We start from the raw sequence: 115,343 nt of genomic DNA, 5'->3' as shown, positions 1-115,343 counted from the left end.
GTCCTGTTGGTACTGCTGGCAATTATTATTTTCCAGGACCCGACGTTTTTAAGTTTGATGAACCTGAGTAACATTCTGACCCAATCTTCAGTGCGTATTATTATTGCACTGGGCGTGGCCGGATTGATCGTGACGCAGGGTACTGACCTGTCAGCCGGGCGCCAGGTCGGTCTGGCCGCGGTGGTTGCGGCGACCTTGCTGCAATCCATGGATAACGCCAATAAGGTGTTCCCACACCTGGATACCGTACCGATTCCACTGGTTATCCTGACCGTGTGCATTATCGGTGGTGTGATTGGCCTGGTGAACGGCGTGATCATCGCTTATCTGAAAGTGACGCCATTTATCACCACGTTGGGCACCATGATTATCGTTTACGGCATTAACTCGCTGTATTACGACTTTGTTGGCGCATCACCGGTGGCCGGTTTTGACGCGGGCTTCTCGACCTTTGCTCAGGGCTTCTTCCGTTTCGGTGATTTCAAGCTGTCATTCATCACCTTCTACGCGTTTATTGCCATTATCTTCGTGTGGATTCTGTGGAATAAAACGCGCTTCGGTAAGAACATCTTTGCCATCGGCGGTAACCCGGAAGCCGCGCGTGTTTCAGGCGTTAACGTGCCGCTGAACCTGATTCTGGTGTATGCGCTGTCAGGCGTGTTCTACGCCTTCGGCGGGATGCTGGAAGCAGGCCGTATCGGCAGTGCCACCAACAACCTCGGCTTTATGTATGAGCTGGATGCGATTGCGGCCTGTGTGGTTGGCGGCGTGTCATTTGCGGGTGGTGTGGGTACAGTTGCGGGCGTGGTGACCGGTGTGATCATCTTCACCGTTATCAACTACGGTTTGACCTACATCGGCGTGAACCCTTACTGGCAGTACATTATCAAGGGCGGCATTATCATCTTCGCTGTAGCCCTGGATTCTCTGAAGTACGCACGTAAAAAATAAGACTGACACACAGCAACACATCACTGCAAAAGGCTGCCATTTTATGAATGGTGGCCTTTTTTATTTGTGCAAACTGCTAAGGGCTAAGGGCTAAGGGCTAAGGGCTAAGGGCTAAGGGCGGGTGCGGTGCGGGCCCCAGCCCCTCTGCTGCTGCCGGGCAGTCCTCGCGCCGCTGACGCGGTGCCTTCGGCTTCCACGTCGTGCCGACGGACCGTTCGGGGATCGACCATCCCTGGTCGGCCCCGAACTGATCCACGCATCCCTGCGTGGATCTCCTGGCCCAACGTAAAAGCCTCAGCGCTGTGGATAGCCCTTGCAGCAGCAGAGGGGCTATGGCCTCAAACGTTGTGCCCGATTTTTTACAAATATGCGGCTTTAGCGAATGGCCTTTGAGGCAGCATAGGTTTTTTGGACCCAAGGGTTGCGCCCGTCATCTGAACAAATATTGTACTTTTTGCAGATGGCTTTTGCGGTGGAAAAGAGCGGAAGCAACATCGTTGTGCCTGTCTTGATACCAAATGCACGGCATCCGAGAACAGCCTTACAGCTATTCGGCTATGGCCTGACGCTGTGTGCTCTTTTTTAACAGCACGCAATTAAGCTCAATAGCAGGCTGGTGTCGCTTTGGGGGCAGGCATTTCGCAGCGCTGAACAGAGTGAGGATGCCAGGATAGCCCGCAGGGATGCGGGCGGAAGGCGGGGCGGCACATGGATGTGCCATCCCCGCCGTTCCGTCAGGCAGACGAACGGCGTGAAGGCACCGCGTCAGCGGCGCGAGGACCGCCAGCCCCCAAAGCGACACCCGACAGCGTTATAACAGTAACCTTAAGCGACACCAGACAGCGTTATCACAGCACCCTGAAGCAGCACCGGATAGCGTCACGACTACAACCCAGGCGACACCAGATGGCATCAACGCAATATCTTCAGGCGGCGTTACTTCTGCAGCTTCTCTTCCAAATCCAGCAACTGCTCTGGCGTCACCGCCGGATAACTCTGTGCATCTTCTGGCACTTCATGCACCGCCGGAATCGGCACCAGAGGGCCGAGGAAACGAGGTTCACGTTTCATCAGATACAAATCGGCTAATGCGCCTAAACGAGCACCGACCTCGCGGAAACGCACCGACAGCATATTTTTCGGAGACGGCACCGCATAACACTGCGCCTGAATCCCCAAATGTTGGGCGATGTAGAGTGCGCGTTCACAGTGGAAGCGTTGAGTGATGATGATGAAATCATTGGTATCGAACACTTTGCGGGTGCGTACAATCGAGTCCAGCGTACGGAATCCGGCATAGTCGAGCACGATATCGGCAGGATCGACACCGGCTTTGATCAAATCGCGGCGCATGGTCATCGGTTCGTTATAACTTTGCAGCGCGTTGTCACCGCTCAACAGCAGATAATTCACCCTGCCGCTGTTATACGCGTTAAGCGCACCTTGAATGCGATAGAGGTAATACTGATTGATCACGCCGGTGCGGTAATACTTGGCGGTGCCTAAGACCACCCCGACCTGACGATGCGGCAGCGAGGTGACATCTTCATAAATAAACGGGGCAGTTTTCCAGCTGATCCAGCGATCCAGGCCGAGCGCGGTGGCCACCATCAATAAGATGATGAAAAACAGACCAAAGAAAACGCGTTTAATCATGCGCGTAAGCACTCGGTTGGCGGAAAAAAGGATGGCTAAAGGCTACTTGAGGTGGGGTCGCTAAGCAAGTTTACGCCGGTTGGCTGGCGATATTTTAAGCGCAGCCGGTACTGAATTCACCGGCTGCGCTGCCTGATTAGATAGACGTGCGGCGATAATGACGATACTGCGGCAGCCAGAAGTTATTATTCACGGCTTTCGACAGCACATCTTCTGAGGTCACCACGGCCACGCCAGCCAACTGTGCTGCTTTACCCACTTCCATAGCGATCAGCTTCGAAACGCCCTGAATGTGTTTCAATTCTGGCAGCACCGGGCCTTCGCCATCATTCACCAGCGGTGAGCAGTCAGCCAGGGCGCGGCTGGCGGTCATCAGCATCGAATCGGTGATGCGGGTAGCACCGGCGGCAATCACACCCAAACCAATACCTGGGAAGATATAGGAGTTGTTGCACTGGGCAATCGGGTAGGTTTTACCCTTCCAGGTTACCGGTGCAAATGGGCTGCCAGTCGCGACCAGCGCTTCACCGTCGGTCCAGGAGATGATATCCGCTGGAGTGGCTTCAACGCGTGAGGTTGGGTTTGACAGCGGCATCACGATCGGACGCTTGGTGTGCTTATGCATCTCGCGGATGATCTCTTCGGTGAACAGACCCGGCTGACCTGACACACCAATCAGAATGTCTGGCTTCGCGTTGCGCACCACATCCAGCAGTGAAATTGAATCGCTGGTCACATCCCAGTCCTTCAGGTTTTCACTCTTCTGCACCAGTTTGCCCTGGAAATCGAGCAAATTAGGCAGTTTGTCGGTCAACAGACCAAAGCGATCGACCATCATCACGCGGGAACGTGCTTCGTCGTCGCTCAGACCTTCAGATTTCATCTGCGCGATGATCTGCTCAGCGATACCGCAACCGGCGGAACCGGCGCCGAGGAACACCACTTTCTGCTCGCACAGACGGCTGCCTGCGGCACGGCTGGCGGCGATCAGGGTGCCAACGGTAACGGCGGCAGTGCCCTGAATGTCATCGTTAAAGCAGCACACCTCATCGCGATAACGCTCCAGCAGCGGCATAGCGTTCTTCTGCGCGAAGTCCTCAAACTGCAGCAGCACGTTCGGCCAGCGGCGTTTCACTGCCTGGATAAACTCATCAACGAAGGCTTCGTACTCTTCACCGGTGATACGCGGATGGCGCCAGCCCATATACAGCGGGTCATTCAGCAACTGCTGATTGTTAGTACCGACATCCAACACCACGGGCAGGGTATACGCCGGGCTGATCCCGCCACACGCGGTGTACAGCGACAGCTTACCGATTGGGATACCCATACCGCCGATGCCGAGGTCGCCGAGGCCGAGAATACGCTCGCCATCGGTCACCACGATCACTTTCACGTTCTGCTTAGTGGCGTTTTGCAGCATGTCTTCAATGCGATCGCGATTGTTATACGAGATGAAAACACCACGCGCACGACGATAAATTTCAGAGAAGTGTTCACAGGCCGCGCCGACGGTTGGGGTATAAATAATCGGCATCATCTCTTCCAGATGATTATCCAACAGGCGGTAGAACAGCGTTTCGTTGGTGTCCTGGATGTTGCGCAGATAGACGTGCTTGTCGTTATTGTTTTTGAAATCCAGGAACTGACGCCAGGCACGCTCTGCCTGCTCTTCGATGGTTTCAACGGCTTCGGGTAACAGGCCATTGAGGTTAAATTCGTTGCGTTCTTCCAGGGTGAAGGCGCTGCCTTTGTTCAGCAGCGGAAATTCCAGCAGAATCGGACCCGCGTAAGGAATATACAGCGGACGTTTACTTTCGTAGTCGAGTTCCATGCAGTCTTTGCTCCGGTTGCAGTGTTTTCTGACGTGTCACCGGGAAAAGGTAACGCCAGACCTGTTTCTTGTGAAGTAGTTCTGGCGCCCGATCCTATGAGGATTCTTGCAGATGTACAGCTTTTGTTAATAGAAAGTCACAAAAGCGATGAAAGGATCACTAAACTGATGTTTTCGAAACTAAAGTAAGTGAGAAATCTTCACAGCCCAGTGCCGCCAGCGTAGCGCGCGTGGCATCGCGCTGGCTTAACGTGCTGCCCTCACATTCGACTAAAACTGCCTGTTTAATCGTGTCCAGCGCTTCGTTACGCATGTTCATCATAATCAGCGCTGCCTGCAATGGCGGCAAACTTGGATTGAAAGCGGCGTTTTCCGCATAGCGCCCGGTGAAGAGGTTACCGCTCTGGCTGCGCAGGGCCACACCACTGTAGCTGTGACTGTAGGGCGCATGACTGTTGTTCGCCGCCTCAATCGCCGCCTGCTGTAAAGCATCACCTTGTTGAGCGAAGCCGTGATGAATCGGTGTCAGCAGACGTTCCGTGATATTCAGATCGGCGGGGCCAAACGCATCTGGCAGATAATCGCCCAATGTACTCACTGCACGACCTGGCAGACTGATGCGGATCGCCGTGCCGCTGTTAAGCTCGTTCATAAACTGACGGCAGTGGCCGCAAGGCGTGTAATTGACGGTGATGGCATCCAGTTTCTCTTCGCCGTGCAGCCAGGCATGAGTAATGGCGCTTTGCTCCGCATGCACGGTTTGCTGCAGCGGCGCATGTTCGAATTCCATGTTGGCACCGAAATACCAGTGACCACTCACTCCGCGTGAAATCGCACCCACATTGAAGTGAGACACCGGTGCGACCGCACAGCAGGCGGCAATCGGCAGCAGTGCCAGCGCCAGGGCATCATCATCCAGCCCCGTTTCCTGCTTCAGGCGCGCCACGTCTTGCGGGCGCAGTACGCCGTCAAAATCAGCTGCATCCAGCAAAGGATGAATCGCAGTTTGCAAGTCAGCGTGCAGGGCGGAGAAAGCAGCAGTAAATCGTGGATGCATGATGTGATGACCTCATTAACGCGTTAGCGGCGATGCGCCGCCTATGGGGTTATATGTGATCTGTGTCGCTATGACAATGTAAGCTGATTGAGTTGTTTCAACTTTGCGAGATCTCTCGCAAGTTTTAGCCCAACCAGTGCATCAGCAGCGGGAAAAGGAAGGGGGCCAGCAGCGATGTGATAATGCCGCAAATCACTAATGCCAAAGAGCTAAATGCCCCTTCCTGATAATCGATCTCTGCCGCGCGCGCCGTGCCTAAGGCATGCGATGCGTTGCCAATCGCCAGGCCACGTGAAGACTTGCTGTGCACCTTAAACAGATTTAGCAGCATATGGCCGAACACTGCGCCGAGCACGCCGGCAATCAACACGCAGATGGCGCTAATAGCGGGAATGCCGTGCAGCGAACCGGATACCGCCATGGCAATCGGCGTGGTGACGGATTTCGGCATAATCGTCGCGGCAATTTCTGGCGTAGCTCCCATCCACAGCGCAATAGCGGTGCCGGAGACCATCGCGGTGATGCTGCCAATAAAACAGACGCTGATAATGGTTTTCCAGCGCGCGCGAATCTGATGCATTTGCTCATACAGCGGCAAGGCCAGTGCGACCACCGCAGGTTGCAGCAGCTGATTAAGGAAGGTGCTGCCGGCAAAATAGCGGCTATAAGGGATATGGGTGAGCAGCAGGATCGGAATCACAATCGCCATCGCTACCAACAGCGGATTGATGATCGAGATATTGATTTTGGCCGCCAGCTTACGCGCCAGCAGATACGCCACCACGGTGAGCGGCAGTGACCACCAGGCGTCAGTCATGAGGCTGCTCCTTCGGGCGCTGCAAACGTTCGGCGCTCAGGCCAACGATTAACAGCACCATAAAGGTACTTACCACGCAGGAGACGACAATCGGTCCAAATTGTGCGCTCAGGATATCGGTATAACCCATCACGCCGACACTGATCGGGACAAACAGCAGCGCCATATAACGTATCAGCAAATGACAGCCCGGTTTCACCCAACCGACCGGCAGGATTTGCAGCGCCAGCAAGGTAAACAGCAGCAGCATGCCGATAATACTGCCCGGAATGGTAAACGGCAGCAGGGCTGCAATACCGTTTCCGGCATAGAGCGCGGCATAGATAATCACAAAGGCACGCAAATAGTGCCAGCAAGCAGTTAGCACGACAGGCTCCACAACAGAGGGTCGATAAAAAAGCCGCCCTGAAGGCGGCTTGTTCAATTACTTCACCTGCATTCCAGGCTGTGCACCGCTATCAACGGACAACACAAACAGATCTGAACCGCCGGAACCGGCTGACAGCACCATGCCTTCTGAGATGCCGAAACGCATCTTACGCGGTGCCAGGTTAGCGACAATGATGGTCATCTTGCCGACCAGCACTGACGGATCCGGATAGGCCGCGCGAATGCCCGAGAAGATCTGGCGCTTCTCGCCGCCGAGATCCAGCTCCAGACGCAGCAGCTTGTCAGAACCTTCAACCAGCTCGGCTTTCTCGATCAGTGCTACACGCATATCAACTTTAGCGAAATCGTCGATAGTGATGGCCTCGCCAATCGGCGCATCCGCCAGAGGGCCGGTTACTGCTGGCTTGTTCGCCGCAGCTGCATCTTCTTTAGATGCTTCAATCAGGCCTTCAACTTTGGCCATTTCAATACGACCATACAAGGCTTTGAACGGCGCCACATCGTGATCCAGCAGCGGCTGTGCAATCGCATCCCAGCTCAATTCCGTGTTAAGGAAAGCTTCGGTACGCGCACTCAGTGAAGGCAGCACCGGCTTCAGCCAGGTCATCAGAATACGGAACAGGTTGATACCCATTGAGCAGATCGCTTGCAGGTCAGCATCACGGCCTTCCTGTTTCGCCACCACCCACGGTGCCTGCTCATCCACATAGCGGTTAGCGATATCCGCCAGCGCCATGATTTCACGAATCGCGCGGTTGTACTCGCGGCTCGCCCAGGCTTCGCCAATCTTCTCTGAGGCATCGACAAAGGTCTGATACAGCGCGGGATCGGCCAGTTCGCTCGCCAGTTTGCCGCCAAAACGCTTAGTGATGAATCCAGCATTACGGGACGCGAGGTTCACCACCTTGTTGACGATATCGGCATTAACACGCTGCACGAAATCTTCCAGATTCAGGTCGATGTCGTCGATGCGTGAAGAGAGTTTCGCTGCGTAGTAATAACGCAGGCTGTCCGCATCCAGATGCTGCAGCCAGGTGCTGGCCTTAATGAAGGTGCCGCGTGATTTGGACATCTTCGCGCCGTTCACCGTCACATAACCGTGCACGAACAGGTTGGTCGGCTTGCGGAAGTTGCTGCCTTCCAGCATTGCAGGCCAGAACAGGCTGTGGAAGTAAACGATGTCTTTACCGATGAAGTGATACAGCTCGGTAGAAGAATCTTTTTTCCAGAACTCGTCGAAATCGATGTTGCCGCGCTTGTCGCACAGGTTCTTAAAGGAACCCATGTAACCGATTGGCGCATCCAGCCACACGTAGAAGTATTTGCCCGGCGCACCTGGAATTTCGAAGCCGAAATAAGGCGCATCGCGGGAGATATCCCACTGCTGCAAGCCCGATTCGAACCACTCCTGCATTTTGTTCGCCACCTGCTCCTGCAACGCACCTGAACGGGTCCAGGTCTGCAACATCGCGCTGAACGATGGCAAATCGAAGAAGAAGTGCTCTGAATCACGCAGTACTGGCGTCGCGCCAGAGACCACGGATTTAGGATCGATCAACTCGGTTGGGCTGTAGGTCGCGCTGCACACTTCGCAGTTATCGCCGTATTGATCCGGTGACTTACATTTCGGGCAGGTACCTTTCACAAAACGATCGGGCAGGAACATGCCTTTTTCCGGATCGTACAGCTGTGAAATGGTGCGGTTCTTGATAAAACCGTTCTCTTTCAGACGACCGTAGATCAACTCTGACAGCTGACGGTTTTCATCGCCGTGCGTGGAGTGATAGTTGTCGTAGCTGATGTCGAAGCCAGCGAAGTCAGTTTCGTGCTCCTGCTTCATCTCGGCAATCATCTGCTCAGGTGGGATACCGAGCTGTTGTGCTTTCAGCATGATCGGCGTGCCGTGGGCATCGTCTGCGCAGATGAAGTAAACCTGGTTGCCACGCATTCGCTGGTAACGGACCCAAATGTCAGCCTGAATGTGCTCAAGCATGTGACCGAGATGGATAGAACCGTTTGCGTACGGCAGTGCGCACGTTACCAGAATTTTTTTAGCGACTTGAGTCATAGTTTGCGTAGCGTTCCGTGAATAAAAATCGGGCTTAGATGTTACCCGAAGCACCCTCTGGCGTAAACACAACTGGACGGCATCTGATATTATTGAAAGCACATCGCCGATATCTGGCGTGATGAAAACACAAGGAGTTGGGATGACTTCACAATCCCGGGAACATCATTCACCCGAAGCATTGCGCGCGGTGGTTATCGGCGTGCTGAGTGACTTTGAACATCCGACGCTGCATCACAATCTGACGACCTTGAAAGCCCTGCGCCATGTGGCACTTCTGGACGGCAAGCTGCACATCGAGCTGGTGATGCCCTTTGCCTGGGCCTCAGCCTTTGAAGAGCTGAAGGCACAAGTCAGCGCCGAACTGCTGCGTCTCACCCATGCGAGCGCCATCGACTGGCGTTTGCGCCACGACATCGCCACGCTGAAGCGCGTGAAAAATCATCCTGGCGCAACAGGCGTGAAGAACATCATTGCGGTGAGTTCCGGTAAAGGCGGCGTGGGCAAATCCAGCACCGCGGTGAACATGGCGCTGGCGCTGATTGCCGAAGGTGCGAAGGTCGGTATTCTCGATGCCGATATTTACGGCCCGTCGATTCCCAATATGCTCGGCACCGAGAGCCAGCGTCCGACCTCGCCGGATGGCACGCATATGGCGCCGATCATGGCGCACGGACTGGCGACCAACTCGATTGGCTACCTGGTCACCGATGAAAATGCCATGGTGTGGCGCGGCCCGATGGCCAGCAAAGCGCTGATGCAGCTGCTGAACGAGACGATGTGGCCGGATCTGGATTACCTGATTCTCGATATGCCACCGGGCACCGGCGACATCCAGTTGACGCTGGCGCAAAACGTCCCGGTGACGGGCGCGCTGGTTGTCACCACGCCACAGGACATCGCCCTGATTGATGCGCGTAAAGGCATTGTGATGTTCGAGAAGGTCAGCGTGCCGGTGTTGGGGGTGGTGGAGAACATGAGCATTCATATTTGCAGCGAATGCGGCCATCATGAGCCGATTTTTGGCACCGGCGGCGCGCAGAAACTGGTGGCGGATTACCACACGCAGCTGCTGGCGCAACTGCCGCTGCATATCAATCTGCGTGAGGATCTGGATGATGGTGAACCAACGGTGATCCGTCGTCCGGACAGCGAATTCACTGCACTGTACCGTCAGTTAGCCGGACGTGTGGCGGCACAGCTCTATTGGCAAGGTGACGTGATTCCGGCCGATATTGCCTTCCGCGCGGTTTAACGCTTCACTTTTCCGCTGGCGCGCGCCGTCAGCGGAAAATGCATCAGCACATATTTTCCTTGCTCGCTCTCACCGGTGGCTTCACGCTGCCAGCCATGTTTCAGGTAAAACGCCTGCGCTAACTCATTCAGCATCAGACATTTCAGCACGCCGGTTGAAGTAAAACGCTGTTGTACGGCTTCCAGCAAGGCGCTGCCAACGCCACGGCCCTGAAAGTCGGGATCGACATACAGGCTGTGCAGGAAGTTGTCATTAGGAAGGATGCCCGCGAACCCGGCGCGGTGGCCATCGACCAACGCGACTAACACCGTCTCCCCCAAAATCACGCCATCAAGATCTTCCAGTGCCCAATCATCGCCATCCAGCCAGGTCCAGTTGTGACGACGTGCTGCCAGAAACAGTGTGCGCAGAAAAGGGCGGTCGGCTTCCTCAAATAATCGAATGTCCAAGCACGGGCTCCATCATAAACAAGGGTATGTAGCGTGGCGGTCGCTTAAAATGGCAACCTTGGGTAACACTAGCCGACGAAAAAAGATAAAGCCTGTCAAATCATCAGGCTTTCTGTGTAGAATGCCGCGGCAAGCCGCATGGAATCTGGCATCAGCACTTTGATAGCTTTTGATTATCTGATTGATAACGACTGCATATTAGAAGTTGGCCCGGAAAAACTGTAACTTGCATCACATCTTTTAACGGAGGTCACCATGTCCATCATTAATACCAAAATCAAACCATTCAAAAACGCAGCGTTCAAAAACGGCGAATTCATCGACGTAACCGAGAAAGACGTTGAAGGTAAATGGAGTGTATTCTTCTTCTACCCGGCTGACTTCACCTTCGTTTGCCCAACTGAGCTGGGTGACGTGGCAGACCATCACGAAGAACTGCAGAAACTGGGCGTAGACATCTACTCTGTTTCTACTGACACGCACTTTACCCACAAAGCCTGGCACGGTTCTTCCGAAACCATCGCAAAAATCAAATACGCGATGATCGGCGACCCAACTGGCGCACTGACCCGTAACTTCGAAATCATGCGCGAAGACGAAGGTCTGGCAGATCGCGGTACCTTCATTGTTGACCCACAGGGCATCATCCAGGCTATCGAAATCACCGCTGAAGGCATTGGCCGTGACGCATCTGACCTGATCCGCAAAATCAAAGCGGCTCAGTATGTGGCTTCTCACCCAGGTGAAGTTTGCCCAGCTAAATGGAAAGAAGGCGAAGCAACACTGGCTCCATCTCTGGACCTGGTTGGCAAAATCTAAGCAACACCCAGCCATTCGATCTTTCTCAATCGGGTGCTACGGCACCCGATTTTCTTGACAGGAACTCACTATGCTCGATACCAATTTAAAAACACAGCTCAAGGCTTACCTTGAGAAATTAACGAAACCGGTTGAGTTGATTGCCACACTGGATGATGGCGCTAAATCTGCGGAGATCCGTTCTCTGTTAGCCGATATCGCGAGCTTGTCAGAAAAAGTCAGCTTTCGTGAAGAGAATGATCGTCCGGTTCGTAAACCCTCTTTCCTGATCACTAACCCAGGCAGCCAGAGCGGCCCACGCTTCGCCGGTTCGCCAATGGGTCACGAATTTACGTCACTGGTGCTGGCCCTGCTGCAGACCGGTGGACACCCTTCGAAAGAGTCGCAGAGCCTGCTGGAGCAAGTGGTTGCTCTGGACACCGACCTGCATTTCGAAACCTATTACTCGCTGTCATGCCACAACTGTCCTGACGTGGTACAGGCGCTGAACCTGATGGCAGTGCTGAACCCACGCATCAGCCACACCGCCATTGACGGTGGCATGTTCCAGAACGAAATCGCCGAACGTAACGTGATGGGCGTTCCAGCGGTATTTCTGAACGGCAAAGAGTTCGGTCAGGGCCGTCTGAGCCTGGCGGAAATCGTTGGCAAAGTGGACACCAACGCTGAGAAACGTGCAGCAGAAGAGCTGAACAAGCGTGACGCCTATGAAGTGCTGATCGTCGGCAGCGGCCCAGCGGGCGCAGCGGCAGCGATTTACTCCGCACGTAAAGGTATCCGCACTGGCCTGATGGGCGAGCGTTTTGGTGGCCAGGTGCTAGACACCGTGGACATCGAAAACTACATCTCCGTACAGAAAACCGAAGGCGCGAAGTTGGCCGGTTCACTGCGTGCCCACGTCGATGATTACGATGTTGACGTCATCGACACCCAGAGCGCCATTAAGCTGATTCCTGCGGCGAAAGAGGGCGGTCTGCACGCGATTGAAACCGCGTCTGGCGCAGTCCTGAAATCACGCAGCATCATCATTGCCACCGGCGCACGCTGGCGCAACATGGGCGTGCCGGGTGAAGAGCAGTATCGCACCAAAGGCGTGACTTACTGCCCACACTGCGATGGCCCGCTGTTCAAAGGCAAGCGCACGGCGGTGATCGGCGGCGGTAACTCCGGCGTTGAAGCGGCTATCGACCTCGCAGGTCTGGTTGAGCACGTGACGCTGCTGGAATTCGCCAGCGAAATGCGCGCCGACAAAGTGCTGCAGGACAAACTGCGCAGCCTGAAAAACGTCGATGTGATTCTGAATGCGCAGACCACCGAAGTGAAAGGCGACGGCAGCAAAGTGACCGGGTTGAGCTACATCGACCGTAACAACCAGACCAGCCACGAGATCGCGCTGAGCGGCATCTTCGTGCAGATTGGTCTGTTGCCGAACACCACCTTCCTGGAAGGCGCGGTAGAACGTAATAAGATGGGCGAGATCATCATCGACGCCAAATGCGAAACCAGCCTGAAAGGCGTGTTCGCAGCGGGTGACTGCACCACGGTGCCGTACAAGCAGATCATCATCGCCAGCGGTGAAGGCGCGAAAGCCTCACTCAGCGCGTTCGATTACCTGATCCGCACCCAACCGGCTGAATAAGTTTTATTGCGATAGCCACGCAGCCGCCCCGTAACGGATGTTACGGGGCTTTTTTTTGCCTGTTTTTCATCCCAACCAACGGCGTGCTTCCGCATCGCTCACGTCGCGGTAATAAACTTTATGCAAACGTTCGCCGCAACTTTTACATCGAGCTTCAACATGGGTGGAAAAATAGTGGCGACCGGAAGGGCAAATAGCCCCTTTGCGCGAAATTCGAATGTCGTGCCATTTATGGGCGTGCGGAATAAAGCTGAATAATTTTGAGATCATTATCGATTCCGGAATTGGATAGGCAGTGACTCTCTTCAAGTCCGGAGGGGGATTAGGCCTTGCTACGCCTGGCAGGGCGTTGATGTGCATCAATGAATACGAAGGCGCGTGTTGATTAGTCGATTTTTCAGTGATTAGAATAAATCTGGAAAATTCAGAAGAGAGTTAATTAATGATGATAATTGATCGAAACGGCTCTTTTTAATATTTAGCCTGTCGAATTATTTTAACTATTTTGATTTAGTGCCGTTTTCAGCATCCTTCAAACGACCACGATTTACAATCCTTCACGCTCGCCTTATCCTGTATGCGGCATGTTCACCATGCCATGACTCGGGGTGCCCCTGTTAAACAGGGCTGAGATACACCCGCTGACCTGATCTGGATAATGCCAAGCAGCATGATTCACTGTCTGTCTTCCTGCGAAAATCTTTTACCTGTTTCTTTCCCTACCACCAGCCACAGGCAATAAAAACCCGCACAAGGCGGGTCAAAAGTCATAATTTAGCTGTGGGTGTTTGTTATGCATCTAATCCCTCGGCAATAATCTTCTCGACATAAGCAAGCACAGCAGGGGTAGAGTGAAACCATTCAGTAGCACCATTAAAAGCTTTTGCACTCATTGCAGCATTATCAGCTTCAAGCAGTTTATGCGCTCGTGACTCTGCTTCATAAACCGCTTCACCTGAACCTTGTACAGTGATAAGTACTGTAAAAGCCCAAGGAGTAGATCTGGCTAGTTGCGCATGTCGTTGAGATGCATTCTGAGCAATACCAATCTTGATATAGTTACCATCATTAGATTTTAAAATGTAAAGCTCACCGGGTCGTTTTCTGTCAAAACCAAACGTTCTAATTAGATTTAAGCCAGCCTTTGTTGTGATGTTTTTTATTCGTTTTTTTGCCTCCGAAACTAATGCTTTGGCTGATGCTAATTCAATTCTTGCATCATCTAACTCATTATAATTATCTAGCTGATCTTGAATTCGTGATACTAATTCTTCTTTAGGATAAAAGGACTCATAATAAGAAACTTGCCTCTTTATATCTTTAAAGCTTGGCATTTCAACACAGTTACCATCTAGTTGAGCAATGGTGGTAATTAAGCCAATAAAAAATCTGCCCCTTTGGTGAAAAGTACTTTCAACTATAACTAATCCATTGATATCATTGAAGTCTAAAGTGGCGGGTAGACATGTTACTATTTTAGCCCCCTTATACCTTTGTAACTGTTTTGGCGTATCAAATTCAGCAATAATAACTTTTCCGTCAGTCCAAAAAGGTGATTTTTCTCTGCGATGTGTTATTACATAATCACCAAAGACCTTAGAAACGTCCTCTTCTTTCACATTGTAATAATGCTGCCATGTTTCATGGGGGGTTTCCCCTTTCCGCACCCAACTCCAAGTGGATGGAATATTCATTTTTCGTTTCTCACACTAATCAATGTAGTAAATTGGGAAGTATAAAATTAATCACGAGTTTTCAGCAGTGCTTATACGCGCTTCTTCTTCGGTGACGATCTTACACTCGTTGGCGTTCAATCGTGGGATATCAAGCATCTGCTTTTGACAGAAATATGCTGTTTCTCTCACAGCCAGACGCCCATAGTATTCGCCTTTTTCGTGTATTGCCTTACGAACGAAGTCAGCCAGGCCAATACCACTTTCACGATCGCTTATCGCTTGTGCACGGGCTTCTTTTTTAATAGCGGCAACGATGGCGGGGCGGCTGCTTAGTGCTGGGCTGGCTGCTATATATTGTTCAATGGTCACAGCTGATACCGTGCCGGAAAAAATAAACATTCCGGTCATAGCTATAAATTTGTAATTCATAGATGTAACTCCTTTTTTCACCTGTACAAAAAAGCCGCTAGGTGGCGGCTAATTATGCTTATTGGTATGAAGTTTAATTGAGAATGCCAGCCTTTTGGCCCAAGTTTACAATAACGGATTTGCCAGCGCCTGCTTTTAGTTTGTCATAAATACTTGATGAATCACCTTTACCGTTAGCATTCTGCCCGGCATTCACTCCGGCCCCGGCCTTCTGGTTTGCGCTGCCAATCTGATTGCCCTGGATACCCATCCCCGCAGGCACTTTAGCGGTTGCGCTGCTGACGATGTTTATTTTTCGCACGTTGAGTGTGAACGTGATCGCGTCACCAATATCCGGGGTTTGTACCACCTGAATCCCGGTAATCGCCATATTCGAATAGACCTTGCGCTGAGTAGTCAGCGTAAAGAGTTGCTTGGCCTGCCATGCATCCCACAGGGCATTGAACACTAATGACGTTCGCTTTTTACCACTTAGGGCGTGATCCGCAATATTTGTCACGCCGTCAATCAATCCCCGGATAGGTTGATTTGACACGAAGCAATCAAAGGTAAGTTCGACAGGTTTCGGCTGGATGTTGTCGCCCATATTTTCCAGGCCTTCACGCGGAAAGCTGGTTACATCACTTTGCATAGACACGGTTTCATTGTCGATAACGTCAACTGTGATCGCTGACATACCAGCACTCTGAAGGCGAAAATGCTTATCACCCGCATCATGGAACAGAAAGCTAACCTGTTCAGTTATTTTATCAAGAATGCTCATAGTGTTTATCTCTTATGGATAATGATAGGTGGCGGTTGGTAGGGATTAGGCGTTGCTAGTGGGCGTTTTCCTGTGGTTCTGCGGGTAGAGCCAGCGCGGTGCGCTGGCCTGGGCGCTGCTCCGCAGCGCTTAATCACGCCGTGCGTGGCTGACCAGTAACGGATCACCACAGACATACCACGAAGCAACACAGGAAGAAGCCCACAGCGCCCACTATCTCACTTGCCAACAATGTGATTTTTCTTCTTACCACGGCGGAATGCTGCGAAAAGCAACGCATTCAATTCTGCTGGGTTAATTCGCATATCGGGCGCTGGTTTGCGCAGTGATTGTGATTCGTTTTTATCTTGTGGGTTGTTCATCAGCCTTCTCTCTCTAATTTTTTAGCGCCGTCCGCAAAACGCTTAGCCAATTCAGGGTTGCTACCTAATAGCTTCAGCATATCGGCGGATACCGGGCCGCCTGACATAACGGCTTTGCTGGCATCATAGTTGGCTGCATCGCGCTCTGATAAAACCTGCATCGAGACGCGGCCTTTGTTGTCTGTCACCGCTCTTAACTTGCCCATTTTAGATCTCCTGAAGTTTTGTGAATTTCTGGTTTGCGTTGGCGCGCATGGCGACGAAAACCCCTATACGTAATGCTTCGCTGCCGTATTGAGGGTGGTCGCAAGCGATATCATCAATCAGGCAATCAAGCGCCAGTCTTAACGCAGATTCGCTAAGTTCAAACCCGTTTAACCCTTTCTCTGCCAGAATCAGCAAAATTTCCTCGCGGGTGGCTTGTTCAATTAACGTTTTCATTACGGATTGCTCAAGTTAATAAGCCACAGCCCAGCGTGGGGGCGAAAAGAAAGCCGCGCTTTACCTTTGCCTAATTTTTTATGCGCCGTCTGCAATTGGCGTTGAAAGCTATTGTGCGGAACACAAGGCACAGTCATATATTCGCCATCATCGCTTTGAAGCCATTTAATTAAAGCCTCGGCGACAGCCTTTTGACTTGAATATATCCAATTGCCGGGTTCTAGTGGGTACTCACGGTCGCCAGCCTCAATGCGTTCCTGAATTATTTCCAATTCGAGTTCGGCATCAGAAAGCTTGCCAGCGCGCTGGCGTAGGGCACGGCTTTCCTGTGGGTCATGGGCGGCGGCATGATTAAAAGCGCTGTAGTTTTGCGGCATGGCTTAACCTTTCATGGATAAATTTGATTGGGTTGGCTGCGACACTTGCGACACCCGGCAGTCGCGTTCCGGGGATTTGAGATATTTTCGAGTTACCAACTTTGCGCAAGTTGATAATTACCTTCTACGCTTCCTGAAATAAAAGTCACGAAATAAAATTCGTTTTTTGCGAAAATTATTTAGCCTTTAAATAAGTGACAACCAAATATTATTTAAATGGTTGTCACTTAATAGAGTGGAAAGGTATTAGCAGTTACCGAAGCGGGGATCGTTACTGACGTAAGCGCGGGATGCGCGTTCCGGTGGCGGGCGGCATCCAATAACTTTACTGGCGGCGATCTTCTTCTCTCCATACCAGGCGATAAAATCCAGTGCCAGCCGAACACGGGAAGGTGTGGCGCGCTCTCTCGCTGTGGGTATGTGCTCGTTCAAAAGGCGCTGAAGTTCTTTAACGTCTGATCGCGTCAGCCAGTGCCATTCTTTATCGGCCCGGAACTTCCAGGCAATTTCTACGCCTTTGCCTTCGATATACAGCGCCTCAACGAAATCGCGCAGATTGTTATAAATCCAGGATGGCGGCACAGTGCCATTCGTGTATGTGATATCGATTAGTGTTGTCACGCCTTATCCCCTTCGGATAACGCCAGGTAGGGCAGGGAAAGGAAATAGGCGCATAAGTTCGCCACATCCCGCATTTTCATACCTGATTGAATTGCGGTCATGCTGCGGTTTTCCCACCATTCCGCCCTCTGAGTTAAGTCCAGGAAGTACACCCAACCAAGATTTTGTTTGTGCCAGGCGCGCAGGTCTTCGCCAATCTCTGTGTCTTCAGCGAGCAATGCCCGGAAAGCTGGATTGCGCTCGATTTGGGATGCCTGTTTCTGGCCTCCGGGTGGCAAGTCGCCCCATTGAATGCGTAATTCATCAGTGGTTGCAAACGTCCAGCGCTGCATATGACGATCGTAAGCGGCGTCAGGGGGCAGGTGAGCGGGCCTTTTGCGGCGGCGCATTGCTGCGATCTGGTTAGGCACGCCACGGGGCTGGAAAAGATTACTCATCGCTTTCACCATCCATTTGTTTTTTTAGTTCGTGCAACTGATCCCGCAGTTCCTGAGAAATGATTGAGCGGTTAGTGCTGTTGAGGCTGTTGATTAGGGTGGCGGCGGTGTCAGGTGCAAGTCTGCCGGATGCTGTGGCAATCATTACTTGGTTGATGATATCCAGCAGATCCGAGCCGGTTTTGATGGTGAACTTAACCGGGGGCACTACTGGTTTCGGCTTACCTTTAACAAGCTCCACAAAGCGTAATGCGCGCGTGAAAGCTGTATCAGTAATTGCTTTCTGACCTTCATCCAGCGGCACATGCCCCAGACCTTGCAAGATAGTCTTTTCAGCAGCAGGCAGACCAGCCATCAGCGGATTTGCCCCGGTGCGGCGGCGTTTTACTGGTTCCATCATGGTGCTCCATGCGCGCGCAGGCGCTAGGTTTTGAGTGAATGGAAAGGTTTATCCGGCTGCTTAATTTAGTAACTTATTGATTTACATGCTTCGCCACTTCTTCGCCACGTATGGCGTAAGGTTTGCTGCTGTTTAAATAAGAGCGAATAAGCCACTTTAAGCCCCGTTTAAGGTGCTTTTTACGCCCGTTTAGCCCGCTGACCTAATCTGCAATTTCTTACGCCACACGTGTGTTTGGCGTGGCGTAAGACTGTCGTGATAAGTGACTGCCAGAAAATTGAATGTTTCTGCACCTTCAGGAAGGCGGATAAAACGCATTGAGAGAGGCGCTAAAAATGGCTATGCATTGGGATGACTTAGTCTTTGATTTAGAGTATTTGGCGGTGTGCGTGCGCGCTGGTGGGGTGAAATGAAAAACCCGCACAAGGCGGGTTTTATGGGAAGTGCTATTCAGGTAATGATGTTTGCCAGCCCATCCCATAGTTACCAGTTTCACGAAGCCATTCCTGACCACAATGGCGGCATTCGTAATAACGTTCATCAGCACTTTTGCCATGATAAGAGCCAGATAGACCATGCTCTTTGAATCTCATGGCGGCAATTGGTTGATCGTGGCGTCCGGTTGGTTGCTTGTTGCACTCTTCACATGCCATTGGCGCTGTCTCCGGTTGTTGTGGTTGTCACTTTCGAATCTATCAGGGGAAGAGCCTCAATCCAACGGAACTTTAGGTGTTCTAGTGATGGTGGGATTTAGGCGGCGGGTAGAGCCAGCGAGGTGCGCTGGCCTGGGAAACGCCTCCGGCGTTTCTTCTCACGCCGTCATATCAGGCTATGACATTACCCATTAGTGATAATCCTACGCCAAACACTGATTTAGCGTGTGGCGTAAGAAAAGAAAATTTACTTTAAAATCAATCGGATTTTTTACGCCACACGTATGGCGTAAGCGTATGGCGTAGACGTTGACCGACAATCCAGGACGACAACAAAAATAAAGGGGCAATTAAGCCCATATTTTTGTCTGTTGTACCACTGCTAAATGAGAAAGATTCTTACGCCAAATTCTTACGCCACACGTTCTTTTCCTATAGCGTGTGGCGTGGCGTAAGATGGTTAAAATTTAATCACCTTCAGAAATGCTCTGCCACATTGCGCGCCCCGGTGAAGGATGTTTTACCCGGATTAAGTAAGCCGTTTTCTGGCCTGGCTCATATCCGGGTAATGCCACCTCGCCAGAATCGCGCAAACTTGCGATGACTCGGACAGCAGTTCTTTCCGGCAAGCCTTCATCTTCAAGGCGCTTTTTCAGCGCGCTCGACATAATTTCGCCTTCTTCACGAACAATATTCAAAGCGTGATCAAGTTTCGCATCACGCTGTTCTTTGCGCTGCTGGTTGACGCCATCCAAAGCCGCTTTCTTTTCGTCCACCTGCTCGAAAGGTGCCAGTGCGATTGATTCAATGACAGCGGCGTGCGTTTGCGGGTTGCTCGGCAGTTCATAACGCTGATCGCCTTCACGCAGTTCCGTGGCGCACGGAAGGCATTCATCAAACCATTCGTTCATTTCCTTGTGATGCGCTGCGATCTCGCTGTTTGGTACAACCTGTACCGATTTCATGCGATAGCCCCACCGGGTGCCAGTGCAAATGCCTGCACCGCGCTTTTTCGTGATGGTAGCGTTCAATTCGCTGCGGTTGGCTTTATCCGGTACAGATACGTTCAGGCCAAAACGGATAGAACCGCCCAGCGCACCGCCACCAGCCAGGCTGAATGGATCGGCTTTATTCGGGTGGTGGATCATGATGCAAGCAGTGTCGCAACGGCGGGCGATGTAACGCATCACCAAGGCCAGATATCCCATGTCTGTATTGTCATTTTCCGTCATCTTATCACCGCCTCGCGTGCTCGCAGCCATGACCATGCGAAGGGTATCAAACACGATTGCGCCGATCTGCTCTCCACCAGCAAGGGATTTAACGCTATCACAGAAGGCATCAACCTTAGACAGATCGCCAAAGTCAGGGCACTGCTCAATAACGTGGAAGCGTTCGGCTACGCTTTTCCCGGCGTTGTAGGTGAGTTCATTACCCTTCAGAATCTGCAAAGGCTCCGAACCTTCCAGATCCACATAAACGAAGTGGCTACGCTTAACGCGCTGCCCAAAGAACTGGCGTCCTGATGCGATGCAGAAACCCAGGTGGATGGCTAATGTTGATTTACCTGCGTTTGGTTCCCCGGCGATTACTCCATGTGCGCCAGTTTCGAAAAAGTTTTCTACCAGTGGGCGGAATGGCACTGGCGGCAGGTCATCCAGTACGGATTCAAGATCGGTCTTTTTGGATTTAGCTCTGATGTGAGTGACATTAGACGGCGCGTTGTCTGCACCCGCCTGGAAGAACGTCAGGCGAGCGTTGCGCATGGAATCGCCCAGCAATTCAAATTTATCGTAATCTTGATTAAGTTCGGCGAGCGCGATAACAGATTCAATCTGTGACCATTGTTCTAGCGAGCGCCCAAAGTGAATGTCAGTTTTTGAAGAATTGGCCTGGCTATTTTCTGTGCTCATGATAGGATCATCCTGTATTCGTAATTCCCGCTTAGGCGCGCCAACGCCGATGATAGCGGGATTTTTTTTGCCTGTTTTTCAGGCTCCCAATAAGCGAAAAGCCGGAAATCATCAGGGGGTGGTTGCGGCACTCACCCTGACAAAATCCGGCCTTCGCTGCGCCCGCAACGGGCAGCGCTGGAAGTTTTAACACCTGTATGACGTTTAAATGAAATCTGAAACGTCATGTATTACGCATAATGGCGATGATCTTTTTGCAATGAGATTCGATATTGATGCAAAAAGTGAAACGCCATTGCGCAGTGATGAAATGCTTCGTTAATTCCACCAGCCACAAAAAAGCCCGCAATTTGCGGGCCTTGTCTTAATCCGGGGTGGGTAGTATTAGCAGGTGTGCTAATCCGTCATTCCGGTGTTAACGTATGACGGTCTTGATATATCGCTGTAGTGTCGTGAACCCTGGCCGGGTGTCTCTGGTCAGGGTTTTTCATTACCGGAACCGTTTCGCTGCTTCCTCCATACCAATTTCAAATTCAGCGTTTTCCAGGCACGCCCGATTAATTGCCCAATGCGAGATCTCGCGGTTCGACATCTGGCGCAGCAATTCGCAGGCATAGGCGGCGCGCGTTGCTTTATCCACTCCTTTGAAGGTTTCCTCCACTTGCTCATGCAACCACTTCAGCGCGTCCAGGCGGTCAGTGATGGTCACGTGCGGCTGTTCTGGTTGTTGCTTATCCATGCTGTTTATCCTCTTTTGCTGCCCAACCGATTTTAGGCAGGGGTAATAGCCGCCAATATTGCGACTGTTCGACGATGGCGCGTGGCACTTTGTTAGCCCTCAACTGATCAATGTCAGGTGGCTGATTGCCGTAGCCGCAGCGGTGGCAAAAAAATTTCCATTCACCATCAGCGCCGCGTGTATAGCGAATGCCTTCGTCACCATTATGCGGACGCGAACACTTCACCAGAAACCCGTCAGCCTCAGTTGGGGTGCCTTGGTCAGCAAGCCATGACGCGATCACGTCATCCTGAACGCTATGCTGCATAGCGCGCTGGTGGCGTTTATCACCACTGCCATGCTGCCGCTCAACCTTCCCCGGTTCGATGTGAAGCAGGCCGGGATTAGTTTCTTTAGTGCGGTAGCTGGTCGGTGAATGGTTCAGCCAGCCTTTAAAGGGTGGCAAAAAGAACATCTGTCCGGTGACGTGTGATTCAGATCCTGCTAGCGCGCCAGTCTCCGCCCGGATGGTGTCCAGCATTTCTCGGGTAACGCTCTGATGCTGTTCCGGTGGCAGCGGTTCCGCCATGGGGATTATTACTCTGAAACAATCCTTCCCATCTTTGACCGGGCTTCTGTGTCCGGTAGTGGAGTGCATCAACCATGCAAAACGCTGAGTTGTGAGCCATGACTTAACTTCGCCATAACTGCCCGGCATTTGCTTATCGAAATCCAGAAAGATCAGGCTAGTGGGTTGTGTGGTGTGCGCCGCCCGGTAGTCTCCAACGCAGGCCGGGCCAATGAATGGCAGTCTTAGTTTTTCGCTCTGGTACTCTTCATCATCAGCCATATGACGGAAGTCAGGGCCGGGCCGTTTGGTGGCAGCGGCGAAATATTTAAGCACCTGATTCCACCATAAGCGGCGAGTGAATAAAGTGGCGAGGCTGGCGCGATCTTCCTGTGCTTTGCCGGGGTTATACCCGAATGTCAGGATAGCGCTATCAGGTCTGGTATTGGTCAGGTCGATCATGGTTAACCTCTGCGGGTAGAGCCAGCGCGGTGCGCTGGCCTGGGCGCTGCTCCGCAGCGCTTCATCACGCCGGGATTGTTCTGGTAATAATTTTGCATCCACCAGCAGCCGCCAATTCTGGCGGTGTGGCGTTATCTGGTCAGGATGAGCGCATATGCGCACCGCGTTTGTTGGTGTTGCCTCTCGGCTGTGTTGCAATCCATGCCTGAATTTCTGATTCAATCCATAAAGCCTGACCACCAGTTGGATGCACCGCTTGCGGGAAGTCTGGTTTGCGCGCAATGGTGGTTGGCAATGATTGCGGCTGGATATGAAGAAGCGCTGCTAATTCCGTTTTGTCTAAGAGTTTCATAATCACCCCATGTGTTGAGATAGTCTTAATCAGTTAGTGAGCAAACTCTATCAGACTCAACACAACTCTATATTGCCCCCATTGTCACACCTCGCTAAGTCAGTGCTGGCGCGGGTTAGTGGCTTTTTGGTATGGAAGTTTTCGCGTGAGGAATAATTTGGAATAGTTGATGTGGCCACACAAAAAAGCCCACCGGAGTGGGCTGTGATCAGGCTTTCTTACGTCTGATAGCGGTAACGTCAGAAGTGGGTGGCGGATTAATTACGTTTGCTTCAAGCCATTCTCCCCAAGCCATAAAGCCTGAAATCGCTTCGGTGCTTATGTGATATTCAGCATTCACCATATAAGTGCGTTGTAGCTTAGTTTTAGTGGCATGAGCCAGCATTTCATCAGTGACATGTAATGAAAGCCCGATGCCGCCAGCGTCACGATCCCGGTTGATGTATGTTGCTGCCGTGCGTCTTAAATCGTGGATCGTCCACTTCTCCGCAGTTGTGCCCATCTGATTATTTAGCGTGTCCTGTGCGTTGTTCAGGCTCTTGCCTGCAACAGGTGATTTTCGGCGGTGGGGTGCTAATGATGGCGAAGGGAAAACCCAGCCCGCATCACCATGAATTTCCCGCTGCTGGTTCAATACGGCGAGTGCCACGCTGTTCAGCTTAACCATGTGAACTTTGCCCTGTTTCATCCTGGATGCCGGAACAGTCCATAATCCACGCTCTAAGTCGATTTCATCAAAGCTGGCGTTACACGCTTCACTTTTCCGCACGCCAGTTGCGATGATAAACCTTATAGCCTGATGTGCGGCCCCGCCTGTATCCGTCAACTTCCATAAATCGCGCAATTCACTAATGCGCAAATATCTATTTCTCTCGCGGTTCAGTTCACCTTTGCTAAACACGTCAACGTCTGCGCCATTTAACATCTTTGGCAGGCTCCAACCGTCAACGGTTTTCATTGCGTAGTCACACAAGCCATTCAGAAGGAATATTGCGCGGCGGCGCGGTTCCGGGCCTGCTCCGGCCTCTCTCATACTGATCAGGTGGTCGAAGAGACGTTTATAAGTTACCTCCACCAGCGGAGTGCTAGCGAGTTCGCTGGATGCAATCCACTTACGCCATACTGACAGATAGCCGGGGAATAGTTTCGGTGCGCGGTCTTCAAAAGTTGCCTGCCGTACTGCCCACAGACGGTTAAGCGTTGGGGCTTCCTCTGCTGCTTTGCTGGCTTCCTGCTCTGCACGTTTACGGCTAGCTGCTGTCTCGCGTTTCAGCACGCCACCATTACGGCGTATATCATAGGCTTGCTGGTGGGCTGTGCGCGCTTCTGCCAGGCTCATGGGTTCCGCGCCGATGTAATGCCCAAGAACAAAGGTTGACGTGCGATCAAAGTTATAGCGCCATGATGCCGCAACAATTGCTGTGTTGCCTTCCATGCGTTTCAGGCGCACTTCAATAACAAGGCCTGTCAGATCCCCATTTGAGATCTGCATCGTTAACTTTGCCAACGGCTTGCCAGTGCTGGTAGTCTCTCCGCCAACAAATCGTTTGCGGCAATGCTCTATGAATTGCTTTAGTTTGATATCACCGTCAATGATCGTGAATGACAGCGGTTTTAGTTGGGAATTTTTGCCCATGCTGGATAATCGCCTGTTGGTAAATGAGTGTTCATACCTGCATATTTGCCAACACATCGACTGTGTTATGTCTGCTACAGGTCTGCTCTATTCATTAGCATCATATATGACGAAAGCCGCACCAAGTAAGGGTTTAACTGTTAAAGACTGCTATATTCTGTGTTGAGTCTATATAGCAGAATTCTATCTGATCTGGATAATGCCAGCGTAGGGAAGTCAGATGCCTGACCGCATTCGCCTTCTTGATCGCCGGTTGGGAGTTTTATGACACAGCCTGACCTTCTTACCCCCGCGCAATTCGCGCAATCTCTGCAGCTGCTGCGTCAGCAGGCACCGCTGGTGCACTGCATGACCAATGACGTGGTGCAAACCTTTACCGCCAATGTGCTGCTGGCTTTGCAAGCCTCTCCCGCGATGGTGATCGATGCCGAGGAAGCCGCGCAGTTCGTGAGTTTTGCCGATGCGCTGCTGATCAACGTCGGCACCTTAACCCGCGACCGTCGCGATGCGATGCTGGCAGCGGTACAGTCCGCTTCTAAAGTCGGTACGCCCTGGACGCTCGATCCGGTCGCGGTTGGCGCACTCTCATTCCGTACCGAATTCTGCCAGCAGTTGCTGAGCCTGCATCCCGCCGCGATTCGTGGCAACGCCTCGGAAATCCTCGCGCTGGCTAACCAGGCTGCGGGCGGACGCGGCGTGGACAGCGTGCATCAGGCCGATGCCGCACTCAGCGGGGCGCAACAGTTGGCACAGGATTACCACACGCTGGTGGCGGTCACCGGCGAAGTCGACTACGTCACTGATGGCAAACGCACACTGGCTATTCCAGGCGGGAGCCCGCTGATGACGCGCGTGGTCGGCACCGGCTGCGCGCTTTCCGCCGTGGTCGCGGCCTTCAGCAGCTTACCAGGCGACCGCTTGCAGCATGTGGCGGCGGCATGTCGCGTGATGTCGCTGGCAGGCGAGCAGGCGGCGCGTGCTGTTCAGGGGCCAGGCAGCTTTGTCGCGGCTTTCCTCGATAACCTCTGGACGCTGGAGGTTGCCATATGAAACGCATCAACGCGTTGACCATTGCAGGCACTGACCCGAGCGGCGGCGCGGGCATTCAGGCCGATCTCAAAGCCTTCTCCGCGCTGGGTGCGTATGGCACCAGTGTGATTACCGCGCTGGTGGCGCAGAACACCTGCGGCGTACAGTCGGTGTATCGCATTGAACCCGAATTCGTTGGGGCGCAATTGGATTCGGTGCTGGATGATGTGCGTATCGATGCCGCCAAAATCGGCATGCTGTCGGAAACAGCGATTGTCGAAGTGGTGGCCGAGCGGCTGAAACGCGCCAGACTGCCGTTTGTGGTGCTGGATACGGTGATGATTGCCAAGAGTGGCGATCCGCTGCTGTCGCCGGATGCGGTCGCCAGCGTGCGTGAACTGCTGCTGCCGCAGGTGTCGTTGATCACCCCCAATTTGCCGGAAGCGGCTGCGCTACTGGGCCGTGATATGGCGCAGGATGAGAAAACCATGCTGATGCAGGGCGATGCGCTGCTGGATCTCGGTTGTGAAGCGGTATTGATGAAAGGCGGACATCTCAGTGATGCCGAAAGCCCGGATTGGCTAATCACCCGCGCGGGCCGTCAGCGCTTTACCGCACCACGCGTCAATACGCGCCATACCCACGGCACCGGTTGTTCGCTGTCAGCGGCTTTAGCGGCACTGCGTCCACGCCACGATAACTGGGCGGATACAGTCACCGAAGCCAAAGCCTGGCTGCAGCAGGCCTTGCAGCACGCGGACTCGCTGGAAGTCGGCAAGGGCATTGGTCCGGTGCACCATTTCCATCAGTGGTGGTAGGGCAGCAGAACGGCGATTAAGGCGTGCCTCTGTGTTGCAGGATTCAACCTGAAGGCTGCCCATCGCAAGGTGGCAGAATTTTTTTACTGCGTATCCGTCTGAAAAATGGAGTCAGCAATTTGCCAGCCTGGCGCTTTTCGGTCCAGGCTGTTGGGGGCGAATCGGCCATTGCCGGTTCCATTCCAGCCATTTATTTCAGGAGCCAACATGACGGACATCGTACAGTTATTGGGCAAAGAAGCGGATTCACTTCTTCAACATCGCTGCATGACCATTCCAGCGGACAGCCTTTATTTACCGGGCGCGGATTTCGTTGATCGTGTGATGATCGACAACAATCGTTCTCCTGCCGTATTACGCAACATGCAAACCCTGTATAACACTGGTCGCCTGGCGGGCACCGGCTATCTGTCGATTCTGCCGGTCGATCAGGGCGTTGAGCACTCAGCGGGTGCCTCTTTTGCCGCCAACCCGGCTTACTTCGATCCGAAAAACATTGTTGAGCTGGCGATTGAAGCTGGCTGTAACTGTGTCGCCTCTACCTATGGTGTGCTGGCCTCGGTATCACGCCGCTATGCACACCGCATTCCGTTTATGGTGAAACTGAACCACAACGAAACCCTGAGCTATCCCACCCAGTACGATCAAACGCTGTATGCCAGCGTCGAGCAGGCATTCAACCTGGGGGCGATTGCGGTGGGCGCGACCATCTATTTTGGTTCTGAGCAGTCACGCCGCCAGATTGAAGAGATCTCAGCTGCCTTTGAGCGTGCGCATGAGCTGGGAATGGTGACCGTGCTGTGGGCCTATCTGCGCAATGATGGCTTCAAGAAAGACGGCGTGGATTACCATGCCAGCGCCGATTTGACCGGCCAGGCCAACCATCTGGCGGCGACCATTGGCGCAGATATCGTCAAGCAGAAAATGGCCGAGAACAACGGCGGCTACAAGGCGGTGAAATTCGGCCATACCGATGAGCGCGTCTACAGCAAGCTGACCACGGAGAACCCGATCGATCTGGTGCGTTACCAGCTGGCGAACTGCTATATGGGCCGTGCGGGATTGATCAACTCCGGTGGCGCATCAGCCGGAGACACTGACATTGCCGAATCGGTGCGTACTGCGGTGATCAACAAACGTGCGGGCGGGATGGGGCTGATACTGGGCCGTAAGGCGTTTAAGAAGTCGCTGAAAGAGGGCGTACAGCTGATTAATGCGGTGCAGGATGTTTATCTGGCGAAAGATGTCACGATTGCGTAATTGATTGCCCAAATCCCTTCCCGCAAGCGGGAGGGGAATCGGTCAGCGGAGTAATGATTGGGGATTGATCGAGAGCATGGGGACGAAATCTTATCTGCAAAGCTCTCTTTATTGAGCGGCAACACGCGCTTCACCCGCCCGCCAATCGCACTTTGCTTGGGTCTCCCCCTTTATATGGGAGAGGATCAGGTTGAGGGCATCTAATCGCAGACAATCTAAGGCGCTTCAAACCACTCGCTATTACGCTCAGCAATCGGCGTGATGGTTAAAATCATCTCCTGCAGATGACGTCGCATCGCCGCTTCTGCCGCTTCAACATCTTGCGCTTTTAACGCCTGGTAGATGTTTTCATGCTGCTGAATCAGGCTTTCCGGTGGCGACACTTCACTCAGGGTCAGGAAGCGCACGCGGTCCATGGTGGCTTTGATGTTCTCCACCGTTTCCCACGCCAGCAGGCAGTTAATCCCTTCGGCAATCAGGCGGTGAAACTCATCGTCCAGCGCTAAGAATGCCTGGCTGTCGTGACGTTCTGCCGCCAGACGCTGCAACTGAAGATTGTGCTCCAGCGCCATCAAGCCTTCGGGAGTGATCTCCTGTGCCGCGCGTCGCACCACGGCAATCTCCACCGCTTCACGGATAAAACGGCCGTCGGCCACACGCTGGGCGGAAATTTTACGCACGAAAGTGCCGCGCTGCGGCAGCACCTGCACCAGGCCCGCTTCCGCCAGTTTGATAAACGCTTCGCGGACTGGCTGGCGCGACACATTAAAGCGCGCGGACACTTCTTTTTCCGACAGCAACGAGCCGGGATGAATGGCGCAGGTCACGATATCTTTGCGCAGATAACGATAGATCTGCTGATTTACGGGTTCGCTGGTGGTAATGGTATAGGCAATCGACATGCAGCAATATCCGTATTACGGCTGGCCTACGCCAGCCCGATGAGAAAGGTTCAGTCTAATCAGCACGCTGCATCTGCGCTACACATTTGTGAAGGCACTTATGCCTGTGTCACAAGGGCTTGTACCGTCGCGCGTGCACCTTGGGTATTAAGCTGGTTATACAACTCGGTGACGCGCGAGACAAAGGCGGTCTGATAACGTAAATCATCGCCAAATACCGCTTGTATCCGCAGTAAGGCTTCGACGCGCTGTGCACCCTCATCACTGTGCGCAACGATGCTCGCCAATTGTTCTTTCATTGGATCGCGAATCTCAATCGCCTGACCTTGCTCATCGACACCGCTCACGTAACGCATCCAGCCCGCCACACCCAGCAGCAGATAGTCACACGAGGTGCCGTTACGCAGATGCCAGCGCACGCTGTCCAGCAAACGCTGTGGCAACTTCTGTGTGCCATCGGTGGCAATTTGATAAGTGCGATGCTTGATGGCGCGGTTTTCGTAGCGAGCGATCAGCGAGTCGGCATAGGCGGTGAGATCCACGCCCTGAGTACGCAGCGTCGGGGCCTGATCCTGTAACATCAGCGCGCGTGCCGCCGTGCGGAAGTGGTTATCAGCCATGCAATCGCTGATGTGTTCGTATCCGGCGAGGAAGCCGAGATAGGCGAGGAAAGAGTGGCTGCCGTTCAGCATGCGCAACTTCATCTCTTCAAACGGCAATACATCACTGACCAGCTCAGCACCGGCATTTTCCCACGCCGGGCGACCGTTAACGAAGTTGTCTTCGATGACCCATTGGAAGAAGGGTTCTGCTTCTACCGCCACCGGATCGCTGCTGCCTAAGCGCGCTTCCAGCGCATCAAATGCCGCATCGGTCATGGCGGGAACGATGCGATCCACCATGGTGGAGGGGAAGGTGATGTGCGTTTGAATGTACTCTGCCAGTTCGTGGCTATGGCGTTCTGCCAGCTGGGTGACGACGTTGCGCGTGACGTGACCGTTCTCTGGCATGTTGTCGCAGGACATTACGCTGAATGGCGTTAATCCACGTTCGCGGCGACGGATAATCGCCGCCAGAATCAGGCCCGGCAGTGAACGCGGCTGCGTGGGGTTTTCCAGGTCATGCACGATATCAGGATGATCCGGATTGAGCTTGCCGCTGGAAGGCATGTAGCAATAGCCTTTCTCAGTCACCGTCATCGAGACAATTGCCACATCCGGCTGGCTCATCGCCTCAATCACCGCATCAATGCCGTCGCCTTTGCCATGCAGGGCTTGCGTCACCACGCCAATCACGCGGGTGTGCAGGCTGCTATCGGCCATCTCAGTGAGGGTATATAGCAGGTCTTGCTGACGCAGCGCCTGAATCAATGCGCCACTGTTGAGGTTCACTTCGCAGTAGCCCCAGTCACTGCCTTCCGTTGCCAGTTTATCGGTCGCAAGCGCCTGATGGGCACGGTGAAAAGCACCAAAGCCGATGTGCACCATGCGGGTTTTTAACTGGCTGCGGTCATAAACGGGACGTTGGACGTCGGCGGGGAGGCGATCAAGCTCTAACATGCGTTTTCCTTTTAGCAAACGGGGCGCTGAGCGCCCCATTATGGTCAATCTGTTATGCGGACACCGGTTTATCTACGGTCTTTGGGCTGCGAATCACAAACAGCACCAGCATCGCACCAATCCCGGCGACACAGCCCGCCAGAATAAAGGCGCTGTCGAATTTACCGGTGTGCTGCACGATATAGCCTGTGACAATCGGTCCAACAATCCCGGACAGGCTACCAATCAGATGGATAAAGCCACTGATGCTGCCCACACGGCTTTTGTGCACCACATCCTGAATAATCGCCCAGTAAATAGCACCGGTGATGTAGAGGAAGAAGATGGAGATCGACATCATGATCACCGCGGAATTCACCTCTTTAATCGTTCCCGCCAGTGCTACACAGATGGCGGCAGCCAGCAGCGAGACCACCAGGACAATTTTGCGCGACAACAGCAGCTTGCCGGTGATGTTGAAAATCTTATCCGAAATCCAGCCACCCAATGCGAGGCCGACGAAGCCGACAATCCACGGGATCATGGTGGTGATACTCATGGATTTGATATCCAGGCCGTGCGCCTGCACCAGATAAGCCGGGAACCAGCTCAGGAAGAAGAACAGAATATAGTTGTAGCAGAAGAAGGCAAAAGCGGTGACCAGAATAATCGGCTGACGCAGGTAGTAACCCATGCCGTGCGCTTTGCCTGATGAATCGATGACATCAGCCGGTTCTTCCGCTTTCAGTTTCTCGACCAGCGCGCGCTCTTCTGCAGAGACTTTTTTGCTGCGTGCCGGGTTATCAGCAGCGAAGAAGAACCACAGACCCATCCACACCAGGCCAATCACGCAGATCACCACGAACGCCGGACGCCAGCCAAATGACAACGCCAGATAGCCCACAATCGGACCAGCGACGGCACCACCCAGCGGCGAACCCGCACTCAGCAAGCCCATTGCGGTAGCGGCTTGTTTTTTCGGGAACCAGCCGTTGATGGCCTTGTTTGCCGAGGCGCAGATTGGGCCTTCCGCCATGCCGAACAGCACGCGCAGAATCATCATCGACCAGAAGCCGGTTGCCAGTGCGGTCATGCCGCAGAACAGCGACCACATACCGACGGCGGTGCCGAGCACGATAGTCGGGCCGAATTTATCGGTCGCCAGGCCACCGATAAAGTTAAACAGCGCGTAGCCAAAGAAGAAGCTACCGAAAATCATGCCGAACTGTTCGGCGTTGATCATCAGGTCTTTTTCTACCAGCGGTACAGTCAGAGAAAGGGCAATACGATCGAGGTAGTTGATCATATAAACCAGGAACAACAGCAGTACGAGGGTCCAGCGTAGATTCTTTAACATAGAAACTCCGTTTCCCCATCATGCTTCAATCTGTTTCTGTGTGGCCTGTTTAATCTCATCCCCTTCGGGGATTTAATCAGTTGCCGCTTTGATACAGCCTGAAGCATTGAGAGGATTATTATATTGGCCGGCGGGTACGCACCGGATTAAGGACACCTGGTGTGAAGATTAACTTAACCCATGTGCAGAATCACTTTGCAGCAGGTGCGCGGATCTTTTTCGAACAGCGTCATCGCTTTTTCAATCTCGGCCAGCGGGAAATAGTGGGTGACTAATTTCTCTGGCTGAATCTGACCTTTCTCCATCCACTCAATCACCTGCGGGAAGCGATTGCTGTTCAGGCGCGAGGTAAATAGTGATAACTCTTTGCTGGTTAACGCCTGCTGCGTGATGCTGCAAGGCTCACCGGAGAAGCCGAGCAGGCCAATACGCGCCGCCGGAGAGGCGAGGGCAGCGGCTTCTGCCAGAATGGTCGGATGGCAGGCGGCATCGATGATCAATGTTGGCTGCATGCCTTCCAGCTGTGCGGCCAGCGGAATCTCACTGTTGTTGAACACCTGATCAGCGCCATTTTCCTGCGCCAGCGCCAGACGTTCCGGCAGACGATCCACCACCAGCACTTTTTCCACGCCGTAGACGCCTTTCAGCACCTGAATGGCGGTTAAGCCCATCGGGCCTGCGCCGTAAATCAGCGCCACGTCATTGGCCTGCGGTTTGAGGAAGGCGGTGATGTTCGCCGCGATGGTGAACGGTTCCACCAGGCTGGCGAGTTTGTCCGGAATAGAAGCGGGCAGAGTAAAAGCGTTTTTCGCCGGTGCTACCGCATATTCGCTGAAACCACCGTCACGGTGCACACCGATTACCTGCAGTTCTTTGCAGACGTTTGGGCGACCGATGGAGCAGGGGTAGCAGTGTCCGCAGCTGACGACCGGATCAACCGCCACACGCTCGCCGATACGCGCGGCTTCCACGCCTTCACCCACCGCATCGATCAAGCCAAAGAATTCGTGGCCAATCACGCGCGGGTATTTGGCGAATGGGTTGTGGCCGTGCCAGATGTGCACATCTGAACCGCAGATACTGGCAAACTGCACTTTGACGCGCACTTCGCCTGCGGCTGGTTCAGGCAATGCGCGTTCTGCCACTACCAGTTCACCCGGTTGTTCAATTACGACACTTTTCATCATCTACTCCTTGCCAGATACACGCTCAATTGGTGGATTTGGCATCAACGGGAATGCAATGAATGAAAAATACGCTTGCTAATACTACCATACAAGTCGGCGTTAAAGAGTTGTGAAGAGAGTCACAGAGTGCAGGAAGAGGGAGCGAAGAACTGTGGCAGTTTGGAAGATGGGGCAGTGGAGTTGGAGTGGGGCTGAAATAGCAGAGATTTGAGATTTGAGATGTGGGATTTTCAGATTGAGCCGACAATGACTTTAGATAGGACATCGCCCGACTATTCCATTCATCGCCTCCCAAATTGCAGGCATAAAAAAAGCAGCCTGATAGGCTGCTCTTTTCAAGAATTTGGCTCCTCTGACTGGACTCGAACCAGTGACATACGGATTAACAGTCCGCCGTTCTACCGACTGAACTACAGAGGAATCGTTTGGAACGGGGCGCATAGTAACGAGCAGGCTCTGGGTTGTCAAAGGCCTTTTCTACATTTTTTACTGACTGCTGAATAAAGCGTCAATTTTACGATTTTCTCCGCCTTAGCGCGCTGAATCACACTCCATAACAGGATGATTTGTGATGCAAGTCACTAATGTTATGCAAAATTACATTCTGATTTGTCGATTTTGTCAGATACCTCGCATGTATGATCACAGATATTTCATTTCGCCGTTGTGGCGGCCAAAAGCGAAACATATATTCCAGATCAATTCCCACCCACAACTCCAGGTGCAGCATGAACAAAGTCAGAATCGGAATGATCGGCAGTGGTTACATTGGTCGTTGTCACGCCATTGCTTACGCGCAGGCTCCCACTGTTTTTGCGCTGAAAGGCGAAATCGTGCGTGAAATGCTGGCAGAGGTGAATCCTGAACTGGCTGCCAAACAGGCGGCAACCTTTGGCTTTGCCCGTTCAACTGGCGACTGGCACGAGCTGGTGCGCGATCCCAACATTGATGTGGTCGATATCTGTGCCCCGAACTTCCTGCACAAAGAGATGGCGCTGGAAGCGATCCGTAACGGCAAACACGTTTATTCCGAGAAACCGCTTTCGTTGTCTGTGGCCGATGCAGAAGAGATGGTGCAGGCCGCGCAGCAGGCCGGCGTGAAAACGCTGGTGGGCTTCAACTACATGAAAAACCCGACCAGCCAACTGGCGCGTGAAATCATTGCGCGTGGTGAAATTGGTGAAGTGATTCATTTTTACGGCACCCACAACGAAGATTATCTGGCACGTCCGGAAACCCCGCTCGACTGGCACTGTCAGAAAGCGCTGGCCGGTTTAGGTGCGCTGGGCGATTTGGCGGCGCATATCGTCAACATGGCGCACTATCTGGTGGGCGACATCGAAGAAGTCAGCGGCGATATGATGACGGTAATTAAACAGCGGCCCGATCCGAAAGACCCTTCACGTCTGCTGCCGGTAGAGAACGAAGATCAGGCCAGCGCGCTGCTGCGCTTTAAAAACGGTGCGCACGGCGTTTTTGAAACCTCGCGCATCGCCTGTGGCAGCAAAATGGGCCTCACCTACGTGGTCACCGGCACCAAAGGTACGCTACGCTACACCCAGGAGCGCATGGCCGAGCTGGAGCTGTATATCCATGATGAACCTGCTGGACGTCAGGGCTTCAAAACCATTCTGACTGGCCCGGCCCATCCGGATTACGCCAACTTCTGCGTATCAGCGGGTCACGGTATTGGTTTTAACGATCAGAAAACCGTGGAGATCCGTGACTTGATCAACGGTATCGCAGCCGGCGATCGTATGTGGCCAGATTTTGCCGAAGGTTTGCAGGTGCAAAAAGTACTGGAAGCGGTGGCGGTGTCCGCTGTCGAGCGTCGCTGGATGAAAGTGTAACGGCCTTCTTACAGTACGCATTCAAGCTATTGGGCAGGTTAGGGCAGCTTCTAAGCCGGTAGTGAATATTGCTAAAGAGTGATTCTGGCAGCAGCCAAAGTTAGCCAATGAGCGCAATGTCTAACAGGCAGCACCTCTGACAGCACGCATTAAAGCTAATGAGCAGGCTGGGGTCGCGATGGGGCTGGCATTTCGCAGCGCTGAACGGAATGAGGAAGCCGGGAGAGCCAGCATGGATGCTGGCGAAAGGCGCAGCCGGAACAGGGATGTTCCGTCTGCGCCGGTCCGTCCGGCTGACGAGTGAAGTGAAGGCACCGCGTCAGCGGCGCGAGGACCGCCAGCCCCAAAGCGACCCCAGACTGCGTTATCACCAGCAACCCAGACTGCGTTATCACCAGCAACCCAGACTGCATTTCACCCGCCTCTAACCAACAAACATCACGCCAGCAGCGGGCACTGCGGCGGCAGGCGGCAGCTCAGCGCGCCTGGCATCACTTCAATTTCAAATTCGCTGCCGGTCAGCGGTTCGCCATCCAGATTGAACGTCATCTCATGCGGTGAACGAATGCTCAGCGACTGCAGCTGCGCCGAGACAATATTCGGATTCTCATCATTACGCGTCAGTGAATGCAGCAAGGTCGGCAACAACTCCTGCGCGGTAACAATGCTCAGATTCAGCTGCCCATCATTGATCAACGCATCCGGACACAACTTCTGTCCGCCACCCGCCTGACGACCATTACCAATGCCGATCACCAGTGCATCACCTTGCCACTCAAAGCCCGGACCACTGATCTCACAGCTATCCGGCTTCAGCGCATCTACTCGCATCAAACCATGAATAAAGTACGACACGCCGCCTAAAGCCGATTTCAATTTCTCCGGCGTCTCCGTGGTAATACGCGTGCCAAAGCCGCCGGTCGCCATATTGATAAAGTAGCGATCGCCATTCACGCGCGCCAAATCAATCGCGCTGGCTTTACCCAACACCGCCAGACGCAGCGCCGGTTCCATCTCCTCTGGAATCCCCACGCTGGTGGCGAAATCATTGGCCGTGCCAAGCGGCAGAATACCCAGTGCTGGACGCTGCTCAGCAGGCACTGCCGCCAGCGCTGTGGCGATTTCATTGATGGTGCCATCGCCGCCGCCCGCTACCACGGTTTCAGCCTGCAACTCCACCGCTTCCTGCACGTAACGGTCACCGTCGCCCTTTTCCCAGGTCACGCGTACCGCCAGATTAAAACCTTCATCGCGCAGCGTATTCACCGCCGCACGCAAATCTTCATTGCCCGCGCCTTTCCCATTGAGGACCAGCAGCGTCAGTGGTTTATTTTGCATAATCAGTTCCTTGAGGCGAAATACGATGCAGAGGTTATAGCATAGCTGGGCGAGGAACTTTATCGGCGGGCGATGAAAAAAAGAAAACCCGCACGGGGGAGCCGGGCGGGTGAATGAGGTGGTTCCTGGTACTACCTGCTGTTTATTGTTACTCGTTAGCAGCAGGCGGGATTCTAAAGCGAGGCGCAGCGGCGGTCTGTGATCCTGTTCTAACTTCGCGCCTTTCTTTTCATTATGTGCGCTTTTTTCCGTGCGGATCGTAGGTGCTGTTGCCGTCTGTGAAATTACGCATTAACAAAGCAAAGGCCAGATCCACCGATTCCGGCACCGGGATCCACACCTTATGTCCATCTCCCGGCGCAACATCTACCGCTGCACCTTTATCATTTTGCATCGATTCCAGCGTACAGTTCAGATTGCCCTGCGGCGTCATGATCTCCACAGAATCGCCGAGCAAAAACTTATTCTTCACGGCAATTTGCGCCCAGTCGCCGCGACGTTCACCGGTAAACTCTCCCACAAACTGCTGGCGCTCGGATACCGAGAAACCCTGTTCATAGTTCTGATAACTGTCATGCGTATGACGACGCAGGAAACCTTCGGTATAGCCACGATGCGCCAAACCTTCCAGCGTCTCCAGCAGCGCCGGATCGAACGGCTTGCCCGCTGCCGCATCATCAATAGCACGACGATACACCTGCGCGGTGCGGGCGCAGTAGTAGAAGGATTTAGTGCGGCCTTCAATTTTCAGCGAATGTACGCCCATCTGGCTCAGGCGCTCGACGTGGGCCACCGCGCGTAAATCCTTTGAGTTCATGATGTAAGTGCCGTGCTCATCTTCAAAGGCACTCATCACTTCACCGGGCTTCATCTTCTCTTCTAACAAGAATACACGGTCGGTCGTCGCGCCAACGCCCAGCGTGGGCTCCTGCACCTCAACCGGCTGATGGAAGCCGACAATATTGCCCACCTCATCCTGTTTGCCTTCTTCCACTTTGTATTCCCAGCGGCAGGCGTTAGTGCAGGTTCCCTGATTCGGATCGCGCTTATTGAGATAACCGGAAAGCAAACAGCGCCCGGAGTAGGCCATGCACAGTGCGCCGTGTACGAAGATCTCAATCTCCATTTCTGGCACCTGCTGGCGAATCTCAGCAATCTCATCCAGCGACAGCTCGCGCGACAGAATCACGCGGGTCAGCCCCATCTGCTGCCAGAACTTCACCGTCGCCCAGTTCACCGCATTGGCCTGCACCGACAGATGAATCGGCATCTCCGGAAAGGCTTCGCGCACCAGCATAATCAGGCCGGGATCGGACATAATCAGCGCATCGGGCTGCATCTCCACCACCGGCGTCAGGTCTCGGATAAAGGTTTTAAGCTTGGCGTTATGCGGCGCGATGTTCACCACCACGTAAAATTTCTTGCCCAGTTGGTGGGCTTCTTCAATGCCCTTAGCCAGCACTTCATGGGTGAATTCATTGTTACGCACGCGCAGGCTGTAGCGCGGTTGACCGGCATACACCGCGTCAGCGCCATAGGCAAAGGCATAGCGCATATTCTTCAGCGATCCCGCTGGAGAGAGGAGTTCGGGTTTAAACATGGAGGGAATTCTCACTGATGTCAGGTCAGCATGCTATCGGCGATGGCAGGTGCATGAGCCGCATCAAACGGCCCTGCAAAAGGTGGGGAATTGTAGGCAGCGCCGCCTCTGAAGTAAATTGATCTACATCAAGCTAGCGCTACATCAGGCGACAGACGTCCGCTTCCCAGCGATAGCCCATGCCGTACACCGCGCGAATAAACGGCTGCTCCGCATCAAGGTTTTCCAGCTTACGACGCAGGTTCTTGATATGGCTGTCGATAGTACGGTCAGTGACCACGCGATAATCGTCATAAAGATGATTCAGTAACTGTTCACGCGAGAACACTTTACCCGGCTCCAGCGCCAGGGTTTTCAGCAAGCGGAATTCAGCAGGCGTCAGTTCCAGCTGCTGTTCGCGCCAGCTGGCCTGAAAACGTCCTTCATCAATCAGCAGATGCGAGGCGAGCTGCGCTTCTTCCGGCGAACGTTTTACACGGCGCAAAATGGTTTTCACCCGTGCCACCACCTCACGAGGGCTGAACGGTTTGCAGATGTAATCATCCGCGCCGATTTCCAGCCCCAGCAGGCGGTCAATCTCTTCGGTGCGTGCTGTCACCATAATGATCGGCAGCTCGGAGAAACGGCGGATTTCACGACACAGCGTTAAGCCATCGCGACCCGGCAGCATCAAATCCAGCAGCATCAAATCCGGCGGTGAGTGCTGCACGTAGTTCAGCACATCATTGCCATCAGCAATATGGTGGGTGCGATAGTTGGACGCCTGCAGATAATCGATCATCAGCTGCGCCAGTTTCGGTTCGTCTTCAACAATAAGAATCAGGGGATCGTGATTATCCGGGCTCATAAGCTATTTCTGGTGAGGAACATACGGCAAGTTTAGCGCGATTTGCAGTCCACCTAAATCAGAGTGCTCCGCAGAAATGCTGCCGCTATGTGCTTCAACAATGTTTTTACAGATCGCCAGGCCTAATCCAGAGCCGCCGCTGGCGCGATTGCGTGAACTTTCTGCCCGGAAAAAACGCTCAAAAAGATGTGCCTGATGTTCAGCATCCACGCCGGGCGCGCTATCCGCAAAGCGTAATTGCCAGTAGTCGCCGTGTTGTTGCAGGCTGACCCGCACTTCGCCACCGGCATCAGTGTAACGCAGGCTGTTCTCCAGCAGATTGGTGAACAACTGCATTAAACGATCCGGATCGCCAAAACTTTCCGCTTTGGTCGGCAGCGCAAGGGTGAGGGTTAAATCCCGGCTGCGATAGCGTTCGCCAAAGCTGCCTGCCACCACTTCCAGCAGATTCACCACATCCACCGGTTGTTTGCGATAGGCGAGGGCGCCCGCGTCAGACAGCGACAGCTGATGCAGATCGTCCACCAGTTTAGTCAGCACCACCACTTCACTCTGCAGTGAGGTGATGGCTTCCGGCGTCAGCTTGCGCACACCATCCTGCATCGCCTCCAGCTCACCGCGCATGATCGCCAGCGGTGTGCGCAGCTCGTGGGAGATATCGGCCATAAAGGCGCGGCGGTTACTTTCGTTCTTCTCCAGCGAACTGGCGAGCTGGTTAAAGTCACGCGCCAGCTGACCGATTTCATCACTGCTGCCCACTTCCACGCGTGTGGAAAATTTGCCTGCCGCCAGTTCATGGGTGCCATCCACCAGCCGCTTCACCGGGGCCAATAAGCCGCGCGCAAGCAGCCAGGTGACCAGCGCCGCCAGCAGCGTGGTGAGGGTGACGATCATCCAGCTGGTGCGGCGCTGCTGCAGATCAAAGTTGATATCGGTGCTGCGCGTCAGTCGTTCAGCGGGCGAGGCGATCACCCAACCCACCACTTTGCCGGTGCTGGTGGTGATGTTGCGCCGCGTGCCTTCCGGCGGCACCGGCGAGTGTGGCCCGGACAAGACCTTATACTGCTGATCGATAATCCAGAATTGGGTACGCCAGCCGTGTGGCGGCAACTGCGTACTGCTGCCGGGATTTTGCTCCATCGATCGCAGTATGGTGAAAATCAGGCGGTCGTTGTTCCGCAGGAAATCCCAGTTGCCGTGCTGCTCATACTGATCCGCCAGCGCATCGCTCAGCAGGGTTAAACGCTGTTCATTGCCTTTCTTGATGTAATCAACAAAGCCGTGCTCAAAGCTGAGGCGCACGCCCCAGTGCATGGTGATGATCACCAGCATGCAGGTGGAAAAAATCGCCACAAACAGCTTGGCGCCAATGCCGAGTTTCACCGGCTGCTTCATGCTTTTCTCCTGCCTCTGAGATCCACGTTCTTACTCACATCTTTAGGTACGCGCCAGAACACCAGTGCTGGCAACACAATCACCAGCGCCATGCACAGGTAGGTATAAATAAAGGTTTGATGTGCGGCGGCGCTGTTGGTCACGGCGCCGTGGGCGAACGCACCCAGCAGCAAGCCTGCCACCGTGACGCCAATACTCATCGACAACTGCATGATCATCGAGAGCAAGCTGTTGCCGCTCGAAGCCAGATCATCCGGTAACTCTTTCAGCGTTAAGGTGTTCATTGAGGAGAAGCGGATGGCATTCACCATGCCTTGCAGCAGCAGGACCACTGGCAGCATCCACACCCATCCGAGCAGCGCCACTGCCGGAAACAGCAACACCACCAGCGCCAGTGCGATAGTTGCCCCGACCAGCGCATTGCGATAGCCAAACAGGTTAACGATGCGCACCACCACGCGTTTGGTACCCATATTGCCCAGCACCATCGGAATCATCATTAAACCCGCGTGGAACGGGCTGTAGCCGAGGCCCACCTGCAAAAAGATCGGTGTCATAAAGGGCAGCATGCCGCTACCGATGCGTCCGGTGAAGCTGCCGAGCAGGCCAATCGAGTAGATGCGGTTGTCGAACAGCTTCAGGCTAAACAGCGCGTTGTCGTTGTTACGACCGTGCATCAGGTAAAACAGCAGGGAGAACACGCCGACCAGAATCAGTGCGCCGAGCAGCAGCGGGGAGCCGCCGGTGCTGCGCTGGCCGTCGAGCGCCAGCGTCAGAGTCGCCATGCCCACTGCCAGCAGCACGAAGCCGAGAAAATCAAAACGTTTGGTTTGCATGGTGTAATTCGGCATCAGCATCAGCGTAGCAATCGCGCCGATGATGCCGACCGGAATATTAATCAGGAAGATCCAGTGCCAGCTGGCGTATTGCACCAAAATCCCGCCCAGCGCCGGACCGAGCAGCGGACCGATTTGCCCCGGCGTGGTCACAAAGGTCATCGCCGACATGTACTGCTCGCGCGGCACAATTTTCATCACCGTCAAACGCCCGACCGGCACCATCATCGCCCCGCCGACGCCTTGCACCACGCGCGCCATCACCAGCTGATCGAGCGAAGTAGAGAAGGCGCACAGCAGCGAACCGATGCTGAACAGCACAATGGCGCAGAAGAAGATGTTACGCACGCCAAAGCGATCCGCCAGCCAGCCGCTGATCGGCAAAGTCACGGCCACCGTCAGCACATACGACACGATCACCGAGTGCATGTTGAGTGGGCTGACGTTGAGATCGCGCGCCATCGAAGGGATGGCGGTGTTGACGATAGTGGTATCCAGCGCCTGCATAAAAAAGCCGAAGGCGACGATCCACAGCTGCCAGCGCACGGTGGCGTTTTGCGAGTTCATGAAGAGTACCGTTGTATTAAAGCCAGTTTTCGCTGATTAACCCCTTCACCCGTGAAAATTCGCGCAGGTTATTGGTAATGAGTGTTAGCGCTTCGCTTCGCGCGTGTGCAGCTATGTGTAAATCATTCAGACCGATGGGTGTGCCTTTCTTTTCCAGGTCAGCGCGAATCGAGCCGTAATGAAATGCTGCCCTTTGGTCGTAACTGAGTACGTCCAGACGGGAAATAAAGTCTTCAACAGTGCGTAGATTCCTTTCAGGAAAAGCACTCTTCTCCGCGCCATGAACGAGTTCAGCAAGCGTAATTGATGAGATGACCATGCGCCCGACGTTGGCATTAAAGCGTTCCAAAACCTCAATAGGGCGGCGTTTGATGACATAGATAACGATGTTGGTATCCAGCATGTAGCGATGCATTAAAAGTCTTCCCTATCAGATTGCTCCTGTGACGCACGCTCATTCATAAAATCGTCGCTTACGCTGGGACCATCGAGGAAAAAGCTATCCCAGGCGTTTTCTATTGGTGTGAGAATGCGCTCTTTGCCAATCGCACGCACCGTGACATTTTTCACGTTGTCGGGAAAGCGCACGTCAGCAGGAATACGCACGTTTTGCGTACGATTATTAGTAAACACTGTACCTTGAGACATATAAACCTCCTTCATAGTGACTGGATAAAGTTTACTCGCTTTATGCTATGTAGCAAAGGTGTATAGCATGGTCATTCGGTAATCAATGCCGCTTTTTTACGCCGACTCAGCTTATCCATCATCAGAAACACCACTGGTGTGGTGTAGAGCGTGAGTAGCTGGCTCATCACCAGCCCGCCGGCAATGGTGATCCCCAGCGGTTGACGCAATTCCGCACCGTCGCCGCTGGTCAGCACCAGCGGCAGTGCGCCAAACAGCGCTGCCAGCGTGGTCATCAGAATCGGGCGGAAACGCATCTGACAGGCCTGGAAAATGGCGTCACGCGCGCTGAGATTGCCATTGCGCTGGGCCTCCAGCGCGAAATCCACCATCATGATGGCGTTCTTTTTCACGATGCCAATCAGCAGCAATATCCCTATCAGCGCAATCAAACTGAACGGCGTATTAAACAGTTCCAGCGCCAGCAGCGCGCCCACGCCGGCCGAGGGCAGGGTAGAGAGAATGGTCAGCGGATGCACGTAGCTCTCATACAAAATCCCCAGCACGATATACACCGCCGCAATCGCCGCCAGCATCAGATAAAGCTGATTGGATTGTGACTGCTCAAACACCTGCGCCGTACCGGCAAAGCTACCGCGCACGCTGGAGGGCACACCGAGCGCCGTCATGGTGCGTTCAACCGCCGCCGAAGCCTGAGATAACGACACGCCCTCCGGCAGGTTAAAGGAGATTGTCGAAGCGGCGGACAGGCCTTCATGGTTGACCGACAGCGGCGCGTTAGCTGGTTGCCATTTGGCGAACCAGCTCAGCGGAATGGCTTTGCCATCGCTGTTGATCACGAACATCTGATCGAGGGCGCTGATATCCTGGGTGTAGCGCGGATCGACTTCCATCACCACTTTGTACTGATTCAGCGGCTGGTAAATGGTGGAGATTTGCCGTTGACCAAAGGCGTTGTTCAGCAGCGCATTGGCGGCTGAGACTTCAATACCCAGCCGCGCCATGCTTTCCCGATCGTAGGTCAGATCCATTTCGCTGCCTTTGTCCTGCTGATCGGAGTTCACGTCGACCAGTTCCGGCAACGCGGCAAACGCCTGACGAATTTTTGGCTCCCACTCACGCAGGTCAGCGAGATTGTCCGACAGCAGGCTGTATTGGTAGCTGGCGTTGGATTCACGTCCACCGATGCGAATATCCTGCACTGCGTTGAGGTACAGGTTAGCGCCGGGCTCTTTCGCCAGCTTGGTGCGCAGGCGGGCAATTACCTCCTGCGCGTTTTCACTGCGTTCCGACAGCGGCTTAAGAGACACGAACATCGATCCGCTGTTGGTGCGCGAACCGCCGGTAAAGCCGGTGACGTTATCCACCGCCGGATCGGCTTTGATGATGTTCATAAAGTCCTGCAGCTTGCCACGCATCGCCTGGAACGAAATGCTCTGATCCGCCGAGATAAAACCGTTTAAGCGTCCGGTGTCTTGTTCCGGCATAAAAGTTTTGGGGATCGAGATAAACAGATACACCGTCAGCCCGACGGTGGCGAGCAGCAGCATCAGCACCCAGATGGCATGATTCAGCACCCAACCCAGCGAGCGCGCGTAGCCGTTTTGCACGCTCAGCATCACTTTGGCGAAACCACGGGTACGCGGTTGGCTGCGCTTTTCCTGCGGCTTCAGCAGGTAGGCGCACATCATCGGCGTCAACGTAATCGAAATAAACAGCGAGATCAGGATCGCCACCGACAGCGTGATGGCAAATTCCGAGAAGAAGCGCCCGATAATGCCGCCCAGCATCAGCAGTGGCAGGAACACGGCAATCAGCGACAGACTCATCGACAGCACGGTAAAGCCCACTTCGCGCACGCCGGTTAGCGCCGCCTGTAGCGGTTTCATCCCCGCTTCAACGTGACGCGCGATATTTTCCAGCACCACAATCGCATCATCGACCACGAACCCGGTGGCGATGGTCAGCGCCATCAGCGAGAGGTTGTTGAGGCTGAATCCGCACAGATACATGGCGGCAAAGGTGCCAATCAGCGAAACCGGTACGGCGGCGGCCGGGATCAGGGTGGCTCGGCCGTCGCGCAGGAACACAAACACCACCAGAATCACCAGCGCCACCGCAATCATTAATGACTGCTCCACTTCCTGCAGCGAGGCGCGAATGGTGGGGGAGCGGTCTTGAGCGATCTGTAAATCGATGGCGGCGGGGATCACCTCATGCAGCAGCGGCATCTCGCTGCGGATGCGATCCACGGTTTCAATGATATTGGCATCCGGCGATTTGCGTACCACCAGCAGCACCGCCGGTTTGCCATTGGTCATCCCGGCGTTGCGCACGTCCTGCACCGAGTCCTGCACGTTAGCCACATCGCTCAGGCGGACCGCCGCGCCGTTGCTGTAATGCACCACCAGCGGCTGATATTCGCTGGCGGTTTGCAGCTCATCGTTGGTACGTACCTGCCAGCGCTGCTGCACATCATCAATCGCCCCTTGCGGACGGCGCTGGTTGGCATTGCTGATGGCGGTACGCACCGCATCCAGTGACACGCCCTGATTGAATAGCGCCTGAGGATTGAGATCGACGCGCACCGCAGGCAATGAACTGCCGCCCACGGTGACATCACCAACGCCCTGAATCTGCGACAGCTTCTGTGCCAGTTGCGTTGAGGCGTAATCATACAGCTGGCCGGGATTATAAATATCCGAGGTCAGCGTCAGGATCATGATCGGCGCATCAGAGGGGTTGGCTTTGCGATAGGTCGGACGGCTTGGCATGCCGGTCGGCAGCAGGCTTTGCGCGGCGTTGATGGCGGCCTGCACGTCACGCGCGGCACCGTTGATATCGCGGTCAAAATCGAACACCAGAATCACGCGCGTGCTGCCGAGTGAACTGGTGGAGGTCATCTCACTGACACCGGCAATGCGCCCCAGCGAACGTTCCAGCGGCGTGGCCACCGAAGCAGCCATGGTTTCCGGCGACGCACCGGGCAGCGAAGCGGTAATCACGATTACCGGGAAATCCAGCTGCGGCAGCGGGGCGACCGGCAGCAGACGGAAACCGAGAATACCGGCCAGCGCAATCGCCAGCGTCAGCAGCGTGGTCGCCACTGGCCGATGGATAAACAGCGCGAAGAACTTCACGGCTGCGCCTCGGAACGCTTAAAGCGACGGCGCGTGGCGTGGGCCAGTCGGTCAAACAGCAGATAGATCACTGGCGTGGTAAACAACGTCAGGATTTGGCTGAGGATCAAGCCGCCGACCATGGCAATACCTAACGGATGACGCAGCTCTGCGCCAACACCGGTGCTCAACATCAATGGCAAGGCACCGAGCAGTGCCGCCATCGTGGTCATCAGAATCGGACGGAAACGCAGTAAACAGGCCTGATAGATCGCTTCACGTGGTGCCATACCTTGCTCACGCTCGGCGGCCAGCGCGAAATCGATCATCATGATGGCGTTTTTCTTCACGATACCGATCAGCAAGATAATGCCGATGATGGCGATGATATCCAGCTCGTTGCCGCTCAGCATCAGCGCCAGCAGCGCGCCCACCCCCGCAGTTGGCAGCGTGGAGAGAATGGTGATCGGATGGATAAAGCTCTCATACAGCACACCGAGCACGATATACATTGCCACCACCGCCGCAATAATCAGCCACACGGTACTGGTGAGCGCCGCTTCAAACGCCAGCGTGCTGCCCTGGAACTGCGTCATCATTTCGGCGGGCATGCCGACCTGATCTTCGGCTGCGCTGATGGCTTTCACCGCTTCGCCCAGTGAATAGCCTTCGGCGACATCAAACGAGAAGGTGGCTGACGGGAATTGATCGAGGTGGTTAATGCTCAACGCCGCATGACGCTCTTCGATCTGCGCGATGGCACTGAGCGGTACGCTGCCGCCGTCAGTGCTGGTCAGTCGAATACCGTCGAGACTGGCCAGGCCCGGCGTTTGCTCATTGTTCTGCTCCAGCACCACGCGATACTGATTGGCCTGGGTGTAAATGGTGGAGATCAATCGTTGACCGAAGGCGTTGTACAGCGCGTTATCGACATCCGCCATGGTGATGCCGAGTCGGCTGGCGCTGTCACGATCGACACGGATAAAGGCTTCAAGGCCTTGATCCTGCCAGTCGCTGCTGACGTCACGCAGCTGCGGCAAGCTATTGAGTTGTGCCAGCAGCTTCGGTACCCAGGTGCTGAGTGATTCCAGTGAGCCGGATTGCAGCGTGAACTGGTACGGCGTGCGGCTCGCCTGGGTTTCAATGGTCAGATCCTGCACCGGCTGCAGCCACAGTGAGACGCCAGGCACTTTATCAATCTCTTGCTGCAGGCGTTTCTGTACCGCAGGAATGCGGTCATCACGCTCGCTGAGCGGTTTCAGGTTGATCTGTAAACGCGCGCTGTTCAGTGCCGCATTGGTGCCATCGACGCCGACAAATGACGTCATGCTCTGCACCGCCGGATCTTTCATGATGATCGACGCCACATCGCGCGTGCGTTCCGCCATGCTGCTGTACGACACCGACTGCGGCGCCTGCAAGGTGCCCTGAATAATGCCGTTATCCTGCTGCGGGAAGAAGCCTTTCGGGATGGCAATCCACATCACCACCGTCAGCAGCAGCGTGCCGAGCGCCACCGACAATGTGATCCACGGATGCTGCAATACGCGCGTTAACCAGCGTCCGTACCCGGCAATCACCCGATCAAACATCGCTTCACTGGCTCGCGAGAAGCGGTTCTGCTTGCGCAGCGATTCGGCACTCAGCATGCGTGCGCACATCATCGGCGTCAGCGTCAGCGACACCACGGCGGAGATCAGAATCGCCACCGCCAGCGTCACGGCAAATTCGCGGAACAGACGACCAATCACGTCGCCCATAAACAGCAGCGGGATCAGCACCGCAATCAGCGAGAAGGTGAGGGAGATAATGGTGAAGCCGATTTCGCCCGCGCCTTTCAGCGCTGCCGTCATCGGCTTCTCACCTTTTTCGATATAGCGCGAGATGTTCTCGATCACCACGATGGCATCGTCGACCACAAAGCCGGTGGCAATAGTGAGTGCCATCAGCGTCAGGTTATTGATTGAGAAGCCGAGGAAATACATCGCCGCAAACGTCCCAACCAGCGACAGCGGTACCGCCACGGCCGGGATGATGGTGGCAGGCACGTTACGCAGAAACAGATAGATGATCATCACCACCAGACCAATCGCCAGCATCAGCTCGTGCTGCGTATCCGCCACCGATGCACGGATATTGGTGGTGCGGTCGGTGAGCAGTTTCACGTCCACCGATTTGGGCAGTGTGGCGGTAAGGGAGGGCAGCAGCGTACGAATACTATCAGCGGTGGCAATGATATTGGCACCCGGCTGGCGCTGTACGTTGAGCACAATCGCCTGCTGACGGTTAGCCCATGCGCCAAGCCAGCTGTTTTCTGCGCCCTGCTCAATAGTGGCGACATCACCAAGACGCACTGGCGCACCGTTGTTATAGCTGATGATCAGCTTGCGGTAATCCTCGGCGGAGGTCATCTGATCGTTGGCGGCCAGCGTAATCGATCGCGTTGGGCCATCCAGGCTGCCCTTGGCGGAGTTGACGTTGGCGTTGGTGATGGCGGTGCGCACGGTTTCGCTGGTCAAGCCTAACGCGGCCAGTGCCTGGGTGTTCATTTTCACGCGCACAGCTGGGCGCTGTCCGCCGGACAGCGTCACCAGGCCCACACCGGTCACCTGCGAAATTTTCTGCGCCACACGCGTCTCCACCATATCCTGCACCTGCGTCAGCGGCATGCTGGTGGTGGTGACGGCGAGCGTCATGATCGGTGGATCGGCAGGATTAACCTTGCTGTAGACCGGCGGGTTGGGCAGATCGCTGGGCAGCAGATTGGTGGCGGAGTTGATCGCCGCCTGTACTTCCTGCTCGGCGACATCCAAAGAGAGTGAAAGCTGGAACTGCAAGGTCACCACCGAGGCACCACCGGAACTCTGCGATGCCATCTGCTTCAGCCCTGACATCTGGCCGAACTGACGTTCAAGCGGGGCGGTAATCGAGGAGGTGACCACATCCGGGCTGGCGCCAGGGTAGAGCGTGACCACCTGAATCGTCGGGTAATCCACTTCGGGCAGCGCCGATACCGGCAGAAAGCGGTAACCGAGCACGCCCGCCAGCAGAATGGCAATCATCAGCAGCGTGGTCGCCACCGGGCGCAGAATAAACAGGCGTGACGGGCCGCCACTGCTGTCCTGAGGCATCACCTGCATTATTGACGCTCTCCGCGCGCAGGCTGGGCGGCGCGCGTGCTGTGTGTGGCGGTACTTTCCGGTGATACCACTTCAACGGTGACACCTTCGGTCAGACGATCCAATCCGTCAGTGACCACCCGCTCACCGGCGTCGAGCCCGGCACTGATCACCACTTTCTGGCTATCCTGCAAGCCCGCCGTTACGCGCTTCTTGCTCACTTTGTTTTCGCTGTTGACCACCCAGACAAAGTGGCCGTCGTTGCTCATTTGTAGCGCAGCCGTTGGGATCACCACCGCATCCTGCAGCGTGTCCACTTTCAGACGCGCATTCACAAACTGATTGGGGAACAGCGTGTCATCCTGATTATCGAAGCGCGCTTTGAGTTTGATGGTGCCGGTAGTGGCATCAATCTGGTTGTCGAGGCTGAGCAGCGTGCCGCTGGTGAGCAAGGTTTTATTGCTGCGATTCCAGGCTTCAACAATCAGCGGCTGCCCGCTTTTTTGCGCTTTGAGGATCTGGCTAATATTGTTCTCGGCAATGCTGAACACCACGTCGATCGGATGGGTTTCGGTGATCACCACTAAGCCACTGGTATCGCCGGAGGTGATGTAATTGCCCACATCGACCTGCTTCAGACCTACACGACCGGAGATCGGCGCGGTAATGCGGCTGTAAGTGAGATTGAGCTGCGCGCTGGCAACGTTACCTTCATCGGCTTTAATCGTGCCGAGGGTTTCACTCACCAGCGAACGCTGAGTGTCCAGTTCCTGCTGCGAGACCAGCGAGGTTTTCGCCAGCTTTTCATAACGGCTGAGATCGCGACGTGCATTGGCCAGCGTGGCCTGATCTTTTGCCAGCTGGCCCTGGGCCTGAATTAACGCGACCTGATATGGGCGGGGATCGATCTCGGCCAGCAGCGCACCGGCTGCGACCTGCTGACCTTCCTGGAAATGCAATGCCATCAACTGGCCGTCAACGCGGCTGCGTACCGTCACGGTATTGGCGGCGGTGACGGTGCCAAGCCCGCTGAGATAGTAGGGCACGCTCTGGGTCGTTGCAGCAGCGGCCTGCACCGGTGCTAAAGGACGGCGATTTGCGCCGCCTGCGCCGCGACCATGATGCTGCTGGCCCTCGACTTGCGGCTGCTTACTCGGTTCCGCAGGATGCTGCCACCAGTAATATCCGCCCGCGACTGCGGCGATCGCGACAAGTGTTATCAGGCTTGTTTTCAGTCGACTGTTCATCTGCTTGCGTGCTCTCCAGCGGTTTCGTATTCCCCAAATGCGAAAGCAAAATGGCCGTTTCGCAAACGAAATGATTGTAGACGCCCGGGCCGGGCAAAAATTGAAGGAATTAAGAATATCGCCCCTGAGGCGCTAAGTATTCATATTACGTAAACATTTTGGCAGGAAAACGCATAAGCGCAGCGATTTCCTTTGCTAAGCTCAAAGGCAGTCATGTCTCGTTTCAATAAGGAGAACAAAATGAGTCAACAGAAAACCCGTCAGCTTGGCGACAGTGGTATTCAGGTTCCGCTTCTCACTTTTGGCGGCAACGTTTTCGGCTGGACAGTCGACGAGAAAACCTCGTTCTCACTGCTCGACGCGCTGGTGGAAAAAGGGCTGTTCTTTATCGATACCGCGGACGTTTATTCTCGCTGGGCTCCCGGTAATGAAGGGGGCGAGTCTGAAACCATCATTGGCAAATGGCTGAAAAAAAGCGGCAAGCGCGACAGTATCGTGCTGGCGACGAAAGTGGGGATGGAGCTGTCTCCGGAGAAAACCGGGCTAAAACCGGCTTACATCCGTCAGGCAGTGGAAGATTCGCTGCGTCGTTTGCAAACCGATGTGATCGATCTCTATCAGGCGCACCGCGACGACCAGGATACGCCGCTGGTCGATACACTGAAAGCCTTTGATTCGCTGATTAAAGAAGGCAAAGTGCGTGCAATTGGCGCCTCCAACTACAATGCTAAACGCCTGCAGGAAGCGCTGGATATCAGCAAGAAAGAGGGACTGGCGCGTTATGAGACCCTGCAGCCGGAATACAACCTGTATGACCGCCAGGAGTATGAAAGTGGGTTGGAGCAGGTGGCGGTTAAAAATGGCCTCGGCGTGATTAACTACTACTCGCTGGCCAGCGGTTTCCTGAGCGGTAAGTATAAAAAGCCGGAAGATGCCAGCAAGAGTAAACGCGGGCAGGGCATCGTCGAAAAGTATCTTAACGAGCGCGGCAAGCGCATTGTCGAAGCGCTGGAGGATGTGGCGGCTTCGCACGATGCATCAGCGACTCAGGTCGCGCTGGCGTGGCAGATTGCGCGCCCGAGCATCACCGCACCGATCGTCAGTGCCACCTCGCTGGAACAGATTAATGAGCTGGTGAAAGCCACCGAATTAGAACTGAGCAAGCAGGAAATCGAAGAGCTGGCGAGTGCCAGCAAAGCGTAATCCACCCGGGGCGCTGCGGCGTCCCGCTTTATTTTGTTTTTTTGCCATGCAAAAAATGCCATTTCTGTAAAAAGATATTCATTCATAGACCCTTGTCACAATTGCGTTAATTAACTATCACCCTGCCAAACACTGCGCACATATTTGCAAAAATTGACATAGCGCCAGCACTATCCTCTGTTCGATCCTTTCCCGTTACATCACAAAAGAATAATGATCATGAACAGAAAAAAAGCAGTGCAGCATATGCCCCGTCTGGCAGCGGGCACCCTGATGTTTGCGATGTTGAGTACATCAGCAATGGCGGCTGATGCATTCAGCTATGACTCACCTTACATGTTCGGCGATTGGGGTGGTTCCCGAACGCAGCTGGAACAAGACGGCATCAAATTCGACGTCAACTACACCATGGAGAGCGCTTCTAACCTCGGCGGCGGCGCGGATACCAACACTTCCATGCGTTACAGCGATCAGTGGGCATTTGGCGCCAACTTTGACCTGGAAAAACTGCTGAACTGGCAGGATGCGCAATTCCAGATGACCATCACTGACCGTAATGGGCAAAACATCTCCGATCAGGTCGCCGATCGTCGCACGGGCATGCTCTCTTCAACGCAGGAAGTGTATGGCCGTGGACAAACCTGGCGCCTGACGCAGTTCTGGCTGAGCAAAGGTTTGTTTGATGACGCGGTTAACCTGAAAGCCGGTCGTGTCACTGTCGGTGAAGACTTCGATAACTTCGACAGTAAGTTCCAGAACCTGGCCTTTGGTAGTGGTCAGGCGGGTAACTGGCGTGGCGATCGCTGGTTTAACTGGCCAGTTTCCCAGTGGGGCGGCCGTGTGAAGTTCAACATCACGCCGGAAGTGTTCTTCCAGGTCGGCTTCTATAACCAGAACAGTTCCAACTACGATCGCGGCGATGGCTTCCGTCTCGACACCAGCAATTCCGAAGGCAATATGGTGCCGGTGGAACTGGGTTGGAAACCGACTTTCGGTGCCGACAAACTGCCGGGTAACTACCGTATCGGGTATTACTACTCGTCAGCCAACAGCGATAACTATGGCAGCTGGCGCGATGGCGCTTATCAGAGCCAGGATCACGCCTACGGTGGCTACGTGTTGTTGCAACAGCAGCTGACAGCGCAAGGTGGTGATGCCAGCCGTGGATTGGGCGTGACGGTTCAGGCGGTGATGAACGATCATAAAACCTCGAAAACCGACAACTATCAGTCCATCAGCTTCACCTGGAAAGGACCGTTTGATGCGCGTCCACAGGATGAAATCGGTGTTGGTGCGGCGCGCATCCACGTTAACAGCGCCTATACCCGTTCGCTGCGTGAGCAGAACAACGCTAACGGCGAAACTGACTTCAACAGCCCGACCTATCTGCCGATTCAGGATGGCTCGGAATACAACTACGAGATCTATTACAACGCTCAGCTGACCAAATGGCTGCAGCTGCGTCCGAACCTGCAATATGTGGTGGCGCCGGGTGCAGTGAGTGAAGTGAAAGATGCGTTTGTTGGCGGCATTGCGGCGAACATTAATTTCTGATTCGCGGATGCACATGAAAATGGCGGCCAGATGGGCCGCCATTTTTTTGCTTGTTACCGGCGTAATTCATTGCGCATCGGGCAGTGGATCAATCATCTGCACAATGCGCGATAAAGTGGTTGCAACCGGGTTAACGGAACATCACCTCTGCCCAGCGCGCCAGACCGGCGGTCACTGAGCCAAAGTCATCACCACCCGCTATTGGCGTATCCGGCAAGGCCTGCTGCAATGCCGCACGCAGCACTGGCGAACGTGCACTGCCGCCGGTCAGGTAGATCACTTCCGGCTTGGTTTCACAGGTGGCGAGTGCCAGATGCACCTGCTCCAGGATGCGCTCCAGTGGCTGGTTGATGGCTTCTTCCAGTTGCGTGGCGCTGATATCAGCCTGCAATGACTGGGCGATAAACGCCAGCGACGCTTCGGTTTCCGGCAATTCGGACAAGGCGATTTTGCTCTCTTCCGCCGCACGCACCAGACGATAACTCAGCTTCTGCTGCCACACTTTCAGCAGGTGCGCCACTTTGTCACCTTGCTCTGCATCGCGAATCAAATCGCGCAGCAGTTTACCGCTCGCGGCAGAGTAGAAGTCGCTTTGCGCCGGAACATCGTTAATCGCCACCGCGTTCCACCACGGCAGTGCGGGCAGGGCGGTGCCTTTTTGCGTGTTACCACCAAGACCGAGCAGCGGCATCAGGGTTTTGAACGCGAGGATAATGTCGAGATCGTTACCGCCCACGCGGCAACCACTGTGGCCCAGCAAACTTTCACGGCGGTCGGTTTTATTGCGCCACTCTGGACCCATCAACAGCATCGAGCAGTCGGTAGTACCACCGCCGATATCGACCACCAGCACACGCGTCTCTTTCTCTAATGTCGCCTCAAAGTCCAGACCTGCCGCAACCGGTTCAAACTGGAACTCAACGTCGCGGAAGCCAGCACGCTTCGCCGCACGCAGCAAAATACCCTGTGCCTGCTGGTTAGCGTCTTCACCGCCGAGACCCTGGAAGTTAATCGGACGACCAATCACCGCCTGCTCAATCGGGCGATCGAGTTGAGTTTCACCCTGCTGGCGAATGTGCAGCATCATGGCGCACACCAGATCTTCGAAGAAGGCGATTTGCTGTGGTTTTAAGCCGTTGGCGCCAAGGAAGGATTTCGGTGATTTTACGAACCACACTTCTTCCGGGTCCACCATATATTGTTGCAGCGCGGTCAGGCCGAACTGCACGCTTGCCGCGGTCACTTCGATATCTTCTTCGCGGTTATAGCGCAGAGCACGCTGGAGCAGCGCGGTACCCTCTGTATCCGGTGTCGGCACCTGATGATGGCGGTGCAGCCATTCGCTGATTGCTTCACGCGTGGGTGCACAAATCATGGAGGGAAGCAGGCGCTGACCCTTCTCCAGTGTCAGCAGGCGCGGTGTACCGTTATCGCTGACCGCGATAGAACAGTTGGCCGTGCCGTAATCGAATCCAATGAACATTTTATCCCCCATGCCAGAAAAAAGGGGGCGACTTTAGCGCAGCCAGCGCGGGCTGGCAATGATCACATTTGTACTTCCTGATAAACGTGATATTGACCACGGCCCGCATGTTTCGCGCTATAGCAGGCGACATCCGCCTGTGACATCACCACATTGCGGATGCAGTTGTGCTGATCAATCTGCGTGATCCCGGCGCTGGCACCCACATGATAAGGATGATCGTGCCACAGGAAAGTGTATTCGTTGACCGAAGTGACAATGCGCTGAACCACCTCGCGCACCTGGTCAACGTGACTGTTCGGAAGCAACACACCAAATTCATCGCCGCCCAAACGCGCCAGCAGATCGCTGCTGCGCAGGTGTTTTTGCATCAACTCCGCCAGTTCTCGCAGCAGGGCGTCGCCTGCCGCATGACCTGCGTTGTCATTCACCGCTTTGAATTTATCCAGATCAATAAACACCAGCACATGCTGAGTGTTGTTGGCCGCAGCATCGTTCACCACGTGTTTGAGTTGCTGTTCAAAGCTGTGGCGATTTGGCAATCGTGTCAGCATATCGTGTGAGGCGCTGTAGCTCAGGCGCTTCATCATCTTGCGCGATTCACTGACATCCTGAATAACCATCACCGCACCGATGCTGGCGCCGGTTAAGGTTTTCAATGGCGTGATACTGTAATGAATTTCCACCTTTGTACCATCGGGGGTATGCAGTACCAGCCCCTCTTCCAGATCGGGGGTCGTTCTCTCGCCCGGCAAGTTGCACAGCAACAGATTCTCCACGCGGGGGCCTTTTGCGCCACGCGTGATGTTCAGCAACTCGGTAATAGGCATACCCGCCGCTTTATCCTGTGTCCAACCGCTGAGCGTTTCGGCTACCGGGTTCATAAAGGTCACGCGCATCTCGTCATCGGTGCTGATCACCGCTTCACCAATGGAGGCGAGAGTAATCGCCATACGCTCTTTTTCCTGGAACAGCGCTTCGTTGAGCGCGCGCAGTGGCGTAATGTCCTGACAGATGCCGAGCATGCGTTCGATTTGACCATCCTGGCTGAGAATGCGGTTAGCCTCGGTGCGCACATAGCGCGAGCCGCTGGGCAGATTGACACGGTATTCCATATGGAAAGCGCTGCGCCGTTCAATCGCCTGCTGCACGATCAGCGCGGCCGTTTCGCGTTCTGTCGGTTCCAACAGATGCAGCCAGAGATCATAGGTGGGGATTTGATGCGGGCCCAGCGCAAACAGCTCGTACATGCGCTTGTCCCACAGCATTTCACCGGTCAGCAGATTCCACTCCCACACGCCGATACCGCCCGCTTCGTTAGCCAGCGTGATGCGTTCCATCAGGCGACGATTCACCTGCTCACTCTGTTTGAGTTCAGAAATATCGACAATCTGTGCAATAAAATAGAGCGGCTGGAAATTGGCATCGCGCACCATGGATGCTGTCAAACTCGCCCAGACAATTTCGCCATCTTTGCGGAAATAGCGCTTCTCCATGGTGTAGCTCATGATGTCACCCGCCACCAAACGCTCCAGCTGTTGCAGGTCGCTGTTGAGATCATCAGGATGGGTAATCTGCTGGAAAGTGAGTTTTTTCAGCTCGTCCGCCGGAAAGCCCAGCGTGTGACAAAGCGATTGATTTACCTGCTGCCAGCCGCCATTGGGCGACACCAGCGCCATGCCAATCGCCGAATACTCCATCGCATGGCGGAAGCGGGTCTCACTCTCGCTGATATGATGCTTTTCGCGCTGGAACGCATCCATCACCAGCGCCATCACATGACTGGGCAGCAGCACTAACAGGAATGGCAACCAGGTGCTGACCTGGCCGAGTAACAGACCCGTCTGTGCCAGGTTAACGAAACTGAATGCCAGCAGAATGGAGATAAAACTGGCATTAAGAAAGAACAGTAAAAAGGCTTCGAATTTCGGTAGCCGCACCGCGCACCAAAACAGGATCACCACAATAAAGGTGAACGGCCACGGCAGAAAACGCAGCGACAAATAGCTGGCCAGTAGGGTGACGATCAGTGTCAGCAGCGTTTCCAGCTGACGATCGGGGGTGATTAATTGACGCAGCGGCTTGTTGGGCCATAACAACAGCACGGGGCCGAATGCCAGCACGCCAATCACTTCGGAGATCACCCAGGTAGAAAAGAAGGGCAACGACGCACGATGCCCTACCTGCAGCATCCAGACCGCCACCACACCGCCAATCAGCGGCGCAATCAAACCGGCGCAGACGGCAAATCGCACCCAATCGAGCAGCGAATTCAGGGGATTTCTGCGATCCAGCAGCGCGCGCAACATCAGGCCGCCGAGAATGGCCTGCACCATATTCAGGATGGCAAATTTAAGGTTGCTCAGCGCCGGACCGATGACGATTAAATTGGCCAGCGAGGTGCCGATGACACAGCTGAGCAGCAGCAGCGGAACATGTTTTGAGGGGGCGCGAAAAACCACCACCGTCATCAGGGCGGTGGAGTACCAAAGCGGGGAAATGCGTCCGCTGACCACAATCAGTTCGAGACAAAATAGCGTCAGTAAAAAGGCCAATGCACCCAAAAACAGTGCGTTGAGCCATTTTCTTTGCGGTCTATCCTGTGAGGTTAATATTTCCAGGGTCATGCACGAATCCAGCAGCGCGCATTCGTTACACGTCGAAAAATGCGCCAATCATTCTCTGTTTTGCATGCTAGCACATCTGTCTAAGATGTCTGCGCAGAATCTAGTTTAGCCCTGATTCAATGAAAGTTTTGGCCCTGACAGAAAAATGATTAATCGCGAAACAGATCGGCACGCGTATAGGGTTTTTCTAATCCGGCGAGATGGGCGGAAAAACGTTCAAGAAATTGCTGCGTGGTGGCCACGCGGCCATGACTCATCAACACCAGCGGCACCAGCAGGGCGACACACACTTGCGCCAGGCTGAAGCCCTTCAGAGCGGTGCGGCGCTGTGTCAACAGGAATGCACTGCTCAGCGTAAAGCCCAGCATCAGGCCGGTGAGCACTTCACTGAAGGAGTGCGCGTGGATCACGAGGCGTGACAGGCCAACCATCATCGGGATCAGATAGCCAATACCGATGGTGAATGCGCGCCAAAAGGTGGGGAAGCGGCCCGAAACCAGCCACATCATCACCGGCCAGAGCGTTGCTGACATGGCGCTGTGGCCGCTGAATCCGGTGAAGTTAAATCTGGCGCTGCCAATGCCAAACCCAAGAAACAGGATTTTAGACAGGCTAACCAGCAGGCCCGCCAGGCCAAAAGCGAGCAGCCAATACCAGACAGTTTGGCGGTTGTCGCTTTTCCACGGCAACACTAGCGCGATAATCACGGCGGTCGGGATCAGCAACATGCTGTCACCAAAATAGGTCAGGGTTTTCCAACTCATATTTTTCCTTGGGCTTTATTGAGTCAACCTGGGGGGTACACCACTCAGGCAGGAGAACAGTGTATCGATTAAGCATCTGGCTGCAAAAGGGGATATTCTGAAAAGCGGCGGGCCCATTTCTCTGGCATCAAACAGGTGAAATACCTATAATTGCCGCCAACTAACCCTCTCAATCGGCCTATTGCGGTTTCGGCTTCAATTGGCTCCAGTTATCAGGTCTTAAAAAAGTATGACTGACAAGTCTCATCAGTGCGTGATCGTTGGCATCGCAGGTGCATCCGCATCCGGAAAAAGTCTTATTGCCAGCACGCTCTATCGTGAAATCCGTGACCAGGTCGGTGACGAGCATATCGGTGTGATCCCCGAAGATGCCTACTACAAAGATCAGAGCCACCTCACCATGGAAGAGAGGGTGAAAACCAACTATGACCATCCCAGCGCGATGGACCACGATCTGCTGTTGCAGCATCTGCGCGCGTTAAAGGCGGGTCAGGATATTGAGTTGCCGGTTTATAGCTACGTTGAACACACGCGCACCAGCGACTGTATTCATCTTAAGCCGAAAAAAGTGATCATCCTTGAGGGCATTCTGCTGCTGACCGATGCGCGTCTGCGTCAGGAGATGAACTTCTCCATCTTCGTAGATACCCCGCTGGATATCTGTCTGATGCGTCGCATGAAGCGCGATGTGAATGAGCGTGGTCGTTCCATGGATTCGGTGATGAGCCAGTATCAGAAGACCGTGCGTCCAATGTTCCTGCAGTTTATCGAGCCTTCCAAACAATACGCTGACATTATCGTGCCGCGTGGCGGGAAGAACCGCATCGCCATCGATATTCTCAAAGCCAAGATTAACCAATATCTTTGAAAATTCTGCGTCCGGATGGACGTGACGCGTGAAGGTTGTCACAACAGTGGCGACCTTTCGCTACACTTAAAGCATGGAGACTCTGCGATGAGATTATGCGATCGCGACATTGAAGCCTGGCTCGACAACGGTAAACTGGCGATTGACCCGCGCCCACCGGTTGAGCGCATTAATGGCGCAACCGTGGACGTGCGCCTCGGCAATCAGTTCCGCACCTTCAGTGGTCACACTGCGCCATTTATTGATTTGAGTGGTCCAAAACACGAAGTCAGCGCCGCACTGGATCGCGTAATGAGCGATGAGATTGTGCTGCCGGAAGGGGAAGCGTTCTTCCTGCATCCGGGTGAGTTAGCGCTGGCAGTGACGCTGGAATCGGTCACGATTCCGGATGATCTGGTGGGTTGGCTGGATGGCCGCTCCTCGCTGGCGCGTCTGGGCTTGATGGTGCACGTGACGGCACACCGTATCGATCCAGGCTGGCAGGGCCGCATTGTGCTGGAATTCTACAACTCCGGTAAGCTGCCGCTGGCGCTGCGTCCGGGCATGTTGATTGGCGCATTGAGCTTTGAACCGTTGTCTGGCCCAGCGGCACGCCCTTATAACCGCCGCGAAGATGCAAAATATCGTGGTCAGCAGGGTGCCGATGCCAGTCGTATCGACAAAGACTGATGTTCGCCTGAATGATTCAACGTGCGGCAAAGCGGTAAGAGGGTGAATCCCCGGTAGCTGGCATCAGTGTGTGACTGGGGTAAATGAACGCAGCCAACGCCGCTGCAGCATGAAGAATGACGGTGATGAGGGATTATGAGAAGAGTGATAACGACGCTGGCCATCCTGTTAGTGGTGGTCGTGGCGGGCATGACGGCACTGGTGTTGCTGGTCAATCCCAACGACTTTCGTACCTATATGGTACAGCAGGTAGAACAGCGCAGTGGTTATCAACTTGAAGTCAGTGGTGGCCTGCGCTGGCACGTCTGGCCGCAACTCAGTATTCTCGCCGGGCGCATGAGCCTGACCGCACCTGGCGCCAGTCAGCCGATGGTCACTGCAGAAAATATGCGTCTGGATGTCAACCTCTGGCCGCTACTGTCGCATCAGCTAAGCGTCAGCCAGGTGATGCTGAAAAATGCCGTCATTCGTGTTACGCCAGACAGCGCCGCCCAGAAACCGAGTGGTTCACCGGTGGCGCCCACGGACGCGGAACCGGTGGTGACGCGCACCAATGGTTGGTCATTCGACATTGCTAAACTGCGCCTCGCCGACAGTTTGCTGATCTGGCAGCAGCCCGGTGGCGATCAATATAACTTCCGTAATCTCAATCTCAACCTCGATCAGGATGCCAGCAAAAATGCCAGCATCGAACTCGCCACGCGCATTTCACGCAATCAGCGTAATGTTAGCGTCAATCTCAAAGGGCAGATGAATGTGGCGCAGTATCCGCATCGGCTGGTGGGGCAGATAGAAGAGATGGATTACACGCTGGACGGCGCTAACCTCCCGCCGCAGGGCATCAAAGGGGCGCTGAGCGGACAGGGCGAGTGGAATGCCGATAAACAGCAATTCTCGTTGCAAAAGATGCAGTTGACGGCCAACGACAGCACGCTGGATGGCAGTGCCGAAGGGCGTTTAATGTTGCCGCAGCAGCTCAATCTGGCTTTACACGCCACGACATTGAATCTTGATAATCTGATGGCCAGCGCGCCCGCCAGCGACAACAGCACCCCACAGCACGCCAGCGTGACGCGCACGCCGGTGATTGCTGAACCACGCACGCGTACCAACGCTGACTCGCCGTTAAATCTGATGGATTTAACGCTGAGCCTGAATGCGGATTCCAGCGTGTGGCGCGGATTGACGCTGAGCAATCTGCAGATCGATGCCAGCAATCAGGAAGGGTTGATGACCTTGAACAAACTGCAGGGGAAAATTGGCGATGGGCACTTCTCGATCCCGGGCAGCATTGATATCCGCCAGCCGGTGACGAAAGTCGCCCTGCAGCCGGAAATTGAAAACATCGCCATTGCACCTTTAATGAAAGCGCTGGAACTGCCGGAGAGTTTGCAGGGCACGGTCTCCCTGAAAGGCGATCTCAGCGGCACGGGCCTGAGCGTGGATGAAGCGAAGCGTAACTGGCAGGGTAATGCCGAGCTGGAGGCTACCAACCTGCAACTCGCCCAGCTTAATCTGCAACAGATGGTGCGCCGTGCCGTGGCGCGCGTGAGCAATAGCGTGACCAATGATGAGCCGGACGATCAGGGGATTCAGCAGCTGAGCGGTCGTATTAGCCTGAATCAGGGCAAGGTTGTCATGCCAGATCTGCAGGGTGGCAGTAACCGCCTGGCAGTGCAGACCAAAGGCACGGTTGATGTGGTGAACCAGCAGCTCGACGTCACCTTCAATATGATGCTGCGCGGCTGGAAAGGCGACGATAAGCTAGCGACTCTGCTCAATGGCCAGGCAATCCCACTGCGGATGTACGGTGGCTGGAACAACCTGCAGTACTCACTGCCGGTTGACGATGTGCTGCGCCAGCAGTTGCAGAGTGAAGCGAAGTCGCGCCTTAACGAGTGGCTGGATCGCCAAAAGCCTGCGGTGCAACAACCTTAATCCACGTAAAATGCCGTTATGCCTGGTTTGATGGGCATAACGGCGTCGGTTACCGCCCAGGCTCAGGCGCGGGCACAATCTCCACTTTCTGTACCCGATGATTTTCCACCTGCAGCGTACGCAATAAATAATCCCCTACCTGTAACTCTTCTCCCTCTTCAGGCACATGTTGCAGGCTGTCCATTAATAATCCGGCCAGCGTGTGATAATTACGTTTCTCATCCAGTGGCAAATGCACATAGGCTGCCAAATCTTCCAGAGGAATATGTCCGTTCGCCACCCAACCGCCATGCGGCAACGGCTGGATATCATAACGCGCATCAATCTCCTCACCTTCATTCGGCAGATTCCCGGCGATGGTTTCCATCAGGTCACTCAGGGTGACCACGCCTTCCACCGATCCAAACTCATCGACCACAAACGCAAAATGGGTGCGGGCGTGACGGAACTGCTCCAGTGCCTGCAATAACGTCAGGCGTTCGGGAAAGATCAGCGGCTGTTTCACCAAAGCACGTAAATCGAGAGAATGGCTGTGCAGCGACTGATGGAGCAAATCAATCACATGCACCACGCCGAGCGGATCGTGCCCGCGTTCGGTAATCAGGATGCGGGTGTGCTGATTGTTATCCAGCTTAGCCATGATCGCGGCGGGATCTTCACTCAGATCGATGTGCTCAATATCGTGGCGTGACGTCATGATGCTGCTGATGTGCCGCTGCCCTAAACCGAGTACGCGGGCAATCATGCGCCGCTCCTGGCGATTGAATAACGCACCTTCATCACTGTCGCTGAGCAATGAGGCGGTATCGGCGTCCAGTTCGGCACGCTGGGCTTCACCGCGCAATATGCGCAGCACGGCTTCAGAGGTGCGCTGGCGCAGCGGGCGTCCGGCGGTGAGGAAGCGGCGCCGATTAAACAGCGCCAGCTGATTAAACATCTCGATCACGATTGAGAAACCAATCGCCGCGTAGAGATAGCCCTTCGGAATGATAAAACCGAGGCCTTCCGCCACCAGACTGAAGCCAATCATCAGCAGGAAACTCAGGCAGAGGATCACAATGGTTGGATGACCATTCACAAAGCGTGTAAGCGGCTTACTCGCCAGCAGCATGAGTAAAATGGCAATGGTGACCGCCGCCATCATTACCGGCAGTTCGTTCACCATGCCTACAGCGGTAATCACCGCATCAAGCGAAAAGATGGCATCCAGCACCACAATTTGCGCGACCACTGGCCAGAATTTAGCACCGTTCTTACTTTGACCGCTCTCTTCGTCGCTACCTTCCAGACGACTATTGAGTTCCGTCGTGGCTTTATAAAGAAGAAACAGCCCGCCGGAGAGCAGCAATAGATCGCGGGCGCTGAAATTGTGCTGGAACAGGGTAAACAGCGGTTGCGTGAGAGTCACCAGCCAGGAAAGCGATGCCAGCAACACCAGTCGCAACAGCAACGCCAACAGCAAACCGATTACGCGCGCACGGTCACGCGCCGCAGGCGGTAACTTTTCGACCAGGATGGCAATAAAAACCAGGTTATCAATACCCAGCACCAACTCGAGAACGATTAGCGTGACTAATCCTGCCCAGAGCGACGGATCGAGGATCCACTCCATCATGCTTTCATCACCTGAATGTCTGAAAATGCGTTTTGTCTGATGATAGTGAATTAGCAGGCAAGGTACAAATGAGGCAAATCGCGCGATATCACCCTGTTGTCCTGAGTTTTAGGCATATTCTGAGAAGGTACATTTCGTCGATAAGATGAATGTATGGATAAACTTCACCGCATCGTGATAGTGACGATTAATTCTAATATTCACGCGCAAGCGTACGTTTTTAATGCGAAGCAGTCCGAAGGTGAGTATCGAATTATTCTGAATTTTACGCAGGAATGGGCTGAAAGGGATGGCATCAATACTTATGGCTGGTAGTCTTTTTCCTAAAATAGTGCAGGGGACACGGGGCCTACTTGTAAACAAGCCAGTAATAACTAGTATAGCAACGTGTTAGTAAATGTCTGCGCCGAAGTTGTTAATAGCGCGCTGTTTAGCTTCTTAATGTTATGAATTGTGATCGTGCACGGGATTAGCCTGCCGCTGGCTAAGAATAATCTTAGTGAGTGCGATGAAAATAGATGCGATTGCAGCGGTATTGGCAGCGACAGCCAAGGGCGGTAGCGTGCCTGAAGTGCTTTTCTCCGTTCAGATTAGGGCTAAATCGTGGCAAGGGAAGTCAGACTAATCTGTTGGTATTTATTGCAATTCTTTGGCTTTACTAAAAAGAGAATTGGCTTAAACACCGGAGCGTTTGCCGCAGATTGCCTCCCCGTTAGCAGTGGATATATCGCTCATTTATTACACAGGGCAGAGGCGTTAGGGATTAGGGAAATAAAATAAAAGAGTTAAATATGCGCGATAACCAAATTACATATAAAAGTCTCCTCACTAAAATTTTACTGGCGTGCTCGGATTTAATTTGTTTCAACGCGGCATTGTTTATTGCTCTGGCGGTGATTAATTCGTTCACAGATTCTCCACTGGCAGATATATCTGAAAAATACCTGCACTTAAAAATCGCCACCCACGTTTGTTTATCGATTATTTGCGTAGGCTGGTTCTGGGTTCGCCTGCGTCATTACACCTATCGCAAGCCATTCTGGTTTGAGCTGAAAGAGATATTTCGTACCATTCTTATTTTCTCTGTCATCGATTTGTCAATTTCAGCATTATCGCAATGGCAGATGTCGCGCTTTGTCTGGGTGACCACCTGGATTGTGGCGTTGATATTAATTCCGCTGGCGCGCGCCATCTCTAAACGCGTACTGAATCACTTCGGTATGTGGAAAAAACAAACCATCATCATCGGCAGTAGCCGTAATGCTGAAGAAGCCTGGCAGGCGCTGCAGAGCGAAGAGGTGATGGGGTTTGATGTGATTGCCTTCTTCGATGTTGATGGCAGTTGCCCGCAGGCCAGCATCTCTGGCGTACCGGTACTGCACAATGAACAAGAGCTGTGGCAGCTGACGCACAGCGAAACCCAGTTCATCGTGGCTGTGGAGTTTGAACAGAGCCAGCATCGTGACAACTGGCTGAAAATGCTGGCAATGCATAACTGCCGTTCAGTCTCAGTGATTCCAACTCTGCGCGGCGTGCCCCTTTACGGTACCGACATGGCCTACATCTTCAGCCATGAAGTGATGATTCTGCGCGTGAACAATAATCTGGCGAAACGCACTTCGCGCTTCCTGAAACGTGCTTTCGACATCGTCGGCGCACTCGGCATCATTATTGCGCTGTCACCGGCGCTGCTGGTCCTCGGCTTTATGGTTGGACGCGACGGTGGCCCACCGATTTACGGTCATGAACGTGTCGGCCTGAACGGACGTAAATTCAAATGCCTTAAATTCCGTTCGATGGTGATCAACTCGAAAGAGGTGCTGGAGGAAGTCCTGCGCACCGATCCGGTCGCTCGCGCCGAATGGGATAAAGATTTCAAACTGAAGAATGACCCGCGTATTACCAAAGTTGGCCACTTCATCCGTAAAACCAGTCTGGATGAACTGCCACAGCTGTGGAATGTGGTACGCGGCGACATGAGCCTGGTGGGCCCCCGTCCAGTGATTGAAGATGAACTCTGTCGTTATGCCGGTGATGTTGATTATTACCTGATGGCGAAACCCGGCATGACGGGATTGTGGCAGGTTAGCGGTCGTAACGACGTTGACTATGAAACGCGCGTCTATTTCGATTCGTGGTATGTCAAAAACTGGTCGCTGTGGAATGACATCGCGATCCTGTTTAAGACAGTGGGTGTCGTGCTGAAACGCGATGGTGCTTATTGATACCAGAAGGGCAGGGGACGAAATCATTATCCCCGTCTGAAATGCCGGTGCTGGGAGTGCCTTAACTGACAACTGCCATTATCGAGCCTGAAAAGAGTCGGTGACTTGCCGGCAGGGTAATCACCGACTTTACTTGATGTCGTCTCAGGGCACGGTGACAACATAAAACCAAGGGAGCGCATAATAATGACCCACAGTTTCAGTGTTTAACCCGTCAGTTTTATTTTTTTATAAGACGCTACACAGCGGCGTTTTCGCCTCTATCAATCATTAACTGATAGCGAAGAATCAGATGATAATGAAAATTAAATTGATACCTTTATTGGTATCCGCAACTTTTCTCTCCGGGTGCACCATTGAACCAGGTTCGCACCTTTCCACTAGCGGAAAAGATGTCATTGAGCAACAGGATAGCAACTATGACATCGATAAATACGTCAACGTCTTCCCGCTGACGCCGCGTCTGGTTGAACAGATGCGTCCGAAGCCACTGGTTGCGCAGGCCAACCCGGCGCTGCAGACCGAAATTCAAAGCTACGAATATCGCGTGGGCATTGGCGACGTGCTGAACGTCACTGTCTGGGACCACCCGGAGCTGACCACACCAGCGGGTCAGTATCGTAGCGCCAGTGACACCGGTAACTGGGTACAGGCCGATGGCACGATTTTCTACCCGTACATCGGTAAAGTGCGTGTAGCCGGCCGCACCGTAACGGAAATCCGCGCTGAAATTGCGCGCCGCCTTGCGCAGTTCATTGAAAGCCCACAGGTGGATGTCAATGTTGCGGCGTTCCGTTCACAGAAAACCTACGTGACCGGTTCGGTGACCACCTCCGGCCAGCAGGCGATCACTAACGTGCCGCTGACCGTACTCGATGCCGTCAACGCTGCCGGTGGCTTAGCTGCCGATGCAGACTGGCGTAACGTGGTGCTGACGCACCAGGGCAAAGAGCAGCGCATTTCGCTGCAGGCGCTGATGCAAAACGGCGACCTGAGCCAGAACCATCTGCTGTATCCGGGCGATATTCTCTACGTCCCGCGTAACGATGACCTGAAAGTCTTCGTGATGGGCGAAGTGAAACAGCAATCCACGCTGAAAATGGACCGTAGCGGCATGACGCTGGCCGAAGCGCTGGGTAATGCGGCCGGGATGGATCAAACCACGTCCGATGCTACCGGTGTCTTCGTTATTCGTCCTATTCGTGGTGCCAACCGCACCAAGATCGCCAACATCTATCAGTTGAATACCAAAGATGCGGCATCGATGGTGATGGGGACTGAATTCCAACTGGAGCCGTACGACATCGTCTACGTCACCGCCACACCAATTACCCGTTGGAACCGTGTGATTTCTGGGCTGCTGCCAACCATCGTGGGTATCGACGATGCAAGCTCCGCAGCACTGCGTTTCCGCAACTGGTCTAACTAAGGTTTCAGTATGATCAAGTCCGTGTTAGTCGTCTGCGTCGGTAATATCTGCCGCTCCCCAACCGGGGAGCGTCTGTTCCAACGCGCGCTACCTTCAACTCGGGTGGCTTCTGCAGGGCTAGGCGCTCTGAAGGGGTTCCCGGCAGACCAGACCGCCAGCGACGTTGCCGCCGAACATGGCGTGTCGCTGGAAGGCCATCATGCTCAGCAGTTAACGGCCAGTATGTGCCGTGACTATGACCTGATTCTGGTAATGGAGAAGCGCCACGTTGAGCAGGTCAATCGCATCGACCCAGCCGCACGCGGAAAAACCATGCTCCTTGGGCACTGGCTCAATCAGCAGGAAATTGCGGATCCGTACAAAAAAAGTCGCGAGGCCTTCGAAGAGGTCTACGGGTTACTGGAAAACGCTACCCAGAAATGGGTCAACGTACTAAGCCGATAGTTGGGAATACCCATGAATATTAAAAACAAGGTTATGACCGCGCCAAAAGAAGATTCGAGTGGATGGGATCTGGCGCATCTTGTGGGACAGCTAATTGATCATCGCTGGATCATCGTGGCCGTTACCGCCTTCTTCATGTTGGCAGGAACGCTCTACACACTGTTTGCAACGCCTATTTACAGCGCCGATGCCATGGTTCAGGTAGAGCAGAAAAACACGGCTTCTGTTCTGAATGAGTTGCAGGATGTGATTCCAACGACACCCGCTTCTGACACTGAGATTCAAATTCTCGAATCCCGTATGGTGTTGGGCAAAACGGTTAATGACTTAGGTCTGGATACCGTGGTGGAGCAGAACTACTTCCCGGTGATTGGTAAAGGTCTGTCGCGCCTGATGGGCAACAAGCCGTCTGAAATCGCCATTTCTCGCCTGGAAATTCCGCGCACTATCGATAAACGTACGGTGCAGTTGGAAGTGACCGGTCCACAGACTTATACCGTGACCAGCGAGGGTGATGAGCTGTTCAAAGGCCGCGTGGGTCAGCTGGAGCAGCATGGTGAAGTCACTATGCTGGTCAGCGGTATCCAGGCTGATGAAGGGACCAGTTTCAACGTCACCAAACTCACTGACTTGCAAGCCATCAGAGCGGTGTTAAACGCACTTACCGTCGCCGATAAAGGCAAAACGACAGGTGTGCTGGGTCTGGAATATCAGGATGAAGATCCGGTGCGTGCCAGCCAGGTACTGAATCAGATCGTGAATAACTATCTGCTGCAGAACGTTGAACGCAAATCTGAGCAGGCTGAGAAGAGCCTGGAGTTCCTGCGCAACCAGCTGCCACAAGTGCGTAGCAGTCTGGATGATGCGGAGAACAAGCTCAACGCCTATCGCCGCCAGAATGAATCGGTGGATATGTCGCTGGAAGCGAAATCGGCTCTCGACTCATCCGTTAGCGTGCAGAGCCAGTTGAACGAACTGACCTTCAAAGAAGCTGAAGTGTCACAGCTCTACACCAAAGATCACCCGACTTACCGCGCGCTGCTGGAAAAACGCAAAACCCTGGAAGACGAGCAGGCAAAACTGAACAAGAAAATTGCCGGTATGCCGCAAACCCAACAGGAAATACTGCGTCTGACACGTGATGTGCAGTCAGGTCAGGAAATCTACATGCAGTTGCTGAATCGCCAGCAAGAGCTGGGAATCAGTAAAGCCAGTACCGTGGGTGATGTGCGCATCATCGACCGTGCGGAAACCGCCGGTAGCCCGGTGGCACCGAAGAAACTGTTGATTATTGCCGCCAGCTTTATTCTGGGTCTGATTCTCTCTGTGGGTCTGGTGCTGCTGAAAGCGTTGTTCCATCACGGTATTGAGAATCCTGAGCAGCTGGAAGAGCTGGGCATGAACGTCTATGCCAGCGTACCGCTGTCAGAGTGGCAACGTAAGAAAGATACCGAAGCCCTGGCGCGTCGTGGTCACAAAGAGAAGAGTGACCCACATAATACGCTGCTGGCGTTGGGTAATCCGACCGACCTCTCCATCGAAGCGATTCGCAGCCTGCGTACCAGCCTGCACTTCGCGATGATGGAAGCCAAAAACAACATTCTGATGATTACCGGTGCCAGCCCGGGTATTGGTAAAACCTTTATCTGTGCCAACCTGGCGACCCTGGTATCGAAAGCAGGCCAGCGTGTGCTGTTCATCGATGGTGATATGCGCCGTGGTTATACCCATGAGCTGCTTGGTTCGGAAAACAAAATGGGTCTCTCCAATGTGTTGTCCGGCAAGAGTGAGTTCTCACCGGCCATGATTCAGAAAGGCGTGTACGGTTTTGATTTCCTGCCACGCGGTCAGGTACCACCGAACCCGTCTGAACTGCTGATGCATCGTCGCATGAGTGAGTTACTGGATTGGGCGAGCAAGAACTACGACCTGGTGTTGATTGATACCCCACCGATTCTGGCGGTGACCGATGCTTCCATCATCGGTAAGTTGGCCGGTACGTCGCTGATGGTGGCGCGTTTCGAAACCAACACCACTAAAGAGTTGGATGTCAGCTACAAGCGCTTCGCGCAGAACGGTATTGAGATTAAGGGTGTCATCCTGAACGCCGTGGTGCGTAAAGCGGCGAACTCCTACGGTTATGGTTACGACTATTACAACTACGAATATAAACAGAAAGTGTAACGCACCCTGTTTTTGACTTAGAGGCGGCATCTGCCGCCTCTTTTTGCGTAAGGAATGACACCATGGCACCCTATTGGGTTATATCCGGATTGTTGCTTCTGATTTCATTGAGTGAGCTTATTGTCAAAAAAGATGAGCGCACTTCGGGTCTGATGCTCTACCTGCTGTGTATTGCCACCGCTATCCTGATTGTGTTTGCCGGGATTCGCGGTTTGGGTACCGGCATGGATGATTTGCAGTATCGGACATTTTATACCGGCTTCATTCAAAGTCTGCAGATCAACGGCTTTAGCGCCACCGTGGAGCTCTTCCGTTATGAGCCGCTGATTTTTGCCATCGCCTGGCTAACCAGTCTGATTTCCAGTAATGCTGACACCTTCTTATTTGTATTCAGCATTCTGGCGGTGGTGACCAATGCGGTGTTCTTCCGCAAAATGTCACCGTACCCGATCCTCGCGCTGGCACTGTATTCCGCCCATATCTATATCAACAAAGACATGAACCAGATTCGCTTTGGTCTCAGTTCTGCGCTGTTTTTGGGTGTGCTCTGGTGTTTGTATCTGAAGCGTTACTGGGGAGCGTTCGGCTTTTTCCTGCTCTCTTTCTTCAGCCACAACACCGGAATTATGGTGGTTACGGTCTTGCCATTCTTGTTTATCCGTCAATGGCGCTATTGGCCGGTGCTGATTATCTTTCTGAGTATCCCGATGTCGAAGTTCGGCGGGACAAACTTTATCAGCTTGATCAGTGCGCATATGGGCGCGATGGGGGAGAGGGCGGAAGGCTACAGTGCTGAAGCATCGAATACCGCGGATGGCAGCATCTTCTCGGTTTCTAACCTTAAAAACATCATGCTGGTGTGTATGTTTGTCTACTTCATGCTCAGCGATGAATTGAAACGCAACAACGCTGAGCAGTGGCGTTTTAACTATCTGATGATTGTGACCTTCGCGCTGGGCGGGGCAATCAGGATCTTCTTCTATAACTATTCATCCGGGGCAAGGCTTTCCAACTACCTGTTGCAAGTTGAGCCTATTCTACTGACCTCGTTGATCTATCAATCACGGCAATTGCTCAAGCCGGCGATGTTCGCGATGTTCAGTTTCTTTCTTGTTTATTACCTCTACTACAACACCATCTCGCAGAAACAGGCCGTTGTCGGCTACGAGGTGGCGCAGGAGTTCAAAATCTTTAGGTAACAGAGAGGTAACATGACGAGAAAATTGATGGTTTTAGCCCTCGCGCTGGCACCGATTGCGGCGCTGGCAGCACCGGGTTTAAGCACGTTGCAGATTGACGCATTTGGTGATTCCACTACTGCGGGTGTCATCAGCAAAGACCGTAAAAGCAGCATCACCAAAGCCAGTGAAATCGGTGAATTGACGCAAATGCTGCAACAGCAGTATGGCGATCGGGTCAACATCGTGGTGAAAAACCACGGTGTGCCGGGTGCGCAGGCCGCTGAGTTGTTGTACCCGCATGGCGGCGATGATCAAAGCCATTGGGAGGACTTAATGAAAACCTCCCCGGCTAAAATCGTTCTGATCAACTACGCCATTAACGATGCCCGACACTATTTTTTCAAGGATAAGAAGGTGCACCTTGAAAGCCCTGAAGAGTATGGGCGGATTATCACGCGCCTGGTTGAAGTGGCGAAGCAGAACCATAAACAGGTTATTTTGCAGGAGCCGAATCCCATTTGCGGCAAAGCGGAACGTTGGAATGTTTGGCCCTACGTCTGGCAACTTAACCAGGTGGCTAAGCAGCAGCAGGTTGCCGTGGTTCACCAGTATAGCGTGATTAAAGAAGATCGTGATTGGCAGTCACAGATGTCTGACGACTGTATTCATCCGCTGGAGTCACTGTATAAAGCCAAAGCGGATCGTACCTTTAGTATTGTTAGCCCACTTGTTCAGCAAAGTCTTGCGCAGCAAAGCCCCTAACCTTGTTGTGTCGATTTTATAAGGGATCCTGATATGTACATCATGATTATGGTGGTTTCGTTCTGCCTTGCATTGCTCATTTTACATGCCTGCTCTTATCATCGCGGGATTTATAATGATAAAGGCGTGAAGAGTATTTCTGGCCTGCGTGCTTTTCTTGCCAGTATTGTCGCCTTTTCTCATTTTGTTCATTATATCTACGGGCTGGATCAACCGTGGATATATGATAAAAACTATTTTGCCTGGTTCTCTGAAGGCAATTTTTTTGTGAATTCGGGTAAATTCGGCGTCTTGCTGTTCTTTATGATTTCGGCTTTCCTGTTCTATCGCTGGCTGGATAACGATACGCTCACCCCTGCACAGCTGAGTGGAAAACTCTGGCGTTCACGCGTTCGACGTATCGTCCCGATGTTTTGGTTCTCAGGTTTCGTGATCTTTACCATTGGGGCGCTGCAAGGTGCGCTGGTACCGCCGTTGCAAGCGCTGAAAGATGCTGTTTTATGGCTGTTGTTCATTGGCAGCTACAACGTTGGCGAGATGTCTACGGCGGTGGTGAACTCCGGCGTGGAGTGGACGCTGCGTCTGGAATGGTTGCTGTATTTGTCTATTCCCGTGATTTATTTCCTCAATCGATTAACGCGCGGGAAATACAAAACCCTGCTGATCCTCTCGTCCATCGGCGTTATTTTCATCATTGCCGTCGCATTACGTTTGTATGGGAAAACCTATACCGATCCGCGTCCGGTACTCGGCTTTGCGATGGGATATTTTGCTTATAAATTCCGCGATAGATTTGCTGGTTTACGCCATTCCCGCAGTGCGGCAATCCTCAGTCTTGGATTGGCAGCATTCTCTCTGTTCTTCACCTCGAATACCTTCTTCTATGTCTTCTTCCTGATATCCCTGACGGTGATCTTCTTTATTGTCAGCAGCGGTAATTCGCTGATGGGACTGCTGGAAAATAAGACCTTGATGTCGATTGGTGAAGTGAGCTATAGCCTCTATTTGATTCATGGCGTCGTGCTGTACGGTATTGAGCAAATCCCACCAACGTTATATCCGCATAATTACTGGATGTTCACGCTGTTATCTACACTGTTCTTTGTTGCGGCGTTTTATGTCGCAAAAATGACCTATCTTTGGGTGGAAAAACCGTTTATCGGCAGCAGTGGCGGTAAGTCTAAAGCAGCAACCAAAGCAGCAGCCGAAAATTAAGAATTTGACTGATTACCTTCGCTTAATATTCGTATTACTGTTAACCAGAAGTTTTTAGAGGTACTGGCAATGCAGGATATTCGTTTCTCAATTGTAATTCCCGCGTATAACGCGTCGAAGTCGATTGTAACGACGCTGGATTGCGTCAAAGCGCAAACCTATCGCAATTTTGAAGTCATCATCGTGGATGACAAATCGGCTGATGCCGCTGAGCTGGCACAGGTGGTGCGCAGTGAGCGATATCAGGATCTGGACATCAAACTTGAGCTGTCTGAGGTGAAACTCAACGGTGCCGGCGCTCGTAACAAAGGTATCGAACTGGCTGAGGGCGATTTCATCAGCTTCCTCGATGCAGATGATGAGTGGGGCGTTGATAAGCTGCTCACCGTGTATGACACCATCACCAGACTTGAAGCACAGGGTAAGTCGAACTATCTGATTTTCAGCCAGGTGAACATTCATCAGGATGGCCGTTTCCTCAAGGTGATGCCGATGCAGCCACCGGGCAAGAATGAAACCATCGCTGAATATCTGTTTGGCTGTTACGGCTTTATTCAAACCAGCACCATTGTGTTGAAGCGCGAAGATGCCGATAAAATCCGTTTTGATGCGCGTTATATTCGCCATCAGGATTATGATTTCTGCATCCGTGCTGACCGCATGGGCTATGAGTTTGTGATGATTGATAAGCCGCTCGCCACCTACCATCTGGTGACCAAATTTGGTTCCAAACACAAAGGCGAGTCGGTGAAGTACTCCTTCTTCTGGCTGGACACCATGAAGCCGCACCTCACGGCACGTGACGTCCATACCTATAAGGCGTTCAAGCTGCCGCTGCGCTACAAGATGGATGGTAAATCACTGCAGGCGAGCCTCAGTTTCGCGCGCTACTTCTTCCTGACCAATCGTGATAACCGGGCTTATTTCCTGAATCGACTGTTCGATAAGGTGAAGTCTCGCTTCTCTGGCGGGCGAGCCGTCTCCTGATTCACTTTATAAAAATTTCACTTGCTCCCGCACCGGGAGCAATTTTTTGGTTCCTGACACTCCGGGTATGCAAATGACAAATCATGTTGGCACCGTCGGTATCGTGATGCCGATGTATAACGCGCGTAAAACGGTATTGCGTGCGGTAGAGTCGATCGTCAATCAGACCTATAGCGACTGGCATCTTTATTTAATAAATGATCAGTCCACCGATGATTCGCTGGCCTATGTACGCGAACACTGCACTGATGCGCGCATCACCATTCTTAACAATGAAGTCAACCTCGGTGCGGCGGAAACACGTAACGTGGGTCTGCGTGCCGCGCAACAAGAGATTATTGCGTTTCTCGACAGTGACGACGAATGGCACGTCGATAAACTTGCCGAACAGACTGCGGCGATCGCGGCGGGTGATGATTTTGTCATCACGCATTATCACTACAAAACCAAAACCGCCGACCACGATATTCTCTACAGCAAACCCTATCTGCAGCAGGAAAACTTCGTGAAGAAGCAGTATCGCGTCTGCTTCTCTTCCGTGTGTTTCCGCCGTCCCCCTCAGGGCATCTTCTTCCAGCGTAAAGGACATGAAGATTTCCTGTTCCTCTACGAACTGTTCCTCCGCTACAAGCAAGCTCGGGTGATCCAGAAGACGCTGGTCAACTATTACGAGCTGGGCGATTCATTGTCTCGCAACAAGAATAAAGCGGCGAAATGGCACCTCGAATTATTAAGAATTATCTATAAAAACAATCCGTTAAAAATCTATTACTATTACGGCTGGTATATGGTGAACGGCGTTCTCTTCACCCTGAAGCATCGTTAAGACCCGGCATCCTTCGTGTTGCTACGACGTGAGCAGCATGGAGGCGTTGGGTCTTAAGTTCACATTTTGAGGTGGAAAGCGTTTTATGAAAAAGATCGTTTTAGTGATTAAGGATGCCTACTCCTACGCAGGCACGGAAAACATCTGTAATTTCATGTCGGAGTGCCTCGGAGAGCAGCACGCCGTCACCATTTATTCGCTGGAAGGACACGGCAAAACCTTTTATCCGTTCGATCGCGTGAAAGAGATCGTCAGTTTTGAAGGGCACAGCAACCCGATTAAAAGCGCTGTGGCAAGCATTCATCAGCAAGGCTTCGACAGCGTATTTCTGATCAGCATGGGCCGCCTGAGCGTGATGTTCGCCTTCTGGAACCTGATGGCGATGAAGAAAAAACGCTTTAAAGCCTACGCCTGTGAACACATCGCGATTAACTCCTTCAGCAAGCCGATCAAAGCGCTGAAGTGGATGCTGCTGCGCTATTACGACCAGGTCATCGTGCTGACGGACAAAGATCATCAGGTGTTCAGCCGCTGGAATATTGCCAGCAAGCAGATCCCCAATCCGGTGGTGTACAAGGCCTTTCAGCGCCAAAGCCGCAGCCGTCAGGCGCTGGCGGTGGGGCGTCTGGACAATCAAAAAGGCTTCGACCTGCTGCTGGATATCTGGGCTGATTTCAGCAAAACCCACCCTGAGTGGACGCTGGTGATTGCCGGTGACGGTGAATTGCGTCAGCAACTGCACGATCAGGCTGCGGCGTTGGGCATTACCGGCAGCGTTAACTTCGTCGGTAAAGTCAGCAATATCAACGATTACTACCGCGACAGCGACATGGCGCTGATGACTTCACGCTATGAGGGTTTGCCGCTGGTGCTGCTCGAAGCGAAATCCTGGTCATTGCCGGTGGTGGCTTATGACTGCCCAACCGGCCCGCAGGAGATCATCAATCACGGTGAAGATGGGTTCCTGGTGCCGATGAATGACAAATCAACGTTCCTGGCGCGCATGGAACAGCTGGCCAGTGACGATAGCCTGTTTTACGCCATGAGCGAAAAAACCAAAGAAACTGCGCTGAAGTTTGACGGTAACCAGATCAAACAAAGCTGGCTAGCCCTGGTTTAGCCAAATAATTCATGCCGCAGGAAGGCGGCAAATGCTTGAGTCCCCGTGAGCTTACTTGAGTAAGTGACAGGGGCGAAGGCAGGCAGCCAACGCCCTTGTGGCGTGAAGTATGACGGCTAAATGCCTCCGGGATCACATTTATGGCTGTTACGCAGCCCCATGACCACGGGATTAAAAGCATGAAAAGAAGAGAAGTCTTGCAAACTGCAGCCTCCTCCATTGTTGCCGCACTCTCGGTGAGTGCATTTTCCAGCTACGCGGCAAAAAGTGGTCAACCGGCTTTGAAAGCTGTCGATCCGTCCAGCGTACCGCAGGGTGATGTGCCGATTTTAACGCCAGAAAACGTCTACACCATGCCGCCGCAATTCTGGCAGAACTTTGAGGGTAAATTGTGGATCGGGCAGGCCGGTCAGGATGCCAGCAAAGCGGGCAATCAGATTCCGGTCTTCCTGCGCGATGCCAGCGGTAAAGTGTCACAAATCAGCCAGCCTATTGCGCTAAATAAGGGCAACTTCGCGCAATTCATTCACGATAATGCAGCGTTGATCGCCAATCCTGCTCACTCCATGGTGGTGGAAGACGATCAAGGGAATACGCTGTTTTCGATTGCAGATGTTTCACGACCGAATCCGAGTAATTTTAGTCAACGTCTGGCGCAGCCGAATGGCTATCAGCTGATTGGCGAAATCCCGTCGGTTGAGGAGTTAAGGAAAACGCGTCCGCTGTTCGCGGGTGCCAAAATCAAGCTGAAAAGCTGGCATGAAGGCTTAGAAGTGGGCGGCGGGGAATTCGTTGGCGCTTTTGGTGACGGCAAAGATGATGGCGGCGTTATCTTCAGTGGTAAAGGCTTCTATTGGCGTCGCGTGGTTGAAGATTTTAACCGCCTGACGCTGTTCGATTTTGGCGCCATTGCCGATGCCAAAACCGATGCGGCACCGGCGATAAAAGCCATGTATCAGTGGTCAATTGATGCCAATCAGCAGATCTGTGTGCAGTTCCCGGCAGGCAATTTCTTCGTAACCGAGTGCGATTTCGGCAATGAACAACGACGGTTCTTCCGTATCTCCGGCGCGATGGTCAATTTTGGCTATTTCCCGGCGACCACGCTGACGTCAGACGGCCGCTCTGAATTCCTGTTCCAGGTGAACGCGCGTTGGACGGAGATCTCGAATCTGATTTTCAACGGCCAAAACGACAAGCGGCCCAACAAGCAGGGGCTGTTCCGCAATACCTGTCCCGGCGGGCAATTTTTCCGTGGTGCCTGCCTGCGCTTGAATCAGGTTGGCGGGGTGTCGTTGAGCTTACTGGATACGCTGGATTGTAAAATCGACCAGTGGTACGCCAATGCCTGTACCGGTGATGTGATCAAAGCCAGTTGGTCGGGCCAAAAGGCTGGCGCCTGGGATCACAGCACGGCGATTGAACTCTCCAACTTCAACGCCCAGCACTGTAAAGGCGGTAAGGTGTTGAATCTGCCACGTTGCAGCCAGTCGATCATTCATAACGGCTGGATCGAGCACAGTGAGTTTCCCGGTGACATTTCCAATGGGCAGTGGATTATCGATGCGCTCAGCATTGAAGACTGTAAAAATCCGCTTATTGCGCACAACTCGCGGCTGAACATGCGCCAGACCAACCTGCAAGCGGGGAGTTGGATCGACAACTCGATGGAAGGCGAGCGTTGGCTCAACATCTGGGAGATGGGGTCCACACGCGTGGAATCTTACGGTGTAGCCATCGATGGCAGCCTGAAATACAACTACATCACTTCACGCTTCCGCCTGGCGAATAACACCAACCAGGAAACCTGGTTTGAACTCGGCAACTTCTACTCACCTACGGTGGGAGACAGCTGGGAGATAGAGGTGTTTGGTCAATCGCAATTCAATAATGGCACGGCTAATCAGCCCTTAATGAACGTCATTGATGGTAAAGGCACCGGCGGCCGTGCGGTTATTCATCTGCAACGCAAAACCAAAAATGCGGAAGCCAGCTGGTCTGCCGAAGGCAGTTCACCCCTGGTGGATGTCCGCTTTGAACCGCGCTCAGAGACGGACACGAAAGTGTTCGTCAAGCTGGCTGGCTGGACACCCACCACCGCTATTTTGATTAAAAGCACCGCCAAGGACCGCTTCCTTACCGGACGCTGTGCGCGTGTGGATGCCACCATGGCGCAGGGCAGTCCTGCCAGCGGCAGCCAGCAAGCACCGCAGCGCTTCAGTCTGCACAACGGTAAAGCGGGTATAGGCGGTAACGAGCAGGGCGATCTGCTGCTGGCCTCGCGCGCGCTGAAACCGGAGCAGGTAGATACGCGTGAGCCGAAAGGATTTGTCTCGGTGGTGATTAACGGCGAACAGGTGGCGTTACCCTATTTTGCGGTGAAGTCGTAATGCAGTAACCGGAGAGGGCGCAGCCGTTTGCGCCCTCTCCGGGAAAGGTTGGGAGCGGCCTGCAGGTCGCCCGTTTGAGGACAGATTTTCTATTTTGGGCATTGTTCCCATTGCAGTTTTTTAACACAGAGTTCACTTTGCCCGTGCAGGAAATGACGTGGCTTGTAAAAAATTAAAAAAATTTTTCTGGAGTGTTTATGAAGATTTTATTGGTGGGAAACCATACCTGTGGAAATCGTGGGGATGGCGCGATTTTACGTGGACTGATCGACTCTTTGCAGTCTGCGCGTGGTGACCTCGATATTGATGTGATCAGTCGTTATCCAACAAGCTCCGGGTACTTATTGCAACAGGATATCCAGCAGGATTCCTTGTTTCTGCATAACAGCAAATCAGCGAAAGGGCTGGTGGGCAGCGTTAAACGTAAAGTGGCCAACCGCCTGATGCCCGAAATCATGATGGCGCATCTGGGCAAGGGTGGCCTGTACAAATCGTTCTCTGTGCCGCCCCATCTGGCGCAATTCACCAAAAGTCTGGAACAGTATGACGCCATCATTCAGGTGGGCGGTTCGTTCTTCGTCGATCTTTATGGTGTGACGCAGTTTGACCACGCGCTCTGTGCATTGATGGCGAAAAAGCCGCTGCACATGGTCGGTCACTCCGTGGGACCCTTTGAGAACCCACGCGTGAATGCGCTGGCCAATTTCGTGTTTGATCGCGTCGATAGCCTGGTGCTGCGTGAAGAGGTCAGCTTCGATCGCCTGAAACAAGACGGCGTCACCACCAGCCGCGTGAAGAAGGGCGTCGATACCGCCTTCCTGGTGAAAGCGCGTGATGTGGAGAATCCGAGCCACAACCTGCTGCACTGGAAAAACATCATCAGCGCACGCAAAACCATCGCCATCACCGTGCGTGAACTGGCGCCGTTCGACAAACGTCTCGGCGTGACGCAGAAAGAGTACGAAGCGGCTTTTGGTAAAGTCATCAACGCGATGATTGCCGAGGGCTATCAGGTGGTGGCTTTCTCTACCTGTACCGGCATCGACAGCTACGCCAAAGACGACCGGATGGTGGCGCTGACGCTACGCGACCACGTCGAAAATCCCGAGCATTACCATGTCATCATGGACGAGTTCAACGACCTCGAACTCGGCATCCTGCTAAGCCATTGTCACCTGACTATTGGCACCCGCCTGCACTCCGCCATCATTTCCATGAACTTCGGTACCCCAGCCGTGGCCATCAACTATGAGCACAAATCGCTCGGCGTGATGAAACAGCTTGGATTGCCGCAGATGGCCACCGACGTGCAGAGCCTGATGGATGGTTCGCTGATCGATAAAGTACAAACCGTACTGGCGGACTACGACAACGTGAAACGCAAAGTGGATACCGCGGTGGCGCAGGAGCGTGAAATTGGTAACCGCATTACGGCAGAAATTCTCAACGTGCTGGGGTAAGTGATGAAGCTGACCTTTTTCACCATGCGTTTTCCGGTTGCCTCTGAGACGTTTGTCCTCAATCAGGTAACGCATTTCATCGATGCAGGCTATGACGTGGAGATCATCTCCGTGTTTCCGGGCGATATGATCAATCGCCACGCCGCGTTCGATGATTACAATCTGGCGGCGAAAACTCACTATTTACTGCCGGAAGAGAAAGTTTCGAATCTCGATAAGCTGACGCAGCGCATTGGTTTGATGCTGCCGAAAATCGCGAAGCCGGCGTTAATCAAATCACTCAACGTCAGCCGCTACGGCCAGCAGGCGAAAAAGCTGCTGCTGCCCGCGATTGTTGCTAACGCGAAGCAAACCTTCACCGCGGATGTGTTTCTGGTGCACTTTGGTTATGCCGGCGCGCTGGCCAACAAACTGCGTGAGCTCGGCGTGCTGAAAGGCAAGCAGGCGACGGTGTTCCACGGCGCGGATATTTCGCGCCGTCACATTCTCGAAGAGCACAAGCTCGATTACGTCAACCTGTTCAAACAGAGCGAGTTGATGTTACCCATCAGCCATTTGTGGGAGAACAAGCTGATTGAGATGGGTTGTCCACGCGAGAAGGTGCACGTGACGCGCATGGGCATTGAGCCTGAGAAGTTTAACTTCAGGCCGCGTGAGGCGTTTCATCAGCCGCTGCGAATTGTTTCGGTCGCGCGTTTGACCGAGAAAAAGGGCTTAGACGTGGCGGTAAAAGCCAGCGAAATTCTGCGCAACAACGGTGGGCAGTTCGAGTTCACCATCATCGGCAACGGTGAGCAGGACGGTATGATGCGTGAACACATCGCGCGTGCCGGACTGGAAGCCTTTGTCACTATGCCAGGTTTCAAGCCGCAGGAGGAGATTCGTCAGGCGTTGAATGATGCTGATATCTTCCTGCTACCGTCGAAAACCGCAGCCGATGGCGACATGGAAGGCATTCCGGTGGCGTTGATGGAAGCGATGGCGGTGGGGCTGCCGGTGGTTTCGACCTATCACAGCGGCATCCCGGAGCTGATTCAGAACAACGTCAGCGGCTGGCTGGTCTCCGAAAACGATGCCGAAGAGTTGGCTGACACGCTGCTGCGTCTGTCACGCGGTGATGTCGATGTCGCGCCGGTCGTGGCTGCTGCGCGACACAAAGTGGAAACCGAGTTCAATCAGCACATCGCTTATGGCGAGCTGGCTAAAATTCTGGAGCGCATGGTGTGAGCGGATTAAAAAAACAGGCCGTCTGGCTGTTTGGCAGTACCTGCTTCGCGGCATTGCTGCAGGTGTTACAGCTCAGCGTTCTGGCGCGAAAACTGGAAGCGCATGAGTTGGGTTTATTAGCCATTATCAACGCCATTCTGGCGGTGGCAACGGTGTTGCAGGATATGGGGATGAGCAGCTACATCGTGCATCGCCAGGACATCAACCGCCGCCAGCAGAGTACGATTTATTGGGTCAACGTCTCACTCAGCTTGTGTACCGGCTTGATTATGCTGGCAATTGCCTTCCCGGTGGCGTGGTTCTATCACCTGCCTGAATTGACCGGGCTGATCATGCTCACCAGCCTCAACTTCCTCGTGCTGGGCCATCTGTCGCAGTATCAGGCGCACTATGTGAAATCCAAACGTATGGTGACGCTGGCGAAGATTGAGATGGCCACCAAGTTGTTCGCGTTCATCTGTACCGTGGCGATGCTCTACTTCACTTCACTCACGGTGGCGGCGGCCATCCTTGGGCTGTTCATCAATGCCTTTACGCGCATCCTGTGCATGATCTACTTCGGGGAGAAGTCGTGGCGTCCAACGTGGGAGTTTGAAGGGGCGACCTTCATCAGCGCGGTGCGTTACGGCATTTATCAGCTGGGTTCTCAGACCATCAACCAACTGCGTACCCAGGCGGATGCACTGATTGTGGGTAAAGTGATGGGCGCGGAGATGCTGGGGATCTACTCGCTGGCAAAAGAGTTGATTCTGCAGCCACTGAAACTGGTATCGCCGGTGATTAACCGTCTGGCACTGCCGCGTTTCGCCGAGAAGCAGCACGATCCGGAGCAGCTGAAAAATCTGTTCCTGAAAGGCACCTTCGTCATCATGTTGTTCAGTAGCTTGATGTATCTGGCGATTGGCATTCTGTCTCCGGTCATCGTACGCGTGCTGTATGGCGCATCGCATGAGCAGGTTTACCATCTGATTCCGCTGATGCTGCTGTTCGGCATGCTGCGTCCGATGGGGGGCTTAACCGGCGCGATTTCCCAGGCGAACGGCAAGACTAACGTTGAGTTCTACTGGAATATCGTGGCGAGTCTGGTGGTGGTAGTGGTATTGGCGACAACGTATATCTGGCCGAACGTGCTGTATGTGGCGTTGACACTCTCCATCTCGCAGGTGCTGATTTCTGCCTTTGCCCATCCGTTCTTTATCAAGCCGGTGATTGGTATCCGCTTTATGCCGTATGCCCGCCAGTGGGTTTCGGTGTCGGTGGTGTTTGTCGGCCTGATGATGCTGGTGAATCACTTCAATCTGTTCGTGATGCCGGAGTGGTTTGAGGGTTGGCTGTAAGCGTTGCGCTAACGACGTTGTGTCAATGGCGCGATCTGAGCGGGCAGGGGCTTTATGCTGACGGCCCGCTCGGATCCTGTAGCGGTGCATTTATGGCGGCAGTGATACTGTCTGTATGTGCGATAAATCCTGTCGCTACGATATTGCTGGCTATTATGCGTTGCGAAGCATCATTAGCCGCCATCAAACCCGGGCATCCTGGGCAAAATCCTCTGCATCCATTCTGCAAATCAATGGTCTTATCATCCTGGTTTTTATCGTGAATCCTCCACTGTTTTTCAGCAGTTTAGCCAGTTCATTTTCAATGTGTCAGGCGAAGCGGTAGCCCGCCATTTTTGCGATTTTTTATGTTGTGACAGAGAGTTAGTGCCGGATTTTCAGATAAAGATTATACTTGCTGCACCGGCCGATCCTGCATAATCGACCCCACGTATTCACTTCATGAAATGGAATAAATATGACCAAGCTTAAAGCAGTAATCCCGGTTGCGGGTCTCGGTATGCATATGCTCCCTGCAACAAAAGCCATCCCGAAAGAGATGCTGCCAATCGTCGATAAACCAATGATTCAATACATCGTTGACGAGTGTGTAGCGGCGGGCATCAAGGAGATTGTGCTGGTCACCCATGCTTCCAAAAATGCAGTGGAAAACCACTTCGACACCACTTATGAGCTGGAAGCGCTGCTTGAAGCGCGCGTAAAACGTCAGCTGCTGAGCGAAGTGCAATCAATCTGTCCTCCTGGCGTCACCATCATGAACGTGCGTCAGGCGAACCCACTGGGCCTCGGCCACTCTGTGCTGTGTGCACGCCCGATGATCGGTGATAACCCGTTCGTGGTGGTGCTGCCAGACGTGTTACTGGATGACTCAACCGCTGACCACCTGCGTTATAACCTCGCGGCAATGGTGGCGCGTTTCGAAGAAACCGGTCACTCACAGGTACTGGCAAAACACATGCCGGGCGAAGACCTGACTGAATACGGTGTTCTGACTACAGAGGCGCCGATCGATAACCCAGGCGACATCAGCACTATTACTAACATTGTTGAGAAACCAGAAGCGGGCCAGTTGGATTCAGACCTGACTGCGGTCGGTCGTTACGTGCTGTCTGCGGATATCTGGCAAGAGCTGGAAAACACCGAGCCGGGCGCGTGGGGCCGTATCCAGCTGACTGATGCCATCGCATCACTCAGCAAAAAGAAACCAGTTGATGCACAATTGCTGACCGGTACCAGCTTCGACTGTGGTAAAAAAATGGGCTACATGCAGGCCTTCGTCTCTTACGGTCTGCGTAACAACGCGCAGGGTCGTGATTTCCGCGAAGCTATCCAGAAAATCCTGGCGAAATAATCCATTCTCATGCCGCGCCGCTTGCGCGGTTTAAAGGAGTACACATGGCTATTTTGGTAACGGGCGGAGCAGGGTACATCGGCTCCCATACGGTGCTGGCGCTGTTAGAGCGCGGTGACGACGTTGTGGTCCTGGATAACCTTTGCAATGCCTCGCGCGAAGCGGTTAACCGCGTGGAGAAGCTATCTGGCAAGAAAGCGGTGTTTGTTGAAGGCGACATCCGCGATCGCGCCTGCTTGCGTGACCTGTTCGCAGCTAACGATATCTCAGCAGTGATTCATTTCGCAGCATTGAAAGCCGTGGGCGAATCCACGCGCATGCCGCTGGAATACTACGAGAACAACGTGGCAGGCACCGTGGTGCTGTTGGAAGAGATGCGCGCCGCTGGCGTGTGGAACTTTATCTTCAGCTCCTCAGCGACCGTCTACGGCGCGGATGCACCGGTTCCTTACGTGGAAACCACGCCTATCGGTGGCACTACCAGCCCGTACGGCACCTCTAAGTTGATGATCGAATTCGTAATGCGCGACTTCGCTAAAGCTGACCCGAATTTTAAAGCCATCGCGCTGCGCTACTTTAACCCGGTTGGCGCGCATGAGTCTGGCGAGATAGGTGAAGACCCAACCGGTATCCCTAACAACCTGCTGCCGTATATCGCGCAGGTGGCGATTGGTCGCCTGGAGAAGCTGGGCGTGTTTGGTGATGACTACGACACGCCAGACGGCACCGCACAGCGCGACTATATCCACGTGGTGGATTTGGCCGAAGGGCACCTGAAGGCGCTGGATCATCTGCCGAAAGTCACCGGTTACAAGGCGTATAATCTTGGCGGCGGGGTAGGGTTCTCGGTGCTGGAAATGATTAAGGCGTTCGAGAAGGCTTCTGGTAAGGCGATTCCGTTTGAGTTTAAGCCGCGTCGTGATGGCGATCTGCCGGCGTTCTGGGCGGATGCGACGCTCGCAAACAATGAGCTGGACTGGCGTGTGACACGTGGGATTGACGCGATGATGCGTGATACGTGGAACTGGCAGAGTAAGAACCCGGATGGGTTTAAGTAACTCTCGATGAATTGATCAAAACCCGGCATCTGCCGGGTTTTTTTATGGCTAAATTATCTAACATCATGAGAGCCTATTTTTTAATCAATTGAGTGATTTTAGACACAGATTATTCCTAAACCCCCATAGATATGATTAATGTTCGAACTCCATATACCCTTGTTTGTCCATTAAGGAAATTCGAGCATTAACTGCCAGTAAAAGAAACTATATTGAATCAGGTCAATGGGTTGGATTTAAGCGAAACGCTTGCGTGACATAAAGGTTAGTAACAGTCGCATAAGACGATAACCATGTTATTTCATCAGCACAGAATGTATTATTTGTGCTGGCTTTGGTGTTGGCTGAGGCTTGACGAATAATTAACCGTCTCATGTAAGAGAGGCGGAGCACACAAAATTGACTTGTTACACAGCATATTGGTTGCTACAAGCCAAGGGCGGTAGCGTGGCTGTTTTTTATAATGCGTTGAAAAAATAACCCGCTCTAAATTGATAAAGCAGTTTTAAATGACACATTAGAGGTTGAGGAATGTTACTTCCCGTAATTATGGCCGGAGGAACCGGCAGTCGTTTGTGGCCCCTTTCACGCGAACTCTATCCAAAGCAATTCATCAGTTTGCATGGGCAGCACTCAATGCTGCAGGAAACCGTCAACCGCTTAACCGGAGTTGAAGCACGCGCTCCTCTGGTTATCTGTAACGAAGAGCATCGCTTCCTGGTCGCTGAACAACTTCGCCAAATCAACAAGCTCTCTCACAACATCATCCTTGAACCGGTGGGACGTAACACTGCTCCGGCCATAGCTCTCGCTGCGCTGAATGCGATTGAGCAGGGGGATGATCCTGTTCTGCTGGTGTTGGCTGCTGACCATGTAATTGAAAATCGTGCAGCATTCCATCAGGCAATTACTATTGCGACTAAATATGCCAAGCAAGGCCATTTAGTCACCTTCGGTATCGTGCCGACAGGTCCTGAAACAGGTTATGGTTACATTCATCGTGGAAGTCAGATTTCAGATGATTTGAACGCCCCATTCGGCGTACAACGCTTTGTCGAAAAACCCAATCTTAAAACAGCGGAAGACTACCTCGCATCCGGTGAATATTACTGGAACAGCGGTATGTTTATGTTCCGCGCAAAACGTTATCTGCAAGAGCTGGAAAAATTCCGCCCTGATATTCTTGAAGCCTGTCAGCGTGCGATGGCGAACGTGAAAGATAGCAGTGACTTCATCAATATAGCCAGGGACGACTTTATCGCTTGCCCGGATGAATCCGTTGATTATGCGGTGATGGAACAAACCGATGCTGCCGTGGTTGTGCCATTGGATGCAGGCTGGAGTGATGTAGGTTCATGGTCTGCCTTGTGGGAAGTTAATGAGAAAGATTCAGCAGGCAATTCATTAAAGGGCGATACTTTCCTGCATAATACCAAGAATTGTTATATCAACAGTGAAGATCAGTTGGTTGCCGCTATTGGTGTTGAAGACCTTGTGATCGTAAACACTAAAGATGCCGTATTGGTTGCACGTAAAGATCAGGTACAAGATGTTAAGCGTGTGGTTGAATTTCTGAAGTCAGAATGCCGCAGTGAATATCGCCGTCACCGTGAAACGTATTGGCCGTGGGGACAATGTGATCTCATAGTCAATACCGAACGTTTCAATGTGAATCGTATTACCGTCAAGCCAGGTGAATCATTTGAACTTCAGATGCATTATCACCGGACTGAGCACTGGGTCATTCTTTCGGGGACAGCGAAGGTAACGATTCAGGACAAGACAGTCTTGTTAACCGAAAACCAATCAACCTTCATTCCGATCGGTCATCAGCACACGCTGGAAAATCCGGGTAAAATTCCATTAGAGCTTCTGGAAATCCAGTCTGGGTCTTACTTAGGTGATGACGATCTCATTTTGATTAAAGAGCAATTTGCCCGTAAATAAGGATAATAAGAACTAATGGAAGCACTGACTTGTTTCAAAGCCTACGATATCCGTGGTGAGCTGGGCAAAGAACTCAATGTAGATATCGCTTATCGTATTGGCCGTGCATTTGGCGAATTTATTAAACCGAAAACGATTGTCGTTGGAGGTGATGTTCGCCTGACCAGTGAACCGTTAAAGATGGCGCTAGCCAATGGTCTGCAGGATGCCGGTACAGATGTGCTGGATATTGGTATGAGTGGTACAGAAGAAATCTATTTCGCGACTTTCCATTTGGGCATTGATGGGGGCATTGAAGTCACAGCTAGCCATAATCCAATGAATTATAATGGCATGAAACTTGTACGTGAGGGTGCGCGCCCTATCAGTGGTGACTCGGGATTGCGTGACGTGCAGCGCCTTGCTGAAGAGAACAACTTTTCCGCCGTCAATGAAGCGCAGCGTGGTAGCTATAAGCAGATTTCAATTTTAGATGCCTATGTCGATCATCTGATGGGATACATCGATTTAGCAAATTTTAAAAAGCCAATGAAATTAGTTATCAACTCCGGCAATGGCGCGGCGGGTCATGTTATTGATGAAATTGAAAAACGCTTCCAGCTAGCGAATACGCCGGTCAGTTTCATTAAGGTGCATCACCAGGCTGACGGTAACTTCCCAAATGGTATCCCTAATCCTTTACTGCCTGAATGCCGTAAAGATACGTCTGATGCAGTAAGAGCGCACAATGCAGATATGGGGATCGCTTTTGACGGTGATTTCGATCGCTGCTTCTTGTTCGATGAAAATGCCGAGTTTATAGAAGGTTACTACATTGTGGGCCTGCTGGCTGAAGCGTTCCTGAAAAAAGAGCAGGGCGCCAAAATCATCCATGATCCACGGTTGACCTGGAACACCATTGATGTGGTGACTAAAGCAGGTGGCATCCCTGTAATGTCCAAGACTGGACATGCGTTTATTAAAGAGCGTATGCGTGAGGAAGATGCGGTATACGGTGGCGAAATGAGTGCGCACCACTATTTCCGCGATTTTGCCTATTGCGATAGCGGGATGATTCCATGGCTTTTAGTTGCTGAACTGTTACAAACCAATATGACCAGCCTTCAAGCTTTGGTCAAAGAGAGAATGGTTAAGTTTCCTGCTTCCGGTGAAATTAATCGCAAAGTTTCTGACGCTGCTAGACTTATTAAACTAATCGAAGAGAAATACTGTGCAGATGCTCTACAGATTAACAAAACAGATGGACTGAGTATGTCATTTGAGGATTGGCGATTTAATTTGAGAACGTCAAATACTGAGCCATTAATGCGATTAAACGTAGAGAGTCGCCAGAATTCTGATCTCATGATGAAGAAAACATCAGATATATTATCTTTCCTGGATAAGGGTGATTATGCCTGATATGTTGAAATCCTTATATCAATATCGCGGTTTTATTATTAGTAGCATCAAGCGAGATTTTCAATCTCGTTATCAAACAAGTATGCTAGGAGCACTATGGTTGGTGCTTCAACCCCTTGCGATGATTTTAGTTTATACATTGGTTTTTTCTCAAGTCATGAAAGCCAGAATGCCTGATAATACAGGCTCATTTGCATACAGCATTTATCTGTGTTCCGGTGTATTAACTTGGGGGCTGTTCACCGAGATTTTAGATAAAAGTCAGGGTGTTTTCATTAATAATGCCAATCTGATAAAAAAACTTAGTTTTCCTAAAATCTGTCTGCCGTTCATTGTTGTTGTATCTGCCGTGCTCAATTTTTTGATAATATTTTCACTCTTTATAATATTCCTGGTGTTTACCGGGAATTTTCCTGGGTGGTTAATTCTATCGATGATCCCAGTTATCTTGTTGCAAATTGCATTTGCGACTGGGTTGGGGATGATATTTGGCGTTATGAACGTGTTTTTCAGAGATGTAGGGCAGTTCGTGGGGGTATTATTACAATTCTGGTTCTGGTTCACTCCGATCGTCTATGTATTAAACTCCCTGCCTCAATGGGCACATAAAATTCTTATGTATAATCCAGTCGCGCGCCTGATGCAGGCTTATCAGGGGATATTTGCCTACCATAAAATACCAGATTGGAATTCACTGATTCCGGTTTTGATTTTAAGTACTATTTTTTGTGCTTACGGATTTATCTTATTTAGAAGGCACTCGGCTGAAATGGTGGATGAACTCTGATGACACATATCTTGGTTTCGGGCGTCGGAAAAGCATACAAAATTTACCAGCGAAAAGTTCATCGATTGTTGGAATGGATGATCCCGGGTATTCAACCGCAACACTCTCTTAAATGGATTTTGAAAGATATTAATTTTGAAATCAATGAGGGTGAAGCTGTGGGTATCATTGGTATCAATGGTGCAGGAAAAAGCACGTTATTAAAATTAATTACTGGCACAGCTAAGCCAACTACAGGAAATATTGATATTTCAGGTCGGGTTGCAGCGATGCTGGAGCTGGGTATGGGATTTCATGCCGATTTCACTGGCCGGCAAAATGTCTATATGTCAGGTCAATTATTAGGTTTATCTGTTGAGCAAATTAATCAATTAATGCCCGAAATTGAGTCATTTGCAGAGATTGATGAATATATTGACCAGCCTGTACGAGTTTATTCTAGTGGTATGCAGGTAAGACTGGCTTTCAGCGTAGCAACGGCTATACGACCAGACATCCTGATCATCGATGAAGCGTTGTCAGTAGGAGATGCTTATTTTCAACACAAAAGTTTCGAACGCATTCGCGAATTCCGAAGAAAAGGGACAACGTTGCTTCTTGTCTCACACGACAAGCAGGCTATCCAGAGCATTTGCGATCGTGCCATCCTATTAAACCAGGGTGAGGTGGCCATGGAGGGGGAACCCGAGGCTGTAATGGATTTCTATAATGCGCTACTAGCAGATAAAGAAAAAAAATCCATTAAGTTAAGCAATAGCGATGGAAAGTTAGCGACGCTTTCAGGTACGGGAGAAGCGCGTATCAGTCGTATAGCGCTTCTGAATCAAGATAATGAGTCGATTGAAACATTGCAGGTCGGGCAAGCCGTTTCATTAAATATTCAAGCTGAAGTACACGACGATATCGATGAGTTAGTCGTGGGGTATGTTATTAAAGATCGCTTGGGGCAGCCTGTATTCGGTACCAACACTCATCACATGAAAAAAGTATTGAGTAGGGTTGCAGCTGGAAAAAAACTTGAATATACCTTTAGTTTTGCAGCCAATTTAGGCGTTGGATCTTATTCAATTGCAGTCGCTTTACACTCATCAGATACACATGTTGCTCGAAACTATGAATGGCGTGACCTTGCTTTAGTTTTCACTGTTGTGAACAGCGGTAAACCATCCTTTATAGGCGTAACCTGGATGCCACCCCAATTGGAGATTAAAGGTGAGTAATAATTTTTACCGTGCATTTGAAGACAAACATCGTGGTAGCGTTTCCGATATACGTCAAAGATTGACAGTATACTTGCCGTTAATCTCCAAACTTAATGCGTACTTTCCCGATGCTGGCATCATTGATATTGGCTGTGGACGTGGAGAGTGGTTAAAATTACTGCGTGATAACAATATTCAAGCAGTAGGTGTCGATCTTGATGAAGGAATGCTTGCTGAAGCACGTAAAGATGGTCTCACCGTTGAATTAGGCGATTGTATTAATTTTCTGAAGATGCAAAATAGCGATAGTGCTATTGCAATTACGGGCTTTCATATTGTTGAGCATCTTCCGTTTGAAATTGTTCATACGCTGGTATTAGAAGCTCTTCGCGTATTAAAACCCGGTGGTCTTCTGATACTTGAAACGCCAAATCCAGAAAACATAAGTGTCGGTAGTTGTTCGTTCTACATGGATCCTACCCACCAAAACCCTCTCCCTCCCGAGCTTTTGAAGTTTCTGCCTGACTATTATGGGTTTGAAAGAACACGTATCGTCAGACTGCAAGAAAGTGTCCGAGTCATGGATAGCACATCTGAACTTACACTGACGGAAGTGTTGAAGGGTGTCAGTCCGGATTACAGTTGTGTCTCTCAAAAGGCAGGCTCCCAGGAATTAAACACCGAATTTAATGAGTTTTTTGTTAAAAAAATTGGTGTCACTCTTGATGAACTTGCTGACCGCTATGATATATCAATCAGAGATAGGCTTGATGAGCACGCTAAAGAGATTGAAATTGTCCGTGCTGAACTTGGCAGCATCGTCAATTCTAATAAAGATTTAGAACAACGATTGGCCGCCATTTATGCCAGTAACTCTTGGCGAATAACTGCTCCGTTGCGTCGTGTGATAGATTTAACTAAACGTACAAACAATGCTCGTAAAAAAGGGCTCAAATATTTAACTAAAGCTTTTACTCGTAAAATATTTCAACGGCTCGTCATTTTAGCTGGTAAATATCCCACGGCGAGGTCTGGTTCGTTATATTTGATGCGCAAATTCGGAGTCTATTCCTTACTAAGGAAAATTTACTTTAAATCCTTGAACGGAAGTGATTTTTCTCACGATTTTAATCATTCAATATCCACAACCCATGTTCATAATTTGACAAATAGGGCGAAGGAGATCTATGAAGATCTTCAACATGATGAAGTAAAGCATCACAAAGGTAATAAATAATGAAAATTTTAATTGATTTACAGGGCGCGCAAACAGAAAGCAGATTCAGAGGGATAGGGCGCTATTCATTATCTATTACTAAAGGTTTACTTCGGAATAACAAACACCATGACTTCTTTGTGCTTCTGAATGGAAACTTTGAACATACTATTCAGGGCATCAAAAATGCCTTAGAAGGGCTGTTACCAGAAAAGAACATTGTGGTATGCCAACTACCGGCCCCTCTCCGTGCCTGTGATGAGGGGAATGAGTGGAGGCAGAGTGCGGCTGCGATTATTCGCGAGGAAATGATCCGTACACTTTCAGTTGATTGGGTTTTCATAACTAGTCTATTTGAAGGTCATATTGATGACGCTACGGTCACTATCAAAAAATTGCAAAGCAAAACCAAAGTAGCGGTACTCCATCACGATCTCATTCCTCTGGTCAATGAAAAAACCTACTTACAAGACGTCCATTTTCGCCAATACTACATGAATAAAATTGAGTATTTGAAAGTGGCAGACCTTATTCTTACGAATTCAGATTATACAGCTCAAGAAACCCAAAAATATCTTCCTGACACTTCAGCTAAGGTTGTCTCTATCTCTTCTGCAACCGAGGATGAGTGGTACGATAAAGAAATAGTGGATATTAATATTGAAGAAGTTAAAGATAAGTTTTCAATACAAAAAGACATCATTCTTTATGCCCCAGGTGGGTTTGATAAGCGGAAGAATTTTGAAAGGCTAATTGTTGCCTTCTCCGAAATTGAGCCAGAATTACGGTTTAATAAACAATTAGTGATTATCAGTAAGGTTAATGCAGCTGATCGCAACTATCTACAATCTATTGTAAAGAAATCAAGTCTTTCAAAAAATGATGTGATATTAACCGGATATGTCAGTGATGATGAACTGATTCTTCTTTATCGCCACTGTTTCCTATTTGTTTTCGCGTCTGAGCATGAGGGCTTTGGACTTCCTATTCTGGAAGCAATGAGATGTGGCGCGCCAACTATTGGTTCAAATGTAACAAGCATTCCCGAAGTTATTGGACTGGAAGCGGCACTCTTCGATCCATTCTCAGTGAGTTCAATTACCAGTAAAATTCGCGAAGTCATTGTCAATGAACCGTTCCGTCATTCACTAAAAAATCATGCACTGAACCAAGCACATAAATTTTCCTGGGACATTTCTGCTCAGCGTGCGCTTGCTGCCTTCGAACACTATGAGCCGGAAATTGTTGTTGAGGATGAAAGTGCCCTAGAAACCGTATCTGCAATCGATGACATAAAAAAAATCAGTACAAAAACCAGACCCTCTCAGCAAGATTTATTGCGCGTTGCCGAAGCGCTAGACCGAAATATTAAGCGGGTTGAACTGAATCATGTCTTATCAAAATCGTTGGAGTGGCAGGTCGATGGCCCATTTGACTCCTCTTATAGTCTCGCTTTAGTCAATCGTGAATTTGCCCGTGGTCTCGCTCGAAAGGGCCTAGAGGTGATTTTGCATTCAACTGAAGGTCCAGGCGATTTTTCGCCAAATCCTTCCTTTATGCAAAAAGCTGACAATGCTGATTTGCTAGCGTGGAATGATAAAGCAGGCAAAGTGATGACTGAATCAGTTTCTATCCAGTCACGTAACATCTATCCGCCACGGGTGTCTGGACTTAATTCTAAGGTCAAACTTTTACACTGTTATGCATGGGAGGAGACGGGATATCCATTCGAGTGGATTCAGAGTTTTAATCAAGAACTCGATGGTGTTCTCTGTACTTCACATCATGTTAAAAAGATTCTGATTGATAATGGCCTACGCTTGCCTGCATTCGTAACTGCGAATGGTTGTGATCACTGGGAAAGTGTCAATGCCGAGCACTACTTGCTCGAAACCACCAAAACCTTCCGTTTCTTACATGTGTCTTCATGCTTTCCGCGCAAAGGGGCGGAAGCCATGCTTGAAGCTTACGGTCAAGCATTCAGCTTTGAAGATGATGTTACGTTAGTCATTAAGACGTTTGATAACCCACATAATACAATTTCTGAAAGCTTGGCAGCATGCCAGCAAAAGCGATCTGACTTCCCTCACGTGATAATTATTAAAGAGGATCTCGACGAGGGTAGCCTCAAAAGTATCTATGAGCAATGTGATGTTCTCGTCGCTCCAAGTTGTGCAGAGGGTTTTGGGTTGCCAATTGCGGAAGCCATGTTGAGTGGAATGCCTGCAATAGTTACAGATTGGAGTGGGCAAAGGGATTTTTGTGATTCAACGAATAGCTGGTTAGTGGATTACCACTATGCCCATGCAAAAACTCATTTTGGTCTTTATTCTTCAGCATGGGTCAATATCGATATTGATGACCTGGCGAAGAAGATGAAACTTGCAGCGCTAACGTCAAGTGAGTTGCGAAGTAAAATGGCCGAAAATGGTCGCCAAAAGATTCTCTCTCGCTTTACATGGTCAGCTGTGGCAGAGCGTTCTGTCTCTGCTATTTATATTCTTGAGGCTAAACATTGGGAATGTAATCAGTCAGCAAAAACAGGCTGGATAACAACCTGGAACACCAAATGCGGCATAGCGACCTACTCACAGCATCTGATTGATAACATGCCTGGGGTTGAACCTATTATATTTTCCCCTAATGGACAAGAGCTTCTGGATACCAAGAAAGACTTTAGTATCAGAAGTTGGAATATTGGGAAAGAAAGTAATAACTTCCATACCGTCATTAAGTATATTGAACAAGCCGGCCTTAACACCATCATCATCCAGTTTAACTATGGATTCTTCAATCATGCTGAGCTGTCAGAGCTAATTTACACTTTAAAGCAACGTAATATCGTTGTCGTGATGACACTGCATTCAACAGTTGATCCCGTGAAGGAACCAGAAGAGAATTTCAAATTGGTCCATATGCTTGATGCCCTAAAATGCTGTGACCGACTGTTAGTGCATTCCTTCGCCGATCTAAATCGTTTGAAGACTCTTGGTTTGGAAAATAACGTTGCACTTTTCCCTCATGGCGTATTGCGTAACGAGTCATTTTCTTCAAAAACGCAAACTGCTAAAAATTTGCAGGTTATCGCCAGTTATGGTTTCTGTTTACCTCATAAGGGTCTGCTTGAAATTGTACAAGCGGTAAAATTATTAAAAGATAAAAATCGTCCAGTTAAATTAAAGTTAGTTAACGCTGAATTCCCTGTTGGAGAATCACGGGATTTGATTAGTGACTTGAAGAAGTACGTCAGCGAAAATAATATTGGCGATCTGGTTGAATTCCATAACAGCTTCTTAGCTGACAGCGAAAGCCTGAAATTATTGTCAGAAGCTGACCTGCTTCTCTTTGCCTATCAAAACACCGGGGAGTCTGCCAGTGGGGCGGTCCGATACGGGATGGCGACAAACAAACCTGTGATGGTAACGCCTATTCCAATCTTTGACGATCTTGGCGATGCAGTATTTAAGTTTAGTGGATTCAGCGCCGAACAGATTGCGGAAGACATTAGCGCAAAGCTTGAAGAAATCAAAGATAAGAGCCCGAAATGGCAAGCGGTTACAAAAGCAGCAAATAGCTGGCGTAACCAGCATGATTATCGTGTTGTAGGCATGCGACTTGATAATCTCTGTAATGGGCTGGTCAGAAATAGAGCAATCAAAGATTGGTATTAATCATACAATGAGCCATAGTGATATAGCTCCCTTGAGGAATTTATGAAGGTTATTCTCTCTGTAGAACCAATCAAATATCCCTTAACTGGCATTGGTCGTTATACATACGAATTAGCAAGAGCCATAGAAAAAACCGATGAAATTGAACATCTTCTATACTTTGATGGAAAAAAAATCGTTCAAACTATACCAGATGAAAATTCATCTATAACCGTATCGCACGGGCTGAAAAATATTCTAAAAAACAGTACTGCTGCAATAAAAATTTATCAAACACTTTCGCCAAAAATAAAAAAACGAGTGTTATCTCGTTATAGTGACTATATCTACCATGGGCCCAATTTTTTTTTGCCAGAGCACAAGGCTAAAAAAATAAGTACATTTCATGATTTGAGTCCATTCAAGTACCCCGACTATTTTGAGCCCAAAAGGTGTAGGTACACTCAACAAGAAATTTTGAAAGGACTCGAACGTAGTGATTTTATCATCACTGTTTCGGATTACATTAAAAAAGAACTAAGTGAACATTTCGATTTTCCAAGTGAAAAAATCAAAACGACACATTTGGCAGCATCTGATAATTTCTATCCCCGAGATGAGTTACAAACATTACCGGTATTAAAAAAATACAAATTAAATTATCAAGGCTACTCGCTTTTTATCGGCACTATTGAGCCGAGAAAAAACATAATATCTCTGATAGATGCTTATGAATCCATGCCAACTGAGCTCAGGCTTGCTTTTCCACTCGTCATCAGTGGATTCAAAGGATGGAGAAACGAGCAAATTCTTTTAAGAATTGAAAAAGCACAACGTGAGGGATGGTTGATCTACCTTGGATACATTCCTAATTCAGATATCCCATTGCTATACAGTGCAGCTAAAGTTTTTTGCTTCCCCAGTAATTATGAAGGATTTGGATTGCCTGTTTTAGAGGCTCTGCAATCTGGAGTGCCGGTGGTATGCTCAAATAATTCTTCACTGCCTGAAGTCGCCGGTGAACATTCGTTATTTCATGATGCCGGTGATGTTGAGGGTATACGTAGTCAGCTCGAAATTGCCCTGTGCTCTGATGATCTCAGAAAACATGTAATCGAGCAGGGAATCACTCATGCCAAACGTTTCAGTTGGGAAAAATGTGCCCAGAAAACAATGAAAGTTTATAAAGAATTAAATCAGTTATGATAAAAGTTCTCCATTTTTATAAAACTTATTATCCCGATACTTTCGGTGGCATTGAACAGGTTATATTTCAACTCGCCGAAGGGTCGAAAAATAGCGAGATTGAAACTACTGTTCTCTCTTTGACCCCGGGAGATACAGATCTCAATGCAACAATAGCCTCTCATAAAGCTTTCAGAATTCATGCGGAATTCTCGTTAGCATCAAGTCCATTTTCACTTCGAGCACTATCATTATTTAAAAAACTCGCCAATGAAGCTGATATCATTCACTACCACTTTCCATGGCCATTTATGGATGTTTTGCACTTTATCTGCAAGATAAACAAGCCAACGGTGGTAAGCTATCATTCTGATATTGTTAGGCAAAAGAATTTACTGAAAATCTACACCCCTTTGATGCATAAGTTTATGTCATCAGTGGACAAAATAGTTGCTACTTCACCGAATTATGTAGAAACAAGCCCAACATTAAAAAAATATATTGATAAGGTTGACGTAATTCCTATAGGAATTAACCAAGCGGGATATGAATTACCCGATCCCGCGGCTCTAGATTCGTGGCGTGCCAGGCTACCCGAGCGTTTTTTTCTTTTTGTTGGCACACTTCGATATTATAAAGGGTTACATATATTATTAGAGGCTAATAAGAAAAAGGATTACCCAATTGTCATTGTGGGCTCCGGACCAATTCAAGATGAATTGAAATTGCAAGTCGATGCATTGGGGCTCCAGAATATAATTTTCCTGGGTGCGTTAGATGACGTTGATAAAATAGCTTTATTACATCTCAGCTATGCAATGGTTTTTCCATCGCACTTGAGGTCAGAGGCATTTGGGATATCTCTGCTTGAAGGGGCGATGTTTAGCAAGCCTTTAATCTCAAGCGAGATAGGTACCGGGACTTCATGGATTAACATCCATCAAGAGACAGGGATTGTTGTTCCTCCTTCTGACCCAGAAGCGTTAGCCATAGCCTTAGAAACATTGTGGGAAAACCCGGCATTGGCAACAACTTACGGGGATAGGGCTTATAAACGTTACCGGGAACATTTTACCGGTGAAAAAATGGTCTCCGCTTACCAATGTTTATATAAATCATTGATAAAATAGTATATTTGTCGGTGTGTGCAATTAATGAAATTAGCATCAATCACTACCCGAAGATGTCTATAGTGAGTTAACATAATTTCCACCTTTGTTCACCAGCAGAATGTGTCTGGTGATGAGACCTTCAGACAGGAGTAGATAATGTCCAAGCAACAAATCGGTGTGGTTGGTATGGCAGTGATGGGACGTAATCTGGCTTTAAACATCGAGAGCCGTGGTTACACTGTTTCTATCTTCAACCGTTCACGTGAAAAGACTGATGAAGTCATCGCAGAAAATCAGGGCAAGAAACTCGCGCCATTTTACACCGTAGAAGAGTTTGTTGAATCACTAGAAAAACCACGCCGCATTTTGCTAATGGTTCAAGCCGGTGAAGCTACCGACAAAACTATCGCTTCCCTGACACCGCATCTGGACAAGGGCGATATCCTTATTGATGGCGGTAACACTTTCTATAAAGACACTATTCGTCGTAATAAAGAACTCTCTGATCAAGGCTTTAACTTCATTGGCACTGGCGTTTCAGGTGGTGAAGAAGGTGCGTTAAAAGGTCCTTCAATCATGCCTGGCGGACAAAAAGAAGCTTATGAGTTGGTTGCCCCGATTTTCGATAAAATTGCTGCGCGCGCAGAAGATGGCGAGGCTTGCGTTGCCTATATTGGACCAAATGGCGCAGGCCACTATGTTAAGATGGTCCACAATGGTATTGAATATGGCGACATGCAACTGATTGCTGAAGCCTACGCATTACTTAAAGGTGCGCTGGGTCTGAACAACGAAGCTCTTGCGCGCACCTTTACTGAATGGAACAACGGTGAGCTGAGCAGCTACTTAATCGATATCACCAAAGATATCTTCACGAAGAAAGATGATGAAGGTAAGTACCTTGTAGATGTGATTTTGGATGAGGCGGCCAACAAAGGCACAGGTAAGTGGACGAGTCAGAGCTCCCTTGATCTTGGTGAACCTCTCTCGTTGATCACTGAGTCAGTGTTTGCGCGTTATCTATCTTCCCTGAAATCTCAACGTGTTGCTGCTTCTAAGGTCCTGACGGGGCCTAAAGCCCAGGAATTTACGGGAGATAAAGCTGAATTTGTAGAAAAAGTGCGTCGCGCGTTGTATTTGGGCAAAATTGTTTCCTATGCACAGGGCTTCTCACAGTTAAGGGCAGCATCTGAGGAGAACAACTGGGACCTGCATTATGGTGAGATTGCTAAAATCTTCCGTGCGGGCTGCATCATTCGTGCCCAGTTCCTTCAGAAAATCACTGATGCTTATGCAAACAATACGGCAATTGCTAACCTTCTGCTTGACCCGTATTTCAAAAATATCGCTGATGAGTACCAGCAAGCACTGCGTGATGTCGTTTCTTACGCTATCCAAAACGGTATTCCGACACCAACCTTCTCAGCAGCTATCGCTTACTACGACAGCTATCGCTCTGAAGTTCTGCCAGCGAACTTGATTCAAGCTCAACGTGACTACTTCGGTGCGCACACTTACAAGCGTACTGATAAAGAAGGTGTATTCCATACTGAGTGGCTGGATTAATTACTATTAGATACAAACGACATAGGGAATATAAGGCTTAATGCTTAGCATTAAGCCTTTTTTTATTTTAAACATCATTGATACTTATGTTTTTTTTAAATTTTTTCGCTTTATTTAATGCTAGCTTGCCCACCCTTAGCATAGGTTTTTCAATGACATGGTGTAATATCCACGCAAGTACAATCGAGGTTAATAAAATCACTAAAAATTTAAGTGGCGAGTTTTTTCCATAGAATGGTACATGGTCGTGGTATTTCATCAAAATCTGCATGGTGATGGCATGAACAAGATAGAGAGAGTATGAAATATCACCAAAAAACGTAAGAATTCTACTTTCTTTTAAGCCATGATTCTTCTCAAATAGTAACGCGGCAACGATGAGTAGTATTGCCCAGCTACCAAATCCGTACAACCCTACAGCAAAACGGAAAGTGGTAAAGTAGCAGGTAAGGAAAGATAAAAGTAATATTAATGAAACTGATTTATAATATTTAAAACCTTCAAAGTAATCCATTATTTTAAATAAAAGCATACCAACTACAAACTCAAACATCATGGGTGATGCGAAAAAATTCAATGGAGTTATATTGGTATCTTGCAGATGCATGTTGCCATTTAAACTAATGCCAGCATTGAAATATAATTGTAGTATTGAAGCTGGAATGATAAGTAAGGCCGATGTTATTAAAATTCTTTTCGGGTGACTAATTCCCATGGCTAAAGCAAAAACGAAATAAAAATACATTTCGTAACTTAATGACCATGCTGGGAAAAGCACGTTGTATCCGAAAAATGGTGCTGCTTTGCTATAATCGCGATTAATAAAAAAGTAAGATCGTAAAATTTCTTCAGACGAGTACACAGGGTTAATAAATATATATATTGTAATTGCGACAATTAATATCGGGTAGATTCTAAAAAGTCGCTTTAAAGTGAAGTTTAGAAGATTGTTCTCTGTGTTTTCTTTTGTTGAGTACGCAATGATAAAGCCACTTATGATAAAAAACAGATCTACCCCAAAAGCACCACCTTTGAATAGATACTCAAAGATATCTTGGTTTCCTGAAGCTTCATATCCACTGGTTTTGTTATGATATGCAACCACAAGTAGGGCAGCAATTCCTCGTAAATAGTGTATGGAGACTATTTTATTCATTGTAAAGCAACCTTTAATTTAAGCTAACAAAGATCTTTAAATGTTATTTTTCCGATCTATCAATCGGAAATATCATAAATGTGGCTAATGATTTTTTTCTAAATAGATTTTAATTTTTTCTTGATGCTCCACGTGGAGTGGAGCATCACACCAAGGTTTTTATTTTTTGGATTTATTTTTCAATGTCTATTTCTTTCAACGCCATCCCCAACGTTCTTGAGTCATTACTTAGACCTGCCTCAAAAGGGGATTCAGCAGAGTCAGCATGAAAATCAATTTTGGAAAAATTTGATTTCATGGGCGATATCAACAACTTCTGCTGTCCTGAGTCTGTTATTGTAATACTTCGATCTATCTGTTCACCTGACCAATTAATATAATGTACAGTCAGTTTTGCAGGTTTTTCAATGCTTGCATTAAACATACTAAAGGTAATGGCGAGTTTACACACTTGCTGGATACATGATTTATCTGCTGGCAAAAGTAATGAAAAATCTCTTCCTGACCAAACATGGTCATCTTCGATATCATTCCATTGACCGGATAAAATAGCTTTTACCTTGGGATCGTTAGATGTTACAAGAATAGGGTAATTTACTGGCGCTAATGATTTTTCTATTTTTGTTATTTCATTTTTCCGTGACTCATCATCCACAAGTTTTATTTCACTTACTGCCATACCTAATATGCGGTTATCATCACTAATACCTAGTTTACGAGGTGAAGTAGCCTGCGGAACGCTAAATTCGATACGCTGGGTATTTTTAGCAGATAATGGAATGATAATATCATTCATCGTGTTATCTAAAATTGTTACCGATTTGTGCATTAACCCTTTTGCTGTTTGAGTGCTAATTTCCATGACATATGGATTTTTAACACTGGCTGAGAAGGCCTTCATGGTGAAACTAACTTCACATTTTTCGCGATTACATTTATCAGGAACCGGTAAAGTTATTCCGAAGTCTTTGCCAGTCCATACCTGATCGCTTTCAAGGTTATGCCATATTCCATCCATTAAGAATGTCACATTTGAATGCTCAGAATTGAGAATGAGCGGATATTCATATGTTTGGATATGGTTTGATAAATACTTTTCCCGCACTGCATCATCTTGATAAGTATTGTTCAGTCTAATTATTGTAAATAAATCATCATTGGAAACAATTAGGTTTGGATGTTCAGATAATAATTTAACTAAAGGCCGGTAATGTTCGCGATAATAATTAGGGCACTGAGAATCGGCAGGATAATCATCAATGCTTAAATCATTGCTGTCATCAGATGCTTGATTATCATGTGGCATTGCTTTACATGGCCAGACATGCGCGCTCCATAGCATATCTATGTAAGGAATAATAACAGCATCAACTTCGTCTTTGAGTAGCATGTTTTCAATTGTATTAACGCGTCGGTCATCAGATAATTCGTTAAAGTTTCGAATTTCCAACGGCCAATAATGTTTGGCTTCTTCCAGATTTTTATCACCACCAATGTTGAAAGCTTTAATGTTTGCCATCGGAGCGACGTAATTAATCAGGAAGTCATTGCCAATAGGCAGAAAGACAACTCTTTCTCCATCGGAAGTTTTATTTGCAATCTTTGAAATTAATTCATTATTAATATTATCAAACATTGCTTTGTAAGACTTTTTAGAGCTCAAGGTTGAGTTTACATTTGGTAAGTTTAGAGCAATTAAAATTATACATGATAGGAAAATGAAGTTTTTATTCTTCTTATCAGTGCCTGCGTAGATGACCAAAAGAAGCCAGAGGCACGCCAGGCTTAATGCAAGCCAGCGATATGTTGCTCTCATTGCATTAAACCCAGGTAATTTGCTCAGAACTGCATTACCCGTGGGTATAACAGCACTTGATGCGGGCATGTCAGTTATTGCTATTGCTTGCTCTTCACGACTGTTGGTTCGGGTACTGTCGAATTTAACCGAAGGGCCCATTGCCATATAAAAGGAAAGTAAAGTAACTAACAGCAGTGGAATGGCATATTTACTTTGCGTTTTGACCTTAAAGAATGAATAAATTCCTACCAATATTAATGGTAAGCTGAAAGTTGTAATCCAAACTGATGAATCACCAAAAAATAATTTTTCGGAACGGCCTGTTGAATAACCGATCAGATCTAAAATCCAGTTTTTTCCCATTGTAGGGAATATTAAGAAACTTAAGTCTAACCCCCAACTTCGGAAATAATCTTCACTTGATGGCGTAAAGTTACTTTTCCCGATAAAACTAATGTAGAGGAGATATGAAACTAAAAAACAACTTAGATGCAAGAAAAACTTTGTAGTTGATGATTTCCACTCGGAATTACTTTTTAATATTGAACTCAATAGTATCAGGCTGGCTGCGCATGCGAACATAACAAACGTATAACCATCCATAAATACGGAGATGATTGTTAACAGTAGGTAGAGGGTTGAAAGGAGAATGACTTTTTTGGTTTTTATTATTTCTACTTCAGCCAGACATATTGCCGCATAGATATAAGTCGGCAATAATGCAATTCCCAGGGCTAGCATGCTATAGCCTAGATGTTGGGATACAATCGGCATTGAAAACCATACTGCAACAAGTATTGGTTGGGTGGGCTTGGGTACATTAAACTTTATAGTAAATTTAATGCATCCTACAAAAGCCACAGCGAGCCAGAAAATGTTCATCATTGAATAGGCATCAGATACTTCGAAACCCATGCGAATGAAAAGGGACTGGACCCAGGCGCCACTTAAACCAAAGGCGATAGCTGCCGGATGTGGGTAACCTATATCCCGTGCGAAGAAATCCAGAATGAATGAATTATGGGATAGAGATTTAGCAAAGCCACTGGTCCAAACTGCTTGACCTAAAGTTGGAATTGACAGGAATGGAATTGAGCCATAAAAGCAGTTAATACAAATAAACACAAATATTGCATAGGGTAAATAAATTATTTTTTTGTTATACTTAAGCATTATTTATACTCCTGCTTTTCTTTATATATCCACATATCAGCGCGATGACATAGAAGATAAAATCTCCAGAAACCGTCATTACTCTCCCCAGCAAAACAGTCAGTAGCAAATCCTCATTGCTTATGGCATCTTTAAAAAGGTATAAAAGAATGACTTCTCGGATGCCTACACCTGCTGGTGCCCCGGGTGTAATTAATCCAATAAGCCATGCCAGGATATATGCACCGACAACCTCATGGCCTTGTAAGTTTCCGATAGGGAAGTTAAGAATTTTAAGTAGAAGTAAAAAAGATACTCCTGATATTAACGTGAACGCCAGGTTTATGAATGCAGCTTTCGCCAATTGAATACTGGTAAAATGTTTTAACAATGTCAGGTATATTGCGATAAATATGATAGTCGCGATAATGGCTGATGCAGGGGTAAAAAACGGCGTCAAAATAGTAATCATCAACGTTGACAGAATAGCGCCACCTAAACAGAGTAAAACTAACTCCCAAAACGTAGATTTAACAAGAGCCTTTGCGTTAATCTTATTTGCCATGCCAAGCGCCTGGCGACCCGCAAACTGGAATACGTTGCCTGGCAGATATTTGGCTAGTTGTGAAACGCCATAAATCGAGACGCTATCAAGCGTCTTTATTGTTACATGACAGTGCTTTAGATTGTATTTCCATGAAATAGCGTTGAGCAGACACAGGATGCCATATGCTAATGTTAGTAAAATAAACAAACACCATTTTTCAATGGGTATCAGGTTAAAGCTAATATTCGCGCTGTATGTGTGAAGTTTTATACCTAAGAACAAAACTCCACACAACGCTAACAAGCTTCCTATTTTATTAAGATGTTTTTTGATAAAAGATATCATTTACTGATTATCTTCATCTTTAGAATTGTAGAATTGAACGTTAGTTTTATAGCGAATGTCTTCTAGTAATTTTCTATTCGCTGCTAACAGATCGGCAATAAAGGCTATGAGTATTGTTTGGAAACCCATTCCGAGTAAAACGGCGGCGAGAATTAATGACTGAATATGACCACTGCCGTTTCCATTAAAATAGAAGTAGAGGAATCTTGCACTGATAATGAACCCCAGTGAAAATAGCAGAGTGCCCATTATTCCAAAAAATCTGAACGGACGGTAAATGATAAAAATTCTAAAAATGGTAGCAATGCTTCTTTTAACGTAAGAAGTAATGCTCTTTACCAATCTCGATGGTCGAAGATCATCATTAACGCCTACTGGTACAGAGACTATTGCTATATTTTGCTGGCCGGCCTGGATAATGGTTTCCAGTGTATAAGTGTAAGCGCTAAACACCACTAAACGCTGTGCTACATTGCGTGTTATTGCGCGAAAACCGCTTGGCGCATCAGGGATATTCGTTTTGCTCGCCATGCGAACAACAGTACTTCCGAGTTTTTGCAAGAATTTTTTTATGGGTGAGAAATGTTCAATAGCTTGAATCGGTCGTTCACCTATGACAAATTCAGCATCACCAGAAAGAATAGGTTTAACTAAATTGGGTATATCAGCGGCATTATACTGATTATCAGCATCGGTATTGATAATCACATCGGCGCCTGCCTTCAAGCATGCATCCAGACCCGTCATGAATGCTTTCGCAAGGCCCTGATTATGCGTGTGTTTTATTATGTGGTCTACTCCGCACGCTTTTGCAACTTCAACGGTGTCATCTTTACTGCCATCATCTATGATTAACCATTCTGTTTTGTCGAAGCCTTCAACATGTCTTGGAAGCTCTGCTAAAGCCACCGCTAAAGTTTCAGCTTCATTAAAGCAAGGTATCTGAATTATGAGTTTCAATTTAGTGTCCAACGTAAATAAAACGCCTTTTATAAAGGTGATATGTAATGTGTGTCAACCTTCTTTTACGTGTAATCTTTACAATTGACATAAAGATTTTATTCTTAAAAATTTTTGAAATACATTAGAAAATTGATGTCAATAATGATTGTTGCTGCGAGTAATTAATGCTCTCCTGAATGTACATCAAACCACCAGCAACTCTCCCTCTCTGCCCGCATTTTCACCCGCCAACCGCACCACCAGCATCCCAGCCGTAGCAAACTTCATCAGGTTCCTTGCATACAGCACCCCACCAAACTCTGCCACCAGCGGCGTCACCTGGTCGGTAATCGGGTCCACAATCTCCGCTACCACTTCACCCGGCTTGATCCACTCACCCAACTCACGGCGATTCAACAGCATTCCAGAATGCGGTGCATGGATATACTCACAACCTGCCAGCGGTGTCGCAGGATTGATCAGAGCAGGGGACTCACCCACGTCACCCGCAATGTAGCCACCTTCAATCAGCGCGTTAATAATCGCATCCGCATCCTTCTCAGCTTGTCCAGGCGACACATCCGCCACACCACGTAATTCGAGCGTCACCGGTAACAAACCCCGTGGCATCGGATACTCACCACCAAACCGCTCGGCCAACGTTAACCACGGCTCGCAGCAGGCTTCATCAAACGGCTCGCCACCAGAGATTTGGGCCAGAAGCTGTACTTCGCTACCTAACCAACGCGCTAAAGGCTCGATATCCTGCCACGCATGCGGGGTCGTGTAGAGATGCGGCAATGCGTCCCAGTCGCAGTGCAGATCAATCATCAAATCTGCCTGGCTGGCCATACGCATTAGCGTGAAGCGCTGCGCATCCAGTTCGGTACGAGCAACGCGGTCTCGATAGTGGCGATCAATGGCATCACGGATCAACCGTTTGTTCTCATATTCACTCTGTGTCAACGAACCGGCCAACTCTTCAGCCAGGGTATCGCCTAATGCCGGGAAACGGCGATTGAAATCCTGACCTGAAAGCGTATGGAATCGACCCAAATGGCTGCCGTGCCAGTGTTGCCCCATCGCCAGCGGATTTGCCACCGGCACCAGCGTAATTTTGGATTTGAGCTGCCCGGCCGATTCCAGCGCCAGCAGCTTGTGTTTCAGATACCACGCCACCGCCATACCCGGCAGTTCATCACCGTGCAGTGCCGCCTGAATGTAGACGCGCTGCTGGGAATCGGTACCGAAATGGAAGCTGACGATTTCGCGCTGTGTACCGAGGGAAGCACTTAGCAGAGGATGATGTTGTTGTTGCATGACGAGGTCGATGTCCTGTATCTACGGCACGTTGAACGTCGTGCCTGATTAATTTTATTGATTGGAATTATAGTGCTGCTGTGAGAATGAGCGGAAATGAAGCCGCTAAATTTGCGCTCGCTCATGTTAGCGGCGCGAATAGGGCGGCCTTGAGACCGCCTCTACATTGATTACTGCTGGATCGAGATGTCGGTGGCGAAGTACTTCTTCTGAATCTTATCGAAGGTGCCGTTTTTCTTGATTTCAGCAAAGGCGTTATCAAGGGCTGTTTTCAGCACTTCATCCCCTTTACGCAAACCAATCGCCGTACCTGGACCGATAATCGGATCTTCAACAATCGGGCCAGCCAGCTCGAAATCTTTGCCCTGTGGGTGTTTCAGGAAGCCGTTTGCTGCCTGAGCGGCATCGGTAAATACCACATCCAGACGACCAGAGATCAAATCACTTTCAACCTGCGCCTGATCGCCGTAAGGCACCACGTTCACGCCGTGTGGCTGCCATTTTGCCAGTGCATAGCGCTCCTGCACGGTTCCCTGCTCAACGCCAACTGTTTTGCCTTTCAGCGATTCAGCCGTTGGCAGCAGGCCAGAGCCTTTGCGTGCAATCAATTGGGTGTGCGTATCATAGAGCGGAACGGTGAAGTCGATCTGTTTCAGACGCTCTTCAGTGATACCCATATCCGACAGGATGGCATCGAACTTGCGGGCTTTCAGCGCCGGGATCATGCCATCGAACTGGCTCTCTACCCACACACATTTGGTTTGCATCTGCTCGCACAGCGCATTGCCAAGGTCGATATCAAAACCAACCAGCTTGCCCTGTGGGGTCTTGGATTCGAAAGGAGGATAGGTTGGATCAACCGCGAAGCGTACTTGTTCAATCTTTGCCTGTGCGCCAAATGCGCAACCTGCCAGCACAGCCAGCGCCAGCGTCTGACGCAGGCGGGCAGTAAATCGAGAACTTGCCATAATATCGGTCTTCTTTTTCGTGATGTGGAATAACGCAGAGTACCGATCACTGTCCGCCATGGCAATTAGCAGATTATTTTCATGACGTTACCATTATGCATGGTGCGATAATCCGCCACACTCAGTACCACTGATTTTTCCAGCAGACCCGCGTTAAAGGCGATTTCGTCGTAGCGTTCAAACAGCAGTGGGTCTACCACCAACCGCAGGTCGGGATGAAAACTGAAGGGTGGAATCGCACCGAACACACAGCCCGTTAACGCGTCCACCTCTGCTGGAGAAGCCAAAGAAGCGCGACGCCCACCCACCGCTTCAGCCACTTTGCTCAAATCCGCCTGTTGATCAGCTGGCAGAACCGCAAGCACATGCTGTTTGATACCGTTACCTTTGACATGGCACACCAATGCTTTGGCGCCTTGTCCCACTTCCGTCCCGCGAATCTCAGCAACAGCTTCACATTTGCCAGTCGCGGGATGTTCCATCACGCGATAACGGGCGTTGTGCTGGTCGAGCAGGGCGATCAGTTTTTCATGAGTGGTCACAGAGGAACCGTCCTTATAAAGCGCCATGATTGTGCAGCGAAGTGCCGGGTGAAGAGGGTAATTAACACGCGGTGAGTTGCGATGAGATTCACGCGTTAATTTGAGAAGCATACTGCTCAAAACCCGCTTTTGAAGCCAATTTTGAGCAGCTTATTGCACAATCCGCTATTTATGACGCGCACGCAGATTGTTAATGATGGTGCTCAAATCCAGGTCTTGATCCTGCAGCAGCACCATCAGGTGATACAGCAAATCAGAGGCTTCGTTGGTCAGTTCGTGACGATCGTTCACTGTGGCTGCCAGTGCGGTCTCCACGCCTTCTTCACCGACTTTCTGCGCGATACGCTTTGTGCCGCTGGCATAGAGTTTCGCGGTGTAAGAACTCTCAGGATCGGCGCTCTTACGTGAAGCCAGCAGCTGCTCCAGCTGATACAGGAACGCCCAATCTGGCGCAGCCGGTGAGAAGCAGCTTGAGGTGCCAAGGTGGCAGGTTGGCCCAATCGGGTTTGCCAGCACTAGCAGGGTGTCGTTATCACAATCCGGCGTGATGCTCGCGACCTTCAAAAAGTGACCGGAGGTTTCCCCCTTGGTCCACAAGCGGTTTTTGGTGCGAGAGAAGAAAGTGACATTGCCTTCCGCCAGCGTCTTTTGCAGCGCTTCCTCATTCATATAACCGTGCATCAGCACTTCGCCAGAAACGTTGTGCTGGACGATGACGGGCATCATGCCCGCGGTTTTGGCCCAATCCAGTTTGGCCAGTTGTTCTGCAGTTAACACGCGCGAATCTCCACACCGTTGTCGATCAGAAAGTTTTTCAACTCGCCGATATTGATAATTTGTTTGTGAAACACCGAAGCGGCCAGTGCGCCATCAACGTTTGCCTGTTCAAAGGCTTCGAGAAAGTGTGGCATGGTGCCCGCGCCGCCAGAAGCGATGAGGGGCACTTTACATACCTCACGCACTTTCTTCAGCTGCACCAGATCGTAGCCATTACGTACGCCATCCTGGTTCATCATGTTCAGCACGATTTCGCCCGCGCCTAGCTTCTGCACTTCCTGTACCCAATCCAGGGTTTCCCAGGTGGTGACACGGGTACGTGATTCATCGCCGGTATATTGATTGACGTGATACTTGCCGGTGGCTTCATCGAACCAGGTATCAATACCCACCACGATACACTGCACACCAAAGCGATCTGCCAGACGCGTGATCAGCGTAGGGTCAGCCAGCGCCGGGGAGTTGATGGAGATCTTATCCGCACCGAACTGCAGAATGCGCGCGGCATCCTCCTCACTCTTGATACCGCCCGCCACGCAGAACGGAATATCAATCACTTCTGCGACGCGTGACACCCAGCTTTTATCCACCACACGGCCATCGGAAGAGGCGGTGATATCATAGAACACCAGCTCGTCAGCGCCTTCCTGCGCATAGCGCTGCGCCAGTGGCACGATATCACCAATAATTTCGTGGTTGCGGAACTGGACGCCTTTCACCACTTGTCCGTCACGGACATCGAGACAAGGAATTATCCGTTTTGCCAGCATGCAATCGCCTCCGCTACGGTGAATTTATCTTCCAGCAATGCGCGACCGACAATCACACCCTGCGCGCCGCTGCCTCGTAAGGCCGCAATATCCTCCAGCGAGCCGATGCCACCGGAACTCTGGAACGCAATATCCGGGAAGGCATCCGACACTTCTTTATACAGCGCCACGTTGGAACCGCTTAAGGTGCCATCGCGGGAGATATCGGTGCACAGCACGTGCTTCAGGCCAACCGGCTGATACCAGCCAATCACTTCTTCCAGCGTTACGCCCGCAGCTTCCTGCCAGCCGCTGATTGCCACTTCTTTGCGATTGCTAGCGTCAATGCGCACATCCAGTGCCAGCACGATGGCATCTGCTCCGAACTCGCTGAACCAGCTTTTCACTTCTTCCGGCTGCTTAACAGCCGTGGAACCGACCACCACGCGAGTCGCGCCGGCAGCCAGCAAGGCTGCAACGTCTTCACGATTGCGGATACCACCACCGACCTGCACCGGCACATTGACGCCGCGCAGCAGGGTGGTGAGCAGAGGGATCTGGCGCTTGGCCGGATCTTTGGCACCGGTGAGATCCACCAGGTGCAGCACTTCCGCGCCCTGACGTTCGTAATCCTGCAGGCGCGGTAAGGGATCGCTGCCGTAGTCGCGCTGTTGGCCGTAGTCGCCCTGATGCAGGCGCACCACTTTGCCGTCGATCAAATCTAATGCGGGGATAATCATCACATCTCCAGGAAGTTTTTCAGCAACTGCGCGCCTGCTTTGCCAGAGCGCTCCGGGTGGAACTGCACGCCGAAGAAGTTATCTTTCTGCAGGGCGGCGGTGAACGGATGACCGTAATCGCACTGGGCGATGGTGGCGGCGTTCACCGGCATAGCGTAGCTGTGCACAAAATAGAAGTAGCTGCCGTCAGGGATATTACGGAACAGGTGATTGCCCGCCTGCGAGGTGATCTGGTTCCAGCCCATATGCGGCAATGGCAAACCCTGGGTATCCATCAGCGAGACCGGTTCATCCACCAGGCCCAGCGTGGTTACGCCGCCGTTCTCATCGCTGCCACGTCCCAGCAACTGCATACCGAGGCAAATCCCCAGCACGGGTTGGGTACAGGCTTTGATCAAATCGATTAGGTCACGCTCTTGCAGTTGGTTCATGGCGGCTTGCGCAGTGCCCACGCCCGGCAGTAACAGCTTGTCGGCACGCAGCACCACATCCGGATCGCGGCTCACTTCTGGCGTATAGCCGAGGCGCTCAATCGCCCACTTCACGGAGGAAAGGTTGGCGCACCCGGTATCGAGAATCACCACGTTCATCACAGCACTCCTTTCGAACTCGGCAGGGTGTTGCCATCCACGCGAATTGCCTGGCGCAGTGTGCGGCCAAAGGCTTTAAACAGGCTTTCCACACGGTGATGGTCGTTCTTGCCTTTGGTTTTCAGGTGCAGGGTGCTCATCATGGCGTAGGAGAGGGAGCTGAAGAAGTGCTCAACCATCTCGGTACTGAGATCGCCGACACGCTGATAGCTAAACTCGGCTTTAAACTCGATGTGCGGACGGCCAGAGATATCCAGTGCACAGCGCGCCAGGCACTCATCCATCGGCAGCACGAAGCCGAAACGGCCGATGCCTCGCTTGTCGCCCAGCGCTTTCAGCAGCGCTTCACCCAGCGCCAGACCGGTATCTTCCACGGTGTGGTGATCGTCAATATAGAGATCGCCTTTCACGTCGATGTTCATGCGGAAGCCGCCGTGTACGGCAATCTGATCCAGCATGTGGTCAAAGAAGCCGACACCGGTATTGATTTTGCTGCCGCCTTCGCGGTCCAGCCACACTTCCACTTTGATCTGCGTCTCTTTGGTGTTGCGTTGCACCAGCGCGTGGCGGTCACGCTTGGTCAGGCGTGCCTGAATCGCATCCCAGTCAATGCCTTCGGCACCGTAACGCAGGCCCTGAATACCCATGTTCTCCGCGAGTTGGATATCGGTCAGGCGATCGCCAATCACGTAGCTGTTTGCGGTATCCAGTGCGCCTTGTGCCAGCCAGGCTTCCACCATTTTGGTTTTCGGCTTGCGGCAATCGCAGTTATCTTCCGGCTTATGCGGGCAGATCAGGATGTCGCTGAAGTTCACGCCCTGCGAAGTCAGGATCTGCATCATCAGGTTGTGTGGGCCATCAAAATCAGCCTGCGGGAAGCTGTCGGTGCCCAGGCCGTCCTGATTGGTGATCATCACCAGCTGATAGCCGGCATTTTGCAGGGCCAGCAGCGCAGGGATGGCGTTTTTTTCAAACGCCAGCTTCTCCATGCGATCAACCTGAAAATCCGTTGGCGGCTCAGAGATGATGGTACCGTCGCGGTCGATAAAAAGGGTTTTCTGACTCATGCTTGCTCCACTGATAAGGCTTGCAGCGCGGCGATCAGGCGCTCGCACTCTTCACGGGTGCCGATGGAGATGCGCAGGCATCCCGCAAGGCCGGGGTTTTTGTTTTGGTCGCGCAGAATAATGCCTTGATCCCACAGCGTTTTAAATACTTTTGGCGAATCAGTGAAGCGCGCCAGAATGTAGTTGGTTTCGCTCGGGAACACCTGCTGCACCATGTTCAGCTGTGGCAGTTGTTCAAACAGCCATGCACGATTGGCGTTGAGTTCGGCGACATGCTTACGCATCAGCGCAATGCCTTCTTCGCTCAGCGCCTGTCCTGCGACATCAGCAACCGGGGTCGCCAGCGGGTAAGGCGCGATCACTTTCATCAACAGGTCGATCACGGGCTTGTTGGCCAGCGTAAAGCCACAGCGCAGGCCAGCCAGCGCAAAGGCTTTTGATAGCGTGCGCAGGATCACCAGATGTGGATATTCTTTCAACCAACCGGCGAGAGTCGCCTCCGGGCAAAACTCGATATAGGCTTCATCGGCGACCAGCAGTGCTTTACCGGTGGTCATCTCCAGCAGTTTACGGATATCGTCTTGATTGATCAGGTTGCCGGTCGGGTTGTTCGGGCTGCACATATAGACCACTTTCACGCCGTCTAATTGCTCAGCAATGGCCGGCAGATTCAGCTGCCAGTCATCCAGTGCCGCCACGGTACGATACTCAATGCCGATGGTTTCCGCGCTGACGCTGTACATGCCGTATGTCGGCGGGCAGAACAGAATCGCATCTTTGCCCGGCTCACAGAAGGCGCGCATTAACAGCTCAATGCCTTCATCAGCACCACGACTGACAATCACTTGCTCCGGCGATAAACCGGCAAAAGCCGCATAGCGCTCAATCACAAGCTTCGGCTGGCATTCCGGATAGCGGTTCAGCGTTTGCTGAGACAGCTCAAACGGCACTGGCAGCGGGAATTCGTTGGCATTCAGCCACACATCACCGTTACCCCCCAAACGACGCGCAGATTGATAGGGCGTCAACGCGCGCACATTAGCGCGGGCTAAATCTTCAATGCTCATGCTTGCTCCTTCAGCGCGGCAACACGCAGGGTAACGGCGTTTTTGTGGGCTTCCAGCTGCTCAGCAGCCGCTAAAGTTTCAATGGTGGCAGCCAGATTGAGGAAGCCTTGCGGCGTCAACTCTTGCACCGTCATACGCTTCTGGAAATCGGCTAATCCCAGACTTGAACAGGTGGCGGTATAACCGTAAGTCGGTAATACGTGATTGGTGCCTGAGGCGTAATCACCCGCTGATTCCGGAGACCAGTCACCGAGGAACACCGAACCGGCGCTGGTGATCTCATCCACCAGATCACGCGGCTGGCGCGTCTGAATGATCAGGTGCTCCGGGCCATACAGGTTAGAGATTTCCACACACTGCGCCAGATCGCGCAGCACAATCAGACGGCTACTTTCCAGTGCCTGGCGTGCCGTAGCCGCACGTGGCAACTGCGCCAGCTGCTCTTCGACTGCCAATGCCACGCCTTCTGCCAGTTTCAGCGAAGGGGTTAATAGAATTACCTGTGAATCCGGGCCGTGCTCGGCTTGCGACAACAGGTCTGAAGCGACAAACGCTGGCGTAGCGCCTTCATCAGCAATCACCAACACTTCAGATGGGCCAGCAGGCATATCAATCGCGGCACCATCTAAGCGCTGACTCACCTGACGTTTCGCCTCGGTGACGTAGGCATTGCCTGGGCCAAAGATCTTGTCCACTTTGGGCACCGTTTCCGTACCGAAGGCCAGCGAAGCAATCGCTTGCGCACCGCCTACCTGAAACACTTCTTTTACGCCGCACAGCTGTGCCGCATACAGAATCTCATCGGCAATGGGTGGAGGTGAACAGAGCGCCACGCGACCACAACCGGCGATACGTGCTGGCGTTGCCAGCATCAAGACTGTAGAGAAGAGTGGGGCAGAGCCACCTGGAATGTAGAGGCCAACAGACTTCACCGGACGGGTGATCTGCTGGCAGCGCACGCCCGGCTGGGTCTCAATATCCACCGCGGGCAGAATCTGCGCGTTATGGAACGTTTCGATATTGCCGACGGCCACTGCCATCGCCTGCTTCAACTTGTCGCTCAGACGATCGCTGGCGGCTTGCATCTCTTCAGGCGTGACGCGCAGGTTTTCCACCTGCGATTTGTCGAAGCGTGCGCTGAATTCACGCAGGGCGTCATCGCCTTCTTCCTTTACTTTAGTCAGCACATCGCGCACCACTTCACTGATGCTCGCCGAGGCAGAAATCGCCGGGCGCATCAGCAGCGCTTGCTGTTGTTGTTCATCACACTGTTGCCAGTCAATCGGGGTCATGATTGTGCTCATGCTGTTACTCCAACATTTTTTCGATTGGCAGTACGAGGATCGAGCTGGCACCCAGCGCTTTCAGTTTTTCCATGGTTTCCCAGAACAGGGTTTCGCTGCTCACCATGTGCATCGCCACGCGGCTCACTTCGCCTGCCAGCGGCAATACGGTAGGGCGCTCAGCACCTGGCAGCAGGGCGATCACTTCTTCCAGACGCTCGCTTGGCGCGTGCAGCATGATGTATTTGGATTCACGCGCTTTGATCACGCCCTGAATACGCGTCATCATTTTGTCGATCAGTTCTTGCTTGGCTGCTGGCAGCTCGCCATCGCGTTGAATCAGTACCGCTTTAGAGCGGTAGATGACTTCCACTTCACGCAGGCCGTTGGCTTCAAGGGTGGCACCGGTCGATACCAGGTCGCAAATGGCATCGGCCAAACCCGCACGTGGCGCGACTTCCACCGAACCGTTCAGCAGGCAAGACTTAAAGGAGACGCCTTGCTTATCGAGATATTTCTTCAGCAGGTGCGGATAAGAGGTGGCAATACGTGAGTTCTGCAGGCACTGCGGGCCGGTATATTCCGCATCCACTGGCATCGCCAGCGACAGGCGGCAACCGCCGAAATCGAGGCGACGCAGCGTGAAGTAGCGCGGGTCTTCGCCTTGTGCGCGACGGTCCAGCAGCTCTTCTTCCAGCACGTTCTCACCGACGATGCCCAGGTCAACCACGCCATCCATTACCAGGCCTGGAATATCGTCATCACGCACACGCAGGATATCGATAGGCATGTTCTCCGCAAACGCAATCAGACGCTGCTGCTGAAGGTTAATTTTAATACCGCAGCGTGCCAGCAATTCGCGTGATTCATCGCTTAAACGGCCAGATTTCTGCATAGCTATGCGTAAACGGGTGTTATCTAACATGGTTCCTGTCCTCTTATTCAATCCTGTCTGAACTCAGTTGGGTTGCGTTCGCCCATAAAAAAACCCCCGGAAGATGATCTTCCGGGGGCTCTCTTTGCGTTCGCACCACTGGAAGATCCTAATCGTCTCCCAGCACACATCGCCTGAAAGACTAGTCAGGATGATGGTGATGATGGTGGTTGAACTGAACGCGTGTCATAGTAAATTCCGTTGCTGAATGAGTATTCATTTGCGTGCTGATTAACCTAACGAAGATGACGGCGATTGGCAACCCTTTTTTAACGTCAGTTCTCGGAACCTTCCGCAACAGTTTGCGCTGGTTTGCCATAACGGCTGGGACTAAGATGAAGTGTCTTAGCGTTGTAAAGCAGGAGCCGGTATGAAAAAAGTCGCGATTGTAGGTCTGGGATGGCTGGGTATGCCGCTGGCGATGGCGCTGACGGCACGCGGCTGGCAGGTCACCGGCAGCAAAACCTCACCCGATGGTGTGGATGCTGCGCGCCGATGCGGTATTGAGGCGTTTCAACTGGTGCTCACCCCGGAAATTGAGTGTGAAGCCGATGAATTAGCCACGCTGATGGCGGTGGACGCGCTGGTGGTGACTTTGCCTGCAAGCCGCACCGTACAGGGTGGCGAAGACTATATGCAAGCGGTGCAGAATGTGGTGGATACCGCTCTGGCGCACAAAGTCCCGCGTATCATCTTTACCAGTTCGTCATCGGTGTATGGCACCGGTACGGGTGTGATGAAAGAGAGCAGCGCGCTGCAGCCGGAGAGCGTGGCGGGTAAAACGCTGGTGGAGCTGGAAAACTGGCTGCACGATCTGCCGGGCACCAGCGTGGATATTGTGCGTTTGGCAGGGCTCGTTGGGCCGAATCGACATCCGGGGCGTTTCCTTGCCGGTAAAACCGGGCTGGAGAATGGCGGCCATGCGGTGAATCTGGTGCATCTGGATGATGTGGTGGATGCGATTGTATTGTTGCTGCAAACGCCGAAAGGTGGACGCGTCTACAACCTGTGCGCGTCGAAACATCCCGCGCGTGATGATTTTTATCCGTTTGTTTCGAAGCAGCTGGTGCTGGTGGCACCAACGTTCGTTGCTGAGCCGGAGCGGTCTGCGGGGAAGGTGGTTGATGGCTCGAAGATCTGCAACGAGCTGGGATTTGAGTACAGCTACGATGATCCGATGAAAATGCCGCTGGAGTGAGATTGACGTGCGAGTGCAGACTTCTGCACTATTTCGCTAGCGGCGCGATTTATCGCGGGTTAAACAACACTCGCAATAAATTGCGCCGCGACAATGCGTTGCGGTTAAACCCCCAGCCGATCCCTCAACGCATACCATACCGCACCCATTGCCGTCAGCGGCACCTTAAACCTTCTGCCGCCCGGAAACGGTAAATGTGGCAATTTGGCAAACGCATCAAACCTTTCTGCCTGTCCACGCAGCACCTCGGCAATCAGCCTTCCCGACAAGTGGGTACAGGTCACGCCATGTCCGCTATCCCCCTGCATAAAGAACGCATTCTTCTCGATTTGCCCAAACTGCGGCATACGTGACAGCGTCAGCAGGAAGTTACCGCTCCAGCGGTGGCTGAATTTCACATCTTTCAGTTGAGGGAAAGTGCGTAACAACTTAGGGCGGATCAATGCTTCAATATCATCCGGCTCACGTGCGCCATATACCACACCGCCGCCATACAACAGGCGGTTATCGGCGGTGAGGCGGAAGTAATCCAGCAGATAATTACAATCTTCGACGCAGTGATTGTTCGGCAATAAACCCAACGCCTGGTCACGGCTTAATGGTTCAGTGGTGAGGATTTGCGAGCCACACGGCATGCTTTTACGGCTCAGGCGCGGTTCCAGTTGTGAGGGGAGATAAGCATTACCGGCAAAAATCATAAAGGTGGCAGTGACTTCACCTTTAGCGGTCTTTACCCGATGCGGCTCGCCATACTTTACTTCCAGTGCCGCAGATTGTTCATAGAT

At 51.5% G+C, this 115,343-nt stretch carries 97 protein-coding genes, 1 tRNA gene and 1 other annotated feature (2 of these 99 running past the window's edge); of the genes, 40 read left to right on the top strand and 58 right to left on the bottom strand.

The window, feature by feature from the left end; translation table 11 throughout:
* Positions 1 to 951 carry the 3' portion of a galactose/methyl galactoside ABC transporter permease MglC gene (gene mglC / locus AC6I8L_RS12940; RefSeq protein ID WP_034824905.1) on the top strand. Its footprint begins 60 nt before the window's first position, so 951 of the gene's 1,011 nt are visible here — the last part of the coding sequence; its start codon lies beyond the left edge, outside the window; the stop codon is at positions 949 to 951.
* Positions 952 to 1,887: 936 nt separating this feature from the next.
* On the opposite strand, the gene sanA is transcribed toward mglC, so the two are convergent.
* From sanA to metG, 6 genes are all read right to left on the bottom strand, one after another.
* Positions 1,888 to 2,607: an outer membrane permeability protein SanA gene (sanA, locus tag AC6I8L_RS12935; protein ID WP_058961435.1), complete on the bottom strand. Its 720-nt coding sequence runs from the start codon at positions 2,605 to 2,607 to the stop codon at positions 1,888 to 1,890.
* Between the two features lie 136 nt (positions 2,608 to 2,743).
* A complete protein-coding gene (locus AC6I8L_RS12930) occupies positions 2,744 to 4,441 on the bottom strand; it encodes an NAD-dependent malic enzyme (protein ID WP_034824900.1) in 1,698 nt (565 codons plus the stop codon).
* 160 nt (positions 4,442 to 4,601) lie between these two features.
* A complete protein-coding gene (gene cdd / locus AC6I8L_RS12925; RefSeq protein WP_058961434.1) occupies positions 4,602 to 5,498 on the bottom strand; it encodes a cytidine deaminase in 897 nt (298 codons plus the stop codon).
* 124 nt (positions 5,499 to 5,622) lie between these two features.
* Positions 5,623 to 6,315, bottom strand: a complete 693-nt coding sequence (locus tag AC6I8L_RS12920) for a CidB/LrgB family autolysis modulator (protein WP_058961433.1) — start codon at positions 6,313 to 6,315, stop codon at positions 5,623 to 5,625.
* Complete coding sequence (locus tag AC6I8L_RS12915; RefSeq protein ID WP_034824894.1) at positions 6,308 to 6,682, bottom strand: CidA/LrgA family protein; 375 nt, start codon at positions 6,680 to 6,682, stop codon at positions 6,308 to 6,310. The genes AC6I8L_RS12920 and AC6I8L_RS12915 overlap by 8 nt, the downstream gene beginning before the upstream one ends.
* Positions 6,683 to 6,739: 57 nt before the next feature.
* Positions 6,740 to 8,773: a methionine--tRNA ligase gene (metG, locus tag AC6I8L_RS12910; RefSeq protein ID WP_034824891.1), complete on the bottom strand. Its 2,034-nt coding sequence runs from the start codon at positions 8,771 to 8,773 to the stop codon at positions 6,740 to 6,742.
* Between the two features lie 142 nt (positions 8,774 to 8,915).
* Here metG and apbC point away from each other — a divergent pair, with 142 nt between their 5' ends.
* A complete protein-coding gene (apbC, locus tag AC6I8L_RS12905; RefSeq protein ID WP_058961432.1) occupies positions 8,916 to 10,028 on the top strand; it encodes an iron-sulfur cluster carrier protein ApbC in 1,113 nt (370 codons plus the stop codon).
* Here apbC and AC6I8L_RS12900 read toward each other — a convergent pair.
* Positions 10,025 to 10,477, bottom strand: a complete 453-nt coding sequence (locus AC6I8L_RS12900; RefSeq protein ID WP_058961431.1) for a GNAT family N-acetyltransferase — start codon at positions 10,475 to 10,477, stop codon at positions 10,025 to 10,027. The two genes, apbC and AC6I8L_RS12900, sit on opposite strands and share 4 nt — an antisense overlap.
* A gap of 255 nt (positions 10,478 to 10,732) precedes the next feature.
* On the opposite strand from AC6I8L_RS12900, the gene ahpC reads away from it, so the two are divergent.
* A complete protein-coding gene (gene ahpC / locus AC6I8L_RS12895; RefSeq protein WP_034824884.1) occupies positions 10,733 to 11,296 on the top strand; it encodes an alkyl hydroperoxide reductase subunit C in 564 nt (187 codons plus the stop codon).
* 70 nt (positions 11,297 to 11,366) lie between these two features.
* A complete protein-coding gene (ahpF, locus tag AC6I8L_RS12890; protein ID WP_058961430.1) occupies positions 11,367 to 12,935 on the top strand; it encodes an alkyl hydroperoxide reductase subunit F in 1,569 nt (522 codons plus the stop codon).
* A 791-nt stretch (positions 12,936 to 13,726) separates the two neighbouring features.
* Here the strand turns inward: ahpF and AC6I8L_RS12885 are convergent.
* The 10 genes from AC6I8L_RS12885 to AC6I8L_RS12840 all read right to left on the bottom strand — a co-directional run bounded on the left by AC6I8L_RS12885 (position 13,727) and on the right by AC6I8L_RS12840 (position 18,441).
* Complete coding sequence (locus AC6I8L_RS12885; protein WP_058961429.1) at positions 13,727 to 14,629, bottom strand: GIY-YIG nuclease family protein; 903 nt, start codon at positions 14,627 to 14,629, stop codon at positions 13,727 to 13,729.
* 51 nt (positions 14,630 to 14,680) lie between these two features.
* On the bottom strand, positions 14,681 to 15,040 hold the full coding sequence (locus AC6I8L_RS12880; protein WP_058961428.1) for a hypothetical protein: 360 nt from the start codon (positions 15,038 to 15,040) through the stop codon (positions 14,681 to 14,683).
* Positions 15,041 to 15,113: 73 nt separating this feature from the next.
* Positions 15,114 to 15,803, bottom strand: a complete 690-nt coding sequence (locus AC6I8L_RS12875) for a phage baseplate protein (protein ID WP_058961427.1) — start codon at positions 15,801 to 15,803, stop codon at positions 15,114 to 15,116.
* A gap of 218 nt (positions 15,804 to 16,021) precedes the next feature.
* Positions 16,022 to 16,165, bottom strand: a complete 144-nt coding sequence (locus AC6I8L_RS12870; RefSeq protein WP_167347129.1) for a hypothetical protein — start codon at positions 16,163 to 16,165, stop codon at positions 16,022 to 16,024.
* Complete coding sequence (locus tag AC6I8L_RS12865; protein WP_058961426.1) at positions 16,165 to 16,371, bottom strand: hypothetical protein; 207 nt, start codon at positions 16,369 to 16,371, stop codon at positions 16,165 to 16,167. Before AC6I8L_RS12865 ends, AC6I8L_RS12870 begins: the two co-directional genes overlap by 1 nt.
* Before the next feature lies 1 nt (position 16,372).
* On the bottom strand, positions 16,373 to 16,606 hold the full coding sequence (locus AC6I8L_RS12860; protein ID WP_058961425.1) for a hypothetical protein: 234 nt from the start codon (positions 16,604 to 16,606) through the stop codon (positions 16,373 to 16,375).
* The gene (locus AC6I8L_RS12855) at positions 16,606 to 16,983 is read right to left on the bottom strand and encodes a hypothetical protein (protein WP_498013933.1); all 378 of its coding nucleotides are present in this window, start codon (positions 16,981 to 16,983) and stop codon (positions 16,606 to 16,608) included. The genes AC6I8L_RS12860 and AC6I8L_RS12855 overlap by 1 nt, the downstream gene beginning before the upstream one ends.
* A 246-nt stretch (positions 16,984 to 17,229) precedes the next feature.
* The gene (locus tag AC6I8L_RS12850; RefSeq protein ID WP_058961423.1) at positions 17,230 to 17,604 is read right to left on the bottom strand and encodes a hypothetical protein; all 375 of its coding nucleotides are present in this window, start codon (positions 17,602 to 17,604) and stop codon (positions 17,230 to 17,232) included.
* Positions 17,601 to 18,041, bottom strand: a complete 441-nt coding sequence (locus AC6I8L_RS12845) for a hypothetical protein (RefSeq protein ID WP_498013932.1) — start codon at positions 18,039 to 18,041, stop codon at positions 17,601 to 17,603. The genes AC6I8L_RS12850 and AC6I8L_RS12845 overlap by 4 nt, the downstream gene beginning before the upstream one ends.
* Positions 18,034 to 18,441: a hypothetical protein gene (locus AC6I8L_RS12840; protein WP_498013931.1), complete on the bottom strand. Its 408-nt coding sequence runs from the start codon at positions 18,439 to 18,441 to the stop codon at positions 18,034 to 18,036. Before AC6I8L_RS12840 ends, AC6I8L_RS12845 begins: the two co-directional genes overlap by 8 nt.
* A 409-nt stretch (positions 18,442 to 18,850) precedes the next feature.
* Here AC6I8L_RS12840 and AC6I8L_RS12835 point away from each other — a divergent pair, with 409 nt between their 5' ends.
* Complete coding sequence (locus AC6I8L_RS12835) at positions 18,851 to 19,027, top strand: hypothetical protein (RefSeq protein ID WP_167347128.1); 177 nt, start codon at positions 18,851 to 18,853, stop codon at positions 19,025 to 19,027.
* Between the two features lie 534 nt (positions 19,028 to 19,561).
* On the opposite strand, the gene AC6I8L_RS12830 is transcribed toward AC6I8L_RS12835, so the two are convergent.
* The 5 genes from AC6I8L_RS12830 to AC6I8L_RS12810 all read right to left on the bottom strand — a co-directional run bounded on the left by AC6I8L_RS12830 (position 19,562) and on the right by AC6I8L_RS12810 (position 24,743).
* Positions 19,562 to 21,007: an AAA family ATPase gene (locus AC6I8L_RS12830; RefSeq protein ID WP_058961420.1), complete on the bottom strand. Its 1,446-nt coding sequence runs from the start codon at positions 21,005 to 21,007 to the stop codon at positions 19,562 to 19,564.
* A 490-nt stretch (positions 21,008 to 21,497) separates the two neighbouring features.
* Entirely contained in the window at positions 21,498 to 21,746 is a 249-nt protein-coding gene (locus AC6I8L_RS12825; RefSeq protein WP_058961419.1) for a hypothetical protein, read from the bottom strand.
* Entirely contained in the window at positions 21,739 to 22,857 is a 1,119-nt protein-coding gene (locus AC6I8L_RS12820; RefSeq protein ID WP_058961418.1) for a hypothetical protein, read from the bottom strand. Before AC6I8L_RS12820 ends, AC6I8L_RS12825 begins: the two co-directional genes overlap by 8 nt.
* A gap of 37 nt (positions 22,858 to 22,894) precedes the next feature.
* Positions 22,895 to 23,107 carry a helix-turn-helix transcriptional regulator gene (locus AC6I8L_RS12815; protein WP_058961417.1) on the bottom strand — a complete coding sequence of 71 codons (213 nt, stop codon included), beginning with the start codon at positions 23,105 to 23,107 and terminating at the stop codon, positions 22,895 to 22,897.
* Between the two features lie 208 nt (positions 23,108 to 23,315).
* A complete protein-coding gene (locus tag AC6I8L_RS12810; RefSeq protein WP_058961416.1) occupies positions 23,316 to 24,743 on the bottom strand; it encodes a tyrosine-type recombinase/integrase in 1,428 nt (475 codons plus the stop codon).
* Between the two features lie 264 nt (positions 24,744 to 25,007).
* Here AC6I8L_RS12810 and thiM point away from each other — a divergent pair, with 264 nt between their 5' ends.
* The 3 genes from thiM to fbaB all read left to right on the top strand — a co-directional run bounded on the left by thiM (position 25,008) and on the right by fbaB (position 27,850).
* The gene (thiM, locus tag AC6I8L_RS12805) at positions 25,008 to 25,793 is read left to right on the top strand and encodes a hydroxyethylthiazole kinase (protein ID WP_058961415.1); all 786 of its coding nucleotides are present in this window, start codon (positions 25,008 to 25,010) and stop codon (positions 25,791 to 25,793) included.
* Positions 25,790 to 26,590: a bifunctional hydroxymethylpyrimidine kinase/phosphomethylpyrimidine kinase gene (gene thiD, locus AC6I8L_RS12800; RefSeq protein ID WP_058961414.1), complete on the top strand. Its 801-nt coding sequence runs from the start codon at positions 25,790 to 25,792 to the stop codon at positions 26,588 to 26,590. The genes thiM and thiD overlap by 4 nt, the downstream gene beginning before the upstream one ends.
* A gap of 207 nt (positions 26,591 to 26,797) precedes the next feature.
* Positions 26,798 to 27,850 (top strand): class I fructose-bisphosphate aldolase, encoded by a 1,053-nt coding sequence (fbaB, locus tag AC6I8L_RS12795; protein WP_045832840.1) that lies wholly within the window; start codon positions 26,798 to 26,800, stop codon positions 27,848 to 27,850.
* A 215-nt stretch (positions 27,851 to 28,065) separates the two neighbouring features.
* Here the strand turns inward: fbaB and AC6I8L_RS12790 are convergent, their stop codons facing one another.
* The 5 genes from AC6I8L_RS12790 to AC6I8L_RS12770 form a co-directional block, all read right to left on the bottom strand.
* Positions 28,066 to 28,752 (bottom strand): GntR family transcriptional regulator, encoded by a 687-nt coding sequence (locus tag AC6I8L_RS12790; RefSeq protein WP_034824871.1) that lies wholly within the window; start codon positions 28,750 to 28,752, stop codon positions 28,066 to 28,068.
* 98 nt (positions 28,753 to 28,850) lie between these two features.
* Positions 28,851 to 30,311 carry a mannitol dehydrogenase family protein gene (locus tag AC6I8L_RS12785; protein WP_058961413.1) on the bottom strand — a complete coding sequence of 487 codons (1,461 nt, stop codon included), beginning with the start codon at positions 30,309 to 30,311 and terminating at the stop codon, positions 28,851 to 28,853.
* Positions 30,312 to 30,363: 52 nt separating this feature from the next.
* Positions 30,364 to 31,647 carry an MFS transporter gene (locus tag AC6I8L_RS12780; protein WP_034824866.1) on the bottom strand — a complete coding sequence of 428 codons (1,284 nt, stop codon included), beginning with the start codon at positions 31,645 to 31,647 and terminating at the stop codon, positions 30,364 to 30,366.
* Positions 31,648 to 31,820: 173 nt separating this feature from the next.
* Entirely contained in the window at positions 31,821 to 32,831 is a 1,011-nt protein-coding gene (locus tag AC6I8L_RS12775) for a Zn-dependent oxidoreductase (RefSeq protein ID WP_058961412.1), read from the bottom strand.
* Positions 32,832 to 33,178: 347 nt separating this feature from the next.
* Positions 33,179 to 33,254: transfer RNA gene (locus AC6I8L_RS12770), tRNA-Asn, on the bottom strand.
* A 308-nt stretch (positions 33,255 to 33,562) separates the two neighbouring features.
* On the opposite strand from AC6I8L_RS12770, the gene AC6I8L_RS12765 reads away from it, so the two are divergent.
* Positions 33,563 to 34,684: a Gfo/Idh/MocA family protein gene (locus AC6I8L_RS12765; protein ID WP_058961411.1), complete on the top strand. Its 1,122-nt coding sequence runs from the start codon at positions 33,563 to 33,565 to the stop codon at positions 34,682 to 34,684.
* A gap of 438 nt (positions 34,685 to 35,122) precedes the next feature.
* Here AC6I8L_RS12765 and yegS read toward each other — a convergent pair whose 3' ends face one another.
* From yegS to AC6I8L_RS12715, 10 genes are all read right to left on the bottom strand, one after another.
* Positions 35,123 to 36,022, bottom strand: a complete 900-nt coding sequence (yegS, locus tag AC6I8L_RS12760) for a lipid kinase YegS (protein ID WP_058961410.1) — start codon at positions 36,020 to 36,022, stop codon at positions 35,123 to 35,125.
* A 232-nt stretch (positions 36,023 to 36,254) separates the two neighbouring features.
* Positions 36,255 to 37,622: a prephenate-dependent tRNA uridine(34) hydroxylase TrhP gene (gene trhP / locus AC6I8L_RS12755; RefSeq protein ID WP_058961409.1), complete on the bottom strand. Its 1,368-nt coding sequence runs from the start codon at positions 37,620 to 37,622 to the stop codon at positions 36,255 to 36,257.
* A gap of 139 nt (positions 37,623 to 37,761) precedes the next feature.
* A complete protein-coding gene (gene baeR, locus AC6I8L_RS12750; protein ID WP_034824856.1) occupies positions 37,762 to 38,469 on the bottom strand; it encodes an envelope stress response regulator BaeR in 708 nt (235 codons plus the stop codon).
* A gap of 3 nt (positions 38,470 to 38,472) precedes the next feature.
* Positions 38,473 to 39,864 carry an envelope stress sensor histidine kinase BaeS gene (gene baeS, locus AC6I8L_RS12745; RefSeq protein ID WP_058961408.1) on the bottom strand — a complete coding sequence of 464 codons (1,392 nt, stop codon included), beginning with the start codon at positions 39,862 to 39,864 and terminating at the stop codon, positions 38,473 to 38,475.
* Positions 39,861 to 41,267: an MFS transporter gene (locus AC6I8L_RS12740; protein ID WP_058961407.1), complete on the bottom strand. Its 1,407-nt coding sequence runs from the start codon at positions 41,265 to 41,267 to the stop codon at positions 39,861 to 39,863. The genes baeS and AC6I8L_RS12740 overlap by 4 nt, the downstream gene beginning before the upstream one ends.
* A 16-nt stretch (positions 41,268 to 41,283) precedes the next feature.
* Positions 41,284 to 41,682 carry a type II toxin-antitoxin system tRNA(fMet)-specific endonuclease VapC gene (gene vapC / locus AC6I8L_RS12735; RefSeq protein ID WP_058961406.1) on the bottom strand — a complete coding sequence of 133 codons (399 nt, stop codon included), beginning with the start codon at positions 41,680 to 41,682 and terminating at the stop codon, positions 41,284 to 41,286.
* Complete coding sequence (vapB, locus tag AC6I8L_RS12730; protein WP_034824846.1) at positions 41,682 to 41,915, bottom strand: type II toxin-antitoxin system VapB family antitoxin; 234 nt, start codon at positions 41,913 to 41,915, stop codon at positions 41,682 to 41,684. Before vapB ends, vapC begins: the two co-directional genes overlap by 1 nt.
* Before the next feature lie 71 nt (positions 41,916 to 41,986).
* Positions 41,987 to 45,055 (bottom strand): multidrug efflux RND transporter permease subunit MdtC, encoded by a 3,069-nt coding sequence (gene mdtC, locus AC6I8L_RS12725; RefSeq protein WP_058961405.1) that lies wholly within the window; start codon positions 45,053 to 45,055, stop codon positions 41,987 to 41,989.
* Positions 45,052 to 48,174 carry an MdtB/MuxB family multidrug efflux RND transporter permease subunit gene (locus AC6I8L_RS12720; RefSeq protein WP_058961404.1) on the bottom strand — a complete coding sequence of 1,041 codons (3,123 nt, stop codon included), beginning with the start codon at positions 48,172 to 48,174 and terminating at the stop codon, positions 45,052 to 45,054. Before AC6I8L_RS12720 ends, mdtC begins: the two co-directional genes overlap by 4 nt.
* Positions 48,174 to 49,400, bottom strand: coding sequence for an MdtA/MuxA family multidrug efflux RND transporter periplasmic adaptor subunit (locus AC6I8L_RS12715; protein ID WP_058961403.1), 1,227 nt, complete (start codon positions 49,398 to 49,400; stop codon positions 48,174 to 48,176). The genes AC6I8L_RS12720 and AC6I8L_RS12715 overlap by 1 nt, the downstream gene beginning before the upstream one ends.
* 240 nt (positions 49,401 to 49,640) lie before the next feature.
* Between AC6I8L_RS12715 and AC6I8L_RS12710 the strand changes: the two genes are divergently transcribed.
* Positions 49,641 to 50,603: an aldo/keto reductase gene (locus AC6I8L_RS12710; protein WP_058961402.1), complete on the top strand. Its 963-nt coding sequence runs from the start codon at positions 49,641 to 49,643 to the stop codon at positions 50,601 to 50,603.
* 213 nt (positions 50,604 to 50,816) lie between these two features.
* On the top strand, positions 50,817 to 52,157 hold the full coding sequence (locus tag AC6I8L_RS12705) for a carbohydrate porin (protein WP_058961401.1): 1,341 nt from the start codon (positions 50,817 to 50,819) through the stop codon (positions 52,155 to 52,157).
* A 130-nt stretch (positions 52,158 to 52,287) separates the two neighbouring features.
* On the opposite strand, the gene yegD is transcribed toward AC6I8L_RS12705, so the two are convergent.
* The 3 genes from yegD to AC6I8L_RS12690 all read right to left on the bottom strand — a co-directional run bounded on the left by yegD (position 52,288) and on the right by AC6I8L_RS12690 (position 57,031).
* On the bottom strand, positions 52,288 to 53,640 hold the full coding sequence (gene yegD, locus AC6I8L_RS12700; protein ID WP_058961400.1) for a molecular chaperone: 1,353 nt from the start codon (positions 53,638 to 53,640) through the stop codon (positions 52,288 to 52,290).
* Positions 53,641 to 53,702: 62 nt separating this feature from the next.
* Positions 53,703 to 56,267 (bottom strand): diguanylate cyclase, encoded by a 2,565-nt coding sequence (locus tag AC6I8L_RS12695; RefSeq protein WP_058961399.1) that lies wholly within the window; start codon positions 56,265 to 56,267, stop codon positions 53,703 to 53,705.
* Between the two features lie 149 nt (positions 56,268 to 56,416).
* Entirely contained in the window at positions 56,417 to 57,031 is a 615-nt protein-coding gene (locus AC6I8L_RS12690; RefSeq protein ID WP_034824832.1) for a phosphatase PAP2 family protein, read from the bottom strand.
* 229 nt (positions 57,032 to 57,260) lie between these two features.
* On the opposite strand from AC6I8L_RS12690, the gene udk reads away from it, so the two are divergent.
* From udk to asmA, 3 genes are all read left to right on the top strand, one after another.
* Positions 57,261 to 57,899, top strand: coding sequence for a uridine kinase (udk, locus tag AC6I8L_RS12685; protein WP_034824830.1), 639 nt, complete (start codon positions 57,261 to 57,263; stop codon positions 57,897 to 57,899).
* A gap of 87 nt (positions 57,900 to 57,986) precedes the next feature.
* A complete protein-coding gene (gene dcd, locus AC6I8L_RS12680; RefSeq protein ID WP_034824828.1) occupies positions 57,987 to 58,568 on the top strand; it encodes a dCTP deaminase in 582 nt (193 codons plus the stop codon).
* A 135-nt stretch (positions 58,569 to 58,703) separates the two neighbouring features.
* The gene (asmA, locus tag AC6I8L_RS12675) at positions 58,704 to 60,506 is read left to right on the top strand and encodes an outer membrane assembly protein AsmA (RefSeq protein ID WP_058961398.1); all 1,803 of its coding nucleotides are present in this window, start codon (positions 58,704 to 58,706) and stop codon (positions 60,504 to 60,506) included.
* 49 nt (positions 60,507 to 60,555) lie between these two features.
* On the opposite strand, the gene AC6I8L_RS12670 is transcribed toward asmA, so the two are convergent.
* Positions 60,556 to 62,121 (bottom strand): TerC family protein, encoded by a 1,566-nt coding sequence (locus AC6I8L_RS12670; protein WP_058961397.1) that lies wholly within the window; start codon positions 62,119 to 62,121, stop codon positions 60,556 to 60,558.
* A 791-nt stretch (positions 62,122 to 62,912) separates the two neighbouring features.
* Between AC6I8L_RS12670 and wbaP the strand changes: the two genes are divergently transcribed.
* The 25 genes from wbaP (at position 62,913) to gnd (ending at position 97,383) form a co-directional block, all read left to right on the top strand.
* On the top strand, positions 62,913 to 64,346 hold the full coding sequence (gene wbaP / locus AC6I8L_RS12665; RefSeq protein WP_058961396.1) for an undecaprenyl-phosphate galactose phosphotransferase WbaP: 1,434 nt from the start codon (positions 62,913 to 62,915) through the stop codon (positions 64,344 to 64,346).
* Between the two features lie 298 nt (positions 64,347 to 64,644).
* Positions 64,645 to 65,775 carry a polysaccharide export protein gene (locus tag AC6I8L_RS12660; protein ID WP_153012318.1) on the top strand — a complete coding sequence of 377 codons (1,131 nt, stop codon included), beginning with the start codon at positions 64,645 to 64,647 and terminating at the stop codon, positions 65,773 to 65,775.
* Between the two features lie 9 nt (positions 65,776 to 65,784).
* Complete coding sequence (locus AC6I8L_RS12655) at positions 65,785 to 66,219, top strand: arsenate reductase/protein-tyrosine-phosphatase family protein (protein ID WP_045832323.1); 435 nt, start codon at positions 65,785 to 65,787, stop codon at positions 66,217 to 66,219.
* Between the two features lie 12 nt (positions 66,220 to 66,231).
* Positions 66,232 to 68,403 (top strand): tyrosine-protein kinase Wzc, encoded by a 2,172-nt coding sequence (wzc, locus tag AC6I8L_RS12650; RefSeq protein WP_058961394.1) that lies wholly within the window; start codon positions 66,232 to 66,234, stop codon positions 68,401 to 68,403.
* Positions 68,404 to 68,465: 62 nt separating this feature from the next.
* Complete coding sequence (locus tag AC6I8L_RS12645; RefSeq protein WP_034824792.1) at positions 68,466 to 69,602, top strand: EpsG family protein; 1,137 nt, start codon at positions 68,466 to 68,468, stop codon at positions 69,600 to 69,602.
* A 12-nt stretch (positions 69,603 to 69,614) separates the two neighbouring features.
* Positions 69,615 to 70,346 carry an SGNH/GDSL hydrolase family protein gene (locus AC6I8L_RS12640; RefSeq protein WP_058961393.1) on the top strand — a complete coding sequence of 244 codons (732 nt, stop codon included), beginning with the start codon at positions 69,615 to 69,617 and terminating at the stop codon, positions 70,344 to 70,346.
* A 126-nt stretch (positions 70,347 to 70,472) separates the two neighbouring features.
* Positions 70,473 to 71,561 carry an acyltransferase family protein gene (locus tag AC6I8L_RS12635; protein WP_236699772.1) on the top strand — a complete coding sequence of 363 codons (1,089 nt, stop codon included), beginning with the start codon at positions 70,473 to 70,475 and terminating at the stop codon, positions 71,559 to 71,561.
* Positions 71,562 to 71,630: 69 nt separating this feature from the next.
* Complete coding sequence (locus tag AC6I8L_RS12630; protein ID WP_058961391.1) at positions 71,631 to 72,548, top strand: glycosyltransferase family 2 protein; 918 nt, start codon at positions 71,631 to 71,633, stop codon at positions 72,546 to 72,548.
* A gap of 73 nt (positions 72,549 to 72,621) precedes the next feature.
* Complete coding sequence (locus AC6I8L_RS12625; protein WP_058961436.1) at positions 72,622 to 73,374, top strand: glycosyltransferase family 2 protein; 753 nt, start codon at positions 72,622 to 72,624, stop codon at positions 73,372 to 73,374.
* Positions 73,375 to 73,459: 85 nt separating this feature from the next.
* Positions 73,460 to 74,494, top strand: coding sequence for a glycosyltransferase (locus AC6I8L_RS12620; RefSeq protein WP_058961390.1), 1,035 nt, complete (start codon positions 73,460 to 73,462; stop codon positions 74,492 to 74,494).
* A gap of 179 nt (positions 74,495 to 74,673) precedes the next feature.
* Positions 74,674 to 76,884, top strand: a complete 2,211-nt coding sequence (locus AC6I8L_RS12615; RefSeq protein WP_498013930.1) for a phage tailspike protein — start codon at positions 74,674 to 74,676, stop codon at positions 76,882 to 76,884.
* Positions 76,885 to 77,081: 197 nt separating this feature from the next.
* Complete coding sequence (gene wcaK / locus AC6I8L_RS12610) at positions 77,082 to 78,344, top strand: colanic acid biosynthesis pyruvyl transferase WcaK (RefSeq protein WP_034824781.1); 1,263 nt, start codon at positions 77,082 to 77,084, stop codon at positions 78,342 to 78,344.
* A 3-nt stretch (positions 78,345 to 78,347) separates the two neighbouring features.
* Positions 78,348 to 79,571 carry a glycosyltransferase gene (locus tag AC6I8L_RS12605; RefSeq protein WP_058962019.1) on the top strand — a complete coding sequence of 408 codons (1,224 nt, stop codon included), beginning with the start codon at positions 78,348 to 78,350 and terminating at the stop codon, positions 79,569 to 79,571.
* Entirely contained in the window at positions 79,568 to 80,908 is a 1,341-nt protein-coding gene (locus tag AC6I8L_RS12600; RefSeq protein ID WP_058962020.1) for a lipopolysaccharide biosynthesis protein, read from the top strand. Before AC6I8L_RS12605 ends, AC6I8L_RS12600 begins: the two co-directional genes overlap by 4 nt.
* A gap of 457 nt (positions 80,909 to 81,365) precedes the next feature.
* A complete protein-coding gene (gene galF / locus AC6I8L_RS12595; protein ID WP_058962021.1) occupies positions 81,366 to 82,259 on the top strand; it encodes a UTP--glucose-1-phosphate uridylyltransferase GalF in 894 nt (297 codons plus the stop codon).
* Between the two features lie 44 nt (positions 82,260 to 82,303).
* Positions 82,304 to 83,317 carry a UDP-glucose 4-epimerase GalE gene (gene galE, locus AC6I8L_RS12590; RefSeq protein WP_058962022.1) on the top strand — a complete coding sequence of 338 codons (1,014 nt, stop codon included), beginning with the start codon at positions 82,304 to 82,306 and terminating at the stop codon, positions 83,315 to 83,317.
* A gap of 531 nt (positions 83,318 to 83,848) precedes the next feature.
* Complete coding sequence (locus AC6I8L_RS12585) at positions 83,849 to 85,264, top strand: mannose-1-phosphate guanylyltransferase/mannose-6-phosphate isomerase (RefSeq protein ID WP_058962023.1); 1,416 nt, start codon at positions 83,849 to 83,851, stop codon at positions 85,262 to 85,264.
* A gap of 15 nt (positions 85,265 to 85,279) precedes the next feature.
* Entirely contained in the window at positions 85,280 to 86,665 is a 1,386-nt protein-coding gene (gene cpsG, locus AC6I8L_RS12580) for a phosphomannomutase CpsG (RefSeq protein WP_058962024.1), read from the top strand.
* Position 86,666: 1 nt separating this feature from the next.
* Entirely contained in the window at positions 86,667 to 87,452 is a 786-nt protein-coding gene (locus tag AC6I8L_RS12575; protein ID WP_058962045.1) for an ABC transporter permease, read from the top strand.
* Positions 87,452 to 88,672: an ABC transporter ATP-binding protein gene (locus AC6I8L_RS12570; RefSeq protein WP_498013929.1), complete on the top strand. Its 1,221-nt coding sequence runs from the start codon at positions 87,452 to 87,454 to the stop codon at positions 88,670 to 88,672. Before AC6I8L_RS12575 ends, AC6I8L_RS12570 begins: the two co-directional genes overlap by 1 nt.
* Positions 88,665 to 89,891, top strand: a complete 1,227-nt coding sequence (locus AC6I8L_RS12565; RefSeq protein WP_058962025.1) for a class I SAM-dependent methyltransferase — start codon at positions 88,665 to 88,667, stop codon at positions 89,889 to 89,891. The genes AC6I8L_RS12570 and AC6I8L_RS12565 overlap by 8 nt, the downstream gene beginning before the upstream one ends.
* Entirely contained in the window at positions 89,891 to 93,541 is a 3,651-nt protein-coding gene (locus AC6I8L_RS12560; RefSeq protein WP_480344444.1) for a glycosyltransferase, read from the top strand. The genes AC6I8L_RS12565 and AC6I8L_RS12560 overlap by 1 nt, the downstream gene beginning before the upstream one ends.
* Positions 93,542 to 93,583: 42 nt before the next feature.
* The gene (locus AC6I8L_RS12555) at positions 93,584 to 94,726 is read left to right on the top strand and encodes a glycosyltransferase family 4 protein (protein ID WP_498013928.1); all 1,143 of its coding nucleotides are present in this window, start codon (positions 93,584 to 93,586) and stop codon (positions 94,724 to 94,726) included.
* Positions 94,723 to 95,835, top strand: a complete 1,113-nt coding sequence (locus tag AC6I8L_RS12550; RefSeq protein ID WP_286120026.1) for a glycosyltransferase family 4 protein — start codon at positions 94,723 to 94,725, stop codon at positions 95,833 to 95,835. The genes AC6I8L_RS12555 and AC6I8L_RS12550 overlap by 4 nt, the downstream gene beginning before the upstream one ends.
* 138 nt (positions 95,836 to 95,973) lie before the next feature.
* Positions 95,974 to 97,383: an NADP-dependent phosphogluconate dehydrogenase gene (gene gnd, locus AC6I8L_RS12545; RefSeq protein ID WP_058962028.1), complete on the top strand. Its 1,410-nt coding sequence runs from the start codon at positions 95,974 to 95,976 to the stop codon at positions 97,381 to 97,383.
* Between the two features lie 67 nt (positions 97,384 to 97,450).
* Here the strand turns inward: gnd and AC6I8L_RS12540 are convergent, their stop codons facing one another.
* The 16 genes from AC6I8L_RS12540 to hisL all read right to left on the bottom strand — a co-directional run bounded on the left by AC6I8L_RS12540 (position 97,451) and on the right by hisL (position 113,550).
* A complete protein-coding gene (locus AC6I8L_RS12540) occupies positions 97,451 to 98,539 on the bottom strand; it encodes an acyltransferase family protein (RefSeq protein WP_480344442.1) in 1,089 nt (362 codons plus the stop codon).
* Between the two features lie 172 nt (positions 98,540 to 98,711).
* The gene (locus AC6I8L_RS12535; RefSeq protein ID WP_480344441.1) at positions 98,712 to 101,510 is read right to left on the bottom strand and encodes a hypothetical protein; all 2,799 of its coding nucleotides are present in this window, start codon (positions 101,508 to 101,510) and stop codon (positions 98,712 to 98,714) included.
* Complete coding sequence (locus AC6I8L_RS12530) at positions 101,503 to 102,381, bottom strand: lysylphosphatidylglycerol synthase domain-containing protein (RefSeq protein ID WP_058962032.1); 879 nt, start codon at positions 102,379 to 102,381, stop codon at positions 101,503 to 101,505. The genes AC6I8L_RS12535 and AC6I8L_RS12530 overlap by 8 nt, the downstream gene beginning before the upstream one ends.
* The gene (locus tag AC6I8L_RS12525) at positions 102,382 to 103,341 is read right to left on the bottom strand and encodes a glycosyltransferase family 2 protein (protein ID WP_058962047.1); all 960 of its coding nucleotides are present in this window, start codon (positions 103,339 to 103,341) and stop codon (positions 102,382 to 102,384) included.
* A gap of 186 nt (positions 103,342 to 103,527) precedes the next feature.
* Positions 103,528 to 104,643 carry a succinylglutamate desuccinylase/aspartoacylase family protein gene (locus AC6I8L_RS12520; RefSeq protein WP_058962033.1) on the bottom strand — a complete coding sequence of 372 codons (1,116 nt, stop codon included), beginning with the start codon at positions 104,641 to 104,643 and terminating at the stop codon, positions 103,528 to 103,530.
* Between the two features lie 170 nt (positions 104,644 to 104,813).
* Entirely contained in the window at positions 104,814 to 105,611 is a 798-nt protein-coding gene (locus AC6I8L_RS12515; RefSeq protein WP_058962048.1) for an ABC transporter substrate-binding protein, read from the bottom strand.
* Between the two features lie 65 nt (positions 105,612 to 105,676).
* Positions 105,677 to 106,180, bottom strand: a complete 504-nt coding sequence (locus AC6I8L_RS12510; RefSeq protein ID WP_058962034.1) for a YbaK/prolyl-tRNA synthetase associated domain-containing protein — start codon at positions 106,178 to 106,180, stop codon at positions 105,677 to 105,679.
* 138 nt (positions 106,181 to 106,318) lie between these two features.
* Complete coding sequence (gene hisIE, locus AC6I8L_RS12505; RefSeq protein WP_058962035.1) at positions 106,319 to 106,930, bottom strand: bifunctional phosphoribosyl-AMP cyclohydrolase/phosphoribosyl-ATP diphosphatase HisIE; 612 nt, start codon at positions 106,928 to 106,930, stop codon at positions 106,319 to 106,321.
* A complete protein-coding gene (gene hisF, locus AC6I8L_RS12500) occupies positions 106,924 to 107,700 on the bottom strand; it encodes an imidazole glycerol phosphate synthase subunit HisF (RefSeq protein ID WP_058962036.1) in 777 nt (258 codons plus the stop codon). Before hisF ends, hisIE begins: the two co-directional genes overlap by 7 nt.
* On the bottom strand, positions 107,682 to 108,419 hold the full coding sequence (gene hisA / locus AC6I8L_RS12495; RefSeq protein ID WP_058962037.1) for a 1-(5-phosphoribosyl)-5-[(5-phosphoribosylamino)methylideneamino]imidazole-4-carboxamide isomerase: 738 nt from the start codon (positions 108,417 to 108,419) through the stop codon (positions 107,682 to 107,684). Before hisA ends, hisF begins: the two co-directional genes overlap by 19 nt.
* A complete protein-coding gene (gene hisH, locus AC6I8L_RS12490) occupies positions 108,419 to 109,009 on the bottom strand; it encodes an imidazole glycerol phosphate synthase subunit HisH (protein ID WP_034824743.1) in 591 nt (196 codons plus the stop codon). The genes hisA and hisH overlap by 1 nt, the downstream gene beginning before the upstream one ends.
* Positions 109,009 to 110,076 (bottom strand): bifunctional histidinol-phosphatase/imidazoleglycerol-phosphate dehydratase HisB, encoded by a 1,068-nt coding sequence (gene hisB / locus AC6I8L_RS12485; protein ID WP_097116671.1) that lies wholly within the window; start codon positions 110,074 to 110,076, stop codon positions 109,009 to 109,011. The genes hisH and hisB overlap by 1 nt, the downstream gene beginning before the upstream one ends.
* Positions 110,073 to 111,143, bottom strand: coding sequence for a histidinol-phosphate transaminase (gene hisC, locus AC6I8L_RS12480; RefSeq protein WP_058962038.1), 1,071 nt, complete (start codon positions 111,141 to 111,143; stop codon positions 110,073 to 110,075). The genes hisB and hisC overlap by 4 nt, the downstream gene beginning before the upstream one ends.
* On the bottom strand, positions 111,140 to 112,447 hold the full coding sequence (gene hisD, locus AC6I8L_RS12475) for a histidinol dehydrogenase (protein ID WP_058962039.1): 1,308 nt from the start codon (positions 112,445 to 112,447) through the stop codon (positions 111,140 to 111,142). The genes hisC and hisD overlap by 4 nt, the downstream gene beginning before the upstream one ends.
* 4 nt (positions 112,448 to 112,451) lie before the next feature.
* The gene (hisG, locus tag AC6I8L_RS12470; RefSeq protein WP_058962040.1) at positions 112,452 to 113,351 is read right to left on the bottom strand and encodes an ATP phosphoribosyltransferase; all 900 of its coding nucleotides are present in this window, start codon (positions 113,349 to 113,351) and stop codon (positions 112,452 to 112,454) included.
* Between the two features lie 54 nt (positions 113,352 to 113,405).
* Positions 113,406 to 113,527: a sequence feature (His leader region), on the bottom strand.
* Positions 113,503 to 113,550 (bottom strand): his operon leader peptide, encoded by a 48-nt coding sequence (gene hisL, locus AC6I8L_RS12465; RefSeq protein WP_100396937.1) that lies wholly within the window; start codon positions 113,548 to 113,550, stop codon positions 113,503 to 113,505. Its footprint overlaps the feature before it by 25 nt.
* Positions 113,551 to 113,730: 180 nt before the next feature.
* Here hisL and AC6I8L_RS12460 point away from each other — a divergent pair, with 180 nt between their 5' ends.
* Positions 113,731 to 114,558 (top strand): SDR family oxidoreductase, encoded by an 828-nt coding sequence (locus AC6I8L_RS12460; protein ID WP_058962041.1) that lies wholly within the window; start codon positions 113,731 to 113,733, stop codon positions 114,556 to 114,558.
* 104 nt (positions 114,559 to 114,662) lie between these two features.
* Here AC6I8L_RS12460 and AC6I8L_RS12455 read toward each other — a convergent pair whose 3' ends face one another.
* A protein-coding gene (locus tag AC6I8L_RS12455) for an NAD(P)/FAD-dependent oxidoreductase (RefSeq protein ID WP_058962042.1) crosses the window boundary here: on the bottom strand, positions 114,663 to 115,343 show its 3' portion. 597 nt of this gene lie beyond the right edge of the window; 681 of the gene's 1,278 nt are visible here — the last part of the coding sequence; its start codon lies off the right edge, out of view; its stop codon occupies positions 114,663 to 114,665.

It is taken from the genome of Type-E symbiont of Plautia stali (assembly GCF_059731115.1).
The sequence above is the reverse complement of the archived record's forward strand: the minus strand, read 5'-3'. Positions and strand labels throughout refer to the sequence as shown.

Bases quoted from the DNA above. Each gene is read 5' to 3' on its own strand.
- sanA (WP_058961435.1), bottom strand. From the start codon at position 2,607: ATGATTAAACGCGTTTTCTTTGGTCTGTTTTTCATCATCTTATTGATG.
- AC6I8L_RS12930 (WP_034824900.1), bottom strand. From the start codon at position 4,441: ATGGAACTCGACTACGAAAGTAAACGTCCGCTGTATATTCCTTACGCG.
- cdd (WP_058961434.1), bottom strand. From the start codon at position 5,498: ATGCATCCACGATTTACTGCTGCTTTCTCCGCCCTGCACGCTGACTTG.
- AC6I8L_RS12920 (WP_058961433.1), bottom strand. From the start codon at position 6,315: ATGACTGACGCCTGGTGGTCACTGCCGCTCACCGTGGTGGCGTATCTG.
- metG (WP_034824891.1), bottom strand. From the start codon at position 8,773: ATGACTCAAGTCGCTAAAAAAATTCTGGTAACGTGCGCACTGCCGTAC.
- apbC (WP_058961432.1), top strand. From the start codon at position 8,916: ATGACTTCACAATCCCGGGAACATCATTCACCCGAAGCATTGCGCGCG.
- ahpC (WP_034824884.1), top strand. From the start codon at position 10,733: ATGTCCATCATTAATACCAAAATCAAACCATTCAAAAACGCAGCGTTC.
- ahpF (WP_058961430.1), top strand. From the start codon at position 11,367: ATGCTCGATACCAATTTAAAAACACAGCTCAAGGCTTACCTTGAGAAA.
- AC6I8L_RS12885 (WP_058961429.1), bottom strand. From the start codon at position 14,629: ATGAATATTCCATCCACTTGGAGTTGGGTGCGGAAAGGGGAAACCCCC.
- AC6I8L_RS12880 (WP_058961428.1), bottom strand. From the start codon at position 15,040: ATGAATTACAAATTTATAGCTATGACCGGAATGTTTATTTTTTCCGGC.
- AC6I8L_RS12875 (WP_058961427.1), bottom strand. From the start codon at position 15,803: ATGAGCATTCTTGATAAAATAACTGAACAGGTTAGCTTTCTGTTCCAT.
- AC6I8L_RS12870 (WP_167347129.1), bottom strand. From the start codon at position 16,165: ATGAACAACCCACAAGATAAAAACGAATCACAATCACTGCGCAAACCA.
- AC6I8L_RS12865 (WP_058961426.1), bottom strand. From the start codon at position 16,371: ATGGGCAAGTTAAGAGCGGTGACAGACAACAAAGGCCGCGTCTCGATG.
- AC6I8L_RS12860 (WP_058961425.1), bottom strand. From the start codon at position 16,606: ATGAAAACGTTAATTGAACAAGCCACCCGCGAGGAAATTTTGCTGATT.
- AC6I8L_RS12855 (WP_498013933.1), bottom strand. From the start codon at position 16,983: ATGCCGCAAAACTACAGCGCTTTTAATCATGCCGCCGCCCATGACCCA.
- AC6I8L_RS12845 (WP_498013932.1), bottom strand. From the start codon at position 18,041: ATGAGTAATCTTTTCCAGCCCCGTGGCGTGCCTAACCAGATCGCAGCA.
- AC6I8L_RS12840 (WP_498013931.1), bottom strand. From the start codon at position 18,441: ATGATGGAACCAGTAAAACGCCGCCGCACCGGGGCAAATCCGCTGATG.
- AC6I8L_RS12835 (WP_167347128.1), top strand. From the start codon at position 18,851: ATGAAAAACCCGCACAAGGCGGGTTTTATGGGAAGTGCTATTCAGGTA.
- AC6I8L_RS12830 (WP_058961420.1), bottom strand. From the start codon at position 21,007: ATGAGCACAGAAAATAGCCAGGCCAATTCTTCAAAAACTGACATTCAC.
- AC6I8L_RS12825 (WP_058961419.1), bottom strand. From the start codon at position 21,746: ATGGATAAGCAACAACCAGAACAGCCGCACGTGACCATCACTGACCGC.
- AC6I8L_RS12815 (WP_058961417.1), bottom strand. From the start codon at position 23,107: ATGAAACTCTTAGACAAAACGGAATTAGCAGCGCTTCTTCATATCCAG.
- AC6I8L_RS12810 (WP_058961416.1), bottom strand. From the start codon at position 24,743: ATGGGCAAAAATTCCCAACTAAAACCGCTGTCATTCACGATCATTGAC.
- thiM (WP_058961415.1), top strand. From the start codon at position 25,008: ATGACACAGCCTGACCTTCTTACCCCCGCGCAATTCGCGCAATCTCTG.
- thiD (WP_058961414.1), top strand. From the start codon at position 25,790: ATGAAACGCATCAACGCGTTGACCATTGCAGGCACTGACCCGAGCGGC.
- fbaB (WP_045832840.1), top strand. From the start codon at position 26,798: ATGACGGACATCGTACAGTTATTGGGCAAAGAAGCGGATTCACTTCTT.
- AC6I8L_RS12790 (WP_034824871.1), bottom strand. From the start codon at position 28,752: ATGTCGATTGCCTATACCATTACCACCAGCGAACCCGTAAATCAGCAG.
- AC6I8L_RS12785 (WP_058961413.1), bottom strand. From the start codon at position 30,311: ATGTTAGAGCTTGATCGCCTCCCCGCCGACGTCCAACGTCCCGTTTAT.
- AC6I8L_RS12780 (WP_034824866.1), bottom strand. From the start codon at position 31,647: ATGTTAAAGAATCTACGCTGGACCCTCGTACTGCTGTTGTTCCTGGTT.
- AC6I8L_RS12775 (WP_058961412.1), bottom strand. From the start codon at position 32,831: ATGAAAAGTGTCGTAATTGAACAACCGGGTGAACTGGTAGTGGCAGAA.
- AC6I8L_RS12765 (WP_058961411.1), top strand. From the start codon at position 33,563: ATGAACAAAGTCAGAATCGGAATGATCGGCAGTGGTTACATTGGTCGT.
- yegS (WP_058961410.1), bottom strand. From the start codon at position 36,022: ATGCAAAATAAACCACTGACGCTGCTGGTCCTCAATGGGAAAGGCGCG.
- trhP (WP_058961409.1), bottom strand. From the start codon at position 37,622: ATGTTTAAACCCGAACTCCTCTCTCCAGCGGGATCGCTGAAGAATATG.
- baeR (WP_034824856.1), bottom strand. From the start codon at position 38,469: ATGAGCCCGGATAATCACGATCCCCTGATTCTTATTGTTGAAGACGAA.
- baeS (WP_058961408.1), bottom strand. From the start codon at position 39,864: ATGAAGCAGCCGGTGAAACTCGGCATTGGCGCCAAGCTGTTTGTGGCG.
- AC6I8L_RS12740 (WP_058961407.1), bottom strand. From the start codon at position 41,267: ATGAACTCGCAAAACGCCACCGTGCGCTGGCAGCTGTGGATCGTCGCC.
- vapC (WP_058961406.1), bottom strand. From the start codon at position 41,682: ATGCATCGCTACATGCTGGATACCAACATCGTTATCTATGTCATCAAA.
- vapB (WP_034824846.1), bottom strand. From the start codon at position 41,915: ATGTCTCAAGGTACAGTGTTTACTAATAATCGTACGCAAAACGTGCGT.
- AC6I8L_RS12720 (WP_058961404.1), bottom strand. From the start codon at position 48,174: ATGCAGGTGATGCCTCAGGACAGCAGTGGCGGCCCGTCACGCCTGTTT.
- AC6I8L_RS12715 (WP_058961403.1), bottom strand. From the start codon at position 49,400: ATGAACAGTCGACTGAAAACAAGCCTGATAACACTTGTCGCGATCGCC.
- AC6I8L_RS12710 (WP_058961402.1), top strand. From the start codon at position 49,641: ATGAGTCAACAGAAAACCCGTCAGCTTGGCGACAGTGGTATTCAGGTT.
- AC6I8L_RS12705 (WP_058961401.1), top strand. From the start codon at position 50,817: ATGATCATGAACAGAAAAAAAGCAGTGCAGCATATGCCCCGTCTGGCA.
- yegD (WP_058961400.1), bottom strand. From the start codon at position 53,640: ATGTTCATTGGATTCGATTACGGCACGGCCAACTGTTCTATCGCGGTC.
- AC6I8L_RS12695 (WP_058961399.1), bottom strand. From the start codon at position 56,267: ATGACCCTGGAAATATTAACCTCACAGGATAGACCGCAAAGAAAATGG.
- AC6I8L_RS12690 (WP_034824832.1), bottom strand. From the start codon at position 57,031: ATGAGTTGGAAAACCCTGACCTATTTTGGTGACAGCATGTTGCTGATC.
- udk (WP_034824830.1), top strand. From the start codon at position 57,261: ATGACTGACAAGTCTCATCAGTGCGTGATCGTTGGCATCGCAGGTGCA.
- dcd (WP_034824828.1), top strand. From the start codon at position 57,987: ATGAGATTATGCGATCGCGACATTGAAGCCTGGCTCGACAACGGTAAA.
- asmA (WP_058961398.1), top strand. From the start codon at position 58,704: ATGAGAAGAGTGATAACGACGCTGGCCATCCTGTTAGTGGTGGTCGTG.
- AC6I8L_RS12670 (WP_058961397.1), bottom strand. From the start codon at position 62,121: ATGATGGAGTGGATCCTCGATCCGTCGCTCTGGGCAGGATTAGTCACG.
- wbaP (WP_058961396.1), top strand. From the start codon at position 62,913: ATGCGCGATAACCAAATTACATATAAAAGTCTCCTCACTAAAATTTTA.
- AC6I8L_RS12660 (WP_153012318.1), top strand. From the start codon at position 64,645: ATGAAAATTAAATTGATACCTTTATTGGTATCCGCAACTTTTCTCTCC.
- AC6I8L_RS12655 (WP_045832323.1), top strand. From the start codon at position 65,785: ATGATCAAGTCCGTGTTAGTCGTCTGCGTCGGTAATATCTGCCGCTCC.
- wzc (WP_058961394.1), top strand. From the start codon at position 66,232: ATGAATATTAAAAACAAGGTTATGACCGCGCCAAAAGAAGATTCGAGT.
- AC6I8L_RS12645 (WP_034824792.1), top strand. From the start codon at position 68,466: ATGGCACCCTATTGGGTTATATCCGGATTGTTGCTTCTGATTTCATTG.
- AC6I8L_RS12640 (WP_058961393.1), top strand. From the start codon at position 69,615: ATGACGAGAAAATTGATGGTTTTAGCCCTCGCGCTGGCACCGATTGCG.
- AC6I8L_RS12630 (WP_058961391.1), top strand. From the start codon at position 71,631: ATGCAGGATATTCGTTTCTCAATTGTAATTCCCGCGTATAACGCGTCG.
- AC6I8L_RS12625 (WP_058961436.1), top strand. From the start codon at position 72,622: ATGACAAATCATGTTGGCACCGTCGGTATCGTGATGCCGATGTATAAC.
- AC6I8L_RS12620 (WP_058961390.1), top strand. From the start codon at position 73,460: ATGAAAAAGATCGTTTTAGTGATTAAGGATGCCTACTCCTACGCAGGC.
- AC6I8L_RS12615 (WP_498013930.1), top strand. From the start codon at position 74,674: ATGAAAAGAAGAGAAGTCTTGCAAACTGCAGCCTCCTCCATTGTTGCC.
- wcaK (WP_034824781.1), top strand. From the start codon at position 77,082: ATGAAGATTTTATTGGTGGGAAACCATACCTGTGGAAATCGTGGGGAT.
- AC6I8L_RS12605 (WP_058962019.1), top strand. From the start codon at position 78,348: ATGAAGCTGACCTTTTTCACCATGCGTTTTCCGGTTGCCTCTGAGACG.
- galF (WP_058962021.1), top strand. From the start codon at position 81,366: ATGACCAAGCTTAAAGCAGTAATCCCGGTTGCGGGTCTCGGTATGCAT.
- galE (WP_058962022.1), top strand. From the start codon at position 82,304: ATGGCTATTTTGGTAACGGGCGGAGCAGGGTACATCGGCTCCCATACG.
- AC6I8L_RS12585 (WP_058962023.1), top strand. From the start codon at position 83,849: ATGTTACTTCCCGTAATTATGGCCGGAGGAACCGGCAGTCGTTTGTGG.
- cpsG (WP_058962024.1), top strand. From the start codon at position 85,280: ATGGAAGCACTGACTTGTTTCAAAGCCTACGATATCCGTGGTGAGCTG.
- AC6I8L_RS12575 (WP_058962045.1), top strand. From the start codon at position 86,667: ATGTTGAAATCCTTATATCAATATCGCGGTTTTATTATTAGTAGCATC.
- AC6I8L_RS12570 (WP_498013929.1), top strand. From the start codon at position 87,452: ATGACACATATCTTGGTTTCGGGCGTCGGAAAAGCATACAAAATTTAC.
- AC6I8L_RS12560 (WP_480344444.1), top strand. From the start codon at position 89,891: ATGAAAATTTTAATTGATTTACAGGGCGCGCAAACAGAAAGCAGATTC.
- AC6I8L_RS12555 (WP_498013928.1), top strand. From the start codon at position 93,584: ATGAAGGTTATTCTCTCTGTAGAACCAATCAAATATCCCTTAACTGGC.
- AC6I8L_RS12550 (WP_286120026.1), top strand. From the start codon at position 94,723: ATGATAAAAGTTCTCCATTTTTATAAAACTTATTATCCCGATACTTTC.
- gnd (WP_058962028.1), top strand. From the start codon at position 95,974: ATGTCCAAGCAACAAATCGGTGTGGTTGGTATGGCAGTGATGGGACGT.
- AC6I8L_RS12540 (WP_480344442.1), bottom strand. From the start codon at position 98,539: ATGAATAAAATAGTCTCCATACACTATTTACGAGGAATTGCTGCCCTA.
- AC6I8L_RS12535 (WP_480344441.1), bottom strand. From the start codon at position 101,510: ATGCTTAAGTATAACAAAAAAATAATTTATTTACCCTATGCAATATTT.
- AC6I8L_RS12530 (WP_058962032.1), bottom strand. From the start codon at position 102,381: ATGATATCTTTTATCAAAAAACATCTTAATAAAATAGGAAGCTTGTTA.
- AC6I8L_RS12520 (WP_058962033.1), bottom strand. From the start codon at position 104,643: ATGCAACAACAACATCATCCTCTGCTAAGTGCTTCCCTCGGTACACAG.
- AC6I8L_RS12515 (WP_058962048.1), bottom strand. From the start codon at position 105,611: ATGGCAAGTTCTCGATTTACTGCCCGCCTGCGTCAGACGCTGGCGCTG.
- AC6I8L_RS12510 (WP_058962034.1), bottom strand. From the start codon at position 106,180: ATGGCGCTTTATAAGGACGGTTCCTCTGTGACCACTCATGAAAAACTG.
- hisF (WP_058962036.1), bottom strand. From the start codon at position 107,700: ATGCTGGCAAAACGGATAATTCCTTGTCTCGATGTCCGTGACGGACAA.
- hisA (WP_058962037.1), bottom strand. From the start codon at position 108,419: ATGATTATCCCCGCATTAGATTTGATCGACGGCAAAGTGGTGCGCCTG.
- hisH (WP_034824743.1), bottom strand. From the start codon at position 109,009: ATGAACGTGGTGATTCTCGATACCGGGTGCGCCAACCTTTCCTCCGTG.
- hisB (WP_097116671.1), bottom strand. From the start codon at position 110,076: ATGAGTCAGAAAACCCTTTTTATCGACCGCGACGGTACCATCATCTCT.
- hisC (WP_058962038.1), bottom strand. From the start codon at position 111,143: ATGAGCATTGAAGATTTAGCCCGCGCTAATGTGCGCGCGTTGACGCCC.
- hisD (WP_058962039.1), bottom strand. From the start codon at position 112,447: ATGAGCACAATCATGACCCCGATTGACTGGCAACAGTGTGATGAACAA.
- hisG (WP_058962040.1), bottom strand. From the start codon at position 113,351: ATGTTAGATAACACCCGTTTACGCATAGCTATGCAGAAATCTGGCCGT.
- AC6I8L_RS12460 (WP_058962041.1), top strand. From the start codon at position 113,731: ATGAAAAAAGTCGCGATTGTAGGTCTGGGATGGCTGGGTATGCCGCTG.